The organism is Xanthomonas arboricola pv. populi (assembly GCF_002939945.1).
GTDB lineage: Bacteria > Pseudomonadota > Gammaproteobacteria > Xanthomonadales > Xanthomonadaceae > Xanthomonas > Xanthomonas arboricola_A.
In genome coordinates, this window is sequence record NZ_MDEB01000003.1 from 512,641 (window position 1) to 597,835 (window position 85,195).

Here is an 85,195-nt window from a genome sequence, read left to right on the forward strand (position 1 = left end):
CGCCGAATTATAACCAACCGGATCGTAATTCAACTCTGCAGCGTTAGGCCCCGCGTAATAGCCCAGGCAGGACTTAGGCGTGCCGGACGTGACCCGCACCGTAGCCGATGCAAGCCACTCAGGCGTGAACTGGTAGGCGCCAAATGCCTTCAATTGATGTCGACGATCGTTGGCCAGGTTGCCGCCTGCGTAGTACATCAGTTCCGCCGCATCCCAGTCCTGAGTCTTGGAGATGTCTGCTTGCCCAAGGTCAGACTTCACCTGTCCTTCGGTGTTGCCGTACAGGTGCGACCAGGTGTAGTCGATGCGGCCATACCACTTTTCGTCGAAAGGATGCTCGATGAATAGGTCCACGGCGACGTAGTTGCGCTTGGCTTTGTCTGTGAAGCCCCAATCGGACTGCGACATGCGTAGCTGGGTGTAGCCAGAGCCATCGGTATTGGAAAGGTTGTACGTATTGGTTTCGCCAGGGTTGAACATCACGCAGCCAGGAATGCTCACACTGCTAGCGTCGCCGCCTGCCGCTTCGAGCGTATCGGCCATACGTCCGGGATCGCAGACATCGTCGATCGCTGTCTGCAATTTGCGGTAGGTGACCTTTGCGCCCGAATTCCACTTCTCGCCAAGCGTCTTTTCGAATCCGATCAGGAATTCGTCTTGATATTGCGACTTGAGATCGCTTGGGGCGAACGAGTTGGGATCCGGCGCCAGGCCATATTCCCCGTTTGAGGAGACCGGGCCAGGGCCGAGTGCAGTCAGGCCGGTTGGTTCGCCGTTGGCGTCGATGCCGGTGTAAGTGAAGTATTCGTTGGTATACGTCGAAGCCGACGCTCCGCGGATGGCAACCTGATTGGGTAACGCGAGATAGTAGCGGCCGATATTGGCGAACACCTTGAAGGAAGAATCGCCAAACACGTCCCAGCTTGCGCCCAGACGCGGAGCCCACTGATCGCCGCTGTCTACATAGGCCACGTGGTCGCTGTTGTAGTTGGTGAACTTGTCGTTGCGGATGCCCAGCGTGAGTAGCCAGTTATCATTGACCTGCCAACGGTCCTCAAGATAGTAGGCTTTCTGTTCGACGGACATGCTGGTAGCCGTCGTAAAGATACGCCGGTTCACAAAATAGCCGTCGCCACCCGATGGGCCAACGCCGAGAGAACCGCTGATGGGTTCGCTGGGGTCGTCTTGGCGACCATAGATCCAGCGATAGCCTGGCCCACTGGTAAATACTCCTTCGTCGTAAGCGTTGAAGTACATATTATCTACGCCAGCGGTCAGGTCATGGTCGCCCAGACGGTAATTCAACTCCAGGCGAAGATTGCGGCTTTTGTTGATCGGGTCGCGCGCTTTGACCGTGGTGGTGGCCTGCCCATTGGTTATGCGCCGGCCGCCGGTGATTGCAGGATCCTGCAGATTCGAGCTGGCGATGTTGGGCAGTGCCGATGCACCCGGATTCCACTGCTGGTTATGCTGGGTATCGCGTCCCCAGGTCGCATTCAAAGTCAGGTCATCGGTGATGTAACTGGTAAATTTCAGAATATCGACGCTGTCCTTGAGCTTGTACGTATCCGTAAACAACCCGGAGGGGCCCTGATCCGTGTACGAAGCATAGTCGTAGTTGCTGTAGACACCGGAGCGACGATCGGTATTCTCGATTCTTGTGTACTCGAGGATGTTGCTGTCGTTGATGTTCCAGTCCAGCTTGCCGTAGAACTTCGGCGAACTGTTGTCGTAATGGTTACGTCCCTGATCGCTTGCGGCCGTCGCGATATTGGTGGTCGCGCCGTCCACTTTGTCGGATTCGCCAGCCACGAACAGGAATAAGCGATCTTCGATCAGGGGACCGCCTGCGTAGGCACTATAAACCGTTCTGTTCTGCACATCGCCTTTACCGCGACGGTAAATCGTCCCGGGCAGTTGATCATCTTCATACCCATAATCGGCCGGAAGCGTACTATTCGGATACCAGGCATCGCCACGCGAGCTCGCCAGCGACTTGGGTTCCCACACCGCCTGAGCACCAAAATGCCACTCGTTGGTGCCGCGCTTGCCTACCTGGCTGATGACGCCGCCAGTCGAGCGGCCGTACTTGGCGCTGTAGCCGCCCGTATACGTTTCCTGCTGGTCGATCGCGCCATAAGGAAGGCTGAGGCCGCCGAGGTTGTTGAATGGATTGGTGACGTTGACGCCATTAATGTAATAAGCGTTTTCCGTCACACTGGCTCCGCCAAACGAAATGGTGGACCGCGAGCCATTGTTGAAGGCGCCACTTCCGGAAATCGCACCTGGTGCAAGCAACGCAATCGCTTCGGCGCTGCGTCCCAGCGGCAGGGTTGCCAGCTGTTCGGACGTGATCACCGACCGCGAACTGGTGGAGCTGACGTCGATCTTCGGCGCGTTGGCGGCGGTGACCGTGATTGCGCCGAGCGTCGTTGCATCGGTGCTGCCGCTGGCAGCTGCGCCCGCAAACGACACCTCTGTGCCGGATCCGACGCGCAACTGCACGTTCTTGCGGGTATCGACGACCTGATCGCCGCGCTTGAGGGTGACGGTATAGGCGCCCACCGGCAACGAGCCGAGGTTGTAGCGGCCATTGGCGTCGATGGTGATCGTGCGGCTGAGGCCGGTGTCGCTCTGCACGACGATGGTGCTGCCGGCTTCCGAGGGAGCGCTACCGTAGATGCTGCCGGTCGTGCTTTGTGCGTAGGCCGCGCCATTGGCGAGACAGGCGCCGAGCACAACAGCCAGAGCGGTGCGCTTGAGGACATGGCGACGAAATTGATTGCTCATTCCTAACCTTTCAACTGGGTATCGGGAGAAGTGGCGGTCATCGGAGAGTCAGATGGCCTTAACCCGAACGTAATGAATCTGTGGTCTGAGTCGCAAGCGTTTTGAATGATTCGTTAATGAAAAGGGCGAGATCCGCATCAAATATGCGGATCTGCGCACAAATTGTCAGGCATGTGAGCACGCGCGCGCTCAAGCCGCACAAGTATTCATTTTTGTCAGTGCGCGCAATGCGGCGTGAAATTGCGCTCGATGAACCGAGCGCTACTTGGCTGATATACCCGCGTTTAGTTGTAGAGGTTGGTTGTATGGTTGCATCTGAAACATCAAAAAAAGACCCCGTCAGACGGGGTCTTTTCAATGCATCGTCAACCGGACTCAGAACCGGACCGTCGTGCCCAGATAGAAGAACCGCCCAACGTTGTCGTATAGCGCGGAGGTGAAGTCCGAGCCGAAGTAGTTGCGTGGCGGATCCTTGTCGAAGGCATTGTCGATGCCGAGGTAGACGTCGATCTTCGCGCCGGGGAACTGGTAGCCGAACTGGAAGTTGTGGTAGGTGTACGAGCCGTTCTTGATCGGGCTGGCCGAGCCCGGATTGCTGTTGTAGCTTTCCGGCGTCACGCGCAGGTTGCCGTCTACATAGTTCATGTCCCACGAGGCGCGCCATTCGTTCCAGTTGTACTTGGTCTGGAACTGCGCACGCCAGCGCGGGTCGGTCACGTAGGTGACGTACTCGTCGTATTCGGCCGGGAAGTCCTGGAACACCCATTCGCGCGACTGGATCAGGCGCGTACCGACCAGGCGCAGTACGGTGTTGCCTTCGCCGAGCTGGAAGCGGTAGTCCATTTCCAGATCCACGCCCACACGCCGCGAGCGGGACAGGTTTTCGTTGAGGGCCTGCCAGCCGATGATGCTGTGTTCGGGATAGATGCGGCCCTGCGGGTCGGTGAATCCACCCAGCGGGGCGCGCTGCACGAAGCCGCAGAAGCTGTTGTCGATGCCGCCTGGATTGTCCACGCAGCGCGTGGCATTGGTCTCTGCGGTCACGGTGCCGATCGCGTCTTGCAGGTCGATGCGCCAGTAGTCGATCGACATGCCGAAGCCGTCGAAGAACTCCGGTTGCCACACCAGACCATACGACAGGCTGCGCGCGCGCTCCGGCTTCAACTCAGGATTGCCGCCGCTCACGCCGGGGCGGGTGGAGGTGTAGGTGTCGATCCAGCCCACCGGCACGCCCAGCGCACTGCAGTTGGCCTGGCGCAATGCCACGTCGCCCGCGGTGCCTGGGCGGTTGGTGTTGGTCGGCAGGTAGTTGCAGGGATCGTTGATGCTCGCGAAGTTCTCGCTCTGCGAGTCGTACAGCTCGCCGATGCTGGGCGCGCGTACCGCCTGTGCCAGCGTGCCGCGCAAACGCAGCGACGGGATGATGGTCCAGTCCAGGCCCACGTTCCAGGTCTTGGTCGAGCCGATGCTGTCGTAGTCCGAATAGCGTCCTGCCACGTCCAGCGCCAACCGGTCCACGCCCGGCAGGCCTGCCAGCAACGGAATGGTGCTCTCGACGAAGACTTCCTTGACGGTGTACTCGCCACCGCTATTGGGGATGGCGTTGAGGAAGGTCGCGCCCGAGGCCGCCAGCGGATCGGTGATCTCCTCGCTCTGCTCCTTGCGGTACTCCACGCCCCCGGCAAACCCGATGTCGCCGGCCGGCAGCGACAGCAGGTTGCTGTTGGCCACCGAGGCGCTGAACACGGTCTGCTGGATCTTGGCCTGCGAGCGCGCGGTGGTGTTGAACCACGCCGCTGCTTCCGGGGTCACCGCGCCGTTGCCGAACACGCTGAACGGCACGCAGCCTTCGCGCGCCAGGGCCGAATAGACGCGGTTGGTGTTGGGGTTGATCGCGTTCGGATCCAGCGTGGTGCGGCAGACGATGTTGCCGCCGGCATCGCGTGCGGCGTCGATACCGGCCTGCCAGCGCTCGTTGATGCGGTTGTTGAGATTCAGACGGTCGACCGTGGTCTTGCCGTAGTTGGCGGACACGTCGTAGGTCCAGTTGTCGGTGATGTTGCCTTCGGCGCCCAGCACCGCCCGATAGGTCTTGCGCTCGATGTTTTCGCCGCGACGGCCGGCATCGACGTTGAAGCGGTTCATCAGGATCTGCGTGGCACCGCGCGAATCCATCAGCGCACCGAGTTCGGGGCTGACATACGGATTCTGGCGACGCACGCGCAGCGAACTGTCGAACGCCGGCTGGCCGAAGAATTCCGAATCGGTCTCGCTGTACTTGCCTTCGAAGAACAGGCGATGGTTCTCGCTGATCTCGAAGTTGACCATGGTGTTGACGCTCTTGCGATCGAAGCCCGGCTGCAGGTCGGCAACCGCATTCAGATCGACGAAATCGCAGTCCACGCACGAGGTGTTGCTGACCACCGTGCCGTTGTAGCGATTGCGGCGGAAGCTGCCGTCTTCGCTGAACAGGTAGCGGTTGCCGTAGCTGGCCGGGTTGCGGAAATCGAAGGTACCCAGGTTGAAGGTGCCGCCGTAGGACGTGGAATGATTGCCGCCCGGGCCGCTGAGCACATTCTGCGGATTGCGTTCGCTCGGCGGTTGGCTCGGGTCGAACGCGGGGTTCGGAACCGACACCAGATATTCGCGGCCGATGGCGCGGTTGCCGCGACCGAAGCGGTCCTGCTTGCTGTATTCGCCGGACACCGCGATGTTGCCGCGGCCATTCGCAAAGTCGGTGCCTGCCGAGAAGCTGGCGAAGGAGCGGTTGTAGTTGCCCTCGTCGGCCAGGCCGGTCTGCGCACGCGTCTCGAAACCGGTGAAGTTCTTCTTGAGGATGAAGTTGACCACGCCGGCCACTGCGTCGGCGCCGTAGACGGCCGAGGCACCACCGGTGATGACTTCGACGCGTTCCACCCATTCCACCGGAATGGTGTTGACGTCCACTGCGGTCGAACCCGGGCTGGAACCCACGTGGCGACGGCCGTTGACCAGGACCAGCGTGCGGTCCACACCCATGCCGCGCAGGTCGAGCAGGCCCAGCCCGGCGGTCCCGATGAAGCGGGTGGAATTGCCCAGCGTGTAACTCGGGGCCAGCGCCGGCATGCGCGTCATCAGATCGCTGATGGTGGTCGCGCCGGTGGCGCGGATTTCCTCGGCGCTGATCGCAGTGACCGGCGAGGGCGTGACAAAGCCGGTACGCGCAATGCGCGAGCCGGTGACAGTGACCTTGTCCAGATCGGTGGTGCCGGCTGCGATCCCGTTTTCTGACTGCGCGACAGCATGGCCAGCGGAAGCGGCCAGCACGGCAAACAACGCGATACTCAAACGATGACGCTGGGTGTGTTGCGGAAGACGACTCGACATGATCTTGCGGATTCCTCACTGGGGTTTGGCGAAACAGTCGTGCTCGCTGAGCGTTGGCTGAACTGCACACCGAACGTAACAATTTATTAATCATGTGTCCAGATTTGTGAAATGTGTCGCTTATCGACACGTGTACGGGTCCACAGCGCGCCTGTCCGCTGACGGCTTGAAACGCATCTGCCCATGGCCGAGTCGGTAAACTGGCAATCTTTCCAGCGCCGCGGCTGGCGATGCAGCCATCGCTGCGGCGGCAGCGCACGACGAATCAGGCAGGCAATGACCACGATGGTGCAACGCGCTTCAAGCAAGGCGATCGACCTCCCCCGGAGTGCACGCGCATGACCGGCGAACGCAGAATCCCCGCGCATGCGGTGCAGGGCGCGCTGGCGCCGCATCCGCGGATCCGCAATGTGATTGCGGTGGGCTCCGGCAAGGGTGGGGTGGGCAAGTCCACCACGGCGGTGAATCTGGCACTGGCCCTGCGTCAGCAGGGCGCACGCGTCGGCGTGCTGGACGCGGATATCTATGGGCCGAGCGTGCCGGCGATGCTGGGCCTGAGCGGGCGGCCGGACAGTCCGGACAACAAGTCGATCGAGCCGTTGCGCGCATTCGGGATCGAGGCGATGTCGATCGGCTTGCTGGTCGACCAGGACACGCCGATGATCTGGCGCGGGCCGATGGCGACCTCGGCGTTGACCCAGCTGTTCAACGACACGCTGTGGGACGACCTGGATTACCTGCTGGTCGACCTGCCACCCGGCACCGGCGACATCCAGCTGACCCTGTCGCAGAAGATTCCGGTGGCCGGCGCGGTGATCGTCACCACGCCGCAGGACATCGCCACGCTGGATGCGCGCAAGGCCCTGAAGATGTTCGAAAAGGTCGAGGTGCCGGTGCTGGGCATCGTCGAGAACATGGCGGTGCACACGTGTTCCAGCTGTGGTCACCGCGAGCATCTGTTCGGCGAAGGCGGCGGCGAGCGCATGGCCGCGCAGTACGGCGTGCCCTTGCTCGGTTCGTTGCCGCTGGCGATCGCGATCCGCGAGCAGGGCGATGCCGGCCAGCCGATCGTGGTGGCCGCCCCGGAGTCGGCGGCAGCGCAGGCCTATCTGGCCGCTGCCGCGCGCCTGTCCGAGGAGCTGGGCAAGCGTCCGCGCGCCAGCATCCCGATTTCGGCGTCGTTGCTGTAGCGCGCAGGCCGGCCGCTGGTGCCGGTCGCTTGCTAGAATTCGCTGCCTTTCGCGCGGGCCGCTCGGCCTGCCGCCTTCCGTCTTCAAGGAACACCGCATGAGCATCAAGAGCGACCGCTGGATCAAGCGCATGGCCGAACAGCACGCGATGATCGAGCCGTTCGAACCCGGCCAGATCAAGCACGATGCCGCCGGCCAGCGCATCGTCAGCTTCGGCACCTCCAGCTACGGGTACGACGTGCGCTGCTCGCGCGAGTTCAAGATCTTCACCAACATCAACTCGACGATCGTCGACCCCAAGCACTTCGATCCGGGCAGCTTTGTCGATATCGAATCGGATGTCTGCATCATCCCGCCGAACAGCTTCGCGCTGGCACGCACGGTGGAATACTTCCGCATCCCGCGCGACACCCTGGTGGTGTGCCTGGGCAAGAGCACTTACGCGCGCTGCGGCATCATCGTCAACGTGACCCCGCTGGAGCCGGAATGGGAAGGCCACGTCACGCTGGAATTCAGCAACACCACGCCGCTGCCGGCGCGCATCTACGCCAACGAGGGCGTGGCGCAGATGCTGTTCTTCCAGTCCGACGAAGTCTGCGAGACCTCGTACAAGGACCGCGGCGGCAAGTACCAGGGCCAGACCGGCGTGACCCTGCCGCGCACCTGATGCAGTTGGGCGGCCGCGACCTTCAGCAGGTTGCGGTCGCCCGCGCGCGGTAGCGCAGCAGTTGGCGCACGCCAGCGGCGATCAGCAACGCCGGCCACCAGGTCGACACCAGGTTGCCCAGCTCGATACGGGCCAGCCCGAGGTTGTCCAGCAGAAACAGCGTGCCCAGCGTGATCAAGAACAGGGTGGAAATCAGGCGATAGTGCATGGCAATGTCCTCGGTAGGTGTGCGCCCATGCTGCGCGTAACACACCCACCGATCAGGTGCCGGAAGTCAACTCTTGCGGATGACAAACGTCATGTCGGCAAGGTCGCAAGGTCATGGCTGCGTTGGTGGTCATGTCGTGTTCGCTGGCATTCTCAGGGATGCAGGAGCCCCGGCTTTCTATGGGTGCAGTCGGCTAGCGCATGAAGCTTCGTGCGTCCCCTCATCCGCCCCTTCGGGGCACCTTCTCCCGCTGGGAGAAGGGATGTCGGCGACCTGACCATGCGCTGGGCTGATCGACTGCTGGAATCGCTCCACTCCATAATCTATGGGAGCCGACGCCCATCATGCGCACAGGCAATAGAGCCGCGCGTCAAAGCGCATTGCCGCATTCGATCGGTGACAGATCAGCAGCTACGGCCGGATAGCCTGGGAATCAACGGCGGCCAAGGTCCGCTCTTACGATTCCCCAATCCCGATTCCCCATTCCCGGCTACTTCCCCCGCCCAAACAACATCCCCACACCGCAAGCGACCAACGCCGCCGGCCACCACGTGGCGATCAGCCGGCCAAGACTGAGATTTGTCCAGCCCAGGTTATTGGCCAGAAACAGCAGGCCGACGAGGATCAGGATCAGCGCAGCGACGACATTGGATTTCATGCGGAAAGGTGGTTGTGAGACGGGCGCCTATCGTAGCCGCTGCGCCCACGCAGCGACATGCTGGTGCAGCGTATCGGGGTCGAAGCGCTGCGCGCTGCCGCTGCCCCAGACCGGTCCAGGCCAGGCGGCATCGCCCGCGTGTCGGCCGACCAGGTGCACATGCAGCTGCCGCACGATGTTGCCCAGCGCGCCGATATTGAGCTTGGCGACCCCCGGCTCGGCCCGCAGCAACTGCGAGAGCTGATTGATCTCGGCCAGCAACAGGCGCTGCTGGCCGCCATCCAGATCGATCCACTCGCTGGCATCGGCGACCCGCGGCACCAGCAGCAGCCACGGGAAGCGGCTGTCGTCCATCAGCCGCACCTGCGACAGCGGTCCGTCGGCGACGAACACGCTGTCTGCGGCTAGCCGCGCATCGAGCTGGAAACCGCTCGTTTCGGATATGCCTGCTGCAACGTCGCTCATCCCAGATGCGCGTCGAAGAAGCCCAGGGTGCGCTCGAGGGCGCGCTCGGCACTGTCGGCGTCGTAGTGGCTGGGATCGACGCTGCGGTTGAAGGCGTGGCCGGTCGGATACACGAAGGTTTCCATCTGCGGCAGCTTCTCGCGATGGGCCTGGATCGCCTCGGGCGGAATGCTGGTGTCCTGCTCGCCGAAGTGGAACATCACCGGTGCGGTCGGGGTCTCGTCCAGTAACTGGGTGTTGCGGCCGCCGTAGTAGCTCACCGAGGGCAGGCCCAGGCGGATCGCCGACAGCAGCGCCACCGAGCCGCCCCAGCAATAGCCCACGGTGCCGACCTTACCGGCGCGGCTGAGCAGGGTGGCGGCGGATTTGACCACCTCCACCGCGCGCTCCAGGCCGACCGCATTGGCCAGCGCCAGGCCGCGTTGCAGGCTTTCCTGGTCGTAGGGCAGCTGCACGTCCTTCTCTTCCAGGTCGAAGAAGGCCGGCGCCAGCACTTCGTAGCCGCGCGCGGCGTAGTCGTCTGCCACCGCGCGGATATGTTCGTTGACGCCGAAGATCTCCTGGATCACCACCAGGCCGCCGCGCGGGCTGGAGGTCGGGGTGGCGTGCCAGGCGGCGACCTGGCCGTCGGCGCTATCGAGCGTGGTCCAGTGACCCATGGGAACTCCTGATGCGGTACGGGGGAGGCGCGCATTATCGACCGGATGGCGACGCAGCAGGTGAGGGTCTCGCTAAGATGCCCTTGCTTGCCCGGCGCGCGGTTCAGAGCGCTGCCCGCGCGCCGCTATAATTGCTCCACCCAGGCCCCAGGCCGCTCCGTTCCCAGGCTCCTGCTTCCATGTCCCAGCTGAACCCTAAAGTCGGCTTCGTCAGCCTTGGCTGTCCGAAGGCGCTCGTCGACTCCGAACGCATCCTCACCCAGCTGCGCGTGGAGGGCTACGACATCGTGCCCAGTTACGATGCTGCCGACGTGGTGGTGGTCAATACCTGCGGTTTCATCGATTCGGCGGTGACCGAATCGCTGGACGCGATCGGCGAGGCGATGAACGCCAACGGCAAGGTGATCGTCACCGGCTGCCTGGGCAAGCGCCCGGAGCAGATTCGCGAAGCGTATCCACAGGTGCTGGCGGTGTCCGGCCCGCAGGACTACCAGAGCGTGATGGAGGCGGTGCACGCCGCGCTGCCGCCGCGCCACGACCCGTTCGTGGATCTGGTGCCCGACTACGGCATCAAGCTGACCCCGCGCCATTACGCGTATCTGAAGATTTCCGAAGGCTGCAACCACCGCTGCAGTTTCTGCATCATTCCGTCGATGCGCGGCGATCTGGCCTCGCGCCCTGTGGATGAAGTCCTGCGCGAAGCCGAGCGCCTGGTGCGCGGTGGGGTCAAGGAATTGCTGGTGGTCTCGCAGGACACCTCGGCCTACGGCGTGGACCTGAAGTATGCCGAGCGCCCGTGGCGCGACCGCATGTACCAGACCCGCATGAAGGCGCTGTGCGAGGGTTTGTCGGAGCTGGGCGTGTGGACGCGCCTGCATTACGTGTATCCGTACCCGCACGTGGACGATGTGATTCCGCTGATGGCCGAAGGCAAGCTGCTGCCGTATCTGGACATCCCGTTCCAGCACGCCAGCCCGCGCATCCTCAAGCTGATGAAGCGCCCGGGCGCGGTGGAAAAAACCCTCGAGCGCGTGCAGCGCTGGAAGGCGATGTGCCCGGAGATCACGGTGCGCTCCACCTTCATCGTCGGCTTCCCCGGCGAGACCGATGCCGAATTCGAAGCGCTGCTGGAATTTCTGGATCAGGCCCAGCTGGACCGCGTCGGTGCGTTCGCCTATTCCCCGGTGGAAGGCGCCAGTGCCAACGCGCTGCCGGATCAGGTGCCGGAAGAACTCAAGCAGGAGCGCCTGGCGCGCTTCATGGCCCGGCAGGCGGAAATTTCCGCCGCGCGGCTGGAGGCCAAGATCGGCAGCGTGCAGCAATGCCTGGTCGACCTGATCGAAGACGATATCGCGGTGGCGCGCTCACGCGCGGACGCACCGGAAATCGATGGGCTGGTGCATATCCAGAACGGCGGCGAGCTCAAGTTGAAAGTTGGCGATCTGGTGGATGTGGAGATCACCGACAGCGACGAGCACGATCTGTTCGGCGATGCGCTGCCGGCGACGGCCGATGCCTCCAAGCAAGGCCGCGCGCTGAATCTGCAGATGGTGTAACCGGGCGCTGGTGTGTACACATCGGTCTGTAGGAGCGCACTTGTGCGCGATGGGGCCTTATCGATAACGCCCCATCGCGCACAAGTGCGCTCCTACACGTGAGCAGATTGCGGGCACGTGCCTACTGGCTGGCGTAATCCACCGACACCACCACGAAGGTGTGTTTGCCCGACGGTAGCTGCGCTTCGAACTCATCGTCCACGCGTTTTTTCAGCAAGGCGCGCGCCAGCGGCGAATCGATGCTGATCCAGCCGCGCCCGGCGTCGGTTTCGTCAGGGCCGACGATGCGGTAGTGCCGCAGCTCGCCGCTGTCGGCGTCCTCCAGCGCGACCTGTGCGCCGAAGAACACCGCGCGCGGGTCGGTCGGCGCGGTCTCCACCACGCGCAGCGCTTCCAGCCGTTTGCTCAGATAACGCACGCGGCGGTCGATCTCGCCGAGCTGCTTCTTGCGATAGGTGTATTCGGCGTTCTCCGAGCGGTCGCCTTCGGCCGCGGCCGCGGCCAGCGCGCGCACCACCTCGGGCCGACGCACGCGCCAGAGCTCTTCCAGCTCGGCCTTGAGCCGGGCATGGCCGTCGGGCGTGATCAGCGCGGTGCTTTTTTCGGCAGGCGGGCGCCAGCGGCTCATGGGCGGTGTGTCGGACGGCGGGGCCGCGATGCTAGCGCGCATGGCCGGCTTGCGCATCTGCCGCCGCACAGCGAAGCTTTGCGCACCTCGGACACGGACGTCGTCATGTTGCTCATGCCGCTGCACAAACCCTGGTCGCGCCAGAACATTCCCTGGGTGACCCTGCTGCTGGTGCTGATCAATGTGGTGGTCTACCTGGGCTATCAGCGCAAGGACGATGCGCTGGTCGAAAATGCGGTGCGCTATTACGTCGAATCCGGTCTGGGTGCGTTGGAGGCGCAAGCGCACGAGCGCTATCTGGAGCAGACCAACGACGCCAGGCTGCGCGCTGCGCGCCAGGCCAGGCTGGACAGCGTGCCGGCGCGCCAACGCCTTGCGTATCTGGCGCATCTGACGATGCACGACGTGGCGTTCGCACAGGCGTTGCGCAGCGGCGCACTGTTCGAGGACGAGCAGCGTCTGCGCGAATGGCGCTCATTGCGCGCGCCCTACGATGCGCGCCTGTCCAAAGTGTTCACGCTGCGGCATCTGCAGCGCAGCTCCGAGTGGTCCCCTGCGAGGATGCTGACGGCCACCTTTCTGCATGGCAGTTTCGATCATTTGCTGGGCAACATGCTGTTTCTGCTGGCGCTGGGCACCTTGCTGGAAGGGGCGATCGGCAGCGGCTGGTTCCTGCTGCTGTACCTGCTCGGCGGGTTCGGTGCCAGCGCGGCCAGCCTGTGGTGGCGCTGGGGAGCGCCGGGCGGTGGCTTGGGTGCCTCGGGTGCGATCGCCGCCTTGATGGGTGCGTTCTGCGTGGTCTGGGGCAGGCGCAAGGTGCGCTTCTTCTACTGGTTCTTCGTGGTATTCGACTACGTGCGCGGGCCGGCGATCCTGCTGCTGCCGCTGTGGTTGGGCTGGGAGTTGTACAGCCTGCTATGGAACGACGACGGCAACGTCGCCTTCGAGGCGCATGCCGGTGGGCTGATCAGCGGCGCGCTGCTCGGCGTCGCATTGGTGCTGTTGCGACGTACGCGTCCGTCCTTTATGGAGGAGAGTGAGGCAGTGCTGGTGGACGATCGCTGGGAGCGCGCGCAGCGGCATCTGGGACGCATGGAAAACGTGGAAGCCGAGCGCCTGTTGGCGGAGCTGGCCAGCGAGCAGCCGCACAATCTGGACGTGGCGCTCGCGCGTTACCGCACCGCGCGCAATGACGGTCGCAGCCAGGACAGCGTGCGGCATGCGCAGACGCTGTTGCAGTTACACACGCATCATGCCGAACAGATGCGCAGCCAGCTCATGGTGGCTGCCGAACTGAGCAAGGCCGGGATCGCGTACGCGCCATCGGCACGCATGGCGCTGATCGCCACCTGTTTGCGCAATGGATTGCTGGCCGACGCCGAACGTCTGTTGAAAGAAGGCGAGCGTGGCGTGCCGCGCGACGAACTGGCGCATCACTGGTTCGTGCTGGCCTTGCGACACGGCGAGTTGCAGGACGGCACGCAACGTACGCGCCTGTTGCGTCACCTGTTGGAGCAGTTTCCCGAACAGGCACAGGCGAACAAGGCGCGGTTTTTGCTCGAGAACGGGTGAGCGGTTTCAGCTTGATCCGTGTCGCCCAGGTGTCGCGACGTTGGGCGGGAAAGGACCCGTCGAGAGGGTCGGTGTGCATGGAAAAGCAGTGCTGGATGCGTTTGTTCGATCATGAAGCATCGGCTCCATGTCTGATGGGCGTCGCACTACAGACAGCTTTTCACGTGAGCGCGGACCGACTGTCTGGTGCGGTGTCCTCGCCGGTTGCGGGACCGTGTGGCGGCATGGATGCCGCCACCGAGCCCCCAGGGATGGGTTCACGGCGTGTCCCGCAAGCGGTGAGGGCGCCACGCCCTCGACGCTGTGAGTTTGCTGCGAGGCGCTTGCCCGCCCACTATCGCGGGACACGCTGCAAGTACGTCCTTGTAGCTCTTACGCGGCATCCATGCCGCGTAAGGTCCCGCGATGGTTCGCGGGCAAGGGCCCGTCGAGATGGTCGGTGTGCATGGCTGCGAGCAATGCACGTCGCACTCTGGGCCGATGATGGAGGATCCGATTAGCGCATTAAAAAGCTCTGCCAGCCGCTCAAGCCGGTTGAATCGACACCGCTTTCAATACGGCTTGCAGCTTCGCGCGCAATGCATCGTCGTCGCAGTGAGTCAGTGCGTTTTGCAGTACAGCGCGCGCCTGGTCATCGCGGGCGAACCGTTCGCCCAGCAGCAAGCCCGCCTCCAGCGACCAGGCCGGCATCATCCGATCGCGCGGCCACGCGGCGATGGCCGCAAGCAGGCCATCGGTCGCCAGCTGGAATTGTCCGGCCATCTTGGCGCGCTCGGCCAGCAAGTTGGCTTGCTCAGGCGTCAGCGGGGTAAACGTGGAGTCGTCGTCCAGCGCTTCGCGCTGCAATGCGAGCGCGCGACGCTCCTGTTTTTCCTGCAGCAGACGGTTGATGTACTGGCGGGTGTGCTCGCGCAGTTCGTCATTGCGATGGTGTTGACGCAGCAGGCGCTGATACAGCTCGTGCAACGCAAGGCTCACCGCACGCGAACGCACCGCCCCGCGCAGTGCCTGAAATGCTTCATCGGAGTGGCCGTCGCGCACGTACTGTTCCGTTTCGTCGAGCAGGCGCTGATCCGGGTCTTCGCGCTCGCACGCCACGCCGCCGCTGGGCATGTAGCCGAGTTCTTCGTGGTACTGGTACACCAGATAACCCATTAGGTGGAAGCTGGCGAACAGGCTCCAGATCGAGGCGATCACCATCGTCGCCTCGCGTACGATCGGCGGCAGATACTTCACCGCAATGAAGATCGCCGCGGTAGCGCTGCCCTGGATCACGTACAGCAAGCCGTATGCAGCCAGATACGGCCAGCCGATGCGCAGTGCCATGTCGATCGACACCGCGGGATTGAGGGCGCGGCGCAGGCTGCCGTCGATGGCCAGCGCGATCATCATGCCCGGCAGCAGCAATTGGACCGCCAGATACGCGATGGTCAGGCCGGGCTTGCCCGCCAGCACGCCTGCCGCACCAATGACGGCGCCTAGCGCAAACGCCAGCAGGATCAGCCGCAGCACCGCGCTGTCGAAGCTGTTGTAGCCCAGCTGCGGAGCATCGGCCTGCCCGTCGGCGGTATGGCGCAGGATGTCGAAAGCATAGGTGTAGGTCGCCATGCCCAGCACGCCGGCAATCACCAGTTTCAGGATGCCCGGCAGCACCAGCAACGCGCTGCACAGCGTCAGCGCAATCAACGCGTACAGCGCCGAACCGCGCAGCGGATAGGTGGCGATGGCCGGAATGCGGGTCCAGAACGGTGCCGGCGCAGTCTGCGCGGCGACCTTGCGTGCGCGAAAACGGTCTTCCATGACGCTCCCCAGGCGTGTGATGTGAAGGGATTGTGCGGGTGCGCGCGCCGCCACGCAATTGGGGGCAGGGCGAGCCAATTAAACCTGGAATGGGCACAGGCCGGCGACATGTCGCCGGCACGGTCTGGATATTGCTGGCCAGGCCAGGCCAGGCGTCGGTGCCTGCATTGCATTGAAGCTCGCTGTGTCCGATAGCATCGGATGCGCATCGACAGACCATCGATGCGTTGCGTGCATGATCTGTCCGACGCACTGGGGGGCAATAGGTAAAATAATGGCCCGCCGCAATCTTGCGGCCATACGAGCGACCGGGCGCGCCGCGCCCCCGGCATTGCCGTCGCTCGCATCACAAGGAGTGTCGCTTGAATCCATCCGCCACCGGCAACCCGCAGGTCCGCATTCGCAGCATTGATGTGCTCTCGGACAATTGGTACGTGCTGCGCAAGGTCACGTTCGATTTTCAGCGCAAGGACGGCCGCTGGCAGACCCTGTCGCGCGAGGCCTACGATCGTGGCAATGGCGCCACCATCCTGCTGTATAGCCGTGCCAAGCAGACGGTGATGCTCACCCGCCAGTTCCGTTTGCCGACGCTGCTCAACGGCAATCCCGACGGCATGTTGATCGAAGCCTGCGCCGGCCTGCTCGACCGGGACGATGCGCTGACCTGCATCCGCAAGGAAACCGAAGAAGAAACCGGCTACCGCATCGACAACGTGCGCAAGGTGTTCGAGGCCTTCATGAGCCCCGGCTCGGTCACCGAACGCCTGTACTTCTTCGTCGGCGAATACTTCGACGGCGACAAGGTCGGCGAGGGCGGCGGACTCGAAGAAGACGGCGAAGAGATCGAGGTGCTGGAGCTGTCCCTCAATGCAGCGCTGGCGATGATCGGCTCGGGCAAAATCGCCGATGCCAAGACCATCATGCTGTTGCAATACGCCAAGTTGCATGGTGTGTTGGCATAGAGCGGCACGTTGCGCTATGGCGGTAGCGCCTCAGAGTCGGCTGCCAAAGATCTAGGTCGCTTGCAACTCAATGCACGCGCTTCAGGATCTTGTCCTGGTATTCGGATGCTCCGCCGCTCTGACAGCTTCCGCCATCCTGGGATAGGAACTCAGCAACACCGGGTTTGGGGTTGTCGGTTTCATCAATCCGGAAGCCATAGAGCGGAGAGGGATAGGAAAAGCGTGGGTCGGGCTCTGCTTGCAAGATCAAGCAGCTGCCCGCGATCTCATCCACCCACCACGTACTACGCAAGGTCACTGTCTGTCTGTGATGTTTAGGATCTTGTCCGGACAGACAGGTGTACTTCAACGTATAGCGATGACTTTTCTGATCCTTGACGGCGGCTTCCAGCCACAAGTCAGCGTGTGCACTTGCGCATTCAGGGCGTTCGCCCTCTATCTGCAAGAGGCCTGAGTAATGGCCGGCGAGAAGGTGCTGGCTGCGCAATGGCCACTTGATTGGGCCATAGCCAGGATCGTGGTAGTCGTAGTTGGGGTTGCGTGTTTTTTCCTGTGCTCCGCAAGTTGCAGTCAGAACAAGCATGGCAATCCCACAAAGATGCATCCATATCTTGCGCATAGTGTTCGTCCCTGTGGTTATTCGTTTTACTCAACGCTTCCCACCAAAAATACTGCCGAAGATGCCGCGCACGATCTGCTGGCCGATCTTGTTGCCCACCGTGCGCGAGGTCTGCTTTGCCATCGTTTCCAGCATGCCCTGACGGCGGCCGGTGCCGAACACGACATCCTTGACGGCTTTTCCGAAACCGCTGTCCTGCGTTTCCTCGTCCTCGCGCGTGCGTGCCGGCGGTGCGGCATTGTGTTCGGCGACCTGTTCGACGCGGCGTGCCAGCAGCTCGGCGGCCGATTCGCGGTTGATCGCGGTGTCGTAGCGGGTGCCGACCGGGCTGGCAGCGCGCACTTGCGTGCGCTCGGTCTCGCTGATGGCGCCCATGCGGCAGCGTGGCGGGGCGATGAGCGTTTGCTGCACCGGCGCCGGCACGCCCTTGCCTTGCAAGGGCGACACCAGCGCCTCGCCGGTGCCCAGGCTGGAGATCGCCGTGGCCACATCGAGTTTGGGATTGGCCACGAAGGTCTGCGCAGCGGTCTTGACCGCCTTCTGATCGCGCGGGGTGAACGCGCGCAGGGCATGCTGCACGCGATTGCCGAGCTGGCCGAGGATGTTGTCCGGAATGTCGTCGGGAAACTGCGAGCAGAAATACACGCCCACGCCCTTGGAGCGGATCAGTCGTACGACCTGCTCGATCCGCTGCACCAGCGCGGCGGGCGCATCGTCGAACAGCAGATGCGCTTCATCGAACACGAACACCAGCTTGGGGTGTTCCAGGTCGCCCACCTCGGGCAAACGCTCGAACAGTTCCGACAACAGCCACAGCAGGAAGGTGGAATACAGCTTCGGCTTGAGCACCAGTTGATTGGCTGCCAGGATGCCGATCACGCCGCGGCCGTCCGCTGCCACGCGCATCAGGTCGGCCAGTTCCAGCGCCGGCTCGCCGAAGAAGTGCTCGCCGCCGTCCTGCGCCAGCCGCAACAGGGCGCGCTGGATCGCGGCCACCGACTGGCTGGAGACCAGGCCGTAACTGGTGGACAGCTCCTTGCGTTCTTCCACCACCAACCCAAGCAACGCCCGCAGGTCGTCCAGGTCCAGCAAGAGCAGGCCACGGTCGTCGGCCAGCTTGAACACGATGTCGAGCACGCCGGACTGGGTGTCGTTGAGTTCCAGAATCCGCGCCAGCAGGGTAGGGCCCATCTCGCTGACGGTGGTGCGCACCGGGTGGCCGAGCTGGCCGTACAGATCCCAGAACACCACCGGGCTGGCGGCCGGCGCGTAGTCGGCGATGCCGATCTCCATGGCGCGCTGCAGCACGCCGGCGGCGCCGTCGCCGGCCACCGCCAGGCCGGCGACATCGCCTTTCACGTCGGCCAGGAACACCGGTACGCCCAGGCGCGAGAAGCCTTCGGCCAGGGTCATCAAGGTCACGGTCTTGCCGGTGCCGGTGGCGCCGGCCACCAGCCCGTGGCGGTTACCGAAGCGTCCTTCCAGCACAACCGGGATGTCGTCGGTGACGCCTTTGCCGAGCAGGAACGGGGCCATAGCGCAGATCCGGTGGGAAAAGCCGGATTCTAGCCGGCAATGTGGCCGGGCAAGCCGGGCGGGGATGGACCCCGGATTTCGACCGATCTGTCCGGCCGCCGACGGGCAGTTCAACGCCGCAGCCGGTGTGCCAGCCGCTTGCCGCCCTTCGCCCAGCTGTTCCAGGCCCGGTGCGCAACGGCCAAGCTAACGGCTCACTGACCCTGCCGGCCCGTCCGCCTTGCCCCGGTGTCGCCCCGGCGGCTACCCTGCCTGCCTTTCCGCTGTACTGCCTACGATGCCGCTCGCTCATTTTGGTTTGCGCCCATGGCCGGTTCTGGTCGTGGTGGCGCTGATGTCTGTCGTCCCCGCTGCCCACGCCATTTCCAAACGCGACACGGAGAAGGCCGCCGTGCTCGATGCCCGCATGGCCGCCGCCGAAAAGCGCTACCGCGATGCGCTGGTGCTGGTGAACAATTCCGACCCCAAGGGCACCGCCGAAGGCGATGCCGCGCTGGAGGACATGGAAGACGTCATCGACGCCTGCATCAAGCAGCGCGGCTGCCTGGTCGCCAATCAGCTGGCCACCTACAAGCGCCTGCTGAAGGCGCGCGCCGATGCCGAAGCACCGGCCGCCGAAGATCCGGAAGACGACGACACGCTGCTGCAGGCCGACCCGGACCACCTCGGCCCGGCGGCGAACGGCGTGCCCGAGGCCGCGCGCGCCGCCACGCTGCTCAACGACCAGCGCCACGATTTCGACAAGATGGTGCAGTACAACCCGGCGGTGCAGGCCGGCATCCGCCGCTGGCTGACCGACATGCGCCCGGCGCTGCTGACCAGCTACGAGAACTACAGCAGCCTGCGCGGGGTGATGTGGCCGGAATGGCAGAAGCGCGGCCTGCCCGAGGCGCTGCTGTTCGGCATCATGGCCAAGGAATCCAACGGCAAGGTGCACGCCAGCTCGCGTGCCGGCGCAGCCGGGTTGATGCAGTTCATGCCTGCCACCGGGCGTCGCTTCGGGCTGGGCCCGGACGGCACCGGCTTCGACACGCGCTTCGATGCACGCAGCGCCGCCGAAGCCAGCGCCGCGTACCTCAACGAGCGCATGGCCGGGCTCAACCGCAACATCGAACTGGCGCTGGCCGCCTATAACGGTGGCGAAGGCCGCGCCGCGCGCGTGTTCTCGCAGAGCGGCGGGCGCGGGTTCTGGGAGCAGGACGTCTACAACCAGTTCCCGGCCGAAACCAAGGACTACGTGCCGATGGTAATCGCCGCGGCCTGGATCTTCCTGCACCCGCGCCAGTACGGCGTGGACTTCGCCAAGCTCGACGCGCAGCCGGCCACGCTGAAGCTGGCCAAGTCGACCACCATCTACGAACTCACCATCTGCCTGGGCAGCATGGGCGCGCGCGACGGCTACATGCGCGCGCTGCGCAACCTCAACCCGCGCTACGAATCCGATGGCTGGATTCCGGCCGGCACCGTCATCAACGCCACCAACCGCATCGTCAGCCTGTACACGCGCTACTGCGTCAACGGCCCGCGTGCGGACCTGGCGCGCACGCTGATCACCGCCGACCTCAACAGCGCGATCGTGCGCAGCAGCGCCACCGAGTACGTGCCCAGCGTGGCGGTGGGCGACGTCAGCCCGATGGCCGGCGTGCCGACCACTGTGGCCACCGGCCAACCGGTAGTCGCCAAGCCCAAGGCCAGGCAGGCGCGCAGCTACACCGTCGCCAGGGGCGACACGCTCGGCCGCGTCGCGCAGAAGTACCAGTGCGAGATCAAGGAGCTGGCCAAGGCCAATGGTCTGAAGGCACCGTCGTATGCGCTCAAGCCGGGGCAAAGCATCAAGCTGGCCGGCTGCGATCGCTGACCAGCGCGGGCGCACCGCCTCGGCGAGCCGCCTCTGCGAGCTGCGCCGGGCCGCGCTCCCGTAGGAGCGGACCTGGCCGCGACGAAGCGGTCCCGGTAGCTCCGGCATAGGCGAGCGCACTCCGAATCGAGGCTGGGAGTGCCGAAGGCGCGTGCGCACGAAGCCTCACCGTGAATGCCCCATCGCGGTCGGGCCCGCTCCTACAATGCCTTGTCGCGGTCAGGCCCGCTACAACGGTGTGGCCGCATTGCGCCGATTGCCGGATTGGGGGTGAAGCGCGCTTGTGCGCGAGGCGTTATCGAGAACGTCCAATCACGGGAAAACCCGCCACTACGCAGGGGCTGTCGTCGTGCGTACCGACGCGGGGGATGATCGCCGCGCCGCTGTGATCAGCTCGCCTGGCGACGGGCGAGCGCCTGCCCCAGGCGAACTGATGTCTCTGCGGCAAGTCCGCCATCGAGCTTCGCGACACCTGGCGGCAGCAGCACGATCACAGTCGAGCCGTAGTTGAAGCGCGCCATCTCCGCAAACTTCTCCAGCACGATGCCCTTGCCGCGATAGTCCTTGCGCGTGATGCGATCGCCATAGCGCGGAATCTCCACGCCGCTCCACACCGTTTCCACGCCCGACACCAGCAGCGCGCCCACCATCACCGAGGCCATCGGGCCGAAGTCGGTATCGAAGTGGCAGACCAGGCGCTCGTTGCGCGCGAACAGCCGCGGCACGTTGCGCACCGCATCCGGTCCCACGCTGAACAGGCGGCCGGGCACATGCACGGTCTCGCGCAAGGTGCCGGTCCACGGCATATGCACGCGGTGGTAGTCCTTGGGCGAGAGGTAGACGGTGGCGAACAGGCCATCGTTGAACGGCTGCGCGGCGTCGGCATCGCCGAGCAATTCGGCGGCAGTGAACGACTGTCCCTTGGCCTGGAAGATGCGGCCGTTCTCGATCGGGCCGAGCTGGCTGATGCGGCCGTCGGCAGGCATCAACAGCGCCGCAGGATCGGCATCGGGCACGCGTGCGCCCGGCTTCAAGGCGCGGGTGAAGAATGCATTGAAGGTGGGATACGCGCGCGGGTCCGGTTGCAGTGCTTCGCTCAGGTCCACGCCGAACTTGCGCGTGACCGTGTCGATCAACCATTGCTTGGTGGACGGCGTATCGGAATAGGCCAACGCACGCGCCAGCGAGCACAGCAACCGGTGCGGCAGCACGTAGGTCAGGGAAGTGACGAGACTCACGGAGCGGTTACCTTGGTCAGTTGCTGGAGGTCGGCGGCGATCGCCTTGGGGTCGAGCGGGGGACGGATCAGGCCGGCCAGGCGGCCCTGCGGGTCGAGCACGGCGATGCCGGCCGAGTGATCCATGCTGTAGTCGTTGGGATTGTCCGCAAAGCCCTTGCCCGGCACCTTCTGGAACACGAAGCCCAGCGCGGTGGCGAAGCGCTCCAGCGCCGGCACGTCGGCGGTGGCGGCCAGGGTATCCTTGTGGAAGGCATGCGCGTATTCGCCCAGGCGTGCCGGCGGGTCGCGCTGCGGGTCCACCGACACGAACAGCACGCGCGGGCGCAGGCCATCGGGGATGGGTTCCCACTGCTGCTGCGCCACCGCCAGATCGGTCAACGTGGTCGGGCAGACATCCGGGCAGAAGGTGAAGCCCAGGAATACCAGCGTCCAATGCCCCTTCAGCTCGCCGGGCACCAGCTGGGTGCCGTCGGACTGGCGCAGGCTGAACTGCGGCAGCGTGCGTGGTTGCGGATAGAAGGTGATGGTCCGGGTGGCCGGCCACGGCGAGCTGGGCGCGGCGCCGAGGAACTTCTGGCCCAGCAACAGCCCCAGGCCGGCGGCCAGCGCCACCAGCAGCACGATGCCGGTATTGCGATTGAACATGGCGGTTTCCAGTGCAACGGACGCTCATGATACCGATCCGACCTCTATAATCGTGGGCCGATTCCTCTTTAGTTGTTGCCATGACTGCCGCCGCGGCCGACGAACTGCACACCATCATCGACCTGATCCGCTACGGCACCAGCCGTTTCAATGCAGCCGGTCTGACCTTCGGCCATAGCTACGACAATGCGCTGGACGAGGCCACCCAACTGGTCCTGCACAGCCTGCACCTGCCGCACGATCTGGGCCCGGCCTATGGCCAGGCGCGCCTGCTGCGCTCGGAAAAGGAGCAGGTGCTGGGCGTGTTCGAGCGCCGCATCAACGAGCGTGTTCCGGCGGCGTACCTGACCGGCGAGGCCTGGTTCGCCGGGCTGAGTTTCAAGAGCGATGCGCGCGCGCTGGTGCCGCGTTCGCCGATCGCCGAGTTGATCGAAGCCGGCTTCGAGCCCTGGCTGGGCGGCCGCGAAGTCACCCGCGCGCTGGATCTGTGCACCGGTTCGGGCTGTATTGCCATTGCCATGGGCCATTACAACCCGCAGTGGGACGTGGACGGCGCGGACATCAGCGACGACGCGCTGGCACTGGCCGCCGAAAATAGGGCGCGCCTGCAGGCCGACAACGTCACCCTGCTCAAGTCTGACCTGTTCGCCGGGCTGGGCGGCCGCCAGTACGACCTGATCGTCACCAATCCGCCGTATGTCACCAACGACGAAACCGACGCACTGCCGCAGGAGTATTCCTACGAGCCGGAGCTGGGGTTGCGCGCGGGCGACGATGGCCTGGATCTGGTGCTGAAGATCCTGCGCGATGCGCGGCAGCACCTCAGCGAGGACGGTCTGCTGATCTGTGAAGTGGGCGAGTCCGAGCAGCACCTGATCAAGCTGCTGCCGGAAGTGGATCTGGCCTGGGTCGAGTTCAAGGTCGGGCAGATGGGCATCTTCGCGGTCGAATGCCGCGAGCTGATCGCGCACGGCGCGCGCATCGCCGAGCTGGCCAGTGCGCGCTGAGTCGTCCATCGCGCGGCCGCAGCTGAGCGATATCCTGTTGCTGGTGCCGGTGTCCATCTTCGGCGTCGGCATTCCGCTCGGTTTGATCGACGTGGTGTACCGCCTGTTCGACCCGATGTACGGCGGTCCCTTGCCACAGCGCTTGTTGCGCGCGGCGGCGGAGATCGGCTTCGGCCTGATGGCGTTTTTCGGCCTGGTGTCGGCGTGGATCGTGGTGGTCAGTTCGGATGCGGCCTTGCGTGCGCACCGGCGCCGCACGCTGATCGTGGCACTCGGCCTGCTGGTCGGGATCGGCGTTGCGCTGTACCTGCTCGCCGATTGGCTGCTCGGCGGACGTAACGAGCTGGATGTGTTCGGGTTGGTGATCAGCGGCTTGTGGGCGGTGGCGCCGATGCTGGTGGCGGCACGTCACTTGCCGCGCATCCTGCGCGCCACACCACCTGCTGCAATGTTGAGAGGATGCCGTCATGGGCAGTAACAGTTTCGGCCGCCTGTTGACGGTCACCACCTTCGGCGAGTCGCATGGGCCGGCGATCGGCTGCGTGGTCGATGGCTGCCCGCCGGGCCTGGAAATCGCGCCGGAAGACTTCACCCACGATCTGCAGCGGCGCGCATCCGGCAAGAGCCGGCACACTTCTGCACGTCGCGAAGCCGACGCGATCGAGATCCTGTCCGGCGTCTACGAAGGCCGCACCACCGGCACGCCGATCGGCCTGCTGATCCGCAACACCGATCAGCGCAGCAAGGACTACAGCAACATCGCCCAGCAGTTCCGCCCCGGGCATGCGGACTACACCTACTGGCAGAAATACGGCATCCGCGACCCGCGTGGCGGTGGGCGCTCGTCCGCGCGCGAGACCACCATGCGCGTGGCCGCCGGGGTGATCGCCAAGAAATGGCTCAGGCAGCGCTACGGCGTGCTGGTGCGCGGATTTTTGTCGCAGCTGGGCGAGATCCGCCCGACCGGTTTCGACTGGAATGCGGTCGAGGACAATCCGTTCTTCTGGCCGCATGCCGATCAGGTGCCGGAGCTGGAGACCTACATGGACGCGCTGCGCAAGTCCGGCGATTCGGTCGGTGCGCGCGTGGACGTGGTGGCCGGTGGCGTGCCGGCGGGCTGGGGCGAGCCGATCTACGGCAAGCTCGATGCCGAACTGGCCGCCGCCTTGATGAGCATCAACGCGGTCAAGGGCGTGGAGATCGGCGACGGCTTCGCCAGCGCCGCGCAGAAGGGCACCGTACACCGCGACCTGATCACCCCCGAAGGCTTTCTCAGCAATCATGCCGGCGGCATCCTGGGCGGCATTTCCACTGGCCAGGCGATCACCGCCTCGATGGTGCTCAAGCCGACCTCCAGCCTGCGCCTGCCCGGCGCGACCGTGGATGCGGACGGCGCGGTGGTCGATGTGATCACCACCGGCCGCCACGACCCCTGCGTCGGCATCCGCGCCACCCCGATCGCCGAGGCGATGATGGCACTGGTGCTGATGGATCAGGCCTTGCGTCATCGCGCCCAGTGCGGCGATGTCGGTGAGGTGGCGCCACGCATTCCCGGTCAGATCGATGTCTGAGTCGCCCCGCGCCAAGGTATGGGTCAGCCAGCCGCTGTTCGACGATGTCGTCGCGCAGCTGGGCGAACATTTCGAGCTGACCACCACCGAGCGCGTCACCGCGTATGCGCCGGCCGACCTGGCCGCGCGACTGGCATCGCTGGACGGTGCCTTGATCACCCTCAACGAGCGCATCGGCGCGGCGGAAATCGCCTCCGCGCCGCAGCTGCGCGCGATCGCCAACGTCGGCGTGGGTTACAACAACCTGGATCTGGACGCGCTCAGCGCAGCCGGCATCCTGGCCAGCAACACGCCGGATGTACTGACCGAGACCACTGCCGATCTCGGCTTTGCAGTGCTGATGGCCACCGCGCGCCGCATCACCGAATCCGAGCGCTGGTTGCGCGACGGGCAGTGGGGGCAGTGGTCGTTCAAGACCATGCTCGGCGCCGATATCCACGGCAGCACGCTGGGCATCCTGGGCATGGGCCGGATCGGGCAGGGCATCGCCCGCCGTGGCGCGCACGGCTTCGGCATGCGTGTGCTGTATCACAACCGCAGCCAGTTGCCGGCCGCCACCGAACAGGCGCTCGGCGCGCGGTTCGTGGACTTCGACACCCTGCTGGCGCAGTCCGATCACCTGGTCCTGGTGCTGCCGTACACCAAGCAGTCGCATCACATCATCGATGCCGCCGCGCTGGGCAGGATGCGTCCCACCGCCACGCTGGTGAATATCGCCCGCGGCGGCCTGGTCGATGAAATCGCGCTGGCCGATGCGCTCGCCAACGGTCGCCTGGCCGGTGCCGGTCTGGATGTGTACGAAGGCGAACCTGCCGTCCGTCCCGAACTGCTGGCCCTGCACAACGTCGTGCTCACCCCGCATATCGGCAGCGCCAGCCTGGCCACGCGTCGCGCGATGGTGCAACTGGCGGTGGACAACCTGATCGCCGCGCTGGGCAAAGGTCCCAATGCCGGCCATCCGCCGAGCGCGTTGAATGCCGATGCGGTGGCCGCTGCCAAACAGGGCGGCGTGCGCGATGGCGAAGCGATCAACACCGGCGCCGGCAAAACCACCACGACCAAACGATAGGGAACCTCCGCGGCCAGCTTTGGAGGTTCCCCGAACCCACTGCGCAAGCGCGTTCCACTCTTTCCCCATTCGATAAAGACAATCTCATGAGCAACGAAAACCGTCGTTTCAACGTCGCGGTCGTGGGCGCCACCGGCGCTGTCGGCGAGACCATGCTGAGCATCCTGGCCGAGCGCAACTTCCCGGTCGCCACCTTGTACGCGCTGGCCTCGGCGCGCTCGGCCGGCGGGCAGGTGGAGTTCAATGGCGGCAAGGTCGATGTGCTGGATCTGGCCGACTTCGACCCTACCGGCGTGGACATTGCGCTGTTCTCCGCAGGCGGGAGCGTGTCCAAGGAGTACGGCCCCAAGTTCGCCGCCGCCGGCGCGGTGGTGATCGATAATTCCTCCGCGTTCCGCTACGACGACGATGTGCCGCTGGTGGTGTCGGAGGTCAATCCCGAAGCGCTGAAGCAGCGCCCGCGCGGCATCGTCGCCAACCCCAATTGCTCGACCATGCAGATGCTGGTCGCGCTCGGCCCGATCCACCGCAAGTACGGCATCGAGCGTATCAATGTGGCGACCTACCAGTCGGTCTCCGGCGGCGGGCGTTCGGCGATGGAAGAGCTGGGCAAGCAGACCAGCGAGCTGCTGAGTTTCCAGCAGATCGACCCGCAGCGTTTCCCGGTGCAGATCGCCTTCAACCTGATTCCGCACATCGACGACTTCCAGGACAACGGCTACACCAAGGAAGAGATGAAGCTGGTCTGGGAGACGCGCAAGATCCTGGGCGACGACTCCATCCAGGTGAATCCCACCGCGGTGCGCGTGCCGGTGTTCTACGGGCACTCCGAAGCGGTGGCGATCGAAACCCGCGACAAGATCACCGTCGAAGACGCGCGCGCGCTGCTGGCCGCATCGCCCGGCGTGGAAGTGGTGGACGAGCGCAAGCCGGGCGGCTACCCGACCCCGGTCACGCATGCCTCCGGCAAGGACGCGGTGTTCGTCGGCCGTATCCGTGAGGACCTGTCGCATCCGCGCGGTCTGAATCTGTGGATCGTCTCGGACAACATTCGCAAGGGCGCCGCACTCAATGCCGTGCAGCTGGCCGAGCTGGTCGCACAGGAAGGCTGAGGCGCGCTAGTCCCGTAGGAGCGCTCAGGCGCGCGATGGAGCTTTGCCAGTGATGCCTCCTCGCGCGCCAGCGCGCTCCTACCAATGCGCTGCCGACGGTCTGCTGCATGGATGTCGCATCGCGGCATCGCCACGGCATGTGCGCTCTGCGCGAGGTCACCGACTTTTTCGCTCATGCAGCGGCTATATTGATGCGCATGAAACATAGGGGCGGGGGCGCGATGCGTCCGATACAAGGGTTAGGTGCGCTGCTGCTGATGGCCTGCAGCGGCGCTGCCATGGCGTTGGGGTTGGGCGATATCCGGGTGCTGTCCAGGCCTGGGCAACCGTTGGTGGCCGAGATTCCGGTCATCTCCAACGAGCCGGGCGAACTCGACAACGCACGCGTCGCGCTGGCATCGGCTACCACGTTTGCACGGGTCGGCCTGGAGCGCCCGCAGGGCTTGGTCAGCAACCTGCAATTCCAGTTCGCGCAGGACGCGCGCGGGCGTGCGGTGATCCGCGTGACCAGTAGCCAGGCAGTTGACCAGCCGGCGGTCAACTTCCTGATCGAGGTGGAGTGGGGCCAGGGCCGGCTGGTGCGCGAATATTCCGCACTGGTCGATGCGCCCAATACCGCGGCTGCAATCGCCGAGCCCGCCATCCAGGCGCCGCGCGCCGGGGCCGGCAACACCATTTCCCGCGCGCCCGCGGCCGTTGCCGAACGTGGCGGGCATGCCGCCGATGCGGTAGCACCCGGCACACGTTCCAGCACACGCGCGGCCGCGACAGCGCCGGCCGGCGATGCGCTGCCGGCAGTACGTTCGGGCCAGACCTTGTCGGAGATCGCTTCCGCCGTGGCCCGTTCCAGCGGGCATTCGCTCGACCAGACCATGCTGGCGCTGCTGCGCACCAACCCGGACGCCTTCATCGACGGCAATATCAACCGGTTGAAGCAGGGCGCGGTGCTGCGTACGCCGCAGGAAGAGGCGCTGGCACAGGTCGGTGCGGCCGAAGCGGCAGTGATGGTGCGCGAGCAGGCCGCGCAGTGGCGACAGGCGCGCTCGGCGATTCCGCAGCCTGCCGAAGCCGGCGCTGCCGCCGCAACGCCGGCACCTACGGCAGCTGTTGCGACGTCGGCAGGTGCCGGAGCGCGGCTCGAGATCGCCCCCGCAGTGACCAGTCAGACCAACAAGGCCGGCGCCACGTCCGGCACCAGTGCCGAAGGCGAGGGCGAGATGGCGGCCAACCAACAGTTGCAACAGGCCAGGGAAGACATCGCCACCCGCGATGCGGAATTGCAGGATCTGCGCACCCGCGTGGCCGATCTGGAAAAGCTCAAGCAGCAACAGCAAGCCTTGATCGCGATGAAGGACACCGACCTGGCGGCTGCGCAGAAGCGCCTGTCGGAGACGCCGGCTGCGGCACAGCAGGGCAGCGGGGTTCCGCTGTGGCTGATCGGTGGGCTGGTGTTGATCGTCGCGGCGGTCGTCGCCTGGCTGGCGGCACGCCGGCGCAAACCCTCGCCGCTGCCGCCGTTGCCGCGGCGTCAATTCGATTTCATGCCTGTCGGTGCCGCGGCAGACGCCGCCGAGCCGCAGGACGATACGCATGCCACCGTGCCCAGCGAGCACGATGTGTTGCATGAACCCGAATTCGAGCAGGCCGATCTGCGCGAAGAAGAACGCGCCTACCAGACGCAGCAACCGCTGTCCGATGTGTTGCGTCGCGAGCCGCTGATGTCAGGGCCTGCTGCCGCGCCGCCGGTGGTCGCCAGCGAGGATTGGCGCTCGTTGCGTGCAACGCCGCCAGCTCCTCCAGTAGCGCAGCCGCCGTTCGTTGCACCTGAGGACTCGATGCCGGAGCAGGTGGGGTCTGAGGACGCAGAGCCGGACGACGGCGAGCCGCAGGGTGTAGACGTTGCGCACGCCAGCAACGATCTCCCGCCAAGCGTGCCATCCGCCTCGGTCGCCGCGCAGGACAGCCTGGATGTCGATCCGGCACCCATCGCCCCCGCCGCTGCGCCCAGCGCGGTGACCAGCAGGGAATTCGTCTCGGCAGGGCGCGATCGTCTGGAGCTGGCAGTGGCCTACATGGACCTTGGCGACAGGGACACCGCGCGTGGCCTGTTGCTGGAAGTTGCCGCAACCGGCGACGAGGCCAGCCGCGCCGAAGCTGCCGAACTGCTGGAACGCCTGGCATGAGCCCGGCGCTGGACAGCATGGCCGCCGCACGCGAGCGCCGCATCGATTACGTGGAATTCGCCTCGCTCGATCTGGATGCCAGTCGTGCCTTTTTCGAAGCCGTGTTCGCCTGGCAGTTTCAGGCCTATGGCCCGGATTATCTGGCCTTCAACGACGGTCGTCTGGATGGTGGTTTCTATCGTGCCACTGCGGCAGTGTCGGCAGATGCTGGCCCGCTGATCGTGCTGTATGCCGACGCGCTGGAGCCCATGGGCGAGCGCGTGTGCGCTGCCGGTGGCGAGATCGTCAAGCCGGTGTTCGGTTTTCCTGGCGGCAGCCGGTTTCATTTCCGCGAGCCGGGCGGTAACACGCTGGCGGTGTGGTCCGAGCGCGCGGTCGGCTAGTCCGCGCACGCTCCATCGATTCGACAACAGGCAGGTTCCGATGCGTTACGCGCTGGGCGTGGAGTACGACGGCAGCGAGTTCCAGGGCTGGCAGCAGTTGGGTGAGCAGGGTGGGCCGAGCGTGCAGGCCAGCCTGCAGGCGGCGCTGTCCTCGGTGGCCGATGCCCCGGTGCAGGTGGTGTGCGCAGGCCGCACCGATGCCGGCGTGCATGGCGAGTGCCAGGTGGTGCATTTCGACAGCGACGCGCGTCGCGCGCCGCGTGGCTGGATGCTGGGCACCACCGCGCGCCTGCCGCCCTCGATCGCGGTGCGCTGGTGCGTGCCGGCGGCCACCGACTTCCATGCGCGGTTTTCCGCGCGCGCACGTCGCTACCGTTATCGCCTGCTCAATCGGCAGATACGCCCGGCGCTGTATCGCCAGACCTTGAGTTGGGAACGCCGCCCGCTGGACGCCGATGCCATGCACGCGGCCGCGCAGGCGTTATTGGGCGAGAACGACTTCAGCGCATTCCGCAGCGTGCAGTGCCAGGCCCTGCACGCACGCCGCAATCTGCAGGCCATCAGCGTGCAACGCATCGGTGAGGTGGTGGAGGTGCAGGTCCAGGCCAATGCATTCCTTCATCACATGGTGCGGAATATTGTTGGCTCGCTGATCCTGATCGGAACCGGAGAACGGCCGGGCGACTGGATCGCGACGTTGCTGGCCGGCCGCGACCGCACGGTGGCCGGGCCGACGGCGCCGCCACAAGGCCTGGTCTTCATCGGGCCGTTGTATCCCGCAGAGTGGCATCTGCCCGCTGAGGTGACCCAATGAATCGATTGCTGTACCGCACCCGTATCAAGTTCTGTGGCATGACCCGCGCCGGTGATATTCGACTGGCCGGCGAGCTGGGTGTGGACGCGGTGGGTTTCATTTTCGCGCATGGCAGCCCGCGCCGCGTGGCGCCGGCCGAGGCGCGCGCGATGCGCCAGGCCACCGCGCCGATGGTCGACGTGGTGGCGCTGTTCCGCAACAATTCCAAGGAAGAAGTGCGCGAGGTGGTGCGCACCGTGCGTCCGACCCTGCTGCAGTTCCATGGCGAGGAAGACGACGCGTTCTGCCGCAGCTTCAACCTGCCGTATCTCAAGGCGGTGCCGATGGGCAGCGGTGGGATCAACGGCGAGGACGCCAACGCGCGGACCTTGCAGCTCGCCTATCCCAACACCGCCGGTTTCCTGTTCGACAGCCATGCGCCCGGCGCAGGCGGCGGCACTGGCAAGACTTTCGATTGGTCGCGCCTGCCGACCGGCCTGCATCGCCCGTTTCTGCTTGCCGGCGGCATCACCGCCGACAACGTGTTCGATGCGATCGTGGCAACGCTGCCGTGGGGCGTGGACGTGTCCAGCGGCGTGGAGCTTGCGCCCGGGATCAAGGACGGCCACATGATGCGCAAGTTCGTTGAAGAAGTGCGCCGGGCCGATTGCCATGAGATGGGGTGAGTTGGGGAATCGGGAATCGGGATTGGGGATTGGGGAATCGGAGTGGGCAGTCTGCTTCGTTGTTTTGATTGCTCTTGGGTTATCCAATTCCCGTTGATTGATTGCTTGGTCGCTGTTTCTCCGATTACTGAGCGTTTCAATTAGACGCTTGCGGCATCCGTGGTGCGCTGCTGATCCTCTGAAAGTGCGTTACGTAGCCAGTCGGCGAGATGCTCGATGCGCGGATCCGGGTTGCGCCTTGCGGCGCACAGCACCCAGCGGCCGCGCGTCGGCGTGAAGCCCCAGGGCGCCAGCAGGCGCCCGGCGGCCAGGTCCGCGGCAACCAGCGGTTGCGGTGTGATCGCAACGCCCAGCCCCGCGGCGGCCGCTTCCAGCAGGTAGACCAGATGCTCGAATTCGGTGCCGAAGCGCAGCGCTTCGGGTGCCAGGCCGTGGCGTTGCGCCCATTCCGGCCAGGCCTGCGGGCGCGAGCGGGTGTGCAGCAAGGCGTGATCGAGCAGGGCGGCAGGCTCTCTGCCAGCGAGCTGTGTCGCCAATGCCAGCTGCGGACTCAGCACCGGGCCGATCCACTCCACCCCCAGCTCGTGCACCTGCCATTGGCCTGGCCAGGGCGGGGTGTCCAGCAGCAAGGCCGTATCCAGGCCATCCAGGTCCGGACCGGGCGCCTGTTCGTTGGCCGACAGGTGCAGGCGCAGCTGCGGCAGATCCCGCTGCAGCCGGCCCAACCGGGGGATGACCCAGCGCGCGAGCAGGCTGCCCGAGCAGCCCAGCACCAGCGGCGCCTCGCTGGTGGGGCGGCGCAACGCCGCCCAGGTGTCGCCGATCAGCGCGAAACCCTCACCGGTCGCATCGCGCAGCCGGGCGCCGGCGGGCGTCAGCACCAGGCCGCGGCCCTGGCGGGTGAACAGCGCCGCGCCCAGGGCCTGTTCCAGCGAGCGTACGTGCCGGCTGATGGCGCCATGGGTCACGTGCAGCTCCTGCGCGGCCCGGCTGACGCTCTGCAGACGTGCGGCGGATTCGAACGCGCGCAGCGCTGCCAGCGGTGGAAGCAGTGTGCTCATATGTGAGTCCTGGTCACAGGTTGCGGCAATCTTATCGATTTATCGCGCGCCGTGGCTGCGCTACAGTAATGCCTCTTGTATGACCGCATTGCTGCAGAGGATTCCCATGTTGGCCCAGTCCATCAGTGACTTTCACGCCTATCCGGATGCTGCCGGCCACTTCGGCAAGTTCGGTGGCCGGTTCGTCGCCGAGACCTTGATCGGCCCGTTGCAGGAGCTGGCGGCCGCCTACGACCAGGCGCGCCAGGATCCGGCCTTCATTGCCGAATACGACAAGGATCTCAAGCACTACGTCGGCCGGCCCAGCCCGATCTATCACGCCGAGCGCCTGAGCCGCGAAGTGGGCGGCGCGCAGATCCTGCTCAAGCGCGAAGACCTCAACCACACCGGCGCGCACAAGATCAACAACACCATCGGCCAGGCCTTGCTGGCCAGCCGCATGGGCAAGACCCGCATCATCGCCGAGACCGGCGCCGGCCAGCATGGCGTGGCCAGCGCCACGGTGGCCGCGCGGCTGGGCCTGGAGTGCGTGGTCTACATGGGCGCCACCGACATCGAGCGGCAGAAGATCAACGTCTACCGCATGAAGTTGTTGGGTGCCACGGTGATCCCGGTGACCTCCGGCTCGGCCACGCTCAAGGACGCGCTCAACGAAGCGATGCGCGACTGGGTCACCAATGTGCAGGACACCTTCTACATCATCGGCACTGTCGCCGGCCCGGATCCGTATCCGCGCATGGTGCGCGACTTCAATGCGATCGTCGGCCGCGAAGCGCGCGCGCAGATGCTGGAAGACTTCGGCCGCCTGCCGGATGCGATCAGCGCCTGCGTCGGCGGCGGCAGCAATGCGATCGGCCTGTTCCACGCCTTCCTCAACGATCCAGGCGTCAAGATCTACGGTGCCGAGGCGGCCGGCGACGGCATCGCCAGCGGCCGTCATGCCGCCTCCATTGCGGCCGGGCGCCCGGGTGTGCTGCATGGCAACCGCACCTATGTGATCTGCGACGACGACGGCCAGATCACCGAAACCCATTCGATCTCCGCCGGCCTGGATTACCCGGGCGTGGGCCCGGAGCATTCGTTCCTGTCCGACAGTGGCCGCGCGGTCTATCAGGGCATCACCGACGACGAAGCGATGGCCGCCTTCCATCTGCTGGCGCATACCGAAGGTATCCTGGCCGCGCTCGAATCCAGCCATGCGGTGGCGCAGTCGATCAAGCTCGCGCGCGAGATGCCCAGGGACGCGTTGATCCTGTGCAACCTGTCCGGCCGGGGCGACAAGGACGTGCACACCATCGCTGCGCGCGAAGGCGTGCAGGTCTGATGCCGCTGCGGCGCGTCACGGTGACCGCGCTGGCCGACGACCGGGCGAACAGGCTGCTGTTCGCCTGGCTCGACCGCTGGGCGCCGCAGATGCGCACCTGCTCGAAAAACAGTGGCTGCGGCTGCTGCCCGGACAGTGTCGACCTCGAGGTCGACGCCCAGGCGTTGACCGAACTGCCACCCGCCATGTACCAGGACATCCATTGAAGCGGTCGCACCGCCTCTAACAATCGCAAGGTCTTTCAATGCGTCGTATCGACGAAACCTTCCAGCGTCTGCGTGCCGATGGCCGCAAGGCGCTCATCCCCTTCATCACCGCCGGCGACCCGTCGCTGGAAGCCACTGTGCCGGTCATGCACGCGCTGGTGCGTGCCGGTGCCGATGTCATCGAGCTCGGCGTGCCGTTTTCCGACCCGATGGCCGACGGCCCCACCATCCAGCGCAGCTCCGAGCGCGCGCTGGGTCGTGGTGCCGGCTTGGCCTACGTGCTGGAGGCGGTGCACGAATTCCGCCGCGAAGACGCCACCACGCCGGTGGTGTTGATGGGCTACCTCAACCCGATCGAGATCCACGGCACCCGGCGCTTCGCCGAAGCCGCCGTCGCTGCCGGTGTGGATGGTCTGCTCCTGGTCGATCTGCCGCCCGAAGAGGCGGCCGAGACCCGCGCGATCTTCACCGAGGTCGGCCTGGCCCTGATTGCGCTGGCCTCGCCGACCACCAGCGAGGAGCGCCTGGACATGCTGTGCAGCAGCGCCCAGGGCTATCTGTACTACGTAAGCTTCGCCGGCGTCACCGGCGCCTCGAATCTGCTCGATACCCATGCCGCCAGCGACCGCCTGCGCCAGCTGCGCCGGCGTGCCGGCGCCCCGGTGGTGGCCGGTTTCGGCATCAGGGACGCCGCCAGTGCCGCCGCAATGGCCGTGGACGCCGACGGCGTGGTGGTCGGCAGCGCCCTGGTCGCCGCGCTGGCCGAAGCCACCGATGTCCGCAGCGCCCGCGAACGCGCCGAAGCCTTCCTGGCCCCGCTCCGTCAAGCCCTGGATCAACCCTGAGAACTAGCCCGTCTCCCCGGAGCGAGAGGGCGCGAGCGATAAGGCTGAGCCCCTCTCCCGTCGGGAGAGCGGGTAGGGTGAGGGAAGGGACGGGAGCTACGTGCACGCCAACACACGTGCACCCTGCAACCAGAGTAGGGGCAGCACAACAAGCCGACCTTCACTTCAAACGCCCGCGCAACCACCCAGCACCACGCTTGCAGTCAGCCTTCGGAATTGCCACCCAAACCCACATTCATCCTCTGCGCTACCTTGGCTTTCCCGCAGGGCGTTAGACTAACGCCCCTCTGCGGCCCACATGGCCGCCCTGCATGGATTGTCATACACGCATGAGCTGGCTCAGCAAATTGATGCCTTCCGGCATCCGCACCGAGAACACCCCGGCCAAGAAGCGCAGCGTCCCCGAGGGCCTGTGGGAGAAGTGCAGCAACTGCGGCAGCGCGCTGTACGGCCCCGAGCTCGAGGAGAACCTCGAGGTGTGTCCGAAATGCGACCACCATATGGCGATCCGCGCACGCGCGCGCCTGAACTCGCTGTTCGATCCCGACACCGCGACCACCGAAATCGGTGCCCAGCTGGGCCCGGTCGACGTGCTCAAGTTCAAGGACCAGAAGCGCTACGGCGAGCGCATCAAGGCCAGCCAGAAAAGCAGCGGCGAGTACGACGCACTGATCGCCATGCGCGGCACGCTCAAGGGCAATCCGCTGGTCGCCGCCGCCTTCGACTTCGCCTTCATGGGCGGCTCGATGGGTTCGGTGGTCGGTGAGCGCTTCGCACGTGCTGCCGAAGTAGCGCTGGAAGTCGGCTGCCCGTTCGTGTGCTTTTCCGCCAGCGGCGGCGCGCGCATGCAGGAAGGCCTGTTCTCGCTGATGCAGATGGCCAAGACCTCCGCTGCGCTCGGTCGCCTGCGTGAAGCCGGCCTGCCGTACATCTCGGTGCTGACCCATCCCACCACCGGTGGCGTGTCGGCCTCGTTCGCGATGCTGGGCGATATCAATATCGCCGAGCCGCATGCGTTGATCGGCTTCGCCGGCCCGCGCGTGATCGAGCAGACCGTGCGCGAGACCTTGCCGGAAGGCTTCCAACGGTCGGAGTTCCTGCTCGACCATGGTGCCATCGACCAGATCTGCGATCGCCGCGACATGCGCGACCGCATCGCCGATCTGACCGCGATGATGATGCGTCAGCCGCATCCGCAGGACGCGGCCGCATGAGGCCAGTGGTTGCGCGCTCGCGCGACACCGTCGCACGCGCCGCTGCGTGTGCGCCCCCCCGTAGGCAGGAACACCGCAACGCATGAGCAGTCGCAAGTATTTTGGAACCGACGGCATCCGCGGTCGGGTCGGGCAGGGCGTGATCTCGGCCGATTTCGTATTGCGGCTGGGCAATGCGCTCGGTCGGGTGCTGACCCGGGGCCGCAGCAAGCGTCCGCTGGTGCTGATCGGCAAGGACACCCGGATTTCCGGCTACATGTTCGAAGCCGCCTTGGAGGCCGGCCTGGTCGCCGCCGGCGCCGACGTGCAGCTGATCGGCCCGATGCCGACCCCGGCCATCGCCTTCCTGACCAACACGCTGCGCGCCGATGCCGGCGTGGTGATCAGCGCCTCGCACAATCCGCATTACGACAACGGCATCAAGTTCTTTTCCGCCGAAGGCGAGAAGCTCGACGACGCCACCGAAGCGGCGATCGAGGCCGCGCTGGACGAGCCGTTCCACACCGTGGAATCGGAGCGCCTGGGCAAGGCGATCCGCACCCGCGATGCGATCGGCCGTTACATCGAATTCTGCAAGGCCAGCGTGGCGCGCGGGTTCACCCTGCACGGCCTGAAGATGGTGCTGGACTGCGCGCACGGGGCGACCTATCACATCGCGCCGATGCTGTTCCGCGAGCTGGGTGCGGACGTGGTCGTCATCGGTGCCGCACCCGACGGGCTCAATATCAATGCCGGTGTCGGCTCCACCCATATCGACAACCTCGCCGCCAAGGTGCGCGAGAGCGGCGCGCAGCTCGGCATCGCCTTCGACGGCGACGGCGACCGCGTGCTGATGGCCGACGACCAGGGCAACCCGGTCGATGGCGACGATCTGCTCTATGTGCTCGCCCGCTCCTGGCAGGCCAGCGGCCGGCTTACCGGTACCGTGGTCGGCACGTTGATGACCAACTACGGGCTGGAACAGGCGCTGGCCGCATTGCACATCCCGTTTCAGCGCGCCAAGGTCGGCGACCGCTACGTGCACCAGGCCCTGGTCGAAGGCGGCGGCACGCTGGGCGGCGAAACTTCCGGCCATCTGCTGTGCCTGGATCGCGCCACCACCGGCGATGGCATCGTCAGTGCGTTGCAGGTGCTCGAGGCGCTGGGGCGCGATGGACAGAGCCTGCGCGAGGCCTTGAGCAGTCTGAGCAAGGTGCCGCAGAAGACCGTCAACGTGCGGCTGGAGGGTGGTGCAGCCAGGTCGATCGTGGAGGCCGCCGGCGTGCAGCAGGCGCTGCAGCAGGCGCAGGCCGCCGTGCTGGGCCGTGGGCGCGCATTTCTGCGCCCGTCCGGCACCGAGCCGGTGGTGCGCGTGACCGTGGAGGCCGACGACGCCGGTCTGATGCAGGACACGCTCGACCGTCTCTCCGGGGCCGTGCGTGACGCGGCGTGAGTCGCTGATCATTGGTGTGTGCGTGGTCTTTGCCAAGGCCGCGACGTTCTACCTGTTGTATCGCCTGCTGTCCTGAGCGGCAGGCCTTCCTTTCGACTTCCCGACTTCGACTGCAGATATCCGTATGAGCGCCCGCATCCCGACCCTGGACATCACCCGTTTCGACAGCGACCGCGACGCTTTCGTCGCCGAGCTCGGTGCGGCCTATCGGCAGTGGGGCTTTGCCGGCATCCGTAATCACGGCATCGCGCAGGCCGACATCGACGCGGCGTACGACGTGTTCAAGGCGTTCTTCGCACTGCCTGAGCAGGTCAAGCGTCGCTATCACGTGGAAGGCAGCGGCGGCGCGCGCGGCTATACCGCGTTCGGCGTGGAAACCGCCAAGGATTCCAAGCATTTCGATCTGAAGGAGTTCTGGCATATCGGCCGCGAGATTGCCGACGATTCGCCGTACCGCGAGGTGATGGCGCCGAATCTGTGGCCTGAAGAGGTGCCCGGTTTCCGTGAGCGCGGCTATCGCCTGTACCAGCAGCTGGACCACCTGGGCTCGCGCGTGCTGTCGGCATTGGCGCTGCATATCGGCCTGCCGCAGGACTATTTTGTCGACAAGACCAACAACGGCAACTCGATCCTGCGGCCGATCCATTACCCGCCGATCACCAGCGACGACATTCCCAACGTGCGCGCCGGTGCGCACGGCGACATCAATTTCATCACCTTGCTGGTCGGTGCCAGCGCGGCCGGGCTGGAAGTGCGTTCCAACGATGGCGAGTGGGTGCCGTTCACTGCCGACGCCGACACCATCGTGGTCAACATCGGCGACATGCTGCAGCGCCTGACCAACCACGTGTATCCGTCCACCATCCATCGCGTGGTCAATCCGCCGGGCGAACAGGCGCGCAAGCCGCGCTATTCGGTGCCGTTCTTCCTGCACCCCAATCCGGATTTCCTCATCGACGTGCTGCCTTCGTGCATCGCCGCCGACAATCCGAACCGTTATCCCGAACCGATTACCGCGCACGGGTTTCTGGAAGAGCGTCTGCGCGAAATCAAGCTGAAGTAAGCCGTTCGCAGCGAAGACGATAGCTGCGCTTGCAGCATCGTCAATGACCGCGGGCACAGTTTGATCCATAAATTCCGCTCGCGTCTGGTTAAAGCTTGCATTCACCTCAGCCGATAACCCAGTCTGATCGCTAGCGCGACGTCGGACTCGCCTGGCGCCCGCTGCTGAGTGCACTAGCTTGGGGGGCGCATGCGGATGCAGTTGTTCAGACGGATCGGCCCGGTTTCTGGGTTGCTGGCGTACTGCGCCGCAACCTGTGCGTTGGCAACGCCGATCAGCGTGACCGTCGTCGATGCCAACGGCATGTTGGTCGATGCGGTGGTGAGCCTGGAGCCAGCACGTGCGGTGGCCGCCGGGGCGCCCCGGACCGTCGAGATGGATCAGGTCAATTCGCAGTTCGTGCCTGCCGTGCTGGCGGTGCGCACCGGCACCCTGGTGCGGTTTCCCAACAACGACCAGATTCGCCATCAGGTCTATTCGTTCTCCCCCGCAAAGCGCTTCGAATTGCCGCTGTTCCAGGGCAGCACCGCCGCCCCGGTGCGCTTCGACCAGGCCGGTCTGGTGACGGTCGGCTGCAATATCCACGACTGGATGCTGGGCTATATCGTGGTGGTGGACACGCCGTACTTCGGCAAGACCGGCAGCGACGGTCGCGTGCAGCTGGATGCGCCGGCAGGCAGTTACACGCTGCGGGTCTGGCATCCGCGCCTCAAGGGCGCTGCGCTCGCCGAGCCGGTGGCGCTTGCGCGCGAGGCTGTGCAGCGGCGCGTGACCTTGCAGACCACCGGCGCCGCACCAGCGGTGGCGCCCCCGGATGCGCGGGTGCGTGCGCTGCAGGACAAGTTCCGCCGCGCCGACCCGAAGACGCCGAAGCCATGAAGGCCATGCGCCTGCATACCCGCATCGCGGCGTTTCTGGTGCTGGTCGTGCTCGCCACGCAGGCGTTGACCTTCATCGCGGTGCAGGTCGCCACCGAGCGCAGCGTCAAGGCGCAGCTCGGCGAAGAACTGCAGATCGGCGAGCGCGTCTGGCAACGCATCAATCTGCGCCGCGACGAACAACTGATGCAGTCGGCCTCGGTGCTGGCCGACGACTTCGGTTTTCGCGCGGCCGTGGCCAGCGGCGATGTGCCGACCATGCAATCGGCATTGCGCAATCACGCCGCGCGCATGTCGGCGCAGACCGCGCTGCTGCTGGCCCCGGATGGCGAATTTTTGACCGGACTTGCCGACCTGCCGCAAGCCGAACAGCTGCGCGCGGTGCAGACGCTGCTGCAGCAGGCGCAGCGCGATGGGCGCGCAGTTGGCGTGGTCGCATTGGATCAACGCATCGTGCGGCTGGCGGTGGTGCAGGTGCTGGCACCGAGCCGGGTAGGCTGGATCGCGATCGGCAATGAATCCGGCGACGGCCTGGCGCAGGATTTCCGTTCCACCACCGGGCTGGATGCGACCTTCTTCACCGATGGCCCGCCGGTGCGGGTGCTGGCCTCCACTTTGGAGCCGGCCGCGCGCGCCGAATTTGCGCAGCAGTTGCCGACCGCCGAACGCGCGCAGGGCGCGGCGGTCGCGTTGACGCTGGCCGAGTCGCGTTACCTGGTCAAACTGCAGTCGATCCAGGGCGATAGCCATGTGCGGGTCGCGCTGCAGGCTTCGCTGGATCGCGCGGTGGCGCCCTATCGCGTCCTCAAGTTGCGCATCCTGCTGCTGGCGGGTCTGGCGACGGCTGCGGCGCTGGGTGTGGCGATCTTCCTGGCACGCAGCGTCAGCAAGCCGGTCGCGCAACTGGTACAGGCAGCACGGCGCATCCAGCGCGGCGATTATCACACCGCGGTCGAGGTGCCATCCGGGCGCGAACTGGCCGAGTTGGCCGACAGCTTCGGGCGCATGCAGCAGCAGATCGCCAGTCGCGAGCAGCACATCCTGCATCAGGCGCGCCACGATGCCCTGACCGGTCTGCCCAATCGCATCTGGCTGCTGGAGCGGCTGAAGGACGTGGTGGATCAGACCGTGGCTTCCGGCGGCACGGCTGCGGTGCTGATCCTGGATCTGGAGCGCTTCAAGGAACTCAACGACAGCCTGGGCCACGACTTCGCCGACCAGGTCCTGGTCGAAGCGGGCCGCCGCCTTGCCGACGTGGTGCAGGAACCCAATCTCGTCGGGCGGCTGGGCAGCGACGAATTCATGGTGGTGGTGGCGCAGACCGACGTCACCACCGTGCAACAGGATGCACAGCGCTTGCTGCTGCAGTTGCGCCGCCCGCTGGCGCTGCCGCAGGCGCGCATCCAGCTGGAAGCCAGCATCGGCATCGCCCTGATTCCAGAGCACGGCGCCGATCCGGACACCTTGTTGCGCCGCGCAGACATCGCACGTCGCCAGGGCGGCAATGCGACCACCGTCGGCGCCTGCGTATATCGCCTGGGCCAGGACGAGCAGCATCTGCGCCGGCTGCGTCTGACCGGCGATCTGCGCCAGGCCATCGGCAGCAACGAGCTGACCTTGCGCTTTCAGCCCAAGATCTGCCTGCGCAACGATCGCGTCGAACAGGTGGAGGTGCTAGTGCGCTGGCAGCATCCGGTGCTCGGGGCGATCGGCCCGGACGAATTCATTCCGCTGGCCGAGCATTCCGGCGTGATCCATCCCTTGACCCGCTTCGTGCTGGATGAGGCGCTGCGCTGCCAGGCGCAATGGCGCAGGCAGGGCCTGGAGCTGGGCATGGCGATCAATCTCTCCGCGCTGGATCTGTCCGACCCCGGTTTGCCCGATTACGTGCGTGGCCGTCTGGAGCATCACGCCGTGCCGGCGCAGTCGGTCACGCTGGAACTGACCGAAAGCGCCCTGATGCGCGATGTCGAATCCGCGCTGCACATGCTGCATCAGCTGCGCGGCGTCGGCGTGCGGCTGTCCATCGACGACTTCGGCACCGGCTATTCTTCGTTGGCGCAGCTCAAACGCATGCCGGTGAACGAATTGAAGATCGACAAGAGCTTCGTCATGCAGCTGGCCGAAGGCACCGACGATGCGTTCATCGTGCGTAGCACCATCGATCTCGGGCATAACCTGGGCTTGAGCGTGATCGCCGAAGGCGTGGAGAACGCCATCGCCCTGGGTCTGCTGCGCGGTTACGGCTGCGACATGGTGCAGGGCTATCTCTATTCGCCGCCGTTGGAAGAAGTACCGCTGGTCGCCTGGTGCATGCGGCAACTCGATCTGGCGCCGGCGGCGCAGGCAGGAGCGCATTGATGAACAGGTGGCGATGCACGCTGCTGGCTGTGGCATTGGCCGGGCTGGCCATCGCACCCGCGTCGGCGATCGCGGGCGACGGGCGTCTGCTCGCCACCGGCGGCGTGTCGATGATCGAAGGCAGTAGCGGTGGCGGCATCGTGCCGTGGGCCACGCTGTCGGGATACGGCACCCGCGACGAACTCGGTACCGTCCTGTTCGCCACGCATGTGGACAGCGGCGATTACCGGCTGGACGTGCAAGGCGCTGCGCTCACGGTCGGCAATCGGCTGGAACTTTCGCTGGCGCGGCAACGGCTGGATCTGGGAACCCTTCAGGATCGGCTGGGCCTGCCGTGGAATGCGCTCGGCCAGGACGTGTTCGGCGCCAAGCTGCGGGTCTGCGGCGATCTGGTCTACGGACATGCGCCACAGGTCAGTGTGGGGCTGCAATACAAACGCCTGCGCGATGGCACGCTGCCGCTGGCGATCGGTGCGCGCGACGATCACGGCACCGATGTCTATGTCAGCGCCAGCCGGTTGTTCCTGCAGGCTGCGGGCGGCTATCAACTGCTGCTCAACGGCACGCTGCGCGCGACCCGCGCCAATCAGACCGGCCTGCTCGGTTTTGGCGGCGATCGTCGCAACGCCTACCGGCTGGTCGGCGAGGCCAGCGCCGCCGTCGTGCTGTCGCCGGCGTGGGTGGTCGGCGTGGAGTATCGCGACAAACCCGATAACCTCGGCTTCGCCCGCGAGCAGGCCTGGGCGGATGCATTCGTGGCCTGGTTTCCCAGCAAGCACGTGTCCTTGACCGCGGCATGGGCCGAGCTCGGCGACATCGCCACACTCACCGGCCAACGTGGTCCCTATCTTTCCGTGCAGGTGGCGTTCTGATGAATCGACCGCTGCGCTGGCCCTTGCTGTGCATGCTGGCGCTGATGAGTGCCTGCGCCACCATGCAACCGCGCCCCACGCTCTACGACGAACTCGGCGGGCACGCCGGGATCGAAGCGCTGGTGGAAACCATGCTGTCGCGCATCGCCGACGACCCACGCATCGTCGACACGTTCGCGCGCGTCAACATCGTGATGCTCAACGAGCGCCTGGTGCAGAAGTTCTGCCATGTCGCCGATGGTCCGTGCCCGGATACCGCCAAGTCGATGCAGCAGGCGCACGCGCACCTGGCCATTCGCGAAGGCGACTTCAACGCGCTGGTGGAGGACCTGAACTGGGCGATGGATCAGCGCAAGATTACACGCCGCACACAGAATCGTCTGCTCGCACGGCTCGCGGCCATGCATGGCGAAATCGTCAATCATTGAAGGCGTCACAGCATGACTGCGCGCAGTGCTGGACGCGCGTGTTCGGTCCTCGTGACGACATGTTTCCACTCGCAGACTGCGGTTATAAGTGCAGCGTGCATAGCGCCTGACGCCCACTCGCGACGTGTCGCCAGTCACCTGCGTTGCAGCCAGGAGTGGGGCCTCGGCCGTTATCGATTCGGGCAATGGCTACGGCTCAGCTGGCTGCGGCAATGGCACGCAGCCAGGGGAGGGGGGGGAATTGCGCGCGCGAGACGCCGCGAGCAGCGGATGCGCGACCGCCTCACTGCAACGGACGCAGCCGATGCGATCCGCGCGCCATCAGGCGCAATGCGAGCGCATGCGGCAACGCGCGCAACGCGGCACTGACCAGGCGATAGCGCCAGCCCGGCACGGCCAGCACCTGACCACGCTCCAGCGCGGCAATGCCGTATTCGGCCACGTCGTCGGCTTGCAGCCACGCCCAGCGGGGCAGGGTGGACATCGCCTCGCGGGTGCCGGTGACATCGTGAAACTCCGACCATGCAAAGCCGGGGCACAGCGCGCAGACCTTGACCGCGCAGTCGGCGTTCTCCAGTGCCAGCGATTCGCTGAAGCGCAGCAGGAAGCTCTTGCTGGCTGCGTACAGCGTCTGCCCATCGGCACTCGGCGTCAGCGCGGCGAACGAGGCCACATTGAGAATGCGGCCCTGGCCGCTGGCGCGAATCATCGGCAATAGCCTCCAGGTCAGCTCGCACACCGCGCCCACCATCACCTGCAGAAAGCGTGCATGCGTGGCCCAGTCGTTGTGTAGGTAGCGGCCCGGCACGCCGTAGCCGGCGTTGTTGACCAGGGTGCCTACCGTCCAGCCATTGCGCTGGATCTGCGCAACCAGTGTTTCTGCCGCGCCGGGACCGCCCAGATCGGCCGGCAATACTTCCACCCGTACCAACGGCCGCAACTCCGCAGCCAGCGCCTGCAACCGGTCGATCCGGCGCGCGGTCAGGATCAGCGGCACGCCACGCCTTGCGTAAGCGCGCGCAATCTCGCGGCCGATGCCGCTGGAGGCGCCGGTGACCAGCGCGAAGACAGGCGAAACGGACATGGCAGGTTCCTGTTGGAGAAGGGGGGACGACAGACAATGGACAGAAGTGTGCCGGCTGCCGACAGGGCATGGGCTATTCTGTCGCCTGTCTTCCACTCAGGAACCTGCGCCTGATGCGTCGAAAGATCGTTGCCGGAAATTGGAAGCTGCATGGCAGCCGCGCCTTCGCCACCGAACTGGTGGCCCAGATCGCCGCGCACATGCCCCTGGAGGGTGTCGATGTCGTCATCCTGCCGCCACTGCCTTACCTCGGCGACCTGATCGAGGATTTCGAGGAGCACCACCTGTGTTTCGGTGCCCAGGACGTCAGCAGTAACGAGAAGGGCGCCTATACCGGGGAAGTCTCGGCCACGATGCTGGTCGATGTCGGCGCCGAATACGGGCTGGTCGGCCACTCCGAACGTCGCCAGTACCATCGCGAGAGCAGTAAGCTGGTGGCACGCAAATTCGCCGCCGCCATGCATGCCGGCCTGATCCCGGTGCTGTGCGTGGGCGAGTCGCTGGAACAGCGCGAGGCCGACCAGACCGAGGCGGTGCTGCGCGCCCAGCTCGAACCGGTGCTGGCGCTGGTGGGCCGCGCGGGCTTCGCCCGCGCCGTGCTCGCTTACGAGCCGATTTGGGCCATTGGCACCGGCCGTACCGCCAGCCCGGAGCAGGCGCAGGCGGTTCACGCGTTCCTGCGTGGCGAAGTCGCGAAGGCGGATGCTAGAATCGCTGATTCTCTGCCCATCCTGTACGGGGGCAGTGTCAAGCCCGATAACGCCAGCGAGCTGTTTGCGCAGCCCGACGTCGATGGCGGGCTGGTCGGAGGCGCCTCGCTGGTCGCCGAAGACTTCCTGGCCATCGCGCGTGCGGCGGCCGCTTGTTAACCCATTAAGTTTTGTCCGGGGACGGATTTCGAAATGCTGATGTTGATCCTCAATGTGGTCTACGTGCTGGTCGCGCTGGCGATGATTGCGCTGATCCTGATGCAGCGCGGTGCGGGTGCGGCAGCCGGTTCGGGCTTCGGCGCCGGCGCCTCGGGCACCGTGTTCGGCTCGCAGGGCGCGTCGAACTTCCTGTCCAAGTCGACCAAGTGGCTGGCAGTGGTGTTCTTCAGCATCAGTCTGTTCATGGCGTGGTACGCCACCCACGGCGCACGTCCGACCGACCAGAACCTGGGCGTGATGTCGCAGTCGGCCACCCCGGCGCCTACTGCCGCTGGCGAGCTGACTCAGCCGCTGCCACAGGCGCCAGCCGCCGGCGCAGTTCCGACTGCTCCTTCGCAGCCAGTGCCTGCCGCGCCTGCGGCTGCAACGCCTGCGCAGTCCGCACCGGTGCAGCAAGCGCCTGCGGCACGCGAAGAAAACGCTTCGGAACCAGCACAAAAACGCTGAAGCCGGTTACAATGCGCTGCGCACTGGGATGCCCAGCGGCGCAACGTATGCCCAGGTGGCGGAATTGGTAGACGCACTACCTTGAGGTGGTAGCGACTTAGGTCGTAGGGGTTCGAGTCCCCTCTTGGGCACCATTGTTTGGCTGCAGTTCCTGCGCATCGCCTGTCGCGCGCGGGGTCTGCCTATACCCCATGCCGGCACGCGGCGCGTGCGGGCAGAGGCAAGAGAGAATCGCTGTGCTGGCCGAATATTTGCCGAGTCTGCTTTTTCTGATCGTCGCCACCGGTATCGGCATCGTGCTGATGCTGGTCGGTCGATTCCTCGGTCCGCGTAGTCCGGACCCGCGCAAGCTCTCGCCTTACGAGTGTGGCTTCGAAGCCTTCGAAGACGCGCGCATGAAGTTCGACGTGCGCTACTACCTGATCGCGATCCAGTTCATCGTGTTCGATCTGGAAATCATCTTCATCGTGCCGTGGACGCAGGTGTTCATGGAGATCGGCGCACGCTCGCTGGTCACCATGGGGCTGTTCGTCGGCATGTTGTTCCTCGGCTTTATCTACGTGTGGAAGAAGGGAGCGCTGGAATGGGAGTGATTCAGACCCTGGATCGTCTGATGACCAACCCGATGCCGGAAGGCCGGGTGGAAGACATCCTGCGCCCGGAAGGCGAAAACCCGCTGCTCGAGAAGGGCTACGTGACCACCAGCGTCGATGCGCTGCTGAACTGGGCGCGCACTGGCTCGATGTGGCCGATGACCTTCGGCCTGGCCTGCTGCGCGGTCGAGATGATGCATGCCGGTGCGGCGCGCCTGGATCTGGACCGCTACGGCGTGGTGTTCCGCCCGTCGCCGCGCCAGTCCGACGTGATGATCGTGGCCGGCACGCTGGTCAACAAGATGGCCCCTGCGCTGCGCAAGGTCTACGACCAGATGCCGGACCCGAAGTGGGTCATCTCGATGGGCAGCTGCGCCAATGGCGGCGGCTACTATCATTATTCGTATTCGGTGGTGCGCGGTTGCGATCGCATCGTGCCGGTGGACATTTATGTCCCCGGTTGCCCGCCGACCGCCGAGGCGCTGGTTTACGGCATCCTGCAGCTGCAGAAGAAGATCTGGCGTACCCAGACCATCGCGCGCTGACACCCGTCTTCTTCTACTGAGAGCAGCCAAGCCCCCATGGCAGAGCAAGCATCTTCCTTCACTGACCGACTTGCGGCACGTTTCGCCGGTGCGCAGATCGCCGTGGCATTGCCGCGCGGCGAAGTGACGCTGGAAGTCGCTGCGGCCGATTGGCACGCCACCTGCCTGGCCCTACGCGACGAGCTCGGTTTCGAGCAGCTCAGCGATCTGTGCGGCGTCGATTATCTGGGCTACGGCAGCGACGAGTGGGATACCGCCGACGTGTCGTCGCAGGGCTTCAGCCGCGGCGTCGAGGGCAAGGCCGTCGGCCGTTTCGCCTGGGGTGAATTTCCCAGCCAGGAAAGTTCCGACGGCGCCCATCCGCAGCACATGCCCAAGCAGCGTTTTGCGGTTGTCGCGCAGTTGATCTCCTACCAGCACAACCAGCGTCTGCGCGTGCGTTGCTACGCACCGGACGAACAGGTGCCGGTGGTGGCGTCGTTGACCGATATCTGGCCTGGCGTGAACTGGTTCGAGCGCGAAGCCTTCGATCTGTTCGGCATCGTCTTCGATGGCCATCCGGACCTGCGCCGCATCCTGACCGACTATGGATTTGTCGGCCATCCGTTTCGCAAGGATTTCCCGCTGATCGGCAACGTCGAAGTGCGTTACGACGATGAGCGCAAGCGTGTCGTGTACGAGCCGGTGACCTCGGTCGAGCCGCGCGTCGGTGTGCCGCGCGTGATCCGCGACGATGCCCGTTATGAGACTGCCGCTGGTGAAGTGGTCAAGTCGGAGACCGCCAAGTGAGTGAGTTCCGCCAGGCAACCGATGCCTTCGCGAGCAATCCTGTCGAAAGCAAGCAGGAAATCCGCAACTACACGATGAACTTCGGCCCGCAGCATCCTGCGGCGCACGGCGTGCTGCGCCTGATCCTGGAAATGGACGGCGAGACCGTGGTGCGTGCCGATCCACATATCGGCCTGCTGCACCGCGGCACCGAGAAGCTGGCCGAGTCCAAGCCGTTCAACCAGTCGGTTCCGTACATGGACCGCCTGGATTACGTGTCGATGATGTGCAACGAGCACGCCTACGTGCGCGCGATCGAGTCGCTGATGGGCATCGAAGTGCCCGAGCGTGCGCACTACATCCGCACCATGTTCGACGAGATCACCCGCATCAAGAACCACCTGATGTGGGTCGGGTCCAACGCACTCGACCTGGGCGCGATGGCGGTGATGCTGTACGCGTTCCGCGAGCGCGAAGAATTGATGGACGTCTACGAGGCGGTCAGTGGCGCGCGCATGCACGCTGCCTACTACCGTCCCGGCGGCGTGTATCGCGATCTGCCCGATCGCATGCCCAAGTACAAGGAATCGCGCTGGCACAAGGGTGGGGCGCTGAAGAAGCTCAATGCAGCGCGCGAAGGCTCGATGCTGGACTTCCTCGAAGATTTCACCAACACGTTCCCGGCGCGTGTGGACGAGTACGAGACGCTGCTGACCGATAACCGTATCTGGAAGCAGCGTACCGTCGATGTCGGCATCATCAGCCCGGATCTGGCGCGTGCCTGGGGCATGACCGGTCCGATGCTGCGTGGCTCGGGCATCGAATGGGACCTGCGCAAGAAGCAGCCGTACGCCAAGTACGACGCGGTGGAGTTCGATGTGCCGGTCGGCACCAATGGGGATTGCTACGACCGCTATCTGGTGCGTGTGGCCGAGATGCGCGAGTCCAATCGCATCATCAAGCAGTGCGTGAAGTGGCTGAAGGCCAACCCCGGGCCGGTCATGGTCACCAATTTCAAGGTCGCTCCGCCAAGCCGCGAAGGCATGAAGGACGACATGGAAGCGCTGATCCATCACTTCAAGCTGTTCAGTGAAGGCTATTGCGTGCCGGCCGGAGAAACCTATTGCGCGGTCGAAGCGCCCAAGGGCGAGTTCGGCTGCTACCTGATGTCCGATGGCGCCAACAAGCCGTTCCGCGTGCATCTGCGCGCGCCGGGCTTTGCGCATCTGTCGTCGATGGACGCGGTGGTGCGTGGTTATCTGCTAGCCGACGTCGTGGCGATGATCGGTACTTACGATTTGGTTTTCGGTGAGGTTGACCGATGAAGGCGACGGGTAATTTCGAAGCGGCGCGCGACGTCGATCCGCAGGTGGTGCTGAGCGACAAGACGCGCGCGCACATCGATCATTGGTTGAGCAAGTTCCCGCCCGATCGCAAGCGTTCGGCCGTGCTGCAGGGCCTGCACGCTGCGCAGGAGCAGAACCAGGGCTGGCTGACCGACGAGCTGATCGTGGGCGTGGCCAAGTATCTGGACCTTCCGCCGGTGTGGGCCTACGAGGTCGCCAGCTTCTACTCGATGTTCGAGACCGAGAAGGTCGGCCGCCACAACGTGGCGTTCTGCACCAACATCAGCTGCTGGCTCAATGGCGCCGAAGATCTGCTGGCGCATGCGGAAAAGAAACTGGGTTGCAAGCTGGGGCAGTCGACGGCCGATGGCCGCGTCTACCTCAAGCGCGAAGAAGAGTGCCTGGCGGCCTGCTCTGCAGCGCCGATGATGGTCATCAACGGCCATTACCACGAGCACCTGACGAAAGAGAAGGTCGACGCGCTGCTGGACGGGCTGGAGTAAGACATGGCACATCATCACGCACCCTCAGGCCCGGTCGGTCCGGCGCCGTTGCCGCATCAGGTCGTCTACACGACGCTGCACTACGATACCCCGTGGTCGTACGAGAGCTATCTGAAAACCGGTGGCTACGCCGCGCTGCGCAAGATCCTCGAAGAGAAGATCGCGCCGGCCGACGTCATCGAGATGGTCAAGGCGTCCAACCTGCGCGGCCGTGGCGGCGCGGGCTTCCCGACCGGTCTGAAGTGGTCGTTCATGCCCAAGGGCACGATGCAGAAGTACATCCTGTGCAACTCGGACGAATCCGAGCCGGGCACCTGCAAGGACCGCGACATCCTGCGTTACAACCCGCATTCGGTGGTGGAGGGCATGGCGATCGCCTGCTACGCCACCGGCTCGACCGTGGGCTACAACTACCTGCGTGGCGAGTTCCACCACGAGCCGTTCGAAAACTTCGAACTGGCGCTGGCAGATGCCTATGCCAATGGCTGGCTGGGCAAGAACATTCTCGGCAGCGGCGTGGATATCGATATCTACGGTGCGCTGGGTGCCGGCGCCTACATCTGCGGCGAAGAAACCGCGCTGATGGAATCGCTGGAAGGCAAGAAGGGCCAGCCGCGCTATAAGCCGCCGTTCCCGGCCAACTTCGGCCTGTACGGTAAGCCGACCACCATCAACAACACCGAGACCTATGCGTCGGTGCCGGCGATCATTCGCAACGGCCCGGAGTGGTTCCTCGGCTTGAGCAAGACCAAGAACGGCGGCCCGAAGATCTTCTCGGTGTCCGGCTGCGTACAGAAGGGCGGCAATTTCGAAGTGCCGCTCGGCACCACCTTCGACGAATTGCTGGAAATGGCCGGTGGCCTGCGTCCGGGCCGCAAGCTCAAGGGCGTGGTGCCTGGCGGCGTGTCGATGCCGGTACTGAAGGCCGACCAGGTCGCCGGGCTGCAGATGGACTACGACACCTTGCGTGCGCTTGGAACCGGTCTGGGCTCCGGCGCGATCGTGGTGCTGGACGACAGCGTCTGCTGCGTGCGCTTTGCCTGCCGCATCTCGCAGTTCTTCCACAAAGAATCCTGCGGCCAGTGCACCCCTTGCCGCGAGGGCACCGGCTGGATGCACCGCGTGCTGGAGCGCATTGTTGCCGGCAAGGCCACGATGGAAGACCTGCATCAGCTGCGCACCGTTGCCGGCCAGATCGAAGGACACACCATCTGTGCCTTCGGCGAAGCGGCGGCGTGGCCGATTCAGGGCTTCCTGCGCCAGTTCTGGGACGAGTTCGAGTACTACATCGTCAACGGTCGTTCGATCGTCGACACGCCTGTCGGAGTGGCCGCATGAGCGCCCAACCAGTGAACCCGAACGTGCCACCGGACCATGTCACCGTCGAGATCGACGGGCAGTCCCTGGTGGTGCCGAAGGGGTCGATGATCATCCAGGCGGCCGACAAGGCCGGCATCCCGATCCCGCGCTTCTGCTACCACGAGAAGCTGCCGATCGCGGCCAACTGCCGCATGTGCCTGGTGGACGTCGAGAAATCCCCGAAACCGTCGCCTGCCTGCGCCACGCCGGTGATGGACGGCATGAAGGTCACCACGCGTAGCGAAAAGGCGCTGAAGTACCAGCGCAGCGTGATGGAATTCCTGCTGATCAATCATCCGCTGGACTGCCCGATCTGCGATCAGGGCGGCGAGTGCGAACTGCAGGACGTGTCGCTCGGTTATGGCCGTTCGGTCAGCCGTTTCAACGAACGCAAGCGCGTGGTGCCGGACGAGGACATCGGTCCGCTGGTCGCCACCGAAATGACCCGCTGCATCCAGTGCACCCGTTGCGTGCGTTTCACCGCGGACATCGCCGGCACCTACGAGCTGGGCGGCATGTATCGCGGCGAGAACCTGCAGATCGGTACCTACGACGGCAAGCCCCTGACCACCGAAATCTCCGGCAACGTGATCGACGTCTGCCCGGTCGGCGCGCTGACCAACAAGGTATTCCAGTTCCGCGCGCGTCCATGGGAGTTGATGGCACGCGAATCGCTCGGTTATCACGATGCGATGGGTTCGAACCTGTTCCTGCATGTGCGTCGCGGCGAAGTGCTGCGCACCGTGCCGCGCGAGAACGAGGCGGTCAACGAGTGCTGGCTATCCGACCGCGATCGTTATTCCCATCAAGGCCTGTATGCGGAAGACCGTGCGGTCAAGCCGCTGAAGAAGGTCAACGGGCAATGGACCGAGGTGAGCTGGGCCGAAGGCCTGGCCGCCGCGACGCAGATCCTGCGCGACAACGCCGGCGATCAGCTCGGTGTGCTGGTGCATCCGTCCACTTCCAACGAAGAGGGCGCCTTGCTCGCACGCCTGGCCGAAGGCCTGAACAGCGGCAACCTGGATCACCGCCTGCTCAACCGCGATTTCTCCGATGCCGCAGTGGCCGAAGTGTTCGCCACGGCGCTGGCCGAGATCGAGCAAGCCGACGTCGTGGTGCTGTTCGGCACCAACGTGCGTCACGAGCTGCCGCTGCTGCATGCACGCCTGCGCAAGGCCAGCATCCAGAACGGGACGCAGATCCATTCGGTCAATCCGGTCGATTTCGATTTCGCCTTCACCCAGGCAAGCCGCACGGTTGTTGCGCCGTCGCAGCTGGCTGGCGCCCTGGACGATGCGACACTGCGCGATGCGGTCAAGAACGCCACGCGCGCCGTGATCGTGGTTGGCGCACTGGCTGAGAACCACCCGCAGGCTGCCGCGTTGCGTGCCGCTGCACGCGACTTTGCCGCTGCAACCGGTGCCTCGCTGTGCCGGATCCCGCAAGGTGCGAATGCGGTCGGTCTGGTGTCGCAGGGTGTGCTGCCGTCCGCACGCGATGTCGCCGGCATGCTGGCGCAGCCGCGTCAGGCGTACGTGCTGTATGGCGTCGAGCCGGGCCTGGATTTCGCCGATGCCGCCGCTGCACGCAGCGCGCTGGCGGGTGCCAAGGTGGTGGCGTTCAGCCAGTTCGCCTGCGCCTCCACGCGTGACGTGGCCGATGTGATCCTGCCGATCGGCGCACTGCCGGAAATCGACGCATCGCTGACCAATCTGGATGGTCGCGTGCAGACCGCACGTGCCGCCGGTCGTCTGCCGGTCGAAGCGCGCGAAGGCTGGCGCGTATTGCGTGCGCTCGGCGGCGAGCTGGGTCTGGCCGGTTTCGAATTCATCGATCTGGTCGGCCTGCGAGCCGGCATGCAGAACCGCCCCGTCAGCCCTGTCGCCTCGGCGCAGCCGGCTGCGAGCGGCGACGGGCTGGAAGTTGCCGCCACCGCGGCGATCTATCGCACCGATGCGGTGGTGCGTCGCGCCGCCGCGCTGCAGTCGCACCCGCTCAACATCGCGCCGTGTGTGGCGATGCATCCGGAGCAGGCCGCGCAGTTGCAGGTCGGCGCGGGTCAGATGGTCAAGGTCGGCACCGATGCCGGCAAGGCGACTTTGCCGGTGGTGCTGGACAAGCGCGTCGCACCGGGCACGGTGTGGATCGAATCCGGCCATGGCGCAACTGCGCCGCTCGGTGCCGGTCGTGTAACGGTGGTGGCTGCATGAACGAATTGCTATTGAACCTGGTCGATCCCCTGCACCAGTGGTTTGTCGGTCTGGGCGATGGCGGCGTGGTGCTGTGGACCGTGCTGAAGATCCTGCTGATCACCGTGCCGGTGATCGTGTCGGTGGCTTTCTACGTGGTCTGGGAGCGCAAGCTGATCGGCTGGATGCACGTGCGTCACGGGCCGATGTACGTGGGCATGGGCATCTTCCAGGCCTTCGCCGACGTGTTCAAACTCCTGTTCAAGGAGATCGTGCAACCGAGCAGCTCGCACAAGGCGATGTTCATCATCGCGCCGCTGCTGACGCTGGCGCCGGCCTTTGCGGCCTGGTCGGTGGTGCCGTTCGACGCGCAGCTGGTGCTGTCCAACGCCAACGTCGGCTTGCTGTATCTGCTGGCGATGACCTCGCTGGGCGTGTACGGCATCATCCTGGCCGGCTGGGCATCCAATTCCAAGTATGCGTTCCTGGGTGCGATGCGCTCGGCCGCGCAGGTGGTCAGCTACGAAATCGCGATGGGCTTTGCGCTGGTCGGCGTCATGATCGCTTCCGGCAGCGTCAACCTGAGCCAGATCGTGTTTGCGCAGGCGGGCAGCTCCGGTTTCTTCGACTGGTTCCTGATTCCGCTGTTCCCGTTGTTCATCGTGTACTGGGTGTCCGGCGTCGCCGAAACCAACCGCGCGCCGTTCGACGTGGTGGAAGGCGAATCGGAAATCGTCGCCGGGCACATGGTGGAATACTCGGGCGGTGCGTTCGCGCTGTTCTTCCTGGCCGAATACGCCAACATGATCCTGGTCAGCTTCTTGATCTCGATCTTCTTCCTCGGCGGCTGGTTGAGCCCGATCCAGGGTTGGGTCAACGCGGATATTTCGCCGTGGATCGACTGGTTGTGGAAGGGTGGTTGGCCGTGGCTGCTGATGAAGGTGTTCTTCTTCGCCAGCGCCTACATCTGGTTCCGTGCCAGCTTCCCGCGCTACCGCTATGACCAGATCATGCGTCTGGGCTGGAAGGTGTTCATTCCGCTCACGATCGTGTGGATCGCAGTGACGGCGTTGATGGTGTTTTACGGCGTGATCCAGAAGGGCGTGTAACCGATGAACAAGATCACCCATTACTTCAAGAGCCTGCTCCTGCTCGAACTGCTAGGCGGCCTGTGGCTGACGTTGAAATACACGTTCAAGCCCAAGTACACCGTGCTGTATCCGATGGAGAAGTTCCCGCAGTCGCCGCGTTTCCGTGGTCTGCACGCGCTGCGTCGTTATCCCAACGGCGAAGAGCGCTGCATCGCCTGCAAGCTGTGCGAAGCGGTGTGCCCGGCGCTGGCGATCACCATCGACTCGGCCAAGCGCGAGGACGGCTCGCGCCGCACCACCCGCTACGACATCGACCTGTTCAAGTGCATCTTCTGCGGCTTCTGCGAAGAAAGCTGCCCGGTGGACTCGATCGTCGAGACCCACATCCTCGAGTATCACTTCGAGAAGCGTGGCGAGAACATTGTCAACAAGCCGCAGCTGCTTGCGATCGGGGACCGGTTCGAAGCCGAGATCGCCGAGCGTCGCGCTGCCGATGCCGCCTTCCGTTGAGGTCATGATGGACTGGGTCACTATTGCTTTTTACGCCTTCTCCGCCGTCGCGGTCGTGTCCGCCGGTGCGGTGATCAGCGTGCGCAACCCGGTGTATGCCGTGTTGTGCCTGATCCTCACCTTCTTCTCGATGGCATGCATCTGGTTGCTGGTGGGCGCCGAGTTCCTCGGCGTGACGCTGGTGCTGGTCTATGTCGGCGCGGTGATGGTGCTGTTCCTGTTCGTGGTGATGATGCTGGACATCGACACCAGCCGCCTGCGCGAAGGGTGGGTCAAGTACATGCCGGTCGGTGTCATCGTTGCGGTCGCCATGCTGGCGCAGATGGTCACCCTGATCGGAGTCAAGGCGCGCAGTGCTGCGCCGTTCCCGGCCGACAACGCAGCCGCGCAGGCGGCCGACGTGTCGAACCTGACCTGGCTGGCCAAGACCCTCTACACCGAGTTCCTGCTGCCGTTCGAGTTCGCAGCGGTGATCCTGACCGTGGCCGTGGTGGCCGCCGTGATGCTGACCCTGCGCAAGCGCACCGGCATCAAGCACCAGAACGCTGGCGAGCAGTCGCGGGTGAAGGCGGGCGACCGTCTGCGCATGGTCAAAATGGCGGTTGAAAAGCCGTTACAGGTCGCGCCGAAGCTCGATGCGGCCGACGGACAGGAGGCGAAGTCTTGATTACCTTGGGCCACCTGCTTGGACTGGGCGCGGTGCTGTTCTGCATCTCGCTGGCCGGCATCTTCCTCAACCGCAAGAACGTCATCGTGTTGCTGATGTCGATCGAGCTGATGCTGCTGTCGGTCAACGTCAACTTCATCGCGTTCTCGCGCGAGCTTGGCGACCCCGCCGGTCAGTTGTTCGTGTTCTTCATCCTGACCGTCGCCGCCGCGGAGGCTGCGATCGGCCTTGCGATCCTGGTGACTCTGTTCCGCACGCGCCGCACGATCAATGTGGCCGAAGTCGATACGTTGAAGGGCTGACCTGTAGATGGAAATCACTCTCTCCAAGAGTCTGTTGATTGCGGTGGTGCTTGCACCGCTGATCGGCAGCATCATCGCCGGCCTGTTCGGTCGCCAGGTGGGGCGCAAGGGCGCGCAATACGTCACCATCCTGGGTGTGGCGGTCAGCTGCGTGCTGTCGTGCCTGACGCTGTATCAACTGGTGGAGCAGGGCGCCAGTCCGTTCAACCAGAACCTGTACACCTTCTTCGATGTCGGTAATTACTCGGCGCATGTCGGCTTCATGGTCGACCGCCTGACGGCGATGATGATGGTGGTGGTGACCTTCGTGTCGCTGCTGGTGCACATCTATACCATCGGCTACATGGAAGAAGACCCGGGTTACCAGCGCTTCTTCAGCTACATCTCGTTGTTCACTTTCTCCATGCTCACGCTGGTGATGAGCAACAATTTCCTGCAGCTGTTCTTCGGCTGGGAAGCGGTGGGCCTGGTGTCGTATCTGCTGATCGGCTTCTGGTTCAAGCGTCCGACTGCCGTGTTCGCCAACATGAAGGCGTTCCTGGTCAATCGCGTCGGCGACTTCGGCTTCATTCTCGGCGTTGCCGGTGTGCTGCTGTGGTTCGGCTCGCTGGATTACTCCACCGTGTTCGCCAATGCGACCACCATGGCCGCTGCCAAGGTGCAGTTGTTCGCGGGCCATGAGTGGAGCGTGATGACGCTGATCTGCATCTGCCTGTTCATCGGTGCGATGGGCAAGTCGGCGCAGGTGCCGCTGCATGTGTGGCTACCGGACTCAATGGAAGGCCCGACGCCGATTTCGGCCCTGATCCATGCCGCGACGATGGTGACCGCCGGCATCTTCATGGTCGCGCGCATGTCGCCGCTGTTCGAGCTGTCGGAAACCGCGCTGAACTTCATCCTGTTCATCGGTGCGACCACAGCCTTCTTCACCGGCCTGATCGGTATCGTGCAGAACGACATCAAGCGCGTGGTTGCGTATTCCACGCTGTCCCAGCTGGGTTACATGACCGTGGCGCTGGGCGTGTCGGCGTATTCGGCCGCAGTATTCCACCTGATGACGCATGCCTTCTTCAAGGCGCTGCTGTTCCTGGCGGCCGGTTCGGTCATCATCGGCATGCACCACGAGCAGGACATGCGCAAGATGGGCGGCCTGCGCAAGTACATGAAGGTGACCTACTGGACCAGCGTGATCGGTACCTTGGCGCTGGTCGGCACGCCGTTCTTCTCCGGCTTCTACTCCAAGGACACCATCATCGAAGCGGCAGCCCATCACGCCCACGAGTCGCATAGCTGGATTGCGACCTACGGCTATTGGGCAGTGCTTGGCGGCGTGCTGGTGACCAGCTTCTACAGTTTCCGTCTGCTGTTCCTGACCTTCCATGGCAAGGAGCGCTTCCGCGATGCCCACGCGCACGATGCCCATGGACACCACGACAGCGCGCATACCGATGCCGAGGCGCAGGTCCACGCGCACGACAGTCATGCGCACGACGCACATGCACACGACACGCACGGCCACGATGACCACGGTCATGGCCACCATGGTGCTCACGAGCCGCATGAGTCGAAGTGGGTGGTGACGCTGCCGTTGATCCTGCTGGCGATCCCGTCGGTGGCGATCGGCTTCTTCACCATCGGCCCGATGCTGTTCGGCACCGATTGGCAGGGCCACCACGCCGCGCATGCGATCAAGGGGCAGGCGGTGTCGTTCTTCACCGGCATCGTCGATTTCTACGATCCTGCGCGCGACACCGTTGGCGCGCTGGCCGAAGAGTTCCATGGCCCGGTCGCCTTTGCGCTGCACGGCATGATGGCGGCGCCGTTCTTCCTGACGGTTGCGGGTCTGTTGCTGGCTGCGCTGTTCTATCTGTGGAAGCCGGAACTGGCCACCAAGTCGCGCAAGGCGTTCGCGCCGGTGGTGTGGCTGCTGGAAAACAAGTACGGCTTCGACAAGCTCTGGATCAATGGCTTCGCCGGTGGTGGCGTGGTCCTTGGCAAGGCGTCACGTGCCATCGATACCCATGTGGTCGACGGTGTCGTCGTCAATGGTTCTGCCCGACTGATCGACCTGGCTGCACATCTGCTGCGTCGCACGCAATCCGGTTTCCTCTATCACTACGCCTTCGCAATGATCATCGGTTTGATCGCCTTGTTGGCGGTACTGATGCATTTCTGGCGTTGACCTGTACGGAATAAGAAAACGTGTCGAACTGGCCTTTACTGTCTATCTTGATCTGGCTGCCGATTATCGGTGGCGCCTTGATCCTTGCGTTGCGCAACGCCGAGACTGCCCGCTGGGCGTCGTTGGCGGTGGCGGTGACGACCTTTGTGCTGAGTCTGCCGCTGCTGGGCTACGACACGGCCAATGACGCCATGCAGTTCGTCGAACTGCATGCCTGGATCCCGGCCTACAACATCGGCTACAACCTGGGCGTGGACGGCATCGCAGTCGCGTTGATCGTGCTGACCACGCTGGTGACGGTGCTGGCCCTGATCGGCGCCTGGCGCTCGATCGACAAGCGCGTCAATCAGTACGTCGCCGCCTTCCTGATCCTTGAAGGCGTCACGGTCGGCATCTTCGCCGCCACCGACGCGATGCTGTTCTATGTCTTCTTCGAGGCCATGCTGATCCCGATGTTCCTGATCATCGGTGTCTGGGGTGGTCCGCGGCGCATCTATGCGGCGATGAAGTTCTTCCTCTACACCTTCCTCGGCTCGGTGCTGATGCTGGTGGGCCTGGTCTACCTGTATCTGAAGGGCGGCAGTTTCCAGCTGGCCGATCTGTATGCGCTGCAGCTGACCGCCAAGGAGCAGACCTGGATCTTCTTCGCCTTCCTGATCGCGTTTGCGGTCAAGGTGCCGATGTTCCCGGTGCACACCTGGCTGCCGGATGCGCACGTCGAGGCGCCGACCGCCGGTTCGGTGATCCTGGCCGCGATCGCATTGAAGATCGGCGGCTACGGCTTCCTGCGCTTCAACCTGCCGATCGTGCCGGATGCGAGCCATGAGTTCGCCTGGCTGGTCATCGCGCTGTCGCTGATCGCGGTGGTCTACGTGGGCCTGGTGGCCCTGGTACAGGAGGACATGAAGAAGCTGGTGGCGTATTCGTCCATCGCGCACATGGGCTTTGTCACCCTCGGCACCTTCATCGCGTTCACCCTGGTGCGCGAGTACGGCAGCACCGACGCCGCCCGTCTGGGCCTGCAGGGTGCGATGGTGCAGATGATTTCGCACGGTTTCGTGTCCGGCGCGATGTTCTCCTGCATCGGCGTGCTGTACGACCGCATGCATACCCGCCGCATTGCCGATTACGGCGGCGTGGTCAATGTGATGCCCTGGTTCGCCACGTTCTCCATGCTGTTCTTCATGGCCAACGCCGGCCTGCCGGGTACCAGTGGTTTCGTCGGTGAGTTCATGGTGATCCTGGCCAGCTTCCAGAAGCATCCGCTGGTGGCCTTCGCTGCCGCCACCACGCTGGTGATCACTGCCGCTTACACGCTGTGGCTCTACAAGCGCGTGTTCTTTGGCGAGGTGGCCAACGCCCACGTGGCCGAGCTGAAGGACATCAATGGCCGTGAGGCGTTTGTGCTGGGGGTGTTCGCCGTTGGCGTGCTGGCCCTGGGCGTGTATCCGAAGCCGCTGACCGATCTGATGGAACCATCGATCGCCAAGCTGGCTACCCAGATTGCCGCGACCAAGCTGTAACAGCTTGCCGTACGTTTTGATTTCCAGGATTTGATGATGACCACGCCAACGCTCGCGCCGTTGACCACCGCTGACCTGGCTCCGCTTGTTCCGGAGCTGGTGCTGATCGGCGGCGCCTTTGCACTGCTGATGCTCGACCTGTTCGTGAGCCAGCGGAACAAGGTCTGGACCCACCTGTTCTCCGTTGCCGTGCTTGCGGTGGTGTTTGCGCTGTTGGCGACCGGTACGGGCGGGCAGGGCGAGATCTTCCACGGCATGTTCGTGCGCGACACAGCGGCCGACGTGATGAAGACGGCGATCGTGCTGGTCAGCGGTCTGAGCCTGGTCTACGGCTGGACATACTTGCGCGAACGTAATCTCTATCAGGGCGAGATCCCGGTGCTGGTGTTGTTCGCCACTGCCGGCATGATGCTGCTGACCTCGGCGGGCAGCCTGCTGATGGTGTACCTGGGCCTGGAGTTGCTCGCGCTGTGCTCGTATGCGCTGGTCGCCTCCAATCGCGACAACGGCCTGGCTACCGAAGCGGCGATGAAGTATTTCGTGCTCGGTTCGCTGGCGTCGGGTCTGCTGCTGTACGGTATGTCGCTGGTCTACGGCGCCACCGGTACGTTGAGCCTGAGCGGCATCCACGACGCGATCGAAGGCTCCAGCGAGCGCACGCTGCTGCTGACCGGCACCATTTTCATGATCGCCGGCGTGGCCTTCAAGCTGGGTGCTGCGCCGTTCCACATGTGGTTGCCCGACGTGTACCAGGGCGCGCCCGCACCGGTCGCCTTGTTCATTAGTTCTGCGCCCAAGCTCGCAGCCTTCGGTATGGCATATCGCCTGCTCGAAGTCGGCATGGGCCCGCTGTCGCCGCAGTGGCATCTGTTGATCGGTGGCCTGTCTGCAGTGTCGCTGGTGATCGGCAACCTGATGGCGATTGCGCAGACCAATCTCAAGCGCATGCTCGCGTACTCGACCGTCTCGCACATCGGCTTTCTGTTGATGGGCGTGGCCGGCGGTGGCGAGGAAGGCTATGCCGCGGCAATGTTCTATGCGGTGAGCTACACCATCATGTCGACCGCCGCGTTCGGCGCGATCATCGCGTTGTCGCGCAATGGCTTCGAGGCCGAGAACATCGACGACTTCAAGGGACTCAACGCGCGCAATCCGTGGATGGCCGGCCTGGTGCTGTGCATCATGGCCTCGCTTGCGGGTATCCCGCCGTTCCTGGGTTTCTGGACCAAGCTGGCGGTGCTGGGCGCTGCGGTCAACGGCGACATGCTGTGGCTGGCCCTGGTTGGCGTGCTCTGCGCGGTGATCGGCGCCTTCTACTATCTGCGCGTCATCAAGGTCATGTACTTCGATGAGCCGGTGGGCGAGCCGTTGCCTGCCAACAACGACCGTGTGCTGGGCACCGTGCTCGGGGTCAACGCGCTCGCATTGCTCGCACTTGGCCTGGCCTGGAGCCCGATCATGGTGTGGTGCCAGCGTGCATTTGCAGGCCTTGCCTAAGTCGCGCGTACTTGCATGACCTCGCGGCGCGTGCGCCACGCGCGCCGTCGATGGGTGACTGAAATAAAGTCGTGATTGCTGTTTCGTTTTTGTTGCAATGCGGTTATCATTTGCCGCGACGTTGAAGACCCCCAAGGTTTTCAATCGATGAAAAACTAGGGCTTGCACTTTTCGCTCAAGTTCTTCATAATTCCGCTTCTGCTGCGGGGTGGAGCAGTCTGGCAGCTCGTCGGGCTCATAACCCGAAGGTCGCAGGTTCAAATCCTGCCCCCGCTACCAAGTTTTGAAGTACTGCTTTAATGCAATGCCTTAGGGCAGTACTTCAGCTTCTTGGATCGCAAAGACGCATGTTCCCGTCTTTGCGCCGGCCCTGAGAGGTCGGGTTTTTTTTACGCAAGGGGCCCATCGGGCCCCTTGTTTTTTCCGGAACCGGAAAGTTTGCTGCCGGTTGCCGGGGTTCTACTGGCAATCATCTGATCAGGGCAGTCTGTGAGCGAAAAAGCGACCGAAATCGCGAATCTGCTGAGTCCAACGGTTGAGTCCCTGGGCTTGGAACTGCTGGGTGTGGAATATCTTCCCGCTCCAGGTGGCGCCACGTTGCGCCTGTACATCGATGTGCCGCTGGCCGAACAGCCCGAGCGTGTGATCAACGTCGATGACTGCGAGCGTGTGAGCCGCGAAGTCTCGGCCCAGCTCGACGTCGAAGATCCCATCACCGGCAACTACACGCTTGAGGTGTCCTCGCCGGGTGTGGACCGTCCGTTGTTCACGCTGGAGCAGTTCGGCCGTCATGCCGGCGAGTCCGCCAAGATCGTGTTGAAGCTGGCGCAGGATGGTCGGCGCCGCTTCCAGGGCCAGATCGTGCGGATCGAGTCCGAGGCGGACGCGGTGGTGTTCGCCATCGACGGCAAGGACGTGCAGATCGGCTTCGACAACATCGACAAGGCGCGCATTCTGCCGGATTGGGTCGCGCTGGGCCTGGCCCCGCAAAAACCGAACAAGCCCGGCCCGAAAAAACCCGGGCACGAGAAGAAGAAACCATCCAACGAGTCGGCGGCTGGCAAGCCGCGCGCGGAGTGACGAAATGAGCAAGGAACTTTTGCTGGTAGTGGATGCGGTGGCCAACGAAAAGGGCGTGCCGCGCGAAGTGATCTTCGATGCGATCGAGGCCGCGTTGGCTTCCGCAGCGAAGAAGCGCTATCCCGACCAGGACGTGCTGACGCGCGTGACCATCGACCACAAGGACGGTAACTACGAAACCTATCGTCGTTGGGAAGTGGTTGCCGACGATGTCGTGATGGAGTCCCCGGATCGCCAGGTGCGTCTGATGGATGCCATCGACGAAGCCGACGGCGTGGAGGTGGGCGACTACATCGAAGAACAGATCGAAAACCCGGACTTCGGCCGTATCGCGGCGCAGGCTGCCAAGCAGGTCATCGTGCAGCGCGTGCGCGAAGCCGAGCGTCAGCAGGTGGTCGATGCCTGGAAGGACCGCGTCGGCGAGTTGATCACCGGTGTGGTCAAGCGCGCCGAGCGCGGCAATATCTTTGTCGATCTGGGCGGCAATGCCGAAGCCTTCATTCCGAAGGACAAGGGCATCCCGCGCGACGTGCTGCGTCCGGGCGACCGCGTGCGCGGCTATCTGGCCGAAGTGCGTTCCGAGCCGCGTGGCCCGCAGCTGTTCATCAGCCGCGCCGCGCCGGAATTCATGATCGAGCTGTTCAAGCTCGAAGTGCCGGAAGTGGGCCAGGGCCTGGTCGAGATCAAGGCCTGCGCACGCGATCCGGGCGACCGCGCCAAGATCGCGGTGATCGCGCACGACACCCGCACCGATCCGATCGGCGCCTGCATCGGTATGCGTGGTTCGCGCGTGCAGGCGGTGTCCAACGAGCTCAATGGCGAGCGCGTGGACATCGTGCTGTGGAACGAGAACCCGGCCAACTTCGTCATCAATGCGATGGCGCCGGCCGAGGTGCAGTCGATCATCGTCGATGAAGACAAGCACTCGATGGATCTGGCCGTGGCGGAAGATCGCCTCGCCCAGGCGATCGGCAAGGGCGGCCAGAACGTGCGTCTGGCCAGCCGGCTGACCGGTTGGCAGCTCAACGTGATGACCGCCGACCAGGTGGCCGCCAAGTCCGAAGCCGAGCAGACCTCCGCGCGCCAGTTGTTCATGGACCGCCTGGAAGTGGATGAAGAAATCGCAGCGATCCTGGTGACCGAGGGCTTCAATACGGTCGAGGAAATCGCCTACGTGCCGGTCGGTGAGTTGCTGGCGGTGGAAGGCTTCGACGAAGACATCGTCGAAGAGTTGCGCGCCCGTGCCCGCGATGCGTTGCTCAACGCCGCGCTGGCAGAAGAAGAAGGCCTGGAAGGAACTCAGCCCACCGAGGACCTGCTGGCGCTGGAGGGGATGGACGAGGAAACGGCCTTTGCTCTGGCCGAGCACGGCGTGCGCACCAGTGAGGACTTGTCCGACCTGGCAGCGGACGAGATCGTCGACTTCGGCATCGAGGGCTTGACCCAGGAGCGCGCCGCGGCGCTGATCCTGGCGGCCCGCGCCGAGGAGATCGCCCGTTTGGAGCGCGGCGAATGAGCCGGCAATGAACCGCGCCCTGACCCCATCAGGGCTTAGAATCAGCGTTTCCCTTGCTCTGGGCGAGGGGGCGCCAACCAGATCATAGGATCCGAATGTCGCAGCAAACCACCATCCGCAAGCTTGCCGAACTGGTCAATACGCCGGTCGATAAACTGCTGGTTCAACTGGCCGAGGCCGGAATGAAGTTCAGCGGTCCCGACCAGGTCGTGACCAGCACCGAGAAGATGAAACTGCTTGGCTTCCTGCGCCGCACGCATGGCAAGGCCGACACGCCGGTCGAAGCGGCGAGCGAAGCAGCCAAGAAGATCACGCTCAACCGGCGCAAGCTGCAGGAAGTCACGGTCAGCGCCGGCCGCACCAAGACCACGGTCAACGTGGAAGTGCGGCAGAAACGCACCTACGTGAAGTCCGAAAACGAAGGCAGCGGCCGTGCCGCGCCCATGACGCCGGACGAAGAGCGCGCTGACATCCTGGCCAAGCTCGCCGCCTCGCGTCAGCGCAATCTCGACGAGCAGCAGGCGCTGGCCGAAAGCGATCGTGTGCGCGATGAAGCGATTCAGCGCAAACGTGAAGAGGAGCAAGCCGCCAAAGACCGTGCAGAAGCCGAGCGTAAGGCTGCCGAGGAAGCCGCTGCGGCTGCCAGTGCGCCTGCGCCGGTTGCTGCTGCGCCGACGCCGTCGGCACCTGCCGCGCGTGCACCGTCTTCGCCGTCTTCGGCACCGCGTCCGGCCCGTCCGGCTGGCGCCTCGCCTGCTTCGCGTCCGGCCACGCCGGCACGTCCGGACGATCGCAACAATGCCGCCAAGCACAAGACGCGCGGTTCGCACGTCATGGTGGCTGGCGTCGAAGACGACGATGCGACCAAGCGTTTTGCCGGGCAGTTGCATCTGTCCGCAGCCGATCGTGCGCGCCGTTCCAATGTGCGCGGCAAGCCGACCGGCCGTCCGGGTTCGTCGTCCTCGCGTCGTGGCAACGACAACGGCCGTGGCGGCAATCACGGCAACAGCGGCCCGCACGGGTTCGAGCGTCCGACCGCACCGGTGGTGCGCGAAGTGGCGATCGGCGAGACCATCACCGTGGCCGATCTGGCGCAGAAGCTCGCGCTCAAGGGCGGCGACGTGGTCAAGGCGTTGTTCAAGATGGGCGTCATGGCGACCATCACCCAGAGCATCGACCATGACACCGCCGCGCTGGTGACCGAAGAACTCGGCCACAAGGCCGTGCGTGCCGACAATGCCGACTTCGAGGATGCGCTGCTGGCGCATGCCGAAGATGCGCAGGGCGAGACCTCCTCGCGTCCGCCGGTGGTGACCATCATGGGCCACGTCGATCACGGCAAGACCTCGCTGCTGGATTACATCCGTCGCACCAAGATCGCCTCGGGCGAGGCCGGTGGCATCACCCAGCACATCGGTGCGTATCACGTCGAAACCGGCCGTGGGGTCATCAGCTTCCTGGATACGCCCGGCCATGCCGCGTTTACCTCGATGCGTGCCCGTGGCGCCAAGATCACCGACATCGTGGTGCTGGTGGTTGCGGCCGATGACGGCGTGATGCCGCAGACCAAGGAAGCGGTGGCGCATGCCAAGGCGGCGGGCGTCCCGTTGATCGTAGCGGTGAACAAGATCGACAAGGCCGGCGCGGACCCGCTGCGGGTCAAGAACGAATTGCTGGCCGAAAACGTGGTGGCCGAAGAGTTCGGTGGCGATACCCAGTTCATCGAAGTGTCGGCCAAGGTCGGTACCGGTGTGGACACGCTGCTGGACGCGATCTCGCTGCAGGCCGAAGTGCTGGAACTCAAGGCGGTGGCCGACGGCCGCGCCAGTGGTACCGTCATCGAATCGTCGCTGGACAAGGGCCGTGGCCCGGTCGCAACGGTGCTGGTGCAGCAGGGCGCGCTGAAGCGTGGCGATTACCTGGTGTGCGGCATCCAGTATGGCCGTGTGCGTGCGCTGTTCGACGAGACCGGCCACCAGCCGGCCTCGGCCGGCCCGTCGATCCCGGTGCAAGTGCTCGGCTTGTCCGGCGTGCCGGAAGCCGGCGACGACTTCGTGGTCGTCGACGACGAGCGTCTGGCCAAGGACGTGGCGCAGCAGCGCGAAACCAAGCGTCGCGAGTCGCGTCTGGTGGCCTCGGCCAGCAACCGCATGGAAGACATCCTGGCCCAGATGGGCAAGGGCGAAGGCCAGCAGGTGCTGAACCTGGTGATCAAGGCCGACGTGCAGGGCTCGGTAGAAGCGCTCAAGCAGTCGCTGGTGGCGTTGTCCAACGACGACATCCGCATCAACGTGATCCACTCCGGCGTGGGCGGCATCACCGAGTCCGATGCGAATTCGGCAGCGGCCTCCAAGGCCACGGTGATCGGCTTCAACGTGCGTGCCGATGCCTCGGCGCGCAAGATCGTCGAGTCCAACGGCATCGATCTGCGTTACTTCTCGATCATCTATGACGTGATCGACCAGGTGAAGCAGGTGGCGTCCGGTCTGCTCGGCGTGGAAATCCGCGAAGAGATCATCGGTATCGCGCAGGTCCGCGACGTGTTCCGCAGTTCGAAGTTCGGCGCGGTTGCAGGCTGCATGATCATCGAAGGCGTGGTGAAGCGCAGCAAGCCGATCCGCGTGCTCCGCGACAGCGTCGTGGTGTTCGAGGGCGAGCTGGAATCGCTGCGCCGCTTCAAGGAAAACGTCGAGGAAGTGCGCAACGGTACCGAGTGCGGTATCGGCGTGAAGGCCTACAACGACGTCAAGGCCGGCGATCAGATCGAGTGCTTCGAGCGTATCGAAGTCGCCCGCACGCTGTAACGGCTGCCGGGGCCTGCGGGCCCCGCACTCCGCCAGGCGGAGTGTTGCAACGCAAGTTCTGCAAGGCGAGGGCGGCATGGCCGCCCGCGTCCGTTTTTGGCTTCGGTGCCAACTGGCCCTCCGAATCAACCAGGTCCACGACCATGCCAACCAAATCATTCCATCGCACCGACCGGGTTTCGGCGCAGGTGCGTCGCGACCTCGGCACGCTCGTGCACGCGGCCGTGCGCGACCACGGCCTGCCGTCGGTCAGCGTGTCCGACGTCGAAATCAGCCGCGACCTGGCGCATGCCAAGGTGTTCGTCACCGCGCTGCAGCAGGAGCGCTCGGCCGAAGCGGTCAAGGGGCTCAAGGAAATCGCCGGTCAGCTGCGCACGCAGTTGGCACGCGCCATGAAGCTGCGTCATGTGCCCGAGCTGCATTTCCACTACGACGATTCGGTCGACCGCGGCGAGCGCATCGACAACCTGCTGCGTGACCTGGACGATGTCGGCCCCGGGGCCACGTCCAGCGACGAGGACGCCGAGCAGCGCTGAGCGCTGCCGGCCGGCCGCCTGTTGATCAGCGGCCCCGATTTCAACGGGTGCGCACAGTGCCCGATTCGAGCACTGATCTTTTGAAACCCCGCATCGTCTATCGCCCGTTGCACGGCATCCTGTTGCTCGACAAGCCGGCTGGAGTCAGCTCCAACACGGCATTGCAGTCCGCGCGCCGCTTGTTGCGTGCCGAAAAGGGCGGCCACACCGGCAGCCTGGACCCGCTGGCCACCGGCTTGCTGCCGCTATGTCTGGGCGAGGCAACCAAGATTGCCGGCCTGCTGCTCGGTTCGGCCAAGGCCTACGATGCCGAGGTCGTGCTGGGTGTCACCACCGATACCGACGATGCCGATGGTCAGGTGTTGCGCGAGCGTGCAGTGCCTGCACTGAGCGAAGACGCGCTGGGTGCAGCGCTGACGCCCTTCATCGGGCGCATCCGCCAACAGGCGCCGATCTATTCCGCGCTCAAGCAGGGCGGCGAGCCGCTGTATGCCAAGGCGCGCCGTGGCGAGGCGATCGAGGCGCCGGTACGCGAGGTCGACGTGCAGGCGATCGACGTGCTCGGCTACGCCGCGCCGCGGCTGCAACTGCGCGTGACCTGCGGCTCGGGCACCTATATCCGCAGCCTGGCGCGCGATCTGGGCGAGGTGCTCGGCTGCGGTGCGCATATCGCCTCGCTGCGCCGGCTCTGGGTCGAGCCGTTTCGCGCGCCGCAGATGATCACGCTGGAGGCGCTGTCGGCTTCCCTGGAAGCGGGCACCGACGCACAGGACCTGCTGCTGCCGATCGAGGCCGGACTGGCCGATTTTGCGCGGATCGTGCTCGATGCGGCGCACGCGGCGCGTTTTCGCATGGGCCAGCGCCTGCGTGATGTGACATTTCCGGCCGGCCAGGTGGCCGTGTTCGGACCCGACGGAATCCCCTCCGGGCTAGGCCTGGTGGACGCGGAGGGGCGTTTGTCGCCGCAGCGATTGTTCAATGGACTGAACGAAGCGGTGTCTTGTTAAGGTTTGGTCAACTTGTTCCCGGGCCCGCACGACGTTACAATTTTGCGGCCCGAATCGGGGCACCTCAGCGCCAAGCGCGCTCATCCCAAGCAAACGGCGAGTCCGGCGGTGCGTCATGCACGTTCCTGTCGACCACGCATCTATCGAGTAAACATCATGTCCGTCGACACCCAGAAAGTTATTGAAGACAACAAGCGCAGCGCCCAGGACACCGGTTCGCCGGAAGTGCAGGTCGCCCTGCTGACCGCGCGCATCGAGCTGCTGACCGGCCACTTCAAGACCCACAAGAAGGATCACCACAGCCGTCGTGGCCTGCTGCAGATGGTCAACCGCCGCCGCAGCCTGCTCGACTACCTGAAGAAGAAGGACAACGAGCGTTACAAGTCCTTGATCGAGAAGCTCGGCCTGCGCCGCTAATCGAGTCCTACCGCCGCGGCGCAGCGATGCGCCGCGGCTTTGTTTTGGTCATTCGCATTACGTTATCCGCAGCATGCAGTTCATGGGCCGGAGCCTCCCGGCCGCCCGTTCTCGGCATGGGTCGACGACGGTCCAACGAAGACAGCAACACCTAAGGGAAAAAACCTCCGTGGCAAAAATCACCAAAACCTTCCAGTACGGCAAGCACACCGTCACCCTGGAGACGGGCGAAATCGCTCGCCAGGCAGGCGGCGCCGTCATCGTCAAGTTCGACGACACCGTACTGCTGGTCACCGCCGTCGCCGCCAAGAGTGCGCGCGAAGGGCAGGACTTCTTTCCTCTGACGGTCGATTATCAGGAGAAGTTCTACGCCGGCGGCCGCATCCCGGGCGGCTTCTTCAAGCGCGAAGGACGTGCGACCGAGAAGGAAACGTTGATCTCGCGCCTGATCGATCGCCCGATCCGTCCGCTGTTCCCGGAGGACTACAAGAACGAAGTGCAGATCATCGCCACCGTGATGTCGATGAACCCGGACATCGACGGCGATATCGCCGCGCTGATCGGCGCATCGGCCGCGTTGTCGCTGGCCGGCACCCCGTTCAACGGCCCGATCGCTGCGGCGAAGGTCGGCTACAAGAACGGCGAATACATCCTCAACCCGACCGTGACCGAGCTGAAGGATTCGCAGCTGGAGCTGGTCGTGGCCGGTACCGCCAATGCGGTGCTGATGGTCGAGTCCGAAGCCGAGCTGCTGTCCGAAGAAGTGATGCTGGGCGCGGTGACGTTCGGCCATCGCGAAATGCAGAAGGTCATCAACATCATCAACGAGCTGACCGTCGAAGCCGGCACCAAGCCGTCCGACTGGGTGGCTCCGGCCAAGAACGACGGCATGATCGCCGCGCTGAAGGAAGCGGTGGGCGAGCAGCTCGCGTCGGCATTCCAGGTGCGCGACAAGCTGCAGCGCCGCGATGCGATTTCGGCGATCAAGAAGGACGTGCTGGGTGCGCTGGCACCGCGCGCCACGGTCGAAGGCTGGGCTGCCGGTGATCTGTCCAAGGAATTCGGCGAGCTGGAATACCAGACCATGCGCGGCTCGGTGCTGAGCACCAAGGTGCGCATCGATGGCCGTGCGCTGGACACCGTGCGTCCGATCAGCGCCAAGGCCGGCGTGCTGCCGCGTACCCATGGCTCGGCGCTGTTCACCCGCGGCGAGACCCAGGCGATCGTGATCACCACGCTCGGCACCGCACGCGACGGTCAGGTCATCGACGCCGTCTCGGGCGAGTACAAGGAAAACTTCCTGTTCCATTACAACTTCCCTCCGTATTCGGTGGGCGAGTGCGGTCGTTTCGGTGCGCCGAAGCGTCGCGAGATCGGCCACGGCCGTCTGGCCAAGCGCGGCGTGCTGGCGGTGATGCCGAGCCTGGAAGAATTCCCGTACACCATCCGTGTGGTCTCGGAAATCACCGAGTCCAATGGTTCGTCCTCGATGGCATCGGTCTGCGGCAGCTCGCTGGCGCTGATGGACGCTGGTGTGCCGATCAAGGCGCCGGTCGCGGGTATCGCGATGGGTCTGGTCAAGGAAGGCAACGACTTCGTCGTGCTGTCGGACATCCTGGGTGACGAAGATCACCTCGGCGACATGGACTTCAAGGTGGCCGGTACTGCCGAAGGCGTGTCCGCGCTGCAGATGGACATCAAGATCGAAGGCATCACCGAAGAGATCATGAAGCAGGCATTGCAGCAGGCCAAGGCCGGCCGTCTGCACATCCTCGGCGAGATGGCGCATGCCCTGACCACCCCGCGTCTGGAGCTGAGCGATTACGCGCCGCGCCTGCTGACCATCAAGATCCACCCGGACAAGATCCGTGAAGTGATCGGCAAGGGTGGCTCGACCATCCAGGCCATCACCAAGGAAACCGGGACGCAGATCGACATCCAGGACGACGGCACGATCATCATCGCCTCGGTGAATGCCATCGCCGCGCAAGCTGCGAAGTCGCGCATCGAGCAGATCACCTCGGACGTGGAGCCGGGCCGCATCTATGAAGGCAAGGTCGCCAAGATCATGGACTTCGGTGCGTTCGTCACCATCCTGCCGGGCAAGGACGGCCTGGTGCACGTCTCGCAGATCTCCAGCGAGCGCGTGGAAAAGGTCGGCGACAAGCTGAAGGAAGGCGATCTGGTCCGCGTCAAGGTGCTGGAAGTGGACAAGCAGGGCCGTATCCGTCTGTCGATCAAGGCAGTGGAAGAAGGCGAAGGCCTGCCGGCGTCGGCCGAGTAATCGCCACTGTTTGACGTGTTACGAAAAGCGGGCTTCGGCCCGCTTTTTTGTTGCGTGTTCGGCAATGACGCGTGACTTGATCCTTCTCCTGCGGGAGAAGGTGCCCCGCAGGGGCGGATGAGGGGACGGGCGAAGCTTCGTATGGTTGAACCTTGGCCAGGGCTTCGCCTTCGTACCCTCACCCCAACCCCTCTCCCGGCGGGAGAGGGGCTTTGATTCCTTCTCCTGCGGGAGAAGGTGCCCCGCAGGGGCGGATGAGGGAACGGGCGAAGCATCGCGCCGTTGAATCAAGGCCAGGGCATCGCTTTCGTACCCTCACCCCAACCCCTCCCCCGATGGGAGAGGGGCTTTGAGCCTTCTCACCGAGGCTGCTGTGTCGGTGCAGGCTGTGTTTCGGGGCGCGGTGGCACGACGCGTGGAAAACCGGGCGGCATCGTGTGGTCCGCGGGCGAGGTGGTTGGCGAAGGTAGCGGCTCAACCGGAGGTGGCGCGGTCATCGCCGCATCCGGGCGCAGCTTCAACAGGGCCGCCCAGTCGCGTCGATTGAAATCGCAGAGTTCTTCGTGTGCCGGCGTGCACTCTCTGGCGATGCCCAGGCCGTCTTCGCTTTGGTCCTGGCTGCCGTCGGACTGCGGTGTCGGCAATACCACGCGGCCGGCGCGGTCCAGCGGCATCTTGCGCATCATCACCGTATTGAACACATTGCCGCCGATCAGATACAGGGTGCGATCGCCACCGACGTTGGCGGCGATCACCACATCGCAATGCGATTGCCACGGCATCGGCGCGCTGCCGCCAAGCCCGGCCTTGAGGCCGGCGTAGCCGAGCGCGGCGCTGCGCCCGCGCAACAGGCACAGCAGATCGCCGGGGGCGGGCTTCTCCACCGCCGGGTCGGTGAACTGGTACGGGCCGCTGGCGCCATCGTTGTAGGCGCTGCGGATGTAATCCAGGTGGCGCGCAGAGCGATGGAAGCCGCTCAGGCCAGCCTGCGTCATCACCCAGGAGATGAAGGCGGCCGACCACGGGTTGTCGACCACGAACGCACGGCAATCGCTGGCGGTATAGCGCGTGCCATCCAGTGCCGCGCAACTCGATGCGCCGGGGCGGCCGCCCATCGATGCCAGCGTGCCGCTGTCGCGCCAGTAGCCTGCCACGCGTTGCCACGCGACCACGCCGTGGTCGGCCAGATAGCCCGATTCGGCTTCGGTGACGCCCAGGCTGGCCAGACGGCCCTTGGCATCGATGAACGGGTGCTGCCACAAGCGATGCTCGTTGCAGGCACTGCGCACGATGGCGATTGCTGCAGGGCTGGTGCCGAAGCGTGGCGGCACATCGCAGACTTCCGCAGCGGCGGCGGTGCCGCCCCATGCGGCCAACACCAGACAAAGCCACGGCCAAGGTTTTACGGTCATCGCAGATCCTGCACAGAACAATCGCAGCAGGCTGACAGAGCTGGCTGCGGGCACGCGTGAAATCAGCGCGGCGGCGGGCCGAGTTTGAGCGACAGATCGACGGCGCGCACGTGCTTGGTGAGCCCGCCGATGGAGACGCAATCCACGCCGTCGGCCGCAATGGCGGCAATGCCGGCCAGATCCACGCTGCCGGAGACTTCCAGCGGAATGCGTTGTCCGCGTGGCAGGGCGGCAACGATGCGCACTGCTTCGCGACGCGTCGCCGGGTCGAAATCGTCGATCAGGATGCGCGTGCAGCCGACCTGCAAGGCTTCGTGCAGCTGTTCCAGCGTCTCCACCTCGACCACCAGCGGCAACTGCGGTTGCTGCGCACGTGCGGCATGCACGGCGGCGCTCAGCGAGCCGGCGGCGCGGATATGGTTTTCCTTGAGCATCACCGTGTCGAACAAGCCGATGCGGTGATTGTCGCCACCGCCGCAGCGCACGGCGTACTTCTGCGCGGCGCGCAGGCCCGGCAGCGTCTTGCGCGTATCCAGGATGCGCGTGCCGGTGCCGGCCACGGCAGCGACGTATGCAGCGGTGGCGGTCGCGGTGGCCGACAGCGTCTGCATGAAGTTGAGCGACGTGCGCTCGGCGCTGACCAGGCTGCGGCTGCGGCCATGCAGCAGCGCCAGCACCGTGCCGGCGGCGACGTGCTGGCCTTCGTGCACCTGCCAGTCGATCCGCACCTGCGGATCGAGCGCGCGGTGCGTGGCGTCGAACCACGGCCGCCCGGCGATCACGGCGTCCTGCTTGCACAGCAGGTACGCGCTGTCGGCCCGATCCGGCAACAGCGCCGCAGTCACATCGCCGCTGCCGATGTCCTCGGCCAATGCGCGTGCCACATCGGCGTCCACCAGTGCGGCCGGCGGCGCCTCCGGCACGGTCGTGCGTACGGAAGGATTCACTTTTCGGGGAAGTCGGCGATCTGCGCAGTGCCGATGGCTTCTTCGGCCAGCAGCACCGGAATGCCGTCGTCGATGCGGAAGATCTGCTTGCGGTCGCGCGTGATCAGCGCCTCGCGCAGTGGCTGCGTCTGCGCCGTGCCGTCGGCACGTTGCAGGGTTCCGCCGGCGATGGCGGTGTTGAGTGCTTCCAGGCCTTTGCCGTCGAGCAGCGAGAGCGGCTGGCGGGTGTCGGGCGAGCACAGCAGGTCGAGCAGTTTGCGATCCATCGAAGTCTTGTCTTGCGTGGAAGATGGCTAGAATACGTCTTTACCGCAGGGCAGGGCCATGACCTCCAACCACTCCGCGCCGCTGGTCGGCATCGTGATGGGTTCCCGTTCCGATTGGGAAACCATGCAACACGCAGCTCAGAAGCTCGACGCGCTGGGCGTGCCTTACGAAGTCAAGGTGGTCTCGGCGCACCGCACACCCGACGTGTTGTTCAGCTATGCCGAACAGGCGGGCGCACGCGGTCTGCGCGCGATCATTGCCGGCGCCGGTGGCGCTGCGCATCTGCCGGGCATGCTGGCGGCCAAGACGGCGGTGCCGGTGCTCGGTGTGCCGGTGCAGTCCAAGGCGCTCAACGGCATGGATTCGCTGCTGTCGATCGTGCAGATGCCGGCCGGGATTCCGGTGGCAACGTTTGCGATCGGCAATGCCGGCGCGGCCAATGCGGCCTTGTTCGCCGCTGCGATGCTGGCGCCGGAGCAGGCGCAGATCGGTCAGGCGTTGGCGCAGTTCCGCGCCAGGCAGACCGACGATGTCATGGCTAGCGACGACCCGCGCCAATGACCACAGTCGGCATTCTGGGCGGCGGCCAGTTGGCCCGCATGCTGGTATTGGCCGGCGCGCCACTGGGCTTGCGGTTTGCGGTGTTCGACCCGGCGCCCGATGCCTGCGCGGGGCAGGTGGCGCCGCTGCAGGCGGGCGATTTCGACGATGCCGCTGCGCTTGCCGCATTCGCCGCACAGGTGGATGTGATCACCTTCGATTTCGAAAACGTGCCGGCCGCCAGCGCACAGCAATTGGCCGCGCAGGTGCCGGTGTTTCCCAGTGCCGTCGCGTTGGCGGTGGCGCAGGACCGGCTCAGCGAAAAAACCCTGTTTCGCGAGCTCGGCATTCCGGTGCCCGAGTTCGCCGCCATCGACGACCGTGCGGGACTTGATGCCGCATTGGCCCGTATCGGCACGCCGTGCGTGCTCAAGACGCGTCGCTTCGGCTATGACGGCAAGGGCCAGTTCCGCATCAAGACGCTGGCCGATGCCGATGCCGCGTGGGACGCGCTCGGCACGCAGGCGGCGAACGTCGGGCTGATCGTGGAAGCCTTCGTACCGTTCGAGCGCGAGGTCAGCGTGGTGGCAGTGCGTGGGCGCGATGGCGAGTTCCGTGCCTGGCCGCTGACCGAGAACTGGCATGTGGACGGCGTGCTTTCGGCCAGTCTTGCGCCGGCGCGTGTGGATGCCGGGTTGCAGGCTGCGGCAGAGGCGCATGCGCGCGCGATCGCCGAGCGCCTGGACTACGTCGGCGTCTTCGCGCTCGAGCTGTTCGTGCGCGATGGCCAACTGCTCGCCAACGAGATGGCGCCGCGCGTGCACAACTCCGGGCACTGGACCATCGAAGGCGCGGAGACCTCGCAATTCGAAAATCACGTGCGTGCGGTGCTCGGTTTGCCGCTCGGCAGCACCGCGATGCGCGGGCATGCCTGCATGCTCAACTGGCTGGGCGCGATGCCGGGCGCTGTTGCATTTTTGGCAGTGTCCGGTGGGCATTGGCACGACTACGGCAAGCAATCGCGCGAGGGCCGCAAGGTCGGCCACGCGACGCTGCACGCCGAGACGCCGCAGCTGCTTGCGCAGGCGCTGAGCGAAGCAGGCGCCGTGCTGCAGCGTGATGCGCAGGTCGGACCGGTACTCGCGCGCTTGAGCGAAGGGTAATGCGCAGAACCATCGGTGGCGCTGCCGTGGCCTCGCCGATGCGCAGGTTCGGGACGAAGATGCACGGCAGTGCGCGGTGCCGCCAGGCGCCGTTGCGACAGATCATCTGATCGTTGACCTGTTGCAACGGCGCAAGCGGCTAGCCCAACGGGCTGGCCACGAAGTCCCAGTTGATCAGTTTCCAGAACGCGTCCAGGTATTGCGCGCGGTCCTGCCGGTAATCCAGATAGTAGGCGTGCTCCCAGAGGTCGCAGGCGAGCAGCGGTGTGTCCGGCCCGGTGAGCGGCGTGGACGCGTTCGGCGTGGCGACGACCGCCAGCGTGCCGTCCGGCCGCTGCACCAGCCATACCCAGCCCGAGCCGAAGGTACTCAGGGCGACGCGGTTGAACTCCTGCCTGAAATGCACGAAGTCGCCGAACGACTTGGCAATGCGGTCGGCCAGCCGGCCCAGCGGCTCGCCACCGCCGCGTGGGCGCAGGCACTGCCAATAGAAATTGTGGTTCCACACCTGCGCGGCCAGATGGAACAGCGTGCCTTGCGCCTGCGCGATGATGTCTTCCAGCGCCAGCTCGGCGAACTCGCTGCCTTCGATGCGCGCATTGAGCCGATCGACCTCGCTGCGGTGACAGCCGCCGTGGTGCGCATCCAAGGTGGCGGCGGAAAAATGCGGCTCCAGCGCGGCGCGGGAGTAGGGCAGTGCAAGGTGTTCGATCGGCATGATGGCAAGGGCAGCGAAGGGAGTGCGGCGGCAGGTCGCGCCGAGGGCTTACAATGCGCGCCTTTGCGGAAGTCTATCCGACCCGGCGGTCGGGCCTGCCGCTCCCTGTCAGGAGAGTCCAATGCCGGTGATGGAATGGATCCAGGCCGAAGTCGAACAACACCCGATCGTGCTGTTCATGAAAGGCACCCCGCAATTCCCGATGTGCGGTTTTTCCAGCCGCGCCGTGCAGGCCCTGGTGGCTGCCGGCGCCGATCAGTTGCGCACGGTCAACGTGCTGGAAGAGCCCGAAGTGCGCGCCAATCTGCCGCGCTATTCCAACTGGCCGACCTTTCCGCAGTTGTTCATCCACGGCGAGCTGATCGGTGGTTGCGACATCACGCTGGAACTGTTCGAAGCCGGCGAGCTCAAGCGCATTGTCAGCGAGGCCTACCAGCCGTGAGCCTGGCGCAGGCCCAGCTCGATGCGCCGGCGCTTGCCGGGCGCGTGGTGCTGATCACCGGCGCAGCCGGCGGTCTCGGTAGCGCTGCGGCGCAGGCATGCGCATCTGCCGGCGCGACCGTGGTGTTGCTCGGCCGCAAGCTGCGTCCGCTGGAGCGCATCTACGACGCAGTCGCCAAGCTAGGTCCGGAGCCGTTGCTGTATCCGCTGGATCTGGCCGGCGCCACGCCCGACGACTACACCACGCTCGCGCAGCGGCTGCAGTCCGAGCTCGGTGGCCTGCACGGCCTGCTGCACTGCGCCGCCGACTTCGCCGGCTTGACCCCGGCCGAACTCGCGGCGCCTGCCGACTTCGCACGCAACCTCCATATCAACCTCACCGCGCGCGCCTGGTTGACACAGGCCTGCCTGCCGCTGTTGCGGCAGCAAGCCGATGCGGCGGTGGTCTTCGTCGTCGATGATCCTGCACGCGTTGGCCAGGCGTATTGGGGCGCCTATGGCGCTTCCCAGCATGCACAACGTGGACTGCTCGCCAGCCTGCATCACGAAACCGCCGCCGGCCCCGTCCGCATCAGCGGACTGCAGCCCGGCCCGATGCGCACCGCCTTGCGCGCGCGCGCCTTTACGCATCAGGAAGACAGCGACGCGGTGGACGCCGCGCGCTATGCGTCCGCCTGCGTCATCTTGTTGTCCATGGCAGGTGCTTCGCACCGCGGTGCGATCTGGAGCCCTTCCGCATGACCATTCTTTCGGCGGCGCTGCTGCTGTTCCTGATCCTCGATCCGCTGGGCAACATCCCGGTGTTTCTCAGCGTGCTCAAGCCACTGCCGCCGAAGCGCCAGCGCTTCGTGCTCGCGCGCGAGTTGCTGATCGCCCTGTGCGTGCTGATGGCGTTCCTGTGGGGCGGCAAGTACGCGCTGGAGCTGATGCACCTGCGCCAGGAATCGGTGGCGATCGCCGGCGGTATCGTGCTGTTCCTGATCGGCATCCGCATGATCTTCCCGCGCCCGGAAGGCCTGATGGGCGAGATCCCCGATGGCGAGCCCTTCATCGTGCCGCTGGCGATCCCGCTGGTGGCCGGCCCGTCCGGCATGGCGGCGGTAATGCTGATGGGCAGCAACGAACCCACCCGGCTGTGGGATTGGAGCCTGGCCTTGATGATCGCCTGGATCGGTGCCTCCACCATCCTGGCCTCGGCCCCGCTGCTGTACAAACTGCTCGGTCATCGCGCACTGACCGCGGTCGAGCGCCTGATGGGCATGTTGCTGGTGGCCATTTCGGTGCAGATGTTCCTGGATGGCCTGGGGACGTATTTCAAGTTGCCGGTGTCGATCTGAGGCCGGTCGGTGATAGGTGGGCCGGGCGTGGGAGCGACTTGTGACACTGCCTGGCGAGAATCTGAAGCGGCGCCACTGACGCGTAGCGGTGCAAGCCGTCGGCGGCGCCGGACTACCTCGGTGGGAGGTGGCTCCCAACAGCCGCCATCGGGCTTTCCGGCCAAAAGACCCCGGTTCCCGCTAAAGCGGCTTCGATAGCGCGATGCCGGTCGCAAACGCAACGCGACTTTGCGCAAGCTAGCGTTTACACCTTCACATGCGAAGTTCATGTTGCACTGCGCGAACTTTGTCACGTCGCCGTCACAATCAGGCCTTAGCGTGTTAATCTGTTGTTAACCGTTGCGGCAGCAACCAGCCGCGCGGCAAGGGACCCCAGATCATCGGCAGCCCACCCCCGGGAACGGTTGGGCTGACTGCGCCTTTTTGTCACTGCCCAACCTGTATCGAGGCTACCGAAATGACCCACCCCCGCTGTCTCCGCATGTCCAAGCTGACGCTTGGCCTTGTTGCCGCACTCGCTGCCGCCCCTGTGTTCGCTCAGAGCACCTCTGCCGGCGTCGCTGGCTTGGTCACCAGCAGTGCCGGTCAGCCGGTGCCGAATGCCGAAGTGACGATCACCCACGTCGAATCCGGCACGGTCAGCCGCGCCACCACCGATGCCAGCGGACGCTACAACGCGCGCGGCCTGCGTGTGGGCGGGCCGTACACGATCACTATCACCAAGTCGGGTGAAGGGACGAAGACGGAAGAGGGCGTGTACCTGAACCTCAATCAGGTCAATACGGTAAACGCGGATCTGACGGGTGACATCGCGACCACTAATCTTGAGGCCGTCCAAGTCATGGCTGCCGCCGGTGGCTCGGACCTGTTTAGCGCTTACAAGATGGGTACCGGCACGAACGTGTCTCGCGAGACCATCGAATCGCTGCCGTCGGTCAATCGCAATATCCAAGATTACATCCGTCTCGATCCGCGTATTTCGCAAGTCAGCAAAGCCGACGGCGCAATTTCGGTGGGCGGTCAAAATACGCGCTACAACGCTATTCGTATCGACGGTATTGGTGCAGGCGATCCGTTTGGTTTGGAGTCCAATAACCTGCCGACCGAGCGTCAGCCGGTGTCGATGGATGCCATCCAGGAAATCAATATCGATGTCGCCAATTACGACACCACCATTTCTGGCGGTACCGGCGCAGTAATCAATGCAGTAACCAAGTCGGGTACCAATAACTTTGGCGGCACCGTGTATTACGCGTATCGCGACAAGGATATGGTCCGCAAGGAGTTGGAAGGCGTTCGTTTCAATGGCTTCGATGATGAAAAGACCTATGGCATGACCTTGGGTGGGCCGATCGTCAAGGACAAGCTGTTCTTCTTTGCCAACTACGAAAAGATGGAGCGTTCGGCGCCGGGTATCAGCCTGACTGATTCTCCGTATGGCAGAGGCAGCATCACCGATGCCGACATCGCTCGTGCGCAGCAGATCGCAACCGGCTATGGCTTCGACGCGGGTTCGCTGAGCCAGCCTGCCAATAAGACCGAAGTCGAAGAATATGCGCTGAAGATCGACTGGAACATCAGCGACAATCATCGCGCCGCTGTGCGCTACAACAAGCTTGAGCAGAACGTTGTCCGCTTCCCGCAGATCACCAATAGCGCTGTCTCGTTGAGTACCTTCTGGTATCAGCAGCCGAAGACCTATGAATCCTGGATGGGCGAGCTGTTTAGCGACTGGTCCGAGAACTTCTCCACCGAATTCAAGCTTTCGCATAAGGAATACTCTGCGATCCGCGAGCCGAACTCGACTTTACCGCAAATTCAGGTCCGCGGCTTCGGCGGGATTGCCAACAATTCGTTGTATTTCGGTACCGAACAGAATTCTCACGTAAACGCAGTCGAGAGCAAGGAGTTGAGCGCTTTCGGTGCTGCGACTTGGTATGTGGGTGACCACACCGTCAAGTTCGGTTTCGACTATTCGGACAATGACTTGCTGAACTATTATGGCCGCAACCTCAATGGCGCATATTTGTTCAATAACCTTGATGACTTCGCAGCAGGCCGTGTTAATCAGTACATTGTGCGTGCGCCGCGTCCCGGTGGCAGTTACGACGACATTCCAGCCGCGTACACGCTTAAGAATACTGGCCTGTTCATCCAGGACAGCTGGGCGGTTAATAACAATTTGACCGTGCAGGGCGGCGTGCGCGTCGACATGCCCGATTTTAGCGATCAGCGTCTATACAACCCGCGCATCATGTCGCTGTATGGATACGACAACACCCAGTTGCCTGATGACAAGCTAGTGCAGCCGCGCTTCGGCTTCAACTACACATTCGACAGCGACCGTCCGACCCAGCTGCGCGGCGGCCTGGGCCTGTTCGGTGGCGCCGCCCCAAATGTCTGGCTGGCCGGTGTATACCAGAACACCGGTCTGAACTACACCGAATACACGGTGAACAATCCAGTTGGCATCTTTACGCCGAATACCAATCCTCCGTACATCCCGTCGACCGGTGCAGGTGCTCGCCAGAACGTAGACATTGCGGCGCCTGACCTCAAGCTGCCGTCGGTGTGGAAGACCAATCTCGCCTTCGACCATGAGCTGCCCTGGTATGGCATCGTCGCTTCGGCTGAGGTTCTGTACACCAAGGTCAATAACGCGATCTACTTTGAGCGTCTGGACCTGTACAACCAGGCTGGTGTTGCGGCGACCCGGATTGGCCAGGATGGTCGTGAGTTGTACTGGAATGCGGCGGGTTATCGGCCTTCTACTGGTGCCAATACTTCCGTACAGAACGGTCAAAACCTTGGTGGTGGTCAAGTCGTAAGCGGCAAGGCCAATCGTCCAAGCGACATGGGTGACGTGATGCTCATGCGCAACACCGACAAGGGCGAAGGTACCCAGTTCACGGTTGGGTTGAACAAGCCGCTTACGGAAACCTGGGGTTGGTCGCTGGCCTACACCTACACAGAGTCCACTGAAGTCAGTCCTCTGACCAGTTCGCAGAACACCTCGAACTGGGGCAGCACGCTGATCGGCACTGCCAATGAAAATGTTGCCTACGATTCGCGTTATGCGATCAAGGACCGCATCACTGGCTCGATTAACTGGAAGAAGGCGTTCTTCGGTAAGTACAACACCAGCGTGGGTTTGTTCTACGAAGGTCGTTCAGGTCGTCCGTTTAGCTACATTTATTACAACGACTTGAATGGCGACGCAGCTTCTACTTCCGGCGCCGGTTACTTTAATGACCTGTTCTACGTTCCGAATGGACCTGGTGACGTCCAATGGGTGGGTGGAGCAGCAATGGAGCAGAGCTTCTTCGATTGGCTCGCAAAAAATCCCGAGTTGGCTGCGTACAAGGGACAGATTGCCCCCGCAAACGAATTCCGTACCAAGTGGGTGAACAGCTTCGATCTGCACGTCAGTCAGGAGCTGCCCGGTCTGTTCGAGGGGCACAAGACCGAGTTGGCGCTGGATATCATGAATGTCGGCAACCTGCTCAACAAGAAGTGGGGTCGCATCGAAGATTACGGCTTCAATTCCACCGCCCGAGTGGCGAGCTATGCAGGTATCGATCCTGCGACCGGTAAGTACATCTACAACTTCACCGGCGCCACCGACGAACCAACGGTGCAGGAGAACAACAACGACAAGGGCAACACCGGCGTGTCGCGTTGGTCTATGCAGGTGACGCTGAAGTACAAGTTCTAATGCGACTCGTGAAGTAGGCAAAAAACGGCCGGGGCAAACCCGGCCGTTTTCTTTTGTGCGGGTGAGTACGCTAAAGTTCTGAGATACGACAGGAGCAAGCTATGGAACTCAGCAGTACGGCAGCACGGGCGCTGCCGGTGGTGGATGCGCGGATCTATCCGCGTGGTGGCCTGGACGTGCTGTCCAAGGCGGAAGTGGCGCGTCTGCGCGATGCCTCCAGCGGCGGCATGCACGAGCTGTTGCGCCGGTGTGCGCTGGCCGTGCTGACCAGCGGCAGCGCGTCGGACGACCCGCGCGCCGCGCGCGACCTGTATCCGGATTTCGATATCCAGGTGAACCAGCAGGATCGTGGTATCCGCATCGATCTGAGCAACGCACCGGCAATGGCCTTCGTCGATGGCGAGATCATCCGGGGTGTGGCCGAGTTGCTGTTCGCCGTGGTGCGCGACCTGGCCTACATGGCGATCGAGCTGGAAGCCCAGCGCGGGGATCTGGATACCAGCGAAGGCATCACCAACGCAGTGTTCGGGCAGCTGCGCAATGCGCGCATCCTGCAGCCGTCGGACCCGAACCTGGTCGTGTGCTGGGGTGGCCATTCCATCTCGCGCGACGAGTACCTCTACACCAAACAGGTGGGCTACGAGCTGGGCCTGCGTGGCCTGGACATCTGCACCGGCTGCGGCCCGGGCGCGATGAAGGGGCCGATGAAGGGCGCCACCATTGCGCACGCCAAGCAGCGCAAGCATCACACGCGCTACATCGGCGTGACCGAGCCGGGCATCATCGCCGCAGAGTCGCCGAATCCGATCGTCAACCACCTGGTAATCATGCCGGACATCGAGAAGCGCCTGGAAGCCTTCGTCCGCATTGGCCACGGCATCCTGGTGTTTCCGGGTGGCGTCGGCACGGCCGAGGAAATCCTCTACCTGCTCGGCATCCTGTTGCGCGAAGAAAACGCCGACCTGCCGTTCCCGCTGATCCTGACCGGCCCGACCATCGCCGCGCCGTATTTCGAGCAGATCGATCGCTTCATCCGGCTCACCCTGGGCGAAGCGGTCGCTTCCCGCTACGAGATCATCGTCGGCGACCCGGTCGCCGTGGCGCGTCGCATGGCCGAAGGCATCCACGACGTGCGCGCGCACCGCAAGGAACAGAAGGACTCGTACTACTTCAACTGGTCCGTCCACATCCCGCTCGAGTACCAGCAGCCGTTCGAACCCAGCCACGAGGCCATGGCCGCCCTCGACCTGCACCACGGCCGCCCAGCGCCCGCGCTGGCCGCCGACCTGCGCCGGGCCTTCTCCGGCATCGTCGCCGGCAACGTCAAGGAAGATGGCATGCGCCGCATCGAGGAATTCGGCCCCTTCGAGATCCACGGCGACCCGGACATCATGCAGGCCCTGGACGAGCTGTTGCGCGGCTTCGTCGAACAGCGCCGTATGAAGATCTCGGGGGACTACCGGCCTTGTTATCGGGTGGTGACTTAACGCCTGCTGGATTTAGATCCCAATTCGGGTGGAAGGGAAAGGCCGGGCTGGGCACAAGTTGTAGGCTCGGTAAGTCTCGACGCTCACGTCGGCAACCCTAAAACGACCGTTCGTCCCCCCGGTGCTTGTTCCTGAGGGGGCGGTCGAAGCATCTTGGCTAGGTCACGCTGGGGAGCGTCCAATGTCTTTTCGCCGATCTACCGGCTTCACACTTGTGGAATTGATGATTGCGATCGCCGTATTGGCGATTTTGCTTACGATCGCGCTTCCAAGCTTTCGTGGAGTAATCCGCTCCAATCGCGTAGCGAGTAGCGCCAATGAGACCCTCGGGCTGCTGTCTCTCGCCCGCAGTGAGGCGATACGCAATCGCCGAGGTGGTGGGGTTTGCGGTAGCGCATCGGGAACCGCTTGCGACAACAATTGGGGGAGTGGGATGTTGGCTTGGGCGGATACCGACGGAGACGGCGCTTTCAAGGGTGGAGACACCGTCCTGCGTTTCGTTTCGATAGACCCGTCGCTGAGCAATTCTGGTCCGTCCGGCACCGCGATTTCATTCGATGGAAGGGGGCGCAGGCTTGCTTCCAGCAATCAGCAGATCACGCTGCAGCCAACCATGTGTGATGGGCAGCCATTGCGTCGCACGTTGGTCGTCAATGGCGCCGGTCAGATCACCTCCCAGAAAGGCACTTGCCAGTGACGCTCCCCCGGTCCTTTGTATCGCGCTCTCGTTCCGATGGCTTCAGCCTGCTGGAAGTGCTGATCGCCATCATCGTTCTTGCGTTTGGTTTGCTCGGGTTTGCGCTGTTGCAGACCGCCAACATACGGTTCGTGCAGAGCGCCAATTATCGCACTCAGGCCACCAACCTGGCTTACGACTTGCTGGATCAGATGCGCAGCAATCGCTTCCAATCGTCCTGGTATACCGACGCCACCTTTTCCGCGAACACGGTCACTGCTGCCAGCTGCAGCCGTCCGCTTGGGACCAATCTCACGATCGCAACCAACGTCGCACGCTGGAAGTGTCAGGTGGTACAGGCATTAGGAGAGGGCGCCAGTGCGACCGTGCTTAATGCCAACGGGCAGGTCACCGTGGGCATCAGTTGGGGGGATCAGCGCTGGGATGCAAGCAACCCGGATGCGCTCACAACGTTCACCCTGGTGTCTCAGCTATGACTCGTAGCTCTCCATCCAAGCGTGCGATTGCCGGCATCAGCTTGATCGAGATGATGATCGCCATGGTGATCGGCTTGGTATTGATGCTGGGTGTGATCCAGGTCTTCTCGGCATCCCGTACGGCATCAATGCTTGCGGAAGGGAGTGCGCGCGCGCAGGAGAACGGGCGGTTTGCCTTGGAGTTCCTGCAGCGCGACATACGCATGGCAGGGCATTTTGGCTGCGTCAATGACCAAGCACATTTCGTGCGTGGTGAGGGGGACCCGGTCGTCACCACCGGCGCCGCAAGCGGTTCGGGTCATCCATTGGATTTCAGCGTTAGCGTGCAAGGCTACGAAGCGCCTAATACAAAGCCACTCGGCGTTCTGACTATCGGGGCCACCTGGGCGGTACCAACAAATCTTCCAGCATCGATTTCCAAGCTCAACCCGCGCGGCGGCAGCGACATCCTGGTTTTACGCTACTTGGCTCCAGAGAGTGTGCCGATCACTGCGCTGACGTCGGGCAGTAACAGCGTAGTCAGCTTCAACGCCACTAGCGGCCTGCGTTTGACCGAAGGTGGCCAGGCGGCTCCGACTGTATTTGGAATCGCTGATTGTGCCCATGCAACTGTGTTCAAGGGTGCCTACGCCAGCGGCAAGATCACTGCCAACGGAACCAATTTATCAAACTACTCGGCAAGGCCAACCGGCCAAGCGTTGATCTACCGAGCGGAATCGCTGGTGTATTACGTCGGGACCTCGGCAACAACGGGCGAGCCGGCGCTGATGCGGGCGCGCTCAAACGGCGTTGACGATTACGGAACGTCCGAGGAACTGGTTGAAGGTATCGAGAACATGCAACTGCTGTTCGGTCTTGATCAGACCACCAGCATGTCCACTACCTCCCCACCATTGGGGAACATCAACACACAAGCGATCGCAAGTGATGTTTCCATTGGTACAGATGCTGCAGCGGCTGGGCAGTGGCGGCGAGTGGGGCAGGTCCAGGTCGGCATTCTTGCCCGTAGTCCCTCACCTGCCACGGCAGAGAGACCGGCGAGTGCGGTGCGCTATCCAAGTGCATTGGGAGTGTCTTTTGCGCCGCCTGCCCAAGCTGACGGGCGGTACAGAATGACGTACGAGTCCACGATCGCCTTGCGTAATCGACTGTTCGGGAACTAACTCATGAATGCTTACGCTCGCCTGCGTCCCATGCCCGCTCGCCCTCGTGGCGCGGTGCTCTACGTTGCACTTATCATGCTAATCCTGTTGGCGTTGATTGGAATTGCCGGGATGCAAGTGGCAGGGATGCAGGAAAAAATGGCATCCAATTACTTGGCGACCAATATTGCCTTCCAACATGCTGAAGGAGTGACGCGTCGGAGCGAGCGTGCCATTGAGGCCATCGCCAATCGTACGGATGCGCCAACAGGCGCCCCTTTAGTCGATACCGATATTCAGCAGAACTGTGATGCCGCTTTTGACCCGGTCGCTTGGGGTCGAAGCAAGGCAACAACGGTGAATGAGGCAGTCAATGTACGGCGCATCGACTCGTGCATCATCGGCGGAGGATCGCTTGCGATGGGTGAGCCACTCGACCCCGTGACGCCGGTGTACCAAATCACCACATTTGCCAACGATGCCGCGACGGATGCCTCGTCATCGGCATCTATCGACACCATTTTCAAGCTCTGAGGCTGCCGGCATGTCCCGTCGCATTTTTCGAACCGCTGTCGCTTCCGCGATCGTTCTGGCTGCGGTTGGCGGCTACTTCGTCTATGGCCTGATTGCTGCGCAAGGACAGGGCGGCTTGGCGCAGGCTCCACTGAATAACGCGACATCCGTTCCACCGGCTTTCATCATGGCGGTCGACGATTCTAAGGAACCTCTGAACAAAGCACAGCAGATGCGCGACACTATTGCCACAG

The 85,195-nt window shown here is 64.4% G+C and carries 78 protein-coding genes and 2 tRNA genes (1 of these 80 cut by a window edge); 62 read left to right on the plus strand and 18 right to left on the minus strand.

Translation table 11 applies throughout. The annotated features are described in order from the left end of the window. On the minus strand, positions 1-2,790 hold the 5' portion of the coding sequence (locus XaplCFBP3123_RS11675) for a TonB-dependent receptor (RefSeq protein WP_104534171.1). It extends 285 nt beyond the left edge of the window; the window shows 2,790 of its 3,075 coding nt (coding positions 1-2,790); the start codon lies at positions 2,788-2,790; its stop codon lies beyond the left edge, outside the window. A 375-nt stretch (positions 2,791-3,165) separates the two neighbouring features. Beyond that, positions 3,166-6,156: a TonB-dependent receptor plug domain-containing protein gene (locus XaplCFBP3123_RS11680; RefSeq protein ID WP_104534172.1), complete on the minus strand. Its 2,991-nt coding sequence runs from the start codon at positions 6,154-6,156 to the stop codon at positions 3,166-3,168. A gap of 338 nt (positions 6,157-6,494) precedes the next feature. Between XaplCFBP3123_RS11680 and apbC the strand changes: the two genes are divergently transcribed. Together apbC and dcd are read left to right on the plus strand one after the other, a co-directional pair. Beyond that, entirely contained in the window at positions 6,495-7,346 is an 852-nt protein-coding gene (gene apbC / locus XaplCFBP3123_RS11685; RefSeq protein WP_104534173.1) for an iron-sulfur cluster carrier protein ApbC, read from the plus strand. A 97-nt stretch (positions 7,347-7,443) separates the two neighbouring features. Further along, on the plus strand, positions 7,444-8,013 hold the full coding sequence (gene dcd, locus XaplCFBP3123_RS11695) for a dCTP deaminase (protein ID WP_010366727.1): 570 nt from the start codon (positions 7,444-7,446) through the stop codon (positions 8,011-8,013). Positions 8,014-8,035: 22 nt separating this feature from the next. On the opposite strand, the gene XaplCFBP3123_RS11700 is transcribed toward dcd, so the two are convergent. The 4 genes from XaplCFBP3123_RS11700 to XaplCFBP3123_RS11715 form a co-directional block, all read right to left on the minus strand. Further along, entirely contained in the window at positions 8,036-8,221 is a 186-nt protein-coding gene (locus XaplCFBP3123_RS11700; protein ID WP_104534174.1) for a LiaF transmembrane domain-containing protein, read from the minus strand. Between the two features lie 490 nt (positions 8,222-8,711). Beyond that, positions 8,712-8,879 (minus strand): LiaI-LiaF-like domain-containing protein, encoded by a 168-nt coding sequence (locus tag XaplCFBP3123_RS11705; RefSeq protein ID WP_042598366.1) that lies wholly within the window; start codon positions 8,877-8,879, stop codon positions 8,712-8,714. 27 nt (positions 8,880-8,906) lie between these two features. Then, on the minus strand, positions 8,907-9,344 hold the full coding sequence (locus XaplCFBP3123_RS11710; RefSeq protein ID WP_104534175.1) for an HIT domain-containing protein: 438 nt from the start codon (positions 9,342-9,344) through the stop codon (positions 8,907-8,909). Continuing rightward, positions 9,341-10,003 carry a dienelactone hydrolase family protein gene (locus XaplCFBP3123_RS11715; protein ID WP_104534176.1) on the minus strand — a complete coding sequence of 221 codons (663 nt, stop codon included), beginning with the start codon at positions 10,001-10,003 and terminating at the stop codon, positions 9,341-9,343. Before XaplCFBP3123_RS11715 ends, XaplCFBP3123_RS11710 begins: the two co-directional genes overlap by 4 nt. Before the next feature lie 179 nt (positions 10,004-10,182). Here XaplCFBP3123_RS11715 and rimO point away from each other — a divergent pair, with 179 nt between their 5' ends. After that, positions 10,183-11,559, plus strand: coding sequence for a 30S ribosomal protein S12 methylthiotransferase RimO (gene rimO, locus XaplCFBP3123_RS11720; RefSeq protein ID WP_104534177.1), 1,377 nt, complete (start codon positions 10,183-10,185; stop codon positions 11,557-11,559). Between the two features lie 121 nt (positions 11,560-11,680). Here the strand turns inward: rimO and greB are convergent, their stop codons facing one another. Then, positions 11,681-12,187, minus strand: a complete 507-nt coding sequence (gene greB / locus XaplCFBP3123_RS11725) for a transcription elongation factor GreB (protein ID WP_104534178.1) — start codon at positions 12,185-12,187, stop codon at positions 11,681-11,683. Positions 12,188-12,292: 105 nt separating this feature from the next. On the opposite strand from greB, the gene XaplCFBP3123_RS11730 reads away from it, so the two are divergent. Continuing rightward, positions 12,293-13,759 carry a rhomboid family intramembrane serine protease gene (locus tag XaplCFBP3123_RS11730; protein ID WP_172453213.1) on the plus strand — a complete coding sequence of 489 codons (1,467 nt, stop codon included), beginning with the start codon at positions 12,293-12,295 and terminating at the stop codon, positions 13,757-13,759. Positions 13,760-14,284: 525 nt separating this feature from the next. On the opposite strand, the gene XaplCFBP3123_RS21515 is transcribed toward XaplCFBP3123_RS11730, so the two are convergent. Next, positions 14,285-15,559, minus strand: a complete 1,275-nt coding sequence (locus XaplCFBP3123_RS21515; protein ID WP_172453214.1) for a DUF4013 domain-containing protein — start codon at positions 15,557-15,559, stop codon at positions 14,285-14,287. 362 nt (positions 15,560-15,921) lie between these two features. Here XaplCFBP3123_RS21515 and XaplCFBP3123_RS11745 point away from each other — a divergent pair, with 362 nt between their 5' ends. Beyond that, positions 15,922-16,521, plus strand: a complete 600-nt coding sequence (locus XaplCFBP3123_RS11745; protein ID WP_104534179.1) for an NUDIX domain-containing protein — start codon at positions 15,922-15,924, stop codon at positions 16,519-16,521. A gap of 67 nt (positions 16,522-16,588) precedes the next feature. Here the strand turns inward: XaplCFBP3123_RS11745 and XaplCFBP3123_RS11750 are convergent, their stop codons facing one another. Together XaplCFBP3123_RS11750 and XaplCFBP3123_RS11755 are read right to left on the minus strand one after the other, a co-directional pair. Then, positions 16,589-17,104, minus strand: coding sequence for a hypothetical protein (locus XaplCFBP3123_RS11750; protein WP_080689456.1), 516 nt, complete (start codon positions 17,102-17,104; stop codon positions 16,589-16,591). 66 nt (positions 17,105-17,170) lie between these two features. Then, on the minus strand, positions 17,171-18,676 hold the full coding sequence (locus XaplCFBP3123_RS11755; RefSeq protein WP_104534180.1) for a helicase HerA-like domain-containing protein: 1,506 nt from the start codon (positions 18,674-18,676) through the stop codon (positions 17,171-17,173). A gap of 277 nt (positions 18,677-18,953) precedes the next feature. Between XaplCFBP3123_RS11755 and XaplCFBP3123_RS11760 the strand changes: the two genes are divergently transcribed. Beyond that, on the plus strand, positions 18,954-20,534 hold the full coding sequence (locus tag XaplCFBP3123_RS11760) for a transglycosylase SLT domain-containing protein (protein ID WP_104534181.1): 1,581 nt from the start codon (positions 18,954-18,956) through the stop codon (positions 20,532-20,534). Between the two features lie 389 nt (positions 20,535-20,923). Here XaplCFBP3123_RS11760 and asd read toward each other — a convergent pair whose 3' ends face one another. Then, entirely contained in the window at positions 20,924-21,772 is an 849-nt protein-coding gene (gene asd, locus XaplCFBP3123_RS11765; protein ID WP_104534182.1) for an archaetidylserine decarboxylase, read from the minus strand. Beyond that, positions 21,769-22,419, minus strand: a complete 651-nt coding sequence (locus XaplCFBP3123_RS11770) for an SCO family protein (protein WP_104534183.1) — start codon at positions 22,417-22,419, stop codon at positions 21,769-21,771. The genes asd and XaplCFBP3123_RS11770 overlap by 4 nt, the downstream gene beginning before the upstream one ends. Positions 22,420-22,499: 80 nt before the next feature. Between XaplCFBP3123_RS11770 and prmB the strand changes: the two genes are divergently transcribed. The 9 genes from prmB to XaplCFBP3123_RS11815 all read left to right on the plus strand — a co-directional run bounded on the left by prmB (position 22,500) and on the right by XaplCFBP3123_RS11815 (position 31,223). Next, positions 22,500-23,426 (plus strand): 50S ribosomal protein L3 N(5)-glutamine methyltransferase, encoded by a 927-nt coding sequence (gene prmB / locus XaplCFBP3123_RS11775; protein ID WP_104534184.1) that lies wholly within the window; start codon positions 22,500-22,502, stop codon positions 23,424-23,426. Further along, the gene (locus tag XaplCFBP3123_RS11780) at positions 23,416-23,904 is read left to right on the plus strand and encodes a hypothetical protein (RefSeq protein ID WP_104534185.1); all 489 of its coding nucleotides are present in this window, start codon (positions 23,416-23,418) and stop codon (positions 23,902-23,904) included. Before prmB ends, XaplCFBP3123_RS11780 begins: the two co-directional genes overlap by 11 nt. Next, complete coding sequence (aroC, locus tag XaplCFBP3123_RS11785) at positions 23,894-24,997, plus strand: chorismate synthase (RefSeq protein WP_104534186.1); 1,104 nt, start codon at positions 23,894-23,896, stop codon at positions 24,995-24,997. The genes XaplCFBP3123_RS11780 and aroC overlap by 11 nt, the downstream gene beginning before the upstream one ends. Next, the gene (locus XaplCFBP3123_RS11790; RefSeq protein ID WP_104534187.1) at positions 24,990-26,066 is read left to right on the plus strand and encodes a 2-hydroxyacid dehydrogenase; all 1,077 of its coding nucleotides are present in this window, start codon (positions 24,990-24,992) and stop codon (positions 26,064-26,066) included. The genes aroC and XaplCFBP3123_RS11790 overlap by 8 nt, the downstream gene beginning before the upstream one ends. A gap of 86 nt (positions 26,067-26,152) precedes the next feature. Further along, positions 26,153-27,178, plus strand: coding sequence for an aspartate-semialdehyde dehydrogenase (locus XaplCFBP3123_RS11795; protein ID WP_104534188.1), 1,026 nt, complete (start codon positions 26,153-26,155; stop codon positions 27,176-27,178). 221 nt (positions 27,179-27,399) lie between these two features. After that, positions 27,400-29,361, plus strand: coding sequence for a FimV/HubP family polar landmark protein (locus XaplCFBP3123_RS11800; protein WP_172453215.1), 1,962 nt, complete (start codon positions 27,400-27,402; stop codon positions 29,359-29,361). Continuing rightward, positions 29,358-29,744, plus strand: a complete 387-nt coding sequence (locus XaplCFBP3123_RS11805) for a VOC family protein (protein WP_104534189.1) — start codon at positions 29,358-29,360, stop codon at positions 29,742-29,744. Before XaplCFBP3123_RS11800 ends, XaplCFBP3123_RS11805 begins: the two co-directional genes overlap by 4 nt. Positions 29,745-29,784: 40 nt before the next feature. Further along, complete coding sequence (gene truA, locus XaplCFBP3123_RS11810; RefSeq protein ID WP_104534190.1) at positions 29,785-30,558, plus strand: tRNA pseudouridine(38-40) synthase TruA; 774 nt, start codon at positions 29,785-29,787, stop codon at positions 30,556-30,558. Further along, complete coding sequence (locus XaplCFBP3123_RS11815; RefSeq protein ID WP_104534191.1) at positions 30,555-31,223, plus strand: phosphoribosylanthranilate isomerase; 669 nt, start codon at positions 30,555-30,557, stop codon at positions 31,221-31,223. Before truA ends, XaplCFBP3123_RS11815 begins: the two co-directional genes overlap by 4 nt. Positions 31,224-31,363: 140 nt before the next feature. On the opposite strand, the gene XaplCFBP3123_RS11820 is transcribed toward XaplCFBP3123_RS11815, so the two are convergent. Beyond that, positions 31,364-32,284 (minus strand): LysR family transcriptional regulator, encoded by a 921-nt coding sequence (locus XaplCFBP3123_RS11820; RefSeq protein ID WP_104534192.1) that lies wholly within the window; start codon positions 32,282-32,284, stop codon positions 31,364-31,366. A gap of 106 nt (positions 32,285-32,390) precedes the next feature. Here XaplCFBP3123_RS11820 and trpB point away from each other — a divergent pair, with 106 nt between their 5' ends. The 10 genes from trpB to XaplCFBP3123_RS11870 all read left to right on the plus strand — a co-directional run bounded on the left by trpB (position 32,391) and on the right by XaplCFBP3123_RS11870 (position 42,907). Next, positions 32,391-33,608 (plus strand): tryptophan synthase subunit beta, encoded by a 1,218-nt coding sequence (trpB, locus tag XaplCFBP3123_RS11825; protein WP_104534193.1) that lies wholly within the window; start codon positions 32,391-32,393, stop codon positions 33,606-33,608. Next, positions 33,608-33,814 carry a hypothetical protein gene (locus XaplCFBP3123_RS11830; protein ID WP_104534194.1) on the plus strand — a complete coding sequence of 69 codons (207 nt, stop codon included), beginning with the start codon at positions 33,608-33,610 and terminating at the stop codon, positions 33,812-33,814. The genes trpB and XaplCFBP3123_RS11830 overlap by 1 nt, the downstream gene beginning before the upstream one ends. Positions 33,815-33,852: 38 nt before the next feature. Then, positions 33,853-34,659, plus strand: a complete 807-nt coding sequence (gene trpA, locus XaplCFBP3123_RS11835; RefSeq protein ID WP_104534195.1) for a tryptophan synthase subunit alpha — start codon at positions 33,853-33,855, stop codon at positions 34,657-34,659. Between the two features lie 329 nt (positions 34,660-34,988). After that, a complete protein-coding gene (accD, locus tag XaplCFBP3123_RS11840; protein WP_104534196.1) occupies positions 34,989-35,873 on the plus strand; it encodes an acetyl-CoA carboxylase, carboxyltransferase subunit beta in 885 nt (294 codons plus the stop codon). A gap of 82 nt (positions 35,874-35,955) precedes the next feature. After that, on the plus strand, positions 35,956-37,305 hold the full coding sequence (gene glmM / locus XaplCFBP3123_RS11845) for a phosphoglucosamine mutase (protein ID WP_104534197.1): 1,350 nt from the start codon (positions 35,956-35,958) through the stop codon (positions 37,303-37,305). A gap of 124 nt (positions 37,306-37,429) precedes the next feature. After that, complete coding sequence (locus XaplCFBP3123_RS11850) at positions 37,430-38,368, plus strand: isopenicillin N synthase family dioxygenase (RefSeq protein ID WP_104534198.1); 939 nt, start codon at positions 37,430-37,432, stop codon at positions 38,366-38,368. Between the two features lie 195 nt (positions 38,369-38,563). Beyond that, positions 38,564-39,247, plus strand: a complete 684-nt coding sequence (locus XaplCFBP3123_RS11855; protein ID WP_104534199.1) for a methylamine utilization protein — start codon at positions 38,564-38,566, stop codon at positions 39,245-39,247. Continuing rightward, positions 39,244-41,607, plus strand: coding sequence for a putative bifunctional diguanylate cyclase/phosphodiesterase (locus tag XaplCFBP3123_RS11860; RefSeq protein WP_104534200.1), 2,364 nt, complete (start codon positions 39,244-39,246; stop codon positions 41,605-41,607). Before XaplCFBP3123_RS11855 ends, XaplCFBP3123_RS11860 begins: the two co-directional genes overlap by 4 nt. Further along, a complete protein-coding gene (locus XaplCFBP3123_RS11865) occupies positions 41,607-42,479 on the plus strand; it encodes a DUF3034 family protein (protein WP_172453216.1) in 873 nt (290 codons plus the stop codon). Before XaplCFBP3123_RS11860 ends, XaplCFBP3123_RS11865 begins: the two co-directional genes overlap by 1 nt. After that, positions 42,479-42,907, plus strand: coding sequence for a group I truncated hemoglobin (locus XaplCFBP3123_RS11870; RefSeq protein WP_104534202.1), 429 nt, complete (start codon positions 42,479-42,481; stop codon positions 42,905-42,907). The genes XaplCFBP3123_RS11865 and XaplCFBP3123_RS11870 overlap by 1 nt, the downstream gene beginning before the upstream one ends. Positions 42,908-43,190: 283 nt before the next feature. On the opposite strand, the gene XaplCFBP3123_RS11875 is transcribed toward XaplCFBP3123_RS11870, so the two are convergent. Further along, positions 43,191-43,991, minus strand: coding sequence for an SDR family NAD(P)-dependent oxidoreductase (locus XaplCFBP3123_RS11875; protein ID WP_104534203.1), 801 nt, complete (start codon positions 43,989-43,991; stop codon positions 43,191-43,193). Positions 43,992-44,104: 113 nt separating this feature from the next. On the opposite strand from XaplCFBP3123_RS11875, the gene tpiA reads away from it, so the two are divergent. The 25 genes from tpiA to pnp all read left to right on the plus strand — a co-directional run bounded on the left by tpiA (position 44,105) and on the right by pnp (position 70,086). Next, positions 44,105-44,860 carry a triose-phosphate isomerase gene (gene tpiA / locus XaplCFBP3123_RS11880; protein WP_104534204.1) on the plus strand — a complete coding sequence of 252 codons (756 nt, stop codon included), beginning with the start codon at positions 44,105-44,107 and terminating at the stop codon, positions 44,858-44,860. Between the two features lie 33 nt (positions 44,861-44,893). Beyond that, the gene (gene secG / locus XaplCFBP3123_RS11885; protein WP_104534205.1) at positions 44,894-45,367 is read left to right on the plus strand and encodes a preprotein translocase subunit SecG; all 474 of its coding nucleotides are present in this window, start codon (positions 44,894-44,896) and stop codon (positions 45,365-45,367) included. 49 nt (positions 45,368-45,416) lie between these two features. Further along, positions 45,417-45,501: transfer RNA gene (locus tag XaplCFBP3123_RS11890), tRNA-Leu, on the plus strand. Positions 45,502-45,603: 102 nt separating this feature from the next. Next, entirely contained in the window at positions 45,604-45,960 is a 357-nt protein-coding gene (locus XaplCFBP3123_RS11895) for an NADH-quinone oxidoreductase subunit A (RefSeq protein ID WP_003485539.1), read from the plus strand. After that, positions 45,951-46,505: a NuoB/complex I 20 kDa subunit family protein gene (locus XaplCFBP3123_RS11900; protein ID WP_016944318.1), complete on the plus strand. Its 555-nt coding sequence runs from the start codon at positions 45,951-45,953 to the stop codon at positions 46,503-46,505. The genes XaplCFBP3123_RS11895 and XaplCFBP3123_RS11900 overlap by 10 nt, the downstream gene beginning before the upstream one ends. 36 nt (positions 46,506-46,541) lie before the next feature. Then, positions 46,542-47,294: an NADH-quinone oxidoreductase subunit C gene (locus XaplCFBP3123_RS11905; RefSeq protein ID WP_104534206.1), complete on the plus strand. Its 753-nt coding sequence runs from the start codon at positions 46,542-46,544 to the stop codon at positions 47,292-47,294. Further along, the gene (locus tag XaplCFBP3123_RS11910) at positions 47,291-48,598 is read left to right on the plus strand and encodes an NADH-quinone oxidoreductase subunit D (RefSeq protein ID WP_104534207.1); all 1,308 of its coding nucleotides are present in this window, start codon (positions 47,291-47,293) and stop codon (positions 48,596-48,598) included. The genes XaplCFBP3123_RS11905 and XaplCFBP3123_RS11910 overlap by 4 nt, the downstream gene beginning before the upstream one ends. Then, a complete protein-coding gene (gene nuoE, locus XaplCFBP3123_RS11915) occupies positions 48,595-49,122 on the plus strand; it encodes an NADH-quinone oxidoreductase subunit NuoE (RefSeq protein ID WP_016902996.1) in 528 nt (175 codons plus the stop codon). The genes XaplCFBP3123_RS11910 and nuoE overlap by 4 nt, the downstream gene beginning before the upstream one ends. 3 nt (positions 49,123-49,125) lie before the next feature. Next, positions 49,126-50,460, plus strand: coding sequence for an NADH-quinone oxidoreductase subunit NuoF (nuoF, locus tag XaplCFBP3123_RS11920; RefSeq protein ID WP_104534208.1), 1,335 nt, complete (start codon positions 49,126-49,128; stop codon positions 50,458-50,460). Next, entirely contained in the window at positions 50,457-52,691 is a 2,235-nt protein-coding gene (gene nuoG, locus XaplCFBP3123_RS11925) for an NADH-quinone oxidoreductase subunit NuoG (protein WP_104534209.1), read from the plus strand. The genes nuoF and nuoG overlap by 4 nt, the downstream gene beginning before the upstream one ends. Beyond that, the gene (nuoH, locus tag XaplCFBP3123_RS11930; RefSeq protein WP_039522183.1) at positions 52,688-53,779 is read left to right on the plus strand and encodes an NADH-quinone oxidoreductase subunit NuoH; all 1,092 of its coding nucleotides are present in this window, start codon (positions 52,688-52,690) and stop codon (positions 53,777-53,779) included. Before nuoG ends, nuoH begins: the two co-directional genes overlap by 4 nt. Before the next feature lie 3 nt (positions 53,780-53,782). After that, on the plus strand, positions 53,783-54,271 hold the full coding sequence (gene nuoI / locus XaplCFBP3123_RS11935; protein ID WP_102584828.1) for an NADH-quinone oxidoreductase subunit NuoI: 489 nt from the start codon (positions 53,783-53,785) through the stop codon (positions 54,269-54,271). A gap of 4 nt (positions 54,272-54,275) precedes the next feature. Continuing rightward, entirely contained in the window at positions 54,276-54,938 is a 663-nt protein-coding gene (locus tag XaplCFBP3123_RS11940) for an NADH-quinone oxidoreductase subunit J (RefSeq protein ID WP_172453235.1), read from the plus strand. Continuing rightward, positions 54,935-55,240: an NADH-quinone oxidoreductase subunit NuoK gene (nuoK, locus tag XaplCFBP3123_RS11945; RefSeq protein ID WP_006450557.1), complete on the plus strand. Its 306-nt coding sequence runs from the start codon at positions 54,935-54,937 to the stop codon at positions 55,238-55,240. The genes XaplCFBP3123_RS11940 and nuoK overlap by 4 nt, the downstream gene beginning before the upstream one ends. Before the next feature lie 7 nt (positions 55,241-55,247). After that, the gene (gene nuoL, locus XaplCFBP3123_RS11950) at positions 55,248-57,422 is read left to right on the plus strand and encodes an NADH-quinone oxidoreductase subunit L (protein WP_104534210.1); all 2,175 of its coding nucleotides are present in this window, start codon (positions 55,248-55,250) and stop codon (positions 57,420-57,422) included. Between the two features lie 20 nt (positions 57,423-57,442). Further along, entirely contained in the window at positions 57,443-58,945 is a 1,503-nt protein-coding gene (locus tag XaplCFBP3123_RS11955; RefSeq protein WP_104534211.1) for an NADH-quinone oxidoreductase subunit M, read from the plus strand. Positions 58,946-58,981: 36 nt separating this feature from the next. Further along, a complete protein-coding gene (gene nuoN, locus XaplCFBP3123_RS11960) occupies positions 58,982-60,442 on the plus strand; it encodes an NADH-quinone oxidoreductase subunit NuoN (RefSeq protein WP_104534269.1) in 1,461 nt (486 codons plus the stop codon). A 202-nt stretch (positions 60,443-60,644) separates the two neighbouring features. Next, positions 60,645-60,721: transfer RNA gene (locus XaplCFBP3123_RS11965), tRNA-Met, on the plus strand. A gap of 210 nt (positions 60,722-60,931) precedes the next feature. Continuing rightward, positions 60,932-61,522 (plus strand): ribosome maturation factor RimP, encoded by a 591-nt coding sequence (gene rimP / locus XaplCFBP3123_RS11970; protein ID WP_104534212.1) that lies wholly within the window; start codon positions 60,932-60,934, stop codon positions 61,520-61,522. Positions 61,523-61,526: 4 nt separating this feature from the next. Then, the gene (nusA, locus tag XaplCFBP3123_RS11975; RefSeq protein ID WP_104534213.1) at positions 61,527-63,038 is read left to right on the plus strand and encodes a transcription termination factor NusA; all 1,512 of its coding nucleotides are present in this window, start codon (positions 61,527-61,529) and stop codon (positions 63,036-63,038) included. A 95-nt stretch (positions 63,039-63,133) separates the two neighbouring features. Beyond that, positions 63,134-65,842: a translation initiation factor IF-2 gene (infB, locus tag XaplCFBP3123_RS11980; protein ID WP_172453217.1), complete on the plus strand. Its 2,709-nt coding sequence runs from the start codon at positions 63,134-63,136 to the stop codon at positions 65,840-65,842. A gap of 143 nt (positions 65,843-65,985) precedes the next feature. After that, positions 65,986-66,378 (plus strand): 30S ribosome-binding factor RbfA, encoded by a 393-nt coding sequence (rbfA, locus tag XaplCFBP3123_RS11985; protein ID WP_104534215.1) that lies wholly within the window; start codon positions 65,986-65,988, stop codon positions 66,376-66,378. Between the two features lie 80 nt (positions 66,379-66,458). After that, positions 66,459-67,385 carry a tRNA pseudouridine(55) synthase TruB gene (gene truB / locus XaplCFBP3123_RS11990; protein WP_104534216.1) on the plus strand — a complete coding sequence of 309 codons (927 nt, stop codon included), beginning with the start codon at positions 66,459-66,461 and terminating at the stop codon, positions 67,383-67,385. Positions 67,386-67,541: 156 nt separating this feature from the next. Continuing rightward, the gene (gene rpsO, locus XaplCFBP3123_RS11995) at positions 67,542-67,802 is read left to right on the plus strand and encodes a 30S ribosomal protein S15 (protein WP_003485583.1); all 261 of its coding nucleotides are present in this window, start codon (positions 67,542-67,544) and stop codon (positions 67,800-67,802) included. A gap of 169 nt (positions 67,803-67,971) precedes the next feature. Beyond that, entirely contained in the window at positions 67,972-70,086 is a 2,115-nt protein-coding gene (gene pnp, locus XaplCFBP3123_RS12000) for a polyribonucleotide nucleotidyltransferase (protein ID WP_104534217.1), read from the plus strand. 359 nt (positions 70,087-70,445) lie between these two features. Here pnp and XaplCFBP3123_RS12005 read toward each other — a convergent pair whose 3' ends face one another. The 3 genes from XaplCFBP3123_RS12005 to XaplCFBP3123_RS12015 form a co-directional block, all read right to left on the minus strand. After that, positions 70,446-71,498 carry a DUF2272 domain-containing protein gene (locus tag XaplCFBP3123_RS12005; protein ID WP_104534218.1) on the minus strand — a complete coding sequence of 351 codons (1,053 nt, stop codon included), beginning with the start codon at positions 71,496-71,498 and terminating at the stop codon, positions 70,446-70,448. 62 nt (positions 71,499-71,560) lie between these two features. Then, positions 71,561-72,445 carry a carboxylating nicotinate-nucleotide diphosphorylase gene (gene nadC, locus XaplCFBP3123_RS12010; protein WP_104534219.1) on the minus strand — a complete coding sequence of 295 codons (885 nt, stop codon included), beginning with the start codon at positions 72,443-72,445 and terminating at the stop codon, positions 71,561-71,563. After that, positions 72,442-72,711: a Trm112 family protein gene (locus XaplCFBP3123_RS12015; RefSeq protein ID WP_104534220.1), complete on the minus strand. Its 270-nt coding sequence runs from the start codon at positions 72,709-72,711 to the stop codon at positions 72,442-72,444. Before XaplCFBP3123_RS12015 ends, nadC begins: the two co-directional genes overlap by 4 nt. 58 nt (positions 72,712-72,769) lie before the next feature. On the opposite strand from XaplCFBP3123_RS12015, the gene purE reads away from it, so the two are divergent. Further along, the gene (purE, locus tag XaplCFBP3123_RS12020) at positions 72,770-73,273 is read left to right on the plus strand and encodes a 5-(carboxyamino)imidazole ribonucleotide mutase (protein WP_039510673.1); all 504 of its coding nucleotides are present in this window, start codon (positions 72,770-72,772) and stop codon (positions 73,271-73,273) included. Then, complete coding sequence (locus tag XaplCFBP3123_RS12025; RefSeq protein WP_104534221.1) at positions 73,270-74,415, plus strand: 5-(carboxyamino)imidazole ribonucleotide synthase; 1,146 nt, start codon at positions 73,270-73,272, stop codon at positions 74,413-74,415. The genes purE and XaplCFBP3123_RS12025 overlap by 4 nt, the downstream gene beginning before the upstream one ends. Positions 74,416-74,554: 139 nt before the next feature. Here the strand turns inward: XaplCFBP3123_RS12025 and XaplCFBP3123_RS12030 are convergent, their stop codons facing one another. After that, complete coding sequence (locus XaplCFBP3123_RS12030; RefSeq protein WP_104534222.1) at positions 74,555-75,133, minus strand: superoxide dismutase; 579 nt, start codon at positions 75,131-75,133, stop codon at positions 74,555-74,557. 121 nt (positions 75,134-75,254) lie between these two features. On the opposite strand from XaplCFBP3123_RS12030, the gene grxD reads away from it, so the two are divergent. From grxD to XaplCFBP3123_RS12080, 10 genes are all read left to right on the plus strand, one after another. Beyond that, entirely contained in the window at positions 75,255-75,575 is a 321-nt protein-coding gene (gene grxD, locus XaplCFBP3123_RS12035) for a Grx4 family monothiol glutaredoxin (protein ID WP_104534223.1), read from the plus strand. Then, positions 75,572-76,315 carry an SDR family NAD(P)-dependent oxidoreductase gene (locus XaplCFBP3123_RS12040; protein WP_172453218.1) on the plus strand — a complete coding sequence of 248 codons (744 nt, stop codon included), beginning with the start codon at positions 75,572-75,574 and terminating at the stop codon, positions 76,313-76,315. The genes grxD and XaplCFBP3123_RS12040 overlap by 4 nt, the downstream gene beginning before the upstream one ends. Next, entirely contained in the window at positions 76,312-76,911 is a 600-nt protein-coding gene (locus XaplCFBP3123_RS12045) for a YhgN family NAAT transporter (RefSeq protein WP_104534224.1), read from the plus strand. Before XaplCFBP3123_RS12040 ends, XaplCFBP3123_RS12045 begins: the two co-directional genes overlap by 4 nt. Positions 76,912-77,368: 457 nt before the next feature. Then, positions 77,369-80,626 (plus strand): TonB-dependent receptor, encoded by a 3,258-nt coding sequence (locus XaplCFBP3123_RS12050; protein ID WP_104534225.1) that lies wholly within the window; start codon positions 77,369-77,371, stop codon positions 80,624-80,626. A gap of 101 nt (positions 80,627-80,727) precedes the next feature. Then, entirely contained in the window at positions 80,728-82,113 is a 1,386-nt protein-coding gene (gene ppnN, locus XaplCFBP3123_RS12055; RefSeq protein WP_016901083.1) for a nucleotide 5'-monophosphate nucleosidase PpnN, read from the plus strand. A 181-nt stretch (positions 82,114-82,294) separates the two neighbouring features. Further along, positions 82,295-82,810: a GspH/FimT family pseudopilin gene (locus XaplCFBP3123_RS12060; protein WP_104534226.1), complete on the plus strand. Its 516-nt coding sequence runs from the start codon at positions 82,295-82,297 to the stop codon at positions 82,808-82,810. Continuing rightward, the gene (gene pilV / locus XaplCFBP3123_RS12065) at positions 82,807-83,286 is read left to right on the plus strand and encodes a type IV pilus modification protein PilV (protein ID WP_104534227.1); all 480 of its coding nucleotides are present in this window, start codon (positions 82,807-82,809) and stop codon (positions 83,284-83,286) included. Before XaplCFBP3123_RS12060 ends, pilV begins: the two co-directional genes overlap by 4 nt. Continuing rightward, on the plus strand, positions 83,283-84,449 hold the full coding sequence (locus tag XaplCFBP3123_RS12070; RefSeq protein WP_104534228.1) for a PilW family protein: 1,167 nt from the start codon (positions 83,283-83,285) through the stop codon (positions 84,447-84,449). The genes pilV and XaplCFBP3123_RS12070 overlap by 4 nt, the downstream gene beginning before the upstream one ends. 3 nt (positions 84,450-84,452) lie before the next feature. Continuing rightward, positions 84,453-84,962 carry a pilus assembly PilX family protein gene (locus tag XaplCFBP3123_RS12075; RefSeq protein ID WP_104534229.1) on the plus strand — a complete coding sequence of 170 codons (510 nt, stop codon included), beginning with the start codon at positions 84,453-84,455 and terminating at the stop codon, positions 84,960-84,962. 10 nt (positions 84,963-84,972) lie between these two features. Beyond that, positions 84,973-85,195 (plus strand): hypothetical protein (locus tag XaplCFBP3123_RS12080; RefSeq protein WP_216361731.1); only part of this gene is annotated, 223 nt, incomplete at its 3' end.

Coding starts and splice junctions, on each gene's coding strand:
- XaplCFBP3123_RS12030 (WP_104534222.1), bottom strand. CDS start 75,133: ATGCCGATCGAACACCTTGCACTGCCCTACTCCCGCGCCGCGCTGGAG.
- nuoH (WP_039522183.1), top strand. CDS start 52,688: ATGAACGAATTGCTATTGAACCTGGTCGATCCCCTGCACCAGTGGTTT.
- aroC (WP_104534186.1), top strand. CDS start 23,894: ATGGGCAGTAACAGTTTCGGCCGCCTGTTGACGGTCACCACCTTCGGC.
- purE (WP_039510673.1), top strand. CDS start 72,770: ATGACCTCCAACCACTCCGCGCCGCTGGTCGGCATCGTGATGGGTTCC.
- XaplCFBP3123_RS11860 (WP_104534200.1), top strand. CDS start 39,244: ATGAAGGCCATGCGCCTGCATACCCGCATCGCGGCGTTTCTGGTGCTG.
- XaplCFBP3123_RS11940 (WP_172453235.1), top strand. CDS start 54,276: ATGATGGACTGGGTCACTATTGCTTTTTACGCCTTCTCCGCCGTCGCG.
- infB (WP_172453217.1), top strand. CDS start 63,134: ATGTCGCAGCAAACCACCATCCGCAAGCTTGCCGAACTGGTCAATACG.
- apbC (WP_104534173.1), top strand. CDS start 6,495: ATGACCGGCGAACGCAGAATCCCCGCGCATGCGGTGCAGGGCGCGCTG.
- truA (WP_104534190.1), top strand. CDS start 29,785: ATGCGTTACGCGCTGGGCGTGGAGTACGACGGCAGCGAGTTCCAGGGC.
- XaplCFBP3123_RS11875 (WP_104534203.1), bottom strand. CDS start 43,991: ATGTCCGTTTCGCCTGTCTTCGCGCTGGTCACCGGCGCCTCCAGCGGC.
- XaplCFBP3123_RS21515 (WP_172453214.1), bottom strand. CDS start 15,559: ATGGAAGACCGTTTTCGCGCACGCAAGGTCGCCGCGCAGACTGCGCCG.
- XaplCFBP3123_RS11770 (WP_104534183.1), bottom strand. CDS start 22,419: ATGTTCAATCGCAATACCGGCATCGTGCTGCTGGTGGCGCTGGCCGCC.
- nuoN (WP_104534269.1), top strand. CDS start 58,982: ATGACCACGCCAACGCTCGCGCCGTTGACCACCGCTGACCTGGCTCCG.
- XaplCFBP3123_RS12015 (WP_104534220.1), bottom strand. CDS start 72,711: ATGGATCGCAAACTGCTCGACCTGCTGTGCTCGCCCGACACCCGCCAG.
- XaplCFBP3123_RS11795 (WP_104534188.1), top strand. CDS start 26,153: ATGAGCAACGAAAACCGTCGTTTCAACGTCGCGGTCGTGGGCGCCACC.
- nuoF (WP_104534208.1), top strand. CDS start 49,126: ATGGCACATCATCACGCACCCTCAGGCCCGGTCGGTCCGGCGCCGTTG.
- nuoG (WP_104534209.1), top strand. CDS start 50,457: ATGAGCGCCCAACCAGTGAACCCGAACGTGCCACCGGACCATGTCACC.
- XaplCFBP3123_RS12045 (WP_104534224.1), top strand. CDS start 76,312: ATGACCATTCTTTCGGCGGCGCTGCTGCTGTTCCTGATCCTCGATCCG.
- nusA (WP_104534213.1), top strand. CDS start 61,527: ATGAGCAAGGAACTTTTGCTGGTAGTGGATGCGGTGGCCAACGAAAAG.
- XaplCFBP3123_RS11760 (WP_104534181.1), top strand. CDS start 18,954: ATGCCGCTCGCTCATTTTGGTTTGCGCCCATGGCCGGTTCTGGTCGTG.
- rbfA (WP_104534215.1), top strand. CDS start 65,986: ATGCCAACCAAATCATTCCATCGCACCGACCGGGTTTCGGCGCAGGTG.
- XaplCFBP3123_RS12050 (WP_104534225.1), top strand. CDS start 77,369: ATGACCCACCCCCGCTGTCTCCGCATGTCCAAGCTGACGCTTGGCCTT.
- ppnN (WP_016901083.1), top strand. CDS start 80,728: ATGGAACTCAGCAGTACGGCAGCACGGGCGCTGCCGGTGGTGGATGCG.
- XaplCFBP3123_RS12060 (WP_104534226.1), top strand. CDS start 82,295: ATGTCTTTTCGCCGATCTACCGGCTTCACACTTGTGGAATTGATGATT.
- rpsO (WP_003485583.1), top strand. CDS start 67,542: ATGTCCGTCGACACCCAGAAAGTTATTGAAGACAACAAGCGCAGCGCC.
- XaplCFBP3123_RS11790 (WP_104534187.1), top strand. CDS start 24,990: ATGTCTGAGTCGCCCCGCGCCAAGGTATGGGTCAGCCAGCCGCTGTTC.
- XaplCFBP3123_RS11830 (WP_104534194.1), top strand. CDS start 33,608: ATGCCGCTGCGGCGCGTCACGGTGACCGCGCTGGCCGACGACCGGGCG.
- XaplCFBP3123_RS11870 (WP_104534202.1), top strand. CDS start 42,479: ATGAATCGACCGCTGCGCTGGCCCTTGCTGTGCATGCTGGCGCTGATG.
- XaplCFBP3123_RS11820 (WP_104534192.1), bottom strand. CDS start 32,284: ATGAGCACACTGCTTCCACCGCTGGCAGCGCTGCGCGCGTTCGAATCC.
- trpA (WP_104534195.1), top strand. CDS start 33,853: ATGCGTCGTATCGACGAAACCTTCCAGCGTCTGCGTGCCGATGGCCGC.
- accD (WP_104534196.1), top strand. CDS start 34,989: ATGAGCTGGCTCAGCAAATTGATGCCTTCCGGCATCCGCACCGAGAAC.
- XaplCFBP3123_RS11850 (WP_104534198.1), top strand. CDS start 37,430: ATGAGCGCCCGCATCCCGACCCTGGACATCACCCGTTTCGACAGCGAC.
- XaplCFBP3123_RS12025 (WP_104534221.1), top strand. CDS start 73,270: ATGACCACAGTCGGCATTCTGGGCGGCGGCCAGTTGGCCCGCATGCTG.
- nuoI (WP_102584828.1), top strand. CDS start 53,783: ATGAACAAGATCACCCATTACTTCAAGAGCCTGCTCCTGCTCGAACTG.
- XaplCFBP3123_RS12070 (WP_104534228.1), top strand. CDS start 83,283: ATGACTCGTAGCTCTCCATCCAAGCGTGCGATTGCCGGCATCAGCTTG.
- XaplCFBP3123_RS11715 (WP_104534176.1), bottom strand. CDS start 10,003: ATGGGTCACTGGACCACGCTCGATAGCGCCGACGGCCAGGTCGCCGCC.
- tpiA (WP_104534204.1), top strand. CDS start 44,105: ATGCGTCGAAAGATCGTTGCCGGAAATTGGAAGCTGCATGGCAGCCGC.
- XaplCFBP3123_RS11705 (WP_042598366.1), bottom strand. CDS start 8,879: ATGAAATCCAATGTCGTCGCTGCGCTGATCCTGATCCTCGTCGGCCTG.
- XaplCFBP3123_RS11755 (WP_104534180.1), bottom strand. CDS start 18,676: ATGGCCCCGTTCCTGCTCGGCAAAGGCGTCACCGACGACATCCCGGTT.
- nuoL (WP_104534210.1), top strand. CDS start 55,248: ATGGAAATCACTCTCTCCAAGAGTCTGTTGATTGCGGTGGTGCTTGCA.
- XaplCFBP3123_RS11710 (WP_104534175.1), bottom strand. CDS start 9,344: ATGAGCGACGTTGCAGCAGGCATATCCGAAACGAGCGGTTTCCAGCTC.
- XaplCFBP3123_RS11855 (WP_104534199.1), top strand. CDS start 38,564: ATGCAGTTGTTCAGACGGATCGGCCCGGTTTCTGGGTTGCTGGCGTAC.
- XaplCFBP3123_RS11680 (WP_104534172.1), bottom strand. CDS start 6,156: ATGTCGAGTCGTCTTCCGCAACACACCCAGCGTCATCGTTTGAGTATC.
- XaplCFBP3123_RS11900 (WP_016944318.1), top strand. CDS start 45,951: ATGGGAGTGATTCAGACCCTGGATCGTCTGATGACCAACCCGATGCCG.
- dcd (WP_010366727.1), top strand. CDS start 7,444: ATGAGCATCAAGAGCGACCGCTGGATCAAGCGCATGGCCGAACAGCAC.
- XaplCFBP3123_RS12075 (WP_104534229.1), top strand. CDS start 84,453: ATGAATGCTTACGCTCGCCTGCGTCCCATGCCCGCTCGCCCTCGTGGC.
- glmM (WP_104534197.1), top strand. CDS start 35,956: ATGAGCAGTCGCAAGTATTTTGGAACCGACGGCATCCGCGGTCGGGTC.
- greB (WP_104534178.1), bottom strand. CDS start 12,187: ATGAGCCGCTGGCGCCCGCCTGCCGAAAAAAGCACCGCGCTGATCACG.
- XaplCFBP3123_RS11905 (WP_104534206.1), top strand. CDS start 46,542: ATGGCAGAGCAAGCATCTTCCTTCACTGACCGACTTGCGGCACGTTTC.
- prmB (WP_104534184.1), top strand. CDS start 22,500: ATGACTGCCGCCGCGGCCGACGAACTGCACACCATCATCGACCTGATC.
- XaplCFBP3123_RS11815 (WP_104534191.1), top strand. CDS start 30,555: ATGAATCGATTGCTGTACCGCACCCGTATCAAGTTCTGTGGCATGACC.
- XaplCFBP3123_RS11730 (WP_172453213.1), top strand. CDS start 12,293: ATGTTGCTCATGCCGCTGCACAAACCCTGGTCGCGCCAGAACATTCCC.
- secG (WP_104534205.1), top strand. CDS start 44,894: ATGCTGATGTTGATCCTCAATGTGGTCTACGTGCTGGTCGCGCTGGCG.
- trpB (WP_104534193.1), top strand. CDS start 32,391: ATGTTGGCCCAGTCCATCAGTGACTTTCACGCCTATCCGGATGCTGCC.
- XaplCFBP3123_RS12005 (WP_104534218.1), bottom strand. CDS start 71,498: ATGACCGTAAAACCTTGGCCGTGGCTTTGTCTGGTGTTGGCCGCATGG.
- grxD (WP_104534223.1), top strand. CDS start 75,255: ATGCCGGTGATGGAATGGATCCAGGCCGAAGTCGAACAACACCCGATC.
- XaplCFBP3123_RS11700 (WP_104534174.1), bottom strand. CDS start 8,221: ATGCACTATCGCCTGATTTCCACCCTGTTCTTGATCACGCTGGGCACG.
- nuoE (WP_016902996.1), top strand. CDS start 48,595: ATGAAGGCGACGGGTAATTTCGAAGCGGCGCGCGACGTCGATCCGCAG.
- XaplCFBP3123_RS11800 (WP_172453215.1), top strand. CDS start 27,400: ATGCGTCCGATACAAGGGTTAGGTGCGCTGCTGCTGATGGCCTGCAGC.
- XaplCFBP3123_RS11750 (WP_080689456.1), bottom strand. CDS start 17,104: ATGCTTGTTCTGACTGCAACTTGCGGAGCACAGGAAAAAACACGCAAC.
- XaplCFBP3123_RS11805 (WP_104534189.1), top strand. CDS start 29,358: ATGAGCCCGGCGCTGGACAGCATGGCCGCCGCACGCGAGCGCCGCATC.
- XaplCFBP3123_RS11865 (WP_172453216.1), top strand. CDS start 41,607: ATGAACAGGTGGCGATGCACGCTGCTGGCTGTGGCATTGGCCGGGCTG.
- rimO (WP_104534177.1), top strand. CDS start 10,183: ATGTCCCAGCTGAACCCTAAAGTCGGCTTCGTCAGCCTTGGCTGTCCG.